The organism is Pseudomonas sp. SDO52101_S400 (assembly GCF_054071635.1).
In genome coordinates, this window is sequence record NZ_JBSVWF010000009.1 from 1 (window position 1) to 115343 (window position 115343).

A 115343-nucleotide genomic window follows, 5' to 3' on the forward strand; every position below is an offset into this window, starting at 1 on the left:
AAACTGCAGGGCGCGGTGGCTTTTAACCTTGACTTGAGACCGGCTAATGGGTGTCACCTTTTTTATTTATCATCATAGTCAACATGATAGGTTTTTTGAGCCTTTGAACAACAACAGCATACGCTTTCTCAATACCTTAATGTCTTGTTCGTCACCACATGTATCCACCATGAACACGTGATCACTGCCGGCTTCAAACACTGCCGTAAAACAGTATGAATTTGAATAATATACGCCTTCCCAACCGGACCAATTCTCCCCAGAAACTCGATTGGCCTTTGATAGAGGGTGCATCCCTGTGCCAATTTTTAAACCGTCCGCCTCTTGCACAAAACCACTAGCTACAGCATCTGCAAAGCTCATAGCCGTGCAACTCATTTGAATATTTTTTGCTCTACCATCTTTATACTTGTACTTAATAAACAAAACATCATCAGTTTTAAAAAATGAAACGCCAGAAGCTTTTTTCACTTCCATCACACAACCTTTGCTTTGCACAACTAGATTCTCACTAGCATGTACAAAAGAAAACGAGCTCAAAAAATACAAAAAAAACCACTTATTCATTTCTTCTGCCTTTATACAAATGATGGCAATGGCAATAGCTCTTCTCCAGCACTTAAGCTCTCATAGAGTAGGTTCATAACAACAGCCTGAACATTACTGAAAAAAGAAATAAGTGGGACCAAATAAGCGGGACAGATCTATTTAAACGCCGTACCAAGACCAAAGTCAAAGAGCGCTACAAATAAATTTGTCCCTTTTAATTGGCAGCGTGAAATTTTACAGTTTTTTAACAAACATATCTAATAAATAGATCCACCCCTTTTTCACTTGCTTTTCACTTTTGATAAAACTTGTTATGCAGTTAAACTACTCTACAAAATCAATAGTTTCGACCATGTTAATTACTTCCTGCAGGGCTGAGTTCTTTAAGTCATCTAGATAGGCTACATCGCCACTACCGCAAATTGCAGCTGAGTCGTGAGGAATACAGAAAGCAAAACCACGAGTTCTGCTTCGCTCTTCACCATTCGTGACATCTTGGGATATTCCAGGAGCTGTCCAATTTTTCCCGTTCAATACATAAAAGGTATTGTGCATTGCAGTATTAGCTTCTACGTCGGAGTCAAGGCTCATAACCCATCCTTTATCAGTGACTTTCCCTCCCGACAGAGCGGCTATCGTTTCTGAGTCAATAGGGTCAATGCACAAAAACTTCAAATTCACTGCTAGTGGGCGTTTAGCTTTTGGCTTGATTACTTTAGAAAATAAAAAAACACCTGGGGTTTCCCCCCGATCAACCTCAAAACTTCCATTGTATAAGTTATTCATAGTGAACTTGCATTTACCTAGGTCAACAAGAATCATCGAAGGCGATACGCCGTCACCTCCGGCGAGCGCAGTCGTTGCGAACAAAAGAAACGCCATCATCCAAAATTTTTTCATTATTCTTTTCTCGCCTTAAATGGGTCTGGCAACTCGCGCTCAATGCCACTAGCATCTGGAAAAATCATTTGCTCCGTCAAGATGACTAGCGCATTTGTATAAGCTTGATTCCTAGCAAAAATCCCATTCACACTTCCGATTCTTTTTAAATCATGAACTGGACTACCAAAATTTACAGTTGCAGCAACTTGGCCAAAAACATCACAACTATAATAGATGTACTGCGACGCACCAACTTTCTCAACTATACGTTTCATTTCGGGATGCTTATCGGCCAATTTTGCTGCTTGTGTCCAAGCCCAATAGGCACCAGCGCTTTGGGTTGCATCTATAACTTTTACTTCCACATCGTCACGCCATCGTATAATTTCAGCCGTCAAGCCTTTCGAAATTAATTCACTGTCAGCGAGAGCAGTGTTCTTACCAGTACTTTCCGCTTGCTTATGGGCAGCATTAAGCGATTTTTCAAGCAATGCAGATACTGCGCGCCCACGAAACTTCCAATATTTCATGTAGTTCGCTGGCCATGTTAGCTGAAGCAAACCACGTCCATCCCAAGGGAAATATCTGGTATTTTTGTTATTTTCATGCAGGCTTCTCAACCATAATGTTTCTTGAGTGGAGTTTCCGAAAAAAGCAGACATTCGTAAAGTATTAGTAGCGATTAAGTATTTTTGCAGTGCTTTGTTCAGAGGAACTTGCAATCTAACGATATTCTGACGAGACACGCCATCGACGGCGACGTCCTCGGACACTAGCACCCCATCCTTTTTTCGCAATGCGCTAGTCGGCACTAATTGTACTATTTCTTTTTGGCTCAACCACCCACACTTCCTGAAGGCCTGAATAAACTCTTTCGGAGGAAAATGCCAGTGCTTAGACTTTATATCTTTCAAAACAGCATCTTCCCAAAACGCCATCGCTTGTTGGTGATTCTTTAGCTGCTCATAGTCATTTTCTGGCATTGCAGGCCCCAATTCTGACTCCTTCAATAGCCAACCATATCGAGTATCAAAGCTCTCACGACCCCACTCGCTTGGAAATTTAAAAATACATTTCCCTAATAGCTTTCGAGACTCTTCCTTTTCAATTATTTCCTGATTGTGCTTTTTAATCCTAAAACTTTTACTATAAACATGCTCTTCCTCTGGCTTTACTGGTGCATGCTTGAAATCTGGCGACTTGGATATTTCTACAATACTACGAGATGGATGAAATAGCGGATCTTCATCCAGCTTCAACAACGTCCTTAGATATGGTGACTGACAGTGGCTGTCTTCATCTGTATCGTCATCAATTAGTTTCCAACCTAGCCAATGAGGAAAATCTGCATCACTGAAACAGGTAACAGTGCTGGCGTTTAAGTTGAACCAAGCAACCCCTGTTGGTAGTGCTACCTGCCTCCAATGTGCAGCATTGGCAGGAGCAAGGGAGTCTGGACCTAGTATCCGACCGAATCGCAGCATTTCATAACCTGCGCTCGGGCAAGCAGGGTAACGAGAGCCAGCAATTTCAAACAGGTCGTATTCGAAGCCGTCGCTCTCTTTATGTTCACCAATACACTTACCATCAAGGGTGTAAGTGCTCAATACGCATTGCCCTTTTTCGTAATGCATCCGTACAAATAAGTCTTCTGGTGGTCGGGCTAGACAATCACCTGCGCTATTTTGATCAGTCCATTTAGCTGCGGGCTGTGAATAGCCTATTACTTCTGGAGGTAAGTAAAAATGCATATCGCCCCAGCAGCTATCCGTACGGCCAGCTTTCGTTTGATACGTTAGCTCACGTTCAGTACGACCAAAAAAATGTGGTATCTGAGTATCATCCGCGATGATCTCAAAATGAATTTTATCTGGTACGCCATAAATTTTTCCTGACTCACCAACAATATCTTTCCGATAAACCCGCATATCTACTTTTGGATTTACCAGCGATATTTTCGAAAGATGCATATAAATTGAATAGAAAACGACCTTAGAACTTTCGCCTTCCCCAATTTCTGTTTCATGTCGCAGGACAATACAACCGTTATCCGTCCATCCACCATAATTTAAAGGCGCATTCTCGGCGGTATCTACCGGAGTTGGTACACGGAAATAAGCTAGCTTTCCATCAGCAATAGCGCGGACTGGAAGTACTTTTCCCGACACGGAAGGTGCTCTTAGGTGAGTACCGCCATGCCAGTTCAAATCAAAGCTGATCGGAAAAAAGCCATCACCCGGCTCACCGCAAAGCATCGCTCGATTCAAATACGCTTCGTCGCTTTCTCCAGCGGTTGGGGCAGGAAGAAATGGAGGGCTAATCAACATAGGTGTGGTCCATATTTAATAAATTCTTCAAATCCATTGAGCGCTGGAGTCACAGCGATAACAGGTACTTGGTTTTTGGTTTCGGCTCTTCTGGCGCATTTGCAATCGCCTGATCCATCAAACTCCCCGCCTTATCCTTATCCGCCGCCCCCGGCAGCACCGGCGGTTTGATCCCGATCCCGGTGCCACTCCCCGCCGAACCGCCAGCATTAATCTTCACCACCGGCCCAACGACCGTCACACCACCGCCATCCAGCTTGATAAAACTGCCGCCGCCGAGAATCGTCAGCTCAGTCCCCGCCTCAATGACAATTTTGTCCCCAGCCTTGATGTGAATCTCTTTCCCTGCACTGGTCAGTTGCGCAGTCCCGAGCTTCACATGCTGGCTCTCGCCAATGGTCAGGTGGTCGTCCATCCGCGCTTCGATCTTGCGGTCGCTGATGGTGGTGCGGTGTTCTTCAGCCTTCAGCTCGGTGTAGGTGTTTTTCACCACCGTGTCGTGGCGTTCATTGCCGACGCGAATCTTCTGGTCGTGTTCGACGTTTTCATCCCAGTCGCGCTGGGCGTGGATGAAGATTTGTTCGGCGCCTTTTTTGTCTTCGATGCGCAGTTCGTTGTAGCCACCGCCGCCCGGGGAGCTGAGGGTTTTGAAGACGGTCCGGGTTTTGTTCGCCGGGAGGGCGTAGGGCACCGGGTTTTCCTTGTGGTACAGGCAGCCAGTGACGAGGGGCTGGTCGGGGTCGCCTTCGAGGAAGGTGACGAGGACTTCCATGCCGATGCGCGGGATGGAGATGGCGCCGTAGCGGTCGCCGGCCCAGGAGCTGGAGACGCGCAGCCAACAGCTGGTCTTGTCGTCGGCCTGGCCTTCGCGGTCCCAGTGGAATTGCACCTTGATGCGGCCGTATTGGTCGCAGTGGATTTCTTCGCCTTTGGGGCCGGTGACCATGGCGGTCTGGCTGCCGAGCACGCGGGGTTTCGGGTGTTCGAGGGCCGGGCGGTAGAACACGTCCCATGGAGTGGCGAGGAAGGTGTTGCGGTAGCCCTGGTGGAAGTCGTCCTTGTTGTCGGTGGTGTCGCTGGTCACCGACTCTTCGAGGACTTGCGGCTGTTTGCCTTCGTGGAAGATTTCAGTGAGCAGCCACAGGTCGTTCCACTCGCTGCGCGGGTGGTCGGACATTTCCATGAAGTGGCCGCTGACCAGTCGGGTCTGGTCGCCGCGACCTTCGGCCTGGCGATAGTCGGCGCGATGGCGTTCGAGGGCGCGCTGGCTGAGGAACTTGCCGCGGGCGCGGTCGATGAAGCGGCCGGGGTAGTCGTAGTCTTCCAGATCCGGTTCAGTGCTCTCGCCATCTGGCTTGTACGCTGCTTCCATTTGCAGGCGCGGTTTTTCGAAGTCGTAGTCGCGGCGGGTGGTGCGGCTGGTGCGGGTTTCCAGGCGCAGCCGGAAGCCTTTGATCACCGGCTCTTCGGCGACCATGCCGCTGCCCTGTACGTACGCGGTCGGTTGGCCGAGGTTCGGGAACACGGTCTGGTCATCGCCGAACACCAGCAGATGGCCTTTCTTGCTGTGCTGGAAGTGGTAGTGAATCCCTTCTTCTTCGCACAGACGCTGGACGAAGTGCAGGTCGGTTTCGTCGTACTGCACGCAGTAGTCGCGATCCGGGCACGGCTGGCTGAGCTGGAAGCTGTAGGCGTTGCCTTTGATGCCGTGCTCGTCGAGGATCAGCGCGATGATTTTCGGCGCCGACATCTGCTGATAGATGCGCTGGTTGGTGCGGTGATGCAGGTATTGCAGCTGCGGCACCAGCGAGACTTTGTAGCGGGTCAGGCGCTTGCCGGCATCGCCCTGGGCGGCGCGGTAGATCTGGCCGTGGATGCCCGAGCCCTGCGGATCGAGGGCGAGGAACGCCTGTTTGTGCAGGAGTTTTTCCAGGTCCAGATCCGGGTTTTCGCTGACCAGTTCCAGATCGAAACGGAACGGCTGGCTGATGCCTTCGGTGCCGGTGAACGACAGGACTTGCAGGTCGCCTACGTAGTCTTCAACGGTCAGGCTGAAGTGCGTTTCGTTAGCTGGGTTGAACATAGTGTGCTCCCTGTTCGAATGTCATCCGTTACGCCCGCAGTCGCAAACGCTGCAGCCAGGACGAAGTGGCGCCCAAGGCGTCACGCAATTGTTCAGCAGTGATGTTGCGCTCTGCCGCGTCAAAGGCCAGCGCGGTGCGCAGCGCTGGCCAACAGTGTGTCGGCAGATTTGCCGGGGCTTGCAGTTCACGATCCAGGTGTTCGTCTCGGGCCTGGGTCGAGGGCAAGCGGCGGAACGGGTGTTTGCCGCCCGCCAGCTCAAAGATCACGCAGGCCACGCCATACACGTCCGCGCTGGCCGACAACGGTTGGCCCTCGAGCAGTTCGGGGGCGGCGTAGCCCGGGGTCCAGGCGTTGAAGCGCTCGCGGCTCAGGTGCGGCAGGCCGGGCAGGATGCCCTCCTCGGCTTGCCCGAGACCGAAGTCGAACAGGCGCACGCCGTCTTCGCAGAGCATGACGTTGCTCGGTTTCATGTCACCGTGCAGCACGCCGCGACGGTGGGCGTAGGCCAGCGCGTCAAGCAGCGGCAGCGCGATGTCGCGCAGTTCTTTCCACGGCAGGCCCAGTGGCCGCTCGCAGAGCAGTTTGTCCAGGGTCAGGCCACGCATGAGTTCCATGGTGATGAAGGCCCGCTGGCAATCGGTGTCCACTTCGAACGTGTGCGGTCGCAGCACGTTGTCGTGGCGCAGGCGTCGGGTCAGGGCGAACTCGCTGTAGAGCAAGGCACTGGCGTCCGGCGACTCGGCAAATTCTTCGCTGAGGATTTTCAGCGCAATGTAAGGATCGGGATCGCCGAACTGTTCGTGCAGCAGATCCCGGGCCCGGTAAACCGCACCCATGCCGCCGGCCCCGAGCAGACGCTCGAGGTGATAGCGGCCGGCGAGTACGTCCGGCAGTGCACCGATGCTGGCCTTGGTTGGCGCCAGCAAAGGCTCTGCCTTGTTTTCCTTGACGAAGGCGAAGTAGGTCAGGTTGTTGGCCTGCTCTTCGCTCATCAGCAAGTCGTCGACTGAGGATTCGAGTTCAGTCATTGGCGAATCACCACGGCAGTCAGGTTGTCGCGAGCGGCGCCACGCAGGGCGCCGTCGAACAGACGTTCCAGCGCCACATGTGGCGCCGCCAGGCTGAGTGCGTTGCCGAGGGCATCGCTGCTCAGGCCTTGATACAAACCATCGCTGCACAGCAGGAACACATCGCCCGGATAGACTTCGAGTTCCAGCACATCCAGCGTCAGTTGCTCCGCCGCACCGACCGCCCGGGTCAAGGCCTGGGCTGCCGGGTGCGCCGCTGCCTGCTCGACGCTCATTTGTTGCTCGTCGATCAGTTGCTGCTGCAGCGAATGATCCTTCGACAGCTGATACAACCGCTGCCCGCGCCACATGTAGCAACGGCTGTCGCCGGCCCAGATGCAGGCCGCGCGATTGCCGTCCACCAGCAGCGCCACGACGGTGCTGCCCATGATGCTGTCGTGACGCCCGGCGGTGACGGTCAACTCCTGCCCCAGCCGCCGGTTCAGCCAGTGCAGGCACTGGCGGATGGCTTTGAGGCGTTCGTCGAAGTCTTCGTGCTGCGGTAGTTCAGCCAGGCTGGCGACGATCAACTGGCTGGCGATGTCGCCACCCTGATGACCGCCCATACCGTCCGCAACCACCCACAGCCCATGCTGCGGGGTGTCGAGGAAGGCATCTTCGTTGCGCGACCGCACCTTGCCCGGGTCGGTTCGCGCCGCGCTGCGCCAGGGACTGGCCACCAGCATCAGAGCTGCACCGGCATACGGAAGGTACGCATAACGCCCATGTCGAACGGGTTCGGCGTGCGCTGGCTGGTCAGCAGGTAGTTGGCGCGCAGGCCACCCACATCGGCTTTCAGCACCAGCACGTCGCGACCGGTCAGGTACTCGGTCTGCATCAGGTCGAACAGACGGAACAGCGACCACGGGCCGGAGTTCTTCTCGATGCCGATCGGGCGGCCGGCCATCTTGTCCATGACCAGGCTGGTGCGACCGTCTTCAGCATCGGTCGGCCACTTGAAGTTCATCGGCAGGATCGGACCGTGACGGTATTCCATGGTCTTGTCGCCGAACTTGAACTCGGAACGGCTGACCGCCGGATCAAGGGTGTACGGCTCCAGCTTGAACTGCACGGTCGGTTCGGCCGGGTTGATCGAGAAGAAGCTCTGGCGAATGTTGAGTGCAGCCGCCATCTGGTCGAGGAAGACCTTGGATACCGGCAGGCTGCGACCGTCGATGCTGCGCATCCGGTAGTTGCCCGGATCACCGCTGACGAACGGACGCATGTAGCTGTCGAAGAAGCGGTCGATGGTGCCCTGAGCCCGGAAGAACTCGCGGAAATCGCTGATCGCCACATCGCTGGTGCTCGACGCGCTGAACGGGTAACGCTGGTTGATGGTCTTGCCATACACGCTGTACAGCTCGCTCTGATAACGGCCGTTCAGGTATTGGTAGGCATCGTTGAGCACCAGGCGCCACGAGTCTTCGGCCAGCACGTTGAACCACACGCTCAGCGGACGCGGCAGACGACCGGACGCATTGCGCAGGTTGGTCAGCGCATCACGCTGGCCGCTCATGCGGGTCTTGGCCAGTTCGAACGCGGCTTGCTCCGGCGTGCTTGAACGGGCGAGGCCCGCCATTTGCAGTTGCAGGTCGTTGAGCGCGGCGAATGCCGGGGTCAGGTCAGCGGCCGGGCCGTTGTTGTCGTCGAGCAGCTTGTGCAGCGGTTCGAAGCGACGTTGCAGGGACTTCTTGGCGGTGTCCGGCAGGTTCTTCGCCACGTTCATGGCCGCAGCCTTGTCCGTCAACGCAGAGGCGAGTTTGCCGACCTTGCCCAGTTTGCCCTTCTGCCCTGCCAGCGCATCGGCAGCGTCGCCGGCTTCATCCACCGGCTCAGGGGCGGCCGGGAAGCGGGTGTTTTCACGCACTTCAGTCAGCAGCGCCAGCACCGGCGAGTTGGCCGAGGTCAGGCCCGCCAGTTGCTCGGCGCCTTCACCGGCATCGCTGATCGGCGGCAGCGCCACCTGGCCAACGGCCTCGCTCCAATAGTTGGCGTAATCGCGGAAGTACAGTTGCTCCAGCTCGACCATCAGGCGACGCAGATCCATGTCGCTGATGCCGGCGCCTTCACCCAGCACCCAGTTGTCACGCAGGATGTCGGTAACCAGCGACGCGCCTTGTACCGAGAAATACTGCTGATAACCGGTCTGGGTGTAGAAACCCGGGATCACGTATTCGGTGCCGATGAACAGCGAGCCCTGCGGGCCGAGGTGTTGGCTGAAGCGATAGTCCGGCAGGTTGCGCGCCTGCTCGCGGAGCATGCGATAGACCACGTTTGCCAGCGATTCACTGCGCAGTACCTGACGGGCCTGAGTCACCAGTTGCTCGTTGAGCGGGTAGATGAACGGCAGCTTCAGCAGACGCTCAAGGTGCGCGTTCAAACCGTTCTGCACCGCCGTGTTGCCGGTGTAACGCTGCGACCAGTCGGTAGCGACCCAGTCCTTGAGCCATGCCGCGTCGCGACGATCCTTCATGTTCAGCATCAGGTACGCGCGCAGACTGTTGATCAGTTTTTCGCGGTCCTTCATGTTGGCGCGGATCTGGCCTTCGAGCATGGTGGCAACGCGTGGCAGCAGTTGCTTTTCAAGCTCGCGCTCGTAAGCCTCCTTGACCACCGGGTTGACGTCCTGGCCCTGATACAGACCGACGCGCTCATGGTACGCAGCGTCGCCCTTCTTCGGGAACACCTGAGTCGCGGCGTAGCTGGTGTCGAGGGTTTTCAGCGTGCCCATGGCGTCATCGCGCGGCGACAGTGCCGTGCGCTGCTGAGTCCAGTTCTGCGCCAGGTTGCGCAGGTTTTCCAGACGCTCCCAGTTGGCCGAGAAACCGCCAGCCCAGAGCATGCCGAACAGCACCAGCGCACCCAGTGCACCGACGTACAACGCACGCTGGCCCCAATGGATGCGGCTGCGCTCGCGCTTGTCCAGACCGGCGAGGTCGGATTCGGGGAAAATCACTCGGCTGAGCAAATGGTGGATGAACCGCGAACGACCGCTGCGCAGCGTCGGCAGGACGCCGGCGCTCATGCCCAGGCTGGCGCCGATACCGGCGGTGGTCGAATCCATCTCGTGGGTCAGGTGCGGTGCGCTGGTCAGGTAGAAACCACGCAGTAGCGTCGCACGCTGGTAGCGGTTGCCAGTGAATGCCATGTCGACGAACAGGCACAGACGTTCGCCGATCTGGCCCATCTGGTGCGGGAAGTCGAGGATGCGGCCACGGCGCTGGGTGTCGCGCTCGGAGTGCATGCGCATGATCACCTGGCTGTTGAGGCGACGCAGCAGCTCTTCGAACTCGCCGCGCAGCACAGCCACGTCGGTGCCGACCTGATCCTTGCGGAAACTGGTGCCCAGCACCTGATCGCTTTCTTCGCGGGTCAGTTGGTCGAAGAACTCGTCGAAGCCCAGCAGCTTGTCAGCCTTGCTCAGCACCAGATACACCGGCACGTCGACGTGCAGCTTCTGATAGACGTCTTGCAGACGCGCGCGCACCTGGCGGGCCAGGGTGTCGATGTCCTGCTCGCTGCCACCGGTCAGGGTTTCCACCGGAATGGTTACCAGCACGCCGTTCAACGGACGACCGCGACGACGCTTGCGCAGCAGCTCCAGCAAGGTGGTCCAGGCGCTGCCGTCGACTTCCGAATCCGGTTGGGTCAGGTAGCGGCCGGCGGTGTCGATCAGCACACCGTGGTCGGCGAAGTACCAGTCGCAATGACGGGTGCCGTGGGTGTCGCGGGTCAGCTTGCGGTCGATCTTGTTGATCGGAAATTCCAGCCCGGAGAAATCCAGCAAGCTGGTCTTGCCGCTGGCCTGCGGGCCGATCAGCAAGTACCACGGCAAGTCACTGCGCCAGCGCTCGCTGCGGCCGCGATACAGGCTCGAAGTCTTCAGGGTTTTCAGGGCGTCCTTGAAACGCTCCTTCAACTCTTTCTGCTCTTCTTCGATCAGTTCGTCACGGCGGATACGGTCCTGGCCGTCTTCGGTTTCCTCGACGGCTTTCTTGCGGATACCGGCGCGCCAGCTGACGAAGACCATGGTCAGGCCCCAGATCAGGAACAGCACGCTGATGGTCAGCAACCGGGAGGTCGAGCCTTCCCAGAACTTGTAGTCATCCACAGCCAACAACGGACCGACGAACCACACCAGCAGGGCCACGAACAGCACCAGCAGCAGGGTCCAGACCCAGGTCTGGCGCAGGAAGGCGCCGACTTTCTTGAAAAACTTTTTCATCACACGTCCCTGTTTACGGCTGCGACTGCGGCTGGACCGCGGCCGGATCAAGCGGCTGATAAGGTTGCAGCACGGTGTCGCGCTGCTCGCCCAAGACCCAGGCGAAGCCCGAATACATCATCACCAGGCAGACAAAGGTGAACAGCACCACCATCCAAGCCGGCACGATGCGCACCAGATTGCGGCGCTGATCGTTGAGGCCTTCCCACTGCGGCGACAATTCGCGCGGCACGTCGCCACGCAACTGACGGATCTGCCGGTACAGGGCGTCGCGGATGCCTTCGAGTTCCAGCATGCCGCGCGCCTGCACGCGGTACTTGCCCTCGAAACCGAGGGACAGGCACAGGTACATCAGCTCCAGCATCGGCAGGTGCTTGACCGGGTTTTTCGACAGCCGATCGAGCAGCTGGAAGAACTTCTCGCCACCGAAGGTTTCGTTGTGGAAGCTGCTGAGCAGGCTCATCTGCGACCACTCGCTTTCGTTGCCCCACGGCGTGGTCACGACGGCTTCGTCGACCACGGTGCAGAGCACGTAACGGGCGGCCATCACCTGACTGCTTTCGGCGCCGTTGTGCAGGGCGCGCACTTCAAACAGCTTGAGCCCGGCGGTCAGGCGCTCGTTTAGCGCGTAGAGGTCTTCGCGGGTTTCGCTGTGCTTGAGGCGCACCACTTCCGACAGCAGTTCGGACGAGGCCGCCACCAGCGAATTGAGGCTGATGTTGAAGGCCTCCGCCGGGCGTAGGCGCGCGGCGTAGATCATCCGTTCTTCCAGTTGTTCGAAGCGCGGTGGTGCAGCGAAGTCGGTCAGCGGACTCGCCGCCGGGCCATGGCCCTGACGGTCGAGCAGGACGGTTTTGTCGTCCTGGTTGTGTTCCATGTCCTTGATCATGTCGGTCAGTTCCTGATGGCCCAGAATTTCAGTTCAAGCTCGGCGAATTCGCCGGACACGTGGAACGCGAAGCCGCCGGAGCGCTCGAGTTGTGCCAGGTCTTCGGAACTGAGTTCGAGGATGAAATAGGTTTTGTTCGAGTGGAACGCGATCTGCCGCGGGGCCACCGGCAACGGTTTGACCTTGATCCCCGGCAAGTGCAGGTTGACCAGTTGGCGGATGCGCTCCACCGGGCCGACCTTGAGGTGCGCAGGCAAGCGGTTGCGCAGTTCTTCGGAGTCGCAGTTGGCGCTGGCTGCCAGCACGAACGACGCCGAGCCCAGCAGTTTGTGGTCGTGCAGCGGCGACACGATGATTCCGTACTGACGCGCTTGCAGGATCAGCTCGATCGCGTGCTGTTCCAGCACCATCGACAGCACCTGACGGATCGACTCCATCAGTTTGCGGAAGCTCGCGCCCTGGTCGGCGTGGGAGTAGCGGCTGTCCAGACGCGGGCGTTTGCTGTCGCTGGAGAAGGTCGCCAGATCGCCGAGCATGGTCAGCAGCGTGCGGTACAACTCTTCCGGGTGAACCTGCTCCAGGCCCAGGTAGTGGCGCAGCAGCAGTTCGGTGCGGTTGATCAGTTGCAGCATCATGAAGTCGCCGATTTCCGCGCCGCCGACCTTGCCGTTCGAACGAATACGCTCGGCAATGGTGTCGCCACGGTGACCGAGCATGCTGATCACTTCTTTCAGGCACGACAGCAGGTAGCTGGAGGCGTGGGCCTGAATGTAGGTCGGCACGAAGTCCGGGTCGAGGCTGATCACGCCGTCCGGCGTGGTGTCGAGCACGTCGCAGATCTTCAGCTTCACGTACGCCTGGTCGCTCTGTTGCTCGCCGAGCAACAGTTTGAAGTCCGGGCGACCGCATTTGACCTGGCTCGACGAATCATCGCCGGCGTTGGAGTCGGCCACTTCGGTTTCATAGGCGGTGTAGCGCGCCAGCACGTCGGACTGCTCCGGGCGGCGGGCTTCGATGTGGTTGCCGGTGACCAGTGGCAGCGCCAGGTAGATCGGCGTGTTGCCGGTGTTCGGCGGAATGTCCAGCGCCAGCGGCTCGGTGTTGCCACCGAGTTCGAACAGGCTGCCGTCCGGCAGGATCCCCGAGGCTTCACTGATCACCAGTTTGCCCATGTTGAGGAACTGCAAGTCGATCTCAAGGTTCAGGAAACCCCAGGTGTAGCCGCCCAGCAACTGGGTGCGGGTCTTCATCTGGTGATCGTAGTAGCGGTCGTTGTGCTGGAAGTGCTGCGGGCGCAGCAGCATGCCTTCCTGCCAGATGACTTTATGGGTATTCATGATCAGTCATCCGCCTTGGCGAGCACTTCGTTGGTTTTGCGGATACCGGCCTGATCGAGGGTCAGGTCGGCGTCGGTGACTTCCAGCGGCGTGATCGGGAACGTGTGGCGCCATTTGGTTTCCGGCAGGTCGCGGTACGCGGCGAGGATGCCGATGTAGCGGCTGCCCTCCTCCACGCTAAGTTTCAGTTCCACGGTTTCACCCGGACGCAGTTCGAGTTCTTCGCTGGCCACCAGATCCGGGTTGAGGGATTCCTTGGCGCGCTCGTAGAGGCTGAAGAAATCGGCGTTCTCGAAGGTCACCGGGTGCTTGAGTTCGAACAGGCGCACCACGATCGGCGACGGACGACCATTGAGGTCCGGGTTCAGTTGATCGCTGCCGGTGATCTTGAGGTTGATCTTGGTCACTTTCGAATACGGCGACATCGACGAACAACCGGCGAGCAGCACCAACAGGGTGAGCGCGGTCAGCGTCTGGAAAAAAGCGGTCGAGCGGCGAGACATGCGCATCATCCTTGGTGGTCGGTGTGGAGGGTGGAGATCAGGCGGATCTGTTCTTCGTAAGCCTGGGCGAAGTCGCGGGCCAGCAGGCGCTCGCTCCAGTCATCGTCCTGACGCAGCGCGTGGTGGTAGCGGTTGAACGCTCTCCAGCGACCGCCGGAGGTGGCGAGCAACGGCTTGTTGTCGCGCTCGAAGCGCAGGGTCAATTGCTCCGGCGAGAAGTGCTCCAGGGTGCCGCGCACCGCCGCGCGGCTGGCGGTCAGCAGCGCCACCTGATGCGCCTGCAAGTCGCGGAACGCACGGGAGATGGCCTGCTCGGCCGGCAAGTGGCCCGGCTTGTGCGGCTGCAACAGGATGTCCAGCGCTTCGCTCGGATCGACGGCGAATTTCAGCGGATTCTTGTTGGTGCCTTGCACTGTGGTCTGGGCCAGACGCAGTTCGTTCTTCAGCTCGGAACGGGTGCGCAGGCTCTGTTGCAGACCGCCGATGCTCTGGCGCAGCAGACGTGCGGCATTGACCGCCAGCGCCTCGCGCTCGTCATGGCTCAGGCCTTTCAGATCGACACCCAGTGCTGCCCCGAAGTGATCCCAGAAGCCCTGAGGCTGACGCTCGACTTCTTTCGGTGCCGGCGCAGGTTCAGGCTTGGGCTCGACGATCAGCTCCGGCACCATCAGGCTTTCCATGTCGATGCGCGCATAGTCGGCGCGCTGACGGGAGTCTTCCGGGTCGGTGACCGGCGCAAGCATTTCCTCGAATTCCGAGTACACGCGCTCTTGCTGCTCCAGCGACTTCAACGGGTCGAGGTCGAGGAATGCGTCGTCCGGAATGATGGTGCCGGCGGCACGTGGCAGGCCCGCTTCACCGTCGAAGGTCGCCGGGTCGCGCACCAGACGTGCACGAATCTCGAAGTCGCCCAGCACGTAGGTGCTGCCGTGCTCGATGCGCACCGGTTCGCCCTTGTGCAGACGTGCGCCGCTGTCGCCGTCCTGAACACCGTTGCTGCTGGTGTCGGTCAGGAAGAACGTACCCTCGCGATAGCTGACGATCGCGTGGTGGTTGGACAGGTGACGCTTGCGGTCAGGGATGATCCAGTCGCAGTCCTCGCCCCGCCCGATCACGCCGCCGGCCTGTTTGAAGGTCCGCTGGCACAGCTCGGTGGGCACGAACTGCTTGGTGTTCAGCATTTCGAAAACCAATTCCATGTTTGATGCTCCTTGCGGTCACTTGCCGCGATTGACCGCCTGCGGATCACCCAATGGGCGGTAATCGTTATCGTTGAATTTGTAATTGCCGCTACAGCCGCCGAGGCCGCATAGAACGACGAGGGTCAGCAGGACAGCGTGCCAGTGACGAACAGACATCAGAGGGTCTCCAGGTGTAGACAAAGCACAAAGCGCCGACCCTTTCGGGCGGCGCTGATATAAGCGGACGAGGTGAAACCGACGGACTTTTGCCTACCCATCGAAGTCACCCAGATTGATGTTCAAACGGCCGAGCCGGTACAGCAGCGTGCGACGGGGCAAACCCAGTTCGCGGGCGGCGAGCGTCTGATTGCCGTCGTTCTTGCGCAGGCAATCGAGCAGCAGATTGCGTTCGACCGCCTCCAGTCGTTCGCGCAGATTGAGGCCGCAGTGGTCTTCCGGTGTTGGCGCCGGTTCCAGGCGCAGCGAGAAATGCTCGGCCAGCAACTCGCCGCCCTCGCACAACAGCACTGCCCGTTCGACCAGGCCTTTGAGTTCGCGCACGTTGCCGGGGAAGGTGTAGCCGGACAGGTGATCCAGCGCCGCTTCCGACCAGCGCACCGGATCGCGTTGCAGGAATGCGCAGGCCTTGTCGGCGAAGTGCTTGGCCAGATCGAGAATGTCGCCTTCACGCTGACGCAGGGCCGGCAACTCGATCGGGAATTGCGCGAGGCGGTAGTACAAGTCCTCGCGGAATTTGCCTTCGCTGACCAGCACCGACAGATCGCGGTGCGTCGCGGCAATGATGCGCACATCGATCTTGTGGGTGTCGTTGGAACCCAGCGGACGGATCTCGCCTTCCTGCAACACGCGCAGCAACTTGGCCTGCAACGCCAGCGGCATGTCGCCGATTTCGTCGAGCAACAGCGTCCCGCCATTGGCCGCGTCGAACAGCCCGGCGCGGTCGCGGTCAGCACCAGTGAAGGCGCCTTTGCGGTAGCCGAACAGCTCGCTTTCCAGCAGGTTTTCCGGGAACGCCGCGCAGTTCTGCACGATGAACGCCTGGGACCGGCGCGGGCCGCAATCGTGGATCGCCCGCGCGACCACTTCCTTGCCGGTGCCGGTCTCGCCGCGCAACAGCACGGTGTACGGGCTGTGCAGGACTTTGCTGATCAGCGAGTAGGTCTGGCGCATCGCCGCGCTCTTGCCGATCAGGCCGTAACCGCTGGCGCTTGGCAGACTGCGCACGACCGGCGCGGCCGCATCCACTGGCTGGCGCAGGCGTTGCAGCAAGTGCAACTGACCGAGCACGAACGAGCCGAGCTGGCCGAGGGAATCGGCAAACCCTTGCAGGTTGATATGGCGACGGCTGGCGCACAGCAGCAGGCCCTCGACCGCCTTCTGCCCGTTAACCAACGGCACGCACAACAGCGACTGCCACGCCGCGAACGATGCCGGCAGGAAACTGGTTTCGTGCAGGCTGCCGCCCAGGTCGTCGAGGCACACCACGCGGTTCTGGCACAGGGCGAATTGCAGCAATTGCTCGCCGTTGTAATCCGCCGGCAGGCTCGCGGCACCACGCGGTTGCAGCAAGCCGTCGAGGCACTCGGCGTTCATTCCGAGGCTGGTGTGCGTGGCGTCGAGCAGGTACAGCTGCGTCAATTCGCAACCACTCAACCCGGCCACGCCGCGCACGAAGTCACCCAGCAGCGCAGCACCGTCCGCCGAGCGCGACAGGCTGGCGAACTGCGCCAGCAAGGCTTCGGCATAGAGCAGTGGCTGCGGCACTTGAGTGAACATCACACTCACCTCAGGCGAACTCGCAAGTCACGCTGGCTTCGCCGTCGAGCGTCGCATGCACGCGCTTGAGGCTTTCACCGGTGGCCATGGCGTCGAGCAAGCGGTCGGCTACCAGCGGCAGCACGTGCTGATCGAGCAAGTGGTCGATCAAACGCGCACCGCTTTCGCTCTGGGTGCAGCGCTCGGACAGGTGATCGACGAGGTTCTGGCACCAGCTGAAATCCAGCTGACGACGGTTCAGGCGCTCGCCCAGACGACCGAGTTTGATCTCGATCAGCTCGCGCAGGACCGGGCCGCCGACCGGGTAGTACGGCACCACTTTCATCCGCGCCAGCAGCGCCGGTTTGAAGTGTTTGCTGAGCACCGGGCGAATGGTTTCTTCCAGCACTTCGGCGGTCGGGCGTGCGCCGTCTTCGCAGAGGTCGCTGATCTTGTCGCTGCCCAGGTTCGAGGTCATCAGGATCAACGTGTTGCGGAAGTCGATCTCACGACCCTCGCCGTCGTTGGCCACGCCTTTGTCGAAGATTTGGTAGAACAGGTTGAGCACGTCCGGGTCGGCCTTCTCGACTTCATCGAGCAACACCACCGAATACGGCTTCTGGCGCACGGCTTCGGTGAGCATGCCGCCCTCGCCGTAACCGACGTAGCCTGGCGGTGCACCGATCAGGCGGGAAACGGTGTGCTTCTCCTGGAACTCGGACATGTTGATGGTGGTGATGAAACGGTCGCCGCCGTACAGCAGGTCGGCGAGCGCCAGTGCGGTTTCGGTCTTGCCGACGCCGCTCGGGCCGACGAGCAGGAACACGCCGACCGGTGCGTCAGGCTTGTTCAGACCGGCAGCGGTGGCGCGCATCGAGCGATCCAGTGCGTGGACGGCTTGTTCCTGACCACGGATGCGAGTGCGCAGGTCGGTGGCGAAGCTCGCGACCTTGGCGTTGTGTTCGCGGGCCAGTTGCGCCAGCGGCACGCCGGTCCAGGCGCTGATCACTTCGGCCACCAGACGCGGGCAGACTTCGAAGCTGACCAGACGCTCCTTGACCTGAGCGGCGGTCAGGGCGCTGTGGGTTTCGTTGAGTTGCGCTTCCAGCGCTTCGACGCTGAGGGCTTCGTCGACGTCGGCGGCGTGGGTTTCGATCACGGTGCCTTCGGCGTCTTCCTCAACAGTCACTGTCGGCTCGACCGCCGCCGCTTCACGGGCCTTGGCCAGTTGCTGACGCAGTTCCAGCAGGCGCTCGGCCAGTTGTTTCTGCTCGGTCCACTGGGTTTCCAGTGCGACCATTTCGTCTTCGGCTTCGTCCAGACGCGCTTCCAGTGCCTCCAGCGCTTCGTGATCGATCAACAGACCGGCTTCGGCATCGCGGCGCAGGGCCTGACGCTGACGGCCACCTTCAGCCAGTTCGCCACGCAAGCGCTCCAGACTTTCCGGCGCAGCGGCGAGGCTGATGCGAACGCGGGCGCACGCGGTGTCGAGGACGTCGACCGCCTTGTCCGGCAGTTGGCGACCTGCCAGGTAACGGGCGGACAGTTCCGCTGCCGAAACCACCGCGTCATCGCGCAGGTAGATGCCGTGGCTCTTCTCGTAGACCTGAGCCAGACCACGCAGAATGGTCACGGCTTCGTTCACGGTCGGCTCGTGCAGTTGAACCGGCTGGAAACGACGGGCCAGGGCCGGGTCTTTCTCGAAATATTTCTTGTACTCGGCCCAGGTAGTCGCGGCGATGGTGCGCAGTTCGCCACGGGCCAGCGCCGGCTTCAGCAGGTTGGCCGCGTCGGAGCCGCCGGCATTGCCACCCGCGCCGATCAGGGTGTGGGCTTCGTCGATGAACAGGATGATCGGCTTCGGCGAGGCTTTGACCTCGTCGATCACGCCTTTCAGACGACGTTCGAATTCACCTTTGACGCTGGCGCCGGCCTGCAACAGACCCATGTCCAGCGACAGCAGCTCGACGCCTTTGAGCACTTGCGGCACTTCACCGGCGGCGATGCGCGAGGCCAGGCCTTCGACGATGGCGGTTTTACCGACACCGGCCTCACCGACCACGATCGGGTTGTTCTTGCGGCGACGGGCGAGGATGTCGACCATCTGGCGGATCGCGCCATCGCGGCACAGCACCGGGTCGAGTTTGCCGTCGCGGGCCTGTTGGGTCAGGTTGTGAGTGAAGCGCTCCAGCAACGATTCGCCCTGGGCGGCGGGTTTGCCGTTGGCCGCAGCCTGAGGCTGTTGCGACAGGGCAAATTCCTTCAGGCGATCGATGTTCAACTTGGCGAGCAACGGCTGGTAGCGGCTGCCGGCGTAACGCATCGGGTTGCGCAGCAGCGCGAGGATCAGGGCCGCGTCTTCGACCGAGGTCTGGCCCAGTTCAAGGTTGGCCACCAGCAGCGCGTCTTGCAGCCACTGCACCAGTTCCGGAGCGAACACCGGGTTGCGCGAAGCGCTGTGCTCGACCCGCGATTGCAGCGCGGCGCTCAGTTCGCCAGCGTCCACGTCGGCATCTTGCAGTGCGCGTGAGAGCAGACCGTTCGGGCGCTCCAGCAAGCCCAGCATCAGGTCTTCAACCAGAATCTTGCTGCCGCCACGGGCGACGCAGCGCTCGGCCGAACGCTCCAGATCGCGACGGGTTTCGGCGTCCAGCGCCTGGATGAGTTGTTGCAGGTCTACGTTGATCATGGCTCACGTCCTTAATGAATTTTGCTGCCGAGGGTCACCACGCCGTCTGCTTTTTCGCAGCCCAGCCAACTGGTCCACCCCAGGCGACAGTCGTTCTTCTCGCCAATGCGCAGTTCGCGGATTTCTTCCGGGCGCAGCACCAGGCGAATGTCGTAATCGAGCGGGTCACGCAAGGTGAACCGCACCAGCGCGCAGAGCGGCTGGTAACCGAAACCGATGGGCAGGAATTCGTGGAAGCGTTCCCAGTCGAGTTCGGTGATGTGAATGCGGAACTTGCCGCTGCGGTCGCGCACGTGTTCGCCCAGCACCAGGTCTTCGCCCAGCACGCTGTTGGCGAAGCCGAGGCGGTTGCGCTGTTCTTCGAGGATTTCCACGCGGCGCTCGATGCACTGCTCGATGACCAGGTCTTCGTGCTTGAAGTAGTAACGCAGCACCGCTTCGATCAGCGCCGCCGAGTGCGCCCGCAGGCTGAGCAGGCCGAGGTACGGCAGCAGGCGTTTCCAGTTCAGCTCCTTGGCCTTGCGGATCTCGTCGCCGCCGAGGCCGATCAGGGCGAACAGCTGCGACGAGAACGGGTCGACCGCGCCGCTCTGGAAGCTGGCGCGATAGCGATACTTGCGCCAGATCGGCAGCATCAGCCGTTGCAGGCGATGGTGGAACAAGTCGAGGAAGTTGCGCGTCGGGTTGCCGTCTTCGCTGTCGCCCAGGGCTTGCTCGCCATAGAACGCCGGCAGCGGCGAGCCGGAACCGACCAGTCCGATCAGGTTGAACCGCAGCCGCGCGCGCATCTGCCCGTGCTCTTCGAAAAACTCCACGCGATCGACATCGCTGCGGGGAAATCCGAGGCTCGGGTTGGCCTGGAATTCCAGCTGGTCGTACAGGTCGTCTTCGCTCAGGTACGGGTGCGCCTCGCGCAGCCGGTCGATGACCAGCAGCACGGCCTGAAACAGCGAGTACTCGCGTATTACCTTCGTCAGCCCGCTTAAAGCAGGGGCTGCAGGCCCATACGTGGTGTCCATTGGTACACCTCTCCCTGTGTGCTTTTTACTCGCAGCTCGTGGAATGAATTGAGACTGGCGTAAAGCGCGAAAAACTCGTTGAGAACCGAGGCGAAGACGAACAGGTCGCCCTCACCGATATACCCTTCCGGATCGATGGTCAGTTCGGTGCGCAGACCGCGCACCGGCAGACCACGGTGCAACCGGTCGACGTGGTGATGCTTGATCAGTTTCAGACCGCCGAGCAGGCGTTTGCTGACCTTTTCCGCGTGCTGGTCGTAGTAGCGCGGCAGGTCGTAGGTTTCGAGAATCACCTTCAATGCATTGACGTCGGCCAGCGACAGATAGTTGAGCGACATGTTGCTGATCAGCTTCCACAGGAAGTCACGGTTCAGCGGCGGCGCGAAACTGGAAGTGGCCGGGGTGATGTTGCGGAAACTCAGGAACTCCGGCGTCTCTTCGCAGGCCATGCAGATCTGCCCGAGCTTGAGTTTGCGCGGCAGGTTCTGGTTGGTGCAGACCAGCTCGATCGACAGGGTTTCGTGGGCTTCGGTGTGGCGGATGCCGAAGCTCAGGTAGGTGTCGAGGCCGTCGTGCAGCAGCGACGAGCGCTGGCGAATGCTGTAATGCGGACGGCTGTTGGGCACGTCGAAGCTCGGATCGTGCTCGAAGGATTCGAACGGCACGTACTCCTGATAACCGAGGCCGCCGGGCTTCCAGCCAGTCACGGTTTCCACCGAGAACACGCCGCAGTTTTCCAGATCGAATTCCGCCGGCAGCAGCAGGTATTCGTCCTGTTTGCCGTCGAGGCGGATCGGCAGCGCGTCGTGCTTGAACAGGTTGACGATCGGCGTGCAGAACAGCTTCACGTTATCCAGGGTCGGACGCATGCGCATGATGCCGCTCTTGCGGATGTCGAAGCGCAACTCCAGGCCGCGCATCTGCTTGAGGGTGTCTTCCGGCAGCGCCTTGAGAATGTCCAGACCGTGGACATCGACGAACAGGAACTTGTCCTGGAAGGCGAAGTATTCCTGCAGGTAGCGATAGCCGCGGAAGGTGTTCAGCGGATACGGGATCAACGCTTCTTCTTCGGCAAAACCCACCGGCTTGACCCGGTCGCCCGGAATCTTGAACGCCATCGGCTTGCCGCTCACGCCATCGATAGGCTTGCCGGCGCCGTCGAGGGGGATCAGTTCGATGCCGTCGAGGTTGCGCAGCAGGCTCAGGTAGAGCATCTGGCTGATGTAGCGCTCGCCGGCAAAGTGCAGGCGCAGCTTGCTCAGCTCCAGCTCGCCGAGGTGGCCGTCGGCACTCATCTCCAGACGCAGGCTGAGCAACGAGCCATCGCCCTTCACCGAGTAGTTCAGCGCGGCCAGATCCAGCGCCATGACTTCGGTCGGGTAGCAGGTGCGGAAGCGGCAGCGCACGTCTTCGATCGGCACGCTTTCAATCGGCGTATCACGCTCGACCTTCAACGCCGGCCCGGAACGCTTGAGCGGATCGAACTGCAGAATGCTGAACGCCGGCAGCGGACGCATGTAGTTCGGCCACAGCAACTGCATCAGCGAATGGCTGAGCTCCGGCAACTCGTCATCGAGCTTCTGGCGCAACCGCCCGGTCAGAAACGCAAAGCCTTCCAGCAACCGCTCCACATCCGGATCCCGCCCGGCCTGCCCCAGGAACGGCGCCAACGCCGGACTACGCTCGGCGAAACGGCGGCCCAGTTGGCGCAGTGCGGTGAGTTCGCTTTGGTAGTAGTGGTTAAAGGACACGGGTTACCTGCCTGGTAGTGTTACTCATCAAAAAAATATCCTGTAGAGCGCGACAGTCACGCCGGCACAGAAATAGCCGCCGATCAGGAGGTACGGCACGAGCAGGCAGCGTCATCGATGTATTCATGCGGGAGGCACCGATGAGTAGTAACCGCCGGCGATTTCGATTGTGACCAGCGAAACCAGAACCATGAACGTCAGTGCTCGATGCAACCATGACTGGCGCAGACGTTTGCTGATCGCCGTGACGATCAACATGAAACTCAAGATCGCGATGCCGCCGAACAGATTGCTGTCGGCGATGAACATCAGATACATGCGCATCTCGTCGGATACCGCGATCATGGGCAAAACACTCCATCCTTGAGAATCCAGTTGCGTTGCAGTCCATCGCGCTCGCGTTTGGCACCGAGCAAGGCGTGGCGCATTTCATCTGCGCTGACAAGGCGCTCACGCTCCGGCCCTTTCATCGTGAGCGAATAGCGACCGCTGATCTGCTCTTCGACGTCTTCACCGTAGGACTTGTAGCTGGCAACACTGACTCGCTCGCCCGGTGCAACCAGACGCGGCGTGATCGGCGGCAACCAGTTGGTCGAATGCTGCGGTTGCACTTCAAGCGGTACGCCACAGGTGTTGACGAGGTAAATGTCGTTTATATAAACCAGCTGCGTCGTGCAGCCCCCGAACAACAGGCCAACCGCCGACAGCGATGTCATGCAGGCGCTGAATTTCACTGAACACGCCCTCCCTTGCTCGTCGTGACCGGCACGTACGAATCAACGAAGAGGTATTCACCGTCGAAAGCGCTGACCCGATTCATCGTCAACGGTTTGCCATCGTGAGTGGCGAAGCGCACCCAGCCTTCCTTGACGAGACTGCCGCCCTCTGAGCGCACCTCAATGAAGTAGTCCGGTGGACTCGACCGGGTAATTTCGATGAAGTCGCCACCATCCTCGGCACCACGCCAAACCGCGTCGGGATGACCGGGCAATACCGGTTTTTTCGAGTGACTCCAGCTCAATTTGCTCGCGACCATCACGACCGCGATGATTGCCAATGCTCCGATCAGGCTCAGCAGGTGGTTGAGCCATTTCCATACGCGCGGCCAAGGCATCATGGCGTGCACCATGTACGCACATCGCGCTTGTCGAAGCCTGTGCACTGGTTGTTTTTGGCGATCAGGCGCATTCCGGCACCCACCAGTCTTCATAACCCTGCGTACCTGGATACAGCACCGTCGCGCCTCTGAAATCCGGAGGCTCAACAAAAACTTCAGTCACCCGAAAATTCCATTCGGACGATTCCAGCAGCGTGCCGTCAGCGGTGTACACGCGGAAAAAGTACTCACTGGCGAACAACTCGAACACACTCCCGATCAATCCCAGCTTGTGATAGCCAGGCGCGTAGGTTACGAGATAGCACTCGCCCGAATCGTTCGAGTGCCGGGTGATGGGCTCTGCCGTTACACCACCGAAAATCTTCAACCCAAGCAAAACAGTACAAATGCACACACCGGCCAGCGCGGTCACCAACAGCATTCGCGATGTCGCTCGACGCGGATGAATCGTCAGCGGTTGCGCCCCAGTCTGCCGGCGCCAGCGGGTGTACACCGAATTTATGGCGCTGGTCAGCAGGATCGCGCCAACCGTCAAACCACCCGTAAGTGCGCAGTACGCCAAACCCCGCATGGGATACTGCGGCAGCAGGTAAAACAGGATCGTCAGCATCATGAAAATCACCAGGCCAAACGCAATGGCCTGGCGCTGAATGAAGACCAGAATCAGATTCAGAGAAACGAAAAAGTAGAAAATCAGGTACATCGCCATGCCAATGGCAACGCCACGCGAGGTCAGCCCACCGACCAGCTGTTTGTAGGCGGGCACGGCATAGCCATTCAGGACGATATAAATCACGCAGACCAGCGCATGCACGGCCAACCCGATGACTCGACGGCTATTCATACGCCTCCCCGCGCCATTGCGCGTTCGGGTGTTCGCTCAGCACACGCTGCTGCGCTTTGGAGAAATCCATGTAGCTGACAATCACCCCGAGCGCCACGCAGGCGAGCGCGCCCATCACCATGAGGAGGCGCTGCAGCCACATCAGTGCGAGGCGGCCTGAGCGGGTCATGCGACCACCTCCTGCGAAGGACGGGCAGGCAACGTCCGCCCCGTCAGCAGGCGGTTTTCCCAACGCAGCTCAATGACCTGCGTGAGCAGAATCGCCAGCAACGTGACGCCACCTTGGGCCACGGTGTAGAACAGCGCACGCAAGGGGTTATGGGGCACCATCATGAACAAAATCCAGGCAACCATCAGCGCGAGCAAAGCGAGTTTGCCCCACAGGCTGGGGAGAACGGCGGCCAGTGCATTCACCCCGAAAAAAATATAAATGAACGTGTAATGCGCGATACCGATGCCCACGCCACGCGTGGTAAAGCCGCCATTGAAGGCTTTATAGGCATCGACCACAGCGTCGTTCAGGAACGTGTACGCAACGCATCCTGCGACGTGGAAAGCCAGGCACATGGCAACGCGGACGTAGGTGTTCATTCCGGTTTCATGTTCCCAGAAAAAAACAGCGACAGTCTCCCCGCCGAACGACCCGCCACCGACGCCAAGGTCACACCCCTGAACTCATCATGTAATAGACCCCGATGGCAAACATCAGCGGAATAGCCATCACACACAGGAAATTCAGCACTTGATGAATCCTGTTGTTGCGAAACTTCGGAAACAGCCCCAGTAAACCAACAACAAAACAAACAAGGGCGAGATCGCCAAAATAGTTATCATCGATTAAATCAAGGAAATACCTTTCCATCTCTTTACTCCTTATTGAACTCGAGAAAATTCCAACGATAAAGTTCAAAGATGGAAAGATAATTTTCCTTCACGGCTCCCGTACCTGGATTATGGTAGGTCCAGGATTCCCCAGTCTTTTCAAAGTACCCTTTTTGAACGGGAACACCTGCATACAGGATGCTCTGAGGGTCAGCCATATTCATCCCGAGGGCGGTCACAATCCAGGTGAATGGTCGAACGATGGGCAAATCGGCGTTGCCCTGACGGATATCAATCCTGTCATCAGCCACTTCAAGGGCTAGCTGAATGTGGTGAGCGATACCCTTATCTTTGTCTTTTGCCTGAGCCAGGATATCGCCTGACATCAGCTCTGTCGGAGACGCGACTACAACGGTGTTGACATCGACTTTCTGCATGTCGCGAGCGCCATAGGTCTTCATCACCATCTCAGCGAAACCATACTGATCGGAGGTGTAATCGGAATGCTGACCTGGATTGTAATTCTCCATATTCCGGTATGTTCTGACACCCGTTGTCAATTTAACGGGAAGTCCGTACTTCTGCGCAAACTCCGACAACACCCTGATCGCAAAGTCTTCACAGGTGAATTCATTATTTTTCGTCTCTCCGGCCGAGTTCTTATATTGGGAACTCATTAGCCGTTCAACGATTGCAGGTACTTCTTTATGGTAGTTGGCGATGTATGTTTCATCCCAATGCTCAGTGGTTGCCCAAAAAACCTTGAGAACAACTTCCTTGCCTGCCTGTTCGGCTTTCGGAGTGAGCGCCACCGACCTCATGGTCAACATCGAAAGTACTTCAGCACTCACTTTTCGAGCTCCTTGACTGCCGGGTGAAAATCAAAACTTTCACCTTCTTTACCACCGACCAGTTGGCTTCTACCCATTGCATCGGTTCTACCCGTAATGACTTCGCCTTTGGCGTTTCGGATGCAGTAAGGGATGCCTTGCAACGGATTGCCGTCCTGATCTTTCATCACTACATGTTGTGTGTGAGAGAACAGCATCAGAGGCAACGGCGGAACAAACGGCGCGGGCGAATGTGAATTCCCGATAATCACCGTCGAAGACCCATCCGTAACCTTGTTGCCGTGGGAGCCCACGGAATCAACAGTGACAGCAGACTTGCCGTTGATTTTCACCGTCGTGGCCAAGCCGCCGATCATCGCACCACCACACGCGGAGGCATCGCCTTCGCGGGCGGCCGCGAGGCCGTCGAAGAACACGTCGCCGGAACCGGCGGCGATCGGGTTGGTGCCGTGGCCGGGGAGCGGGCAAGCGGTGGGGTCGGATACGCGTGCTGCAGGTTTGCCAGACATCGGGGTTCTCCTTAGGTGACCTTCACTTGACCGCTGCCATCCAGGCGCGCGGCGAAACTGACCTGACGCTTGAAGCCCTCGACTTCCAGCAGGCCTTCGATGCTGAAGGCCAGGCGGAGCTGGTCGTGGTCTCGCGGCAGGGAAATGACACGCACGTTGCTCAGACGCGGCTCGTAGGCTTCGATGAAGCTTTCGATGGCCAGGCGGGCCTGACTCAGGGAGTCGTGCAGGCTCAGGCGCATGTCATTGAGATCGGGCAACCCGTAGTCGGACAGCGTTTGCACGCTGCCGGCCCGGGTGCTGAGCATTTTGGCCAGATGGGCAGCCACCGACGCCATGGCAGAAGCCTCGAGGCTCTTGCCCTTGCGTAGTTCCGCGTCGCCGTTGAGGCGTTCGAAAAGGCTGCCGTATCCGTCCATGAGTCGCTCTTACTCTTTGTCCAGCTTGCCAACCAGCGACAGGGTGAAATCGGCACCCATGTACTTGAAGTGCGGGCGCACGTTCAGGCTGACGCGGTACCAGCCCGGCTCGCCTTCAACGTCGCTGACGATCACTTGCGCAGCGCGCAGCGGACGACGGCCACGTACTTCGGCGCTCGGGTTTTCCTGGTCGGCCACGTACTGGCGGATCCACTTGTTCAGTTCCAGCTCGAGGTCGGTACGCTCTTTCCACGAACCGAGTTGCTCGCGCTGCAGCACTTTCAGGTAGTGAGCCAGGCGGTTGACGATCATCATGTACGGCAGTTGGGTGCCGAGCTTGTAGTTCAGCTCTGCTGCCTTGCCTTCTGCGCTGATGCCGAAGAACTTCGGCTTCTGCACCGAGCTGGCGGAGAAGAACGCCGCGTTGTCGGAGCCTTTACGCATGGTCAGGGAGATGAAGCCTTCCTCGGCCAGTTCGTATTCACGACGGTCGGAAACCAGAACCTCGGTAGGAATCTTGGTTTCGATTTCGCCCATGCTTTCGAAGTGGTGCAGAGGCAGGTCTTCAACGGCGCCGCCGCTCTGTGGGCCGATGATGTTCGGGCACCAGCGGAATTTGGCGAAGCTGTCGGTCAGCTTGGTGCCGAACGCGTAAGCGGTGTTACCCCACAGGTAGTGCTCGTGGCTGTTGGCAACGTTTTCCTTGTACACGAACGATTTGACCGGGTTCTCTTCCGGATCGTACGGGTTACGCAGCAGGAAACGCGGAACAGTCAGGCCAACGTAGCGGGAGTCTTCCGAGGTACGGAAGCTCTGCCATTTGGTGAATTGCGGGCCTTCGAAGTGATCTTTCAGATCCTTCAGGTCCGGCAGACCGGTGAAGCTTTCCAGGCCGAAGAATTTCGGGCCGGCAGCGGCGATGAACGGCGCGTGGGACATGCAGGATACGCTGGCCACGTACTGCATCAGTTTCACGTCCGGCGAGCTTGGGGACAGGTAGTAGTTGGCGATGATCGCGCCAACCGGCTGACCACCGAACTGGCCGTATTCAGCGGTGTAGATGTGCTTGTACAGGCCCGACTGCATCACTTCCGGCGAATCTTCGAAGTCGTCCAGCAGGTCGTCCTTGGAGACGTTGAGGATTTCGATCTTGATGTTTTCGCGGAAGTTGGTGCGGTCGACCAGCAGTTGCAGGCCACGCCACGACGATTCCAGCGCCTGGAAGTCCGGGTGGTGCAGGATTTCGTCCATCTGACGGCTGAGCTTGGCATCGATCTCGGCGATCATGCGGTCAACCATGGCTTTTTTGACCGGCTCACCGTTGTTCTGCGGCTTGAGCAGCTCTTCGATGAACGCCGACACACCGCGCTTGGCGATGTCGTAGGCTTCGTCGTCCGGCGTCAGGCGGGTTTCGGCGATGATGCTGTCGAGGATGCTGTACTCGCCGTTTTCGGCGGCGTTCTGTTGTGCTGCGCTAGTGCTCATTGTGTTGGCTTCCTTGGCTGCTGGAGTCTCAAGCGTCCGGGGCTGCGGCGTTCAGGCCCAGCTCACCGAGTACGCGACCGCGGGATTCATCGTCGGCGAGCACGCCTTCGATGGCTTTACGGAACGCAGGCGCGTTACCCAGCGGGCCTTTGAGGGCCACCAGCGCGTCGCGCAGTTCCATCAGTTTTTTCAGCTCAGGCACTTGCTCGACCAGGCTGGCCGGGTTGAAGTCCTTCATGGAGTTGACGCGCAGTTGCACAGCCAGCTCGTCGGCCTCGCCATCTTCCTGCAGACGGTTCGGCACGCTCAGCGTCAGACCCAGCTCTTGCTTGGCCAGCACTTCGTCGAAGGTCATCTTGTCGATGCTGATCGGCTTGCGATCCTCGATCTTGCGATCGTCCTTGCGGTGGGTGTAGTCACCGATTGCCAGCAGCTTCAGCGGCAGTTCAATCTCTTCCTGAGCACCGCCGGTGGCGGGTTTGAAGGTGACGTTGATGCGTTCCTTGGGGGCTACCGAGCCTTCTTTGGCCATGGCTTTTCTCCTTGCGGTTGTGGCCCTGGGGCCTATTCGAGTACCACTTCGAGATCGAGGTGGCACAGCCTGCGATAAATCTCTTCCTTGCGTTCACGTACGGCATGGTTCTGCGGTAACAACTCGCAGCAACTGTGCAGCAGGTGCAGCACTTCCAATGCAAGATCGGGCTCCCAGGCGTGCAGGCCTGAGTCCTGTAATGTCTGATCGAGGGTTTCGAGCTGGTTCTTGGCGAGTTCGTATTTCTTGGCCAGGAAGCACAACCGCGCGAGTGCGAACTGCCAGAAGAAGCGCTCGCGGCCGCCGTGAGCCGATTGCAGACCCTGTTTGAGGATCTGCACGGCAGGCTTGAGACCTTCCTTGCGCAGGATCGGCTGGACTTCTTCCAGCGCCTTTTCCCAGGCCGGCTGGGTCTCGACGTTCTCGTTTTCGACCTTGCGCGGCGCGCTGGCGCTTTGCAGGTGCGGCATGACGTTGCCGGCGATCCACGCCCGGGTGGACGGATCGGCGAACGGCGCGCCGTCATGGAAACGCAACTCGATGATGCCGGGCAGGCGCTGAATCAAAAGCGCGAAGTGGATTTCCACTTCGCGCATGGCCAGCTCGGCATTGAGATTCTGGAGGCATTCCCAGACCATCCTCTGGCCATCGAACCAGAACGGCGCCTTTGCCAGGCTCGCCTCCAGTTCCACCAGCAGGTCGGCGTATTTGCCCTGGTCGAAACGGTCCTGATACTGCTTGAGCTTGTCGACCGGTAACCCGCGCAGCACGGTGATCTGCTCGGCATTGCGCTCGGGCACCGCGTCGATCGTCATCCACAGCAAGGTGCGGTTGAGGCGCAGGGCGCGCAGGTCAGTGGCCTTCTGCTTGAGCCACCAGGCGCACAACGGACGGGCGCTTTCCTGCTGGGCGCGCAGGGCCTTGTGAGCTTCTTTCTCGTTGTCGATCGGCGCGCCGGGCGCGAGCAACTGGCTGGCAGCCTGCTTGACCTGCGCCACCGCCGCGCCCACAACGCCGGGTGCCGGCTGGTTGTCGGCGGCGCGCTGGATCATGGTTTTCAGGCGACGGGAGAGCGGCAGCAGCAGCGGTGCATCATCGCCCAGATGCTCGGTACAGGCCGCGTCGAGACCGGACAGGTGCTCTGACAACTGCCGGAACATCGGCAGCTGTTCCTTGATCGCGATGTTCTCGGTGATCACCTGCTCCAGACGCGGCACCAGCCAGCCGATGGCGGCGGCCCGGGTGCGAGGTTTGAGCGGGTGAACTTCAGCCCAGTTATTTTCCGACAAGTGGTGCAACAAACCGAGGCCGGCAAGCAGCCCGGGGAAGGATTCACGCTGGTACAGCGACCAGGTCAGCCAGGCGCCGACACGCAAATCCTTGGATTGGGTACGCAGCAGGTTTTCGCTGTTTTCGCGGATTTTCAGCCAGTCGATCTGCCCGCTTTCGTGCATCGACGAGGCTTTGGCCAGCTCGCTTTCCAGCGCCTCGAATTCGCTCGAGAAACGAACGTCTTCGCCCGCGAAATTCTCTTTGGAAACAGAGACTTTAGCGAGTTCAAGGTAATGGGCGGAAAGTTTGCTTGAGTAGGACATCCATGGCCTTTATTTGGATTACAGTCGTGCGCCCATTGGAGTTGCAGCGGCGCGGGGACAGTATCGAAGAGCAGTGAGAAGACTCATCCAATTGAGTGTGTGCTCTTTCAAGTGCGCGCATCGTAATCACAATGATGGCCACTAGCAAGCATCTGATTAAACAACAAGACGAACTGTTCATTGGGGTGTGTAGGAGATCGCCCTATATGTGACAGGGGATTCCCTGATATCGCTTTATATTTCACATTTTCGGCCAAAAATCCCCAAAGCATTGATCTAGAGCGCCCTGTGAAAACCATCGACATTGCTAGCACGCCCGTTCCATAAATACGGATGAAAGCATGACAAACCCGGAAAAAAATTGAAGTAGGACGCTTCCTAAAATGCACCCTCATCTATTAACAAATGACTGACGACAACTGCGGACAATAAAAGTGCCATCAAATTGATGGCAATTCATATGTTGAATATTGTTGGATTACCTGCATAGACAGGATTATCGCGCGGTTTCTTTTATCGCTGTGAATCACTTGCCCACAGGCATTTCCTACAACCATGAGGTTGTTTTACAACACGGAATGCTCCGACTTAAACCAGGGACTCTTCTTACATAAATTTGTTTCATGCCTTGTTAGCGTGCCGGGCAATGTTCGCGTGCGCTGACCAGGGAGGGTTTCGACATCACGCCAGAATTCCCTCTCTGCTTAAGGACAAGCGTATGTCTGGAGCTGTCAGTTCTGCGTGCTTTACATTGCAGATCCCCGCCGTTCGCAACGACTTCAAGGTGTTGGCTTTCGAAGGCTCAGAGGCCGTCAGCACGCTTTATGCCATCAAGGTTGAACTCGTCAGCGAGGTCCCTGACTTCGACGTGGAAAGTTTGCTGGGGCAGCCGGCGTTCCTGCGATTAGGGCTGGATGGCGAAGGCATTCACGGGCGCATCGAGGAAGTGCAGGCCGGCGAGTCGGAAAAGCGCCTGTCGCACTATGGCCTGACACTGGTTCCGGACCTTCACTATTTGCAGTTCAGTCAGGATCAACGGATTTTCCAGAACCAGACTGTCCCGCAGATCATCACGCAAGTGCTCAAACGGCACGGCATGCTCGCCGATGCGTTTATTTTTCATGTCCAGACGCTGCCACCACGCGCGTATTGCACCCAGTACGGTGAAACCGATTTCGAGTTCATCCAGCGGTTGTGCGCCGAAGACGGCATAGCATGGCATCACCAACACTCGGCCGAGGGGCATCTGCTGGTGTTCACCGATGACACGGTGTTCCTGCCGACTCTGCGTGCGACTCCCTATCGGCAAGACTGTGGGATGGTGGCCGAGCACCCCGTGGTCAGCCGGTTTTCATTGCACGCCCGATCGCGCTCAAGTCATGTCACACGCCGCGATTACGACCTGAAACGCCCGCATCTCTTGCTGGAAAGCCGCTTCAGCGCCGGGTTCACACCGCGGCTCGAAGACTATCGCTACCCGTTGCCAATAGAGAACGAAAAGCGCGGCAAACAACTTGCCCGTCAGGCCCTGGAACGCCATCGCGCCGATTATGAAACGGCCGAAGGCCAGAGCAACCAGCCGACCCTGCGCTGTGGCCACCTGTTTGAACTGACCGAACACACCCGCAAGCAATGCAACAGCCTTTGGCAGCTGCTTGGCGTCACACACACCGGGAGACAACCTCAAGTGCTGGAGGAACACGCCACACACGAAACCTCCTCTGCAGACGGCTTTACTCAGGGTTACCGCAACAGCTTCCGCGCCATTCCTGCCGAAGTGGTATTCCGCCCTCCCTTGCCTGCGCGCCGGCCACCGTTGGTGAGCCAGACCGCGCGGGTGACCGGGCCAAAAGGTGAAGAGATTTACTGCGATGAATTCGGTCGCGTAAAGATCGAATTCCCTTGGGACCGAGCCGGGCTCAACAGCGAACGAAGCAGTTGCTGGGTAAGAGTGTCGTCGAGCTGGGCCGGAAACGGCTTCGGTGCCGTCACCCTCCCCCGTGTCGGGATGGAAGTGGTGGTGACCTTTCTGGAGGGCAACCCCGACCAGCCGCTGATCACCGGTTGCGTGGTCAACAAACTCACGCCTGCGCCTTACAAGCTGCCCGAACACAAGACCCGAACCGTGCTGCGCAGTCGCAGCTCACCCGACACCGGCGGCTACAACGAACTGACCCTTGAAGACCGTGCCGGGCGGGAACTGGTTTATCTGCGTGCCCAGCGCGATATGGAGCGGCAGATTCTCCATGACAGTCGGCTGGAGGTTGGGCGGGATCGATGGGAAACCATCCAGGGCAGCAGCCAGACATCTGCCGGAAAGGTCATTGCCGTCGAGGCGGGACAGCAAGTGCAGATCAAGGCCGGTGCCAGCATGGTGCTGGATGCGGGCGCCAGCATCACGCTGAAGGCAGGCGGTCATCACATCGTGATCGACGAGGGCGGGATCTTCAGCAGTACCGAGATTGTGACGGGTGGAAAGTTATCCGCAGGTGAAGCAACTGAACTTCCAGCGGCCGAAATGGCGACGGCCCTGGCCGCTGGACAGGCGGCTGCCTCTACTCAAGCTCCGGAGAACAGCGAACTCGAAGAAGAGGAAGAAGAAGTCGAGTTGGAGGATGAAAAACCTGCCGGGATTACGTTGCGGATTGGCGTGTTTTTCGATGGGACGGGGAACAACAAGGCCAACAGCGAAACGGTCGCGGCTTGCTATGCGCCAGATGCCAATCTGGCTGAGGCAGCCGAAGAGATTCAGAAGCACTGCGCCACTTATGGCTATGACGGAAATGGCAACTCGCCGGATAACAGTTATGGAAATGATGTGAGCAACATTGTGCGGTTGCATGAGCTGTATACAGACCACGCCTTCGAGGTATTAGCGGAGAACAAGAAACAGGCCTCCTTGCGCGTATACATCGAAGGCATTGGTACGACAGCTGACGGAGGCGATTCACTTTACGCACAGGCAACAGGCCGAGGCGAAACGGGGGTCCTGGCTCGCGTGGAGCAGAGCCCTGAAAAAATCATGGAGCAAATTCGATCACTGATTGATAGCAACCCCAACGCACTGATAGAACGAATCGAGTTCGATATTTTCGGCTTCAGTCGAGGCGCCGCCGCTGCACGGCACTTCGCAAACGAGGTGCTCAAAGGCAAGCGCAGCATTCTCGCAAAGGCGCTGCCAGCGGGCTCTCCGTCTTTAGCCAGTAGCTTTGACTGGAATTCACAATCCAGTATCGGCATCAATTTCATTGGTCTGTTTGATACTGTCGCGGCAATCGCCAATCCATGGTTGCTCGACTTCACAGGCGCCAACAGCAGAAATCCCGGGCTGGACTTGAAGCTGCCGGAGGGTTGCGCCAGCAAAGTGGTGCACCTGGTGGCGCGTGATGAATATCGCGAAAACTTTGCACTTAACAGCCTGGGTGAGATTGATCTGGTTTTACCCGGCGCCCACTCGGATCTGGGAGGTGGTTATCTGCCCAGAGCCAGGGAGAAACTTCTGTTGAGCAGCCCGGTCACCAGCACCATCAGCCAAAGCAATGAAGCGACCCGTAGCGCAGCCTATGTCGCTGCCGAAAAGGAGGCGTTTGCCTGGTATACGAAAGGCGTCATCGAAGATGACGCCCCAGGCAATCAACTGCGGATTGCACTCTGGGAGCACCCTGTCATTCAGCCACTGGAGAGAGGCAGATCCACACCGGATCCCCAGAAGCGGGTTTATGCAGCGGCCATGATTGAACGCCCGGTACATGGTGAGTTGTCGCTGGTGTATCTACGCATCATGCGTGAGCTGGGGGTCAGACATGGTGTGCCATTTGAAGCGATTGACAAAAACGATTCAAAACTTTCGCTGCCTGAGGAACTGATCCCGATCCACACCAAGCTTGAGGCTTATGCGCTTGGAAATTCATCCGTTGAGGGACTGACCATCAAAGAACGGGCTTTGTTACGCAGTCGCTATATCCACCTATCTGCGCACTGGAACGCAGCCAAAGATTTCAACAACAGCGACATGAGCATTGTTTTCATAAACCGCCCGACAAAAAACAAACAACGAGTGGTGCACCCCCATGAATAATTTCATTCGGTCCATCAAAAAAAACACGGGTTTCGTCTTCGGATTGCTGTTGGTGCTTTGCAGTCAAAGCCACGCACAGCCGATCACCAAACGGCCCTGGTATCTTGGCTTTGGAGCACCCGCCTACATGGAGGTCTGGATTGAAACAGCGGACGTGGTGGATATCCGTGAACGCGTGTTCAAACGTGCCGGAGCCGGGATTGCCTCGGTGAACACCCCCGCCGAAAACAAGGGAAAGCCCGCAGGCTGGCCTGAAAGCCCCGGTAGTGGCGGCGGACGTGACGTCACCGGTGCCGATCTTCCCCGCTTGATCTATGTGCGATGGCAATCATTGGCAGAGCCTCAAACTTATGAGGCCTACATTGTGATTCCCGAATTTGCGCGGGAAATCATGCACAAACCGGAAAAGGCGTACTGCAGACTGGATGGCAAATGGATCACGGATTACCGCGACCGCGTAACTATTGGCTTGGCGCCCGGGGGAATTGCCAAGGTGTGGCTGAGGGGGCCGTGCTTGAAGCCAGTCGAAATTACCCGAGTCGAAGGAACTATCAATCCCAAAGGTCCCTATGACGGTAAATCCCGAGGTAAACATCGACCTCTCAAAGACGCATCCAAAACCTACATCGAAAAATACGGCATCCCCTTCGGAAGCTGGTAAGGAGCAATAACTCATGGAATTGAAACCACTGTTTCTCACGGCACTGCTGTTGCTGCCTGCTACTGAGGCGTCCGCGGATGCCCCGCCGCTGGATGGTCATTATTTTCTGCACGGTGCCATGGAGATGGGCGCGGAACTGCTGCTGCGCAAGGACGGAACCTTTGACGCAGGCGTGGCGTATGGCAGCGCTGACGGCTTTGCCAAAGGCACATGGCATGTAGAAAACAGCACGTTGACACTGAAAAGCGAAACCAAAGCCTCTTCCAGCAACGATTTATCCGCTTTGTTTGAGGATCTGCAACTCGCCATCGAACCCAATTGCCTGGCAGTGGATTTCGGCAACGGCAAAGCTTGTTTTCGGAAATAACCCAGCCACAAAAAATGGGCACCCGACCGCAATCGGTGTGCCCATTTTTTTCATTACGGTTCTCCCCGTTACTCAGGGAGTTCGCCGCAATTACGGATTGACGCTGTCTTTCAACGACTTGCCTGGCTTGAACGCAACAGTGTTGCTGGCCTTGATCTTCACCGGCTCACCGGTTTGCGGGTTTTTGCCGGTGCGGGCACCGCGATGGCGTTGCAGGAAGGTGCCGAAGCCCACCAGCGTGACGCTGTCCTTACGGTGCAGGGCGCCGGTGATTTCTTCGAGAACAGCGTTGAGAACGCGGTTGGCCTGCTCTTTGGTCAGATCCGCTTTTTCAGCGATTGCAGCGGCGAGTTCTGGTTTACGCATTAGTGAAGCCCCTTTGAGTCGGTTTTTTGTTGTTATGTCCGTGCTGCTCTCGTTGGAACAGCGCCCAAGGCGCCGCAGGCTCTACTCTGCGGCAGACGGGAGTGAGGATGGCACGCGGTTAAGGGCGGCGCCAGTCTCCCCGCGACCTTTGTGGGGGCAAAAGCGGGGTGATTCCGACAGAACGACCAGTATTTACGCCAGCAGGGCCGGAAGCTGTTTGTTCAGCGCAAGTTTTTCCATCACCGCCGCGCCCGTCAGGGCATAACCGAGCAGTTGCCCTTGCGCGTCGTGACACAGCGCCTTGACGTCGCCGCCCTGCCCTTCGACGGTCCAGACACCTTCGCGGCCCCGTGGCGGCGGCGAAACCACCAGCGGGCAGACCGGGGTTTTCACGGTGATCGGCATCGGTCCGTAGTTCACCACGGTCGGGTTGCCGGCCAGGGTCTGTGCCAGCGCTCGCGCACAACTCATGAGGGGCATTACGTACAGAAGATTCAGCCCGTCGACCTCGGCGCAGTCACCCAGGGCATAAATGTTGGCGTGGGAAGTTTGCAGATGACGGTCGACCATCACGCCGCGATTGGTCTGGATACCGGCAGCCGCCGCCAGATCGATTCGCGGGCGCAGACCGATGGCCGAGACCACCACATCGCAAGGGACAACCTGGCCGTCGGACAGGTGGGCTTCCAGCCCATCAGCGACTTTTTGCAGTCGGGTCAGCACCGGGCCGAGATGGAAACGCGCACCGAGGCTTTCCAGCCCGGCCTGCACCGCTGCCGCAGCGGCCGGGTGCAACAGGGTCGGCATAACCTGTTCGCACGGTGCAACCAGTTGCACCTCGTAGCCGCCGAGAATCAGGTCGTTGGCAAACTCGCAGCCGATCAGACCGGCACCGAGCAGCAAAACTCGACGCTTGCCGGCCGCTGCGGCGCGAAAACGGGCGTAGTCTTCGAGATCGTTGATCGGGAACACCAGATCCCCGCCATCGCCTTCGATCGGCACACGCACGGTTTCCGCGCCCCAGGCGAGGATCAGGTCGCGATAGTTCACCGCTTCCTCACCGATCCACAGACGCTTGTGGCCCGCGTCGATACCGCTGATGCGGGTGTGAGTGCGGATCTCGGCCTTCAACTGCTCGGCCATGGCCCCAGGTTCGGCCATGCTCAGGCCATCGGCGTCCTTGTTCTTGCCGAAGCCGGTGGAGAGCATCGGCTTGGAGTAGGAACGACCGTCATCGGCGGTAATCAACAGCAGCGGGGTTTCGCCATCGAGTTTGCGAAACTCGCGGGCCAGGTTGTAACCCGCAAGCCCGGTGCCAACGATTACGACAGGTGCGCTCATGCCTTACTCCTTGTGGGTTCTCAGTTGATTTCGATCATTTCGAAGTCCATCTTGCCGACGCCGCAGTCCGGGCACAGCCAGTCTTCCGGCACGTCCTGCCACAGGGTGCCCGGCGCGATGCCGTCGTCCGGCCAGCCGTCGGCTTCGTTATAGATCAGGCCGCAGACCACACATTGCCACTTCTTCATTCAGGTACTTCCTCAGGATTCAGGCTTTAGCCGGCACGGACGGTCGATGGTGCAGCGCTGCCGTCCGGCTCAGGGCGTTTTGTACTGATCGTACCGGCCAGATGCAAGCCTGTTCGGCGCAATGGCGGCCCGGATCAATCAAACTCGCGGTTCGCCATGGTAAGCTCGCCGCCTCATTTGCTGCCAATACTGACTCATTGTGCAACTCAAAAATGCCCCGCTGTGGTGCCCGCAAAGCCACCTGACACCCCTCCCAGACACGTCCACGCTCGACTGGTTGTTCGACGAAGGCTCCCTGACCCGCCGCCTGACCTGTCTGTCCGATGACGGCTTCAGTGTCACACCTCTGTTCGAAGGCTGGCAGACCCTGCGCGACGACGAATGCGCGGCGCTGGACCTGGCCGAAGGCAGCGAAGGCTGGGTGCGCGAAGTGTATTTGCGCGGTCATGGCGAAGCCTGGGTGTTTGCCCGCAGCGTGGCGTCGCGCAGCGCCTTGCAGGGCGACGGGTTGCATATGGATGAGCTGGGCAGCCGCTCGCTGGGCGAACTGCTGTTCTGCGATCACGCGTTCCAACGGCGCGCCATCGAAGTCTGCCATTACCCGGAACACTGGCTGCCCGAGGATTCCCGGGCCACCGGTCTGTGGGGTCGCCGTTCGCGTTTCGACCGTGGTGCATTGAGCGTACTGGTGGCGGAGATTTTCCTGCCTACGCTGTGGGAAGCCGTCCGCGCCCGCCCGGAGAACTGCTGATGTACCAAAGTCTGCTCAAATCCCTGAATCGCCTGAACCCACGCGCCTGGGACTTCATCCAGCTGACCCGGATGGACAAGCCGATCGGCATTTATCTGCTGTTGTGGCCAACACTCTGGGCCCTGTGGATTGCCGGCAAAGGCTCGCCATCACTGGCCAACGTCGTGATTTTCGTCCTCGGCGTGGTGCTGACCCGCGCCGGCGGCTGCGTGATCAACGATTGGGCCGACCGCAAGGTCGACGGTCACGTCAAACGCACCGCCCAGCGACCTATTGCTGCCGGCAAGATCAGCTCGAAAGAGGCGCTGGTGTTCTTCGCGCTGCTGATGGGCGTGAGTTTCCTGCTGGTGCTGTGCACCAATGCCGCGACGATCTGGCTGTCGCTGGGTGGCCTGGCGCTGGCGTTCACTTATCCGTTCATGAAGCGCTACACCTATTACCCGCAGGTGGTGCTGGGCGCGGCGTTTTCCTGGGGCATGCCGATGGCGTTCACCGCCGAAACCGGTGAGTTGCCGGCGACGGCCTGGCTACTGTGGATCGCCAACCTGCTGTGGACCGTGGGTTACGACACTTATTACGCGATGACCGACCGCGACGATGACCTGAAGATCGGCGTGAAATCCACGGCGATCCTGTTCGGCGAGGCGGACCGGGTGATCATCCTGACCTTGCAGGTTCTGTCGCTGGGCTGTCTGTTGCTGGCTGGGTCGAAATTCGAGTTGGGCATGTGGTTCCACCTCGGCCTGCTGGTAGCGGCCGGGTGTTATGCCTGGGAGTTCTGGTACACCCGTGACCGGGACCGGATGCGCTGCTTCAAGGCGTTCCTGCACAACCACTGGGCCGGGCTGGCGATTTTCGTCGGGATCGTGCTGGATTACGCGTTGCGCTGACCTCAAAGCATCGCGGCCCGAGGCAATGCCTGCGGGCCGCGATCCAGTTTCACTGCCGATGGCTTACTTGTGCTCGTGAACCACGTGCCACACGTCCTTCATACCATCGCCCTTCATTTCTCCAGGCTTCTCGTCCTTCATGAAGGTGTACAACGGCTTGCCGTCGTAGGCGTACTGCATCATGCCGTCATCGCGCTTGATGACCGTCCACTTGCCTTCGGCCTTGGCGCCCGCCGGAGCCATCATCGGTGGCCAGTTCTTGGCGCAATCACCGTTGCACATCGACTTGCCGCCCGCGTCCTTGTCGAACGTATAAACGGTCATGCCTTTGTGATCGACCATCATGCCGTCTTTCATCATCGCCGGCTCGGCCGCCATCGCAAGTCCGGGCAGAGTCAGGGCAGCGGCCATCAGCAGTGCTTTAAAGGAAGCAGTCATTTGTGTCATGGAAACCTTCTTTTGTGGTTGTCAGGATTCGGACTTAGAGCTTAGTTCAGGATTTGCACAATCGCCGCCGGACTAAAATACTGTCACACGACTGCAATAATTCCGTTATCTAATGCGGCGCAAGACAGTTAAATGACAAGAGGATTAAGGCATGGTTGGCAGGAGCATTCTGATCGTCGACGACGAAGCGCCCATTCGCGAAATGATCGCCGTTGCGTTGGAAATGGCCGGCTATGACTGCCTCGAGGCAGAGAACTCGCAGCAGGCGCACGCCATTATCGTCGACCGCAAACCGGATCTGATCCTGCTCGACTGGATGCTGCCTGGCACCTCCGGCATCGAGCTGGCCCGCCGCCTCAAGCGTGACGAGCTGACCGGGGACATCCCGATCATCATGCTCACCGCCAAGGGCGAAGAGGACAACAAGATCCAGGGTCTGGAAGTCGGCGCCGACGACTACATCACCAAACCGTTTTCCCCACGCGAACTGGTGGCACGCCTCAAGGCCGTGCTGCGTCGCGCCGGCCCGACCGATGGCGAAGCACCGATCGAAGTCGGCGGCCTGCTGCTCGACCCGATCAGCCACCGCGTGACCATCGACGGCAAACCTGCCGAGATGGGTCCGACCGAATACCGTCTGCTGCAATTCTTCATGACTCACCAGGAACGCGCCTACACCCGTGGCCAGTTGCTGGACCAGGTCTGGGGCGGCAACGTCTATGTTGAAGAGCGCACCGTCGACGTACACATCCGGCGCCTGCGCAAGGCCCTCGGCGACGCCTACGAAAATCTGGTACAAACCGTGCGTGGCACCGGCTATCGGTTCTCCACCAAGGCCTGAGCCGACCGCCAGACTCGCTGACAAGGACCGTATTTCCCGTGAATCAAAACTGGCATGGCACCCTGATTCGCCACATGCTGTTGCTGGTCACCGGCTGCCTGGTGATCGGCCTGATCACCGGCTACTACGGCTGGAGCCTGGCGGCGGGACTGGGCCTGTACCTGGCCTGGACGCTCAAGCAGCTGCTACGCCTGCACGAATGGCTGCGCCTGCACCAACCCGATGAAGCACCGCCCGATGGCTACGGTCTGTGGGGCGAAGTTTTCGACAGCATCTACCACCTGCAACGCCGCGACCAACGGGTACGCGGACGCCTGCAAGCGGTGATCGACCGTGTTCAGGAGTCCACCGCCGCGCTGAAAGACGCGGTGATCATGCTCGACAGCGACGGCAACCTGGAATGGTGGAACCGCGCCGCCGAAACCCTGCTCGGCTTGAAAACCCCGCAGGACAGCGGCCAACCGGTGACCAACCTGGTTCGCCATCCGCGCTTCAAGGAATACTTCGAGCAGGAAAGCTACGCCGAGCCGCTGGAGATCCCGTCGCCGACCAACGACCGCGTGCGCATCCAGATGTACCTCACGCGCTACGGCAACAACGAACACTTGATGCTGGTGCGCGACGTCACGCGTATCCATCAGCTGGAACAGATGCGCAAAGACTTCATCGCCAACGTCTCCCACGAGCTGCGCACCCCGCTGACGGTGATCTGTGGCTATCTGGAAACTCTGCTCGACAACGTCGAGGAAGTGAACCCGCGCTGGAGCAGGGCCCTGCAGCAGATGCAGCAACAGGGCGGTCGCATGCAGACCCTGCTCAACGACTTGCTGCTGCTGGCCAAACTGGAAGCCACCGATTACCCGTCGGACAACCAGCCCGTACATATCGACACTCTGTTGCAGTCGATCAAGAGCGATGCACAGCAGTTGTCGGGGTCGAAGAATCAGAAAATCACCCTGGAAGCCGACGCCAGAATCCTGCTCAAGGGCAGCGAGGCAGAACTGCGCAGTGCGTTTTCCAACCTGGTGTTCAACGCCGTCAAGTACACCCCGGCCGAAGGCAATATCCGCATCCGCTGGTGGGGCGACGATCAGGGCGCGCACCTGAGCGTGCAGGATTCCGGGATCGGTATCGACAGCAAACACCTGCCGCGCCTGACCGAACGCTTCTACCGCGTCGACTCCAGCCGCAACTCCAACACCGGCGGCACGGGCCTGGGCCTGGCCATCGTCAAACACGTGTTGTTGCGCCATCGCGCACGGATGGAGATCAGCAGTGTGCCCGGCCACGGCAGCACGTTCACCTGCCATTTCGCCCCGGCACAGGTCGCCCAGGCACGGGTCATCAGCGCCGCTGAGTAATGCCGGACTAGGCAATCGCCAGGTCAGCCGCTACATTGGCTGACTTGCGCCTGCCTTTCAGGCGCGAAATTTTCTCTCTTTTGAATCACACGGAACCCGCAAAACTCCATCATGGACCCTTCCCCTGGCTTGTCCCTCGCAACAATTTTCGCCGATTTCGGCATGATTCTTTTCGCTCTGATCCTGGTTCTGCTCAACGGCTTCTTCGTTGCGGCGGAATTCGCCATGGTCAAACTGCGCTCGACCCGGGTCGAAGCCATCGCTGAACAGCACGGCTGGCGCGGGCATATCCTGCGCACGGTGCACAGTCAGCTCGATGCGTACCTCTCGGCGTGCCAGCTCGGTATCACCCTTGCCTCCCTCGGCCTGGGCTGGGTCGGTGAGCCGGCGTTCGCGCACATCCTAGAGCCGCTGCTGAGCGCGGTCGGCGTACAGTCGGCCGAAGTCGTCAAAGGCATCTCGTTCTTCACGGCGTTCTTCATCATTTCCTACCTGCACATCGTGGTCGGCGAACTCGCCCCCAAATCCTGGGCGATCCGCAAACCCGAGCTGCTGTCGTTGTGGACGGCGGTGCCGCTGTACCTGTTCTACTGGGCCATGTACCCGGCGATCTACCTGCTCAACGCCAGCGCCAACACCATCCTGCGCATCGCGGGTCAAGGTGAACCCGGCCCGCATCACGAGCACCACTACAGCCGCGAAGAACTGAAGCTGATCCTGCATTCCAGTCGTGGCCAGGATCCGAGCGACCAGGGCATGCGCGTGCTGGCCTCGGCGGTGGAAATGGGCGAGCTGGAAGTGGTCGACTGGGCCAACTCCCGGGAAGACCTGATCACCCTTGAGTTCAACGCCCCGCTGAAAGAAATCCTGGCGATGTTCCGTCGCCACAAGTTCAGCCGTTATCCGGTGTACGACAGCGAGCGCCAGGAGTTCGTCGGCCTGCTGCATATCAAGGATCTGCTGCTGGAGCTGGCGGCGCTGGATCACATCCCCGAGTCGTTCAACCTCGCCGAGCTGACCCGTCCGCTGGAGCGCGTGTCGCGGCACATGCCGCTGTCACAACTGTTGGAACAGTTCCGCAAGGGCGGCTCGCACTTCGCCGTGGTCGAAGAGGCCGATGGCAACATCATCGGCTACCTGACCATGGAAGACGTGCTTGAAGTGCTGGTCGGCGACATCCAGGACGAACACCGCAAGGCCGAGCGCGGCATCCTCGCCTACCAGCCGGGCAAGTTGCTGGTACGGGGCGATACACCGCTGTTCAAGGTCGAGCGCCTGCTGGGTATCGACCTGGATCACATCGAAGCCGAAACCCTCGCCGGGTTGATCTACGAAACCCTGAAACGGGTGCCGGAAGAGGAAGAAGTACTGGAAGTCGAAGGCCTGCGGATCATCATCAAGAAGATGAAAGGTCCGAAGATCATTCTGGCCAAGGTGCTGATGCTCGACTGACGGGGATTACCGCTTGCCCAACGCAAAGTTGGGCAATGCCCCCAACGGCTGGTTGAACTGATACGGAATCGATACCAGCCCCCCTCCTGTATTGCGCTGTACCACGAAGTGCAGGTGCGGGCCGCTGCTGTTGCCGGTGTTGCCGGACAGCGCCAGCGGACTGCCCACCGCCACTCGCTGACCTTCCCGTACACTCACCGACCCTTGTTTGAGGTGCAGGTACACGCCCATCGTGCCGTCGTCGTGCAGCACCCGCACAAAGTTGCCGGAAGGATCGGTGCCGCGCCCGCTCTGGGCATTCTCGGTCTTCACCACCACGCCAGCCCGCGCAGCGATGATCGGCGTCCCCACCGGCATGGCGATGTCCATCGCGTATTTGTTCTTCGGCCCATAGTGGCTGTAGTCGCCATTGGCGCCCTGACTCAGACGGAACGGCCCGCCACGCCACGGAAACGGATAGCGATAGCTCTGAGCGGCGCCAGCAGGGTCACCGAGGGAATACTGGAACATCGGCGTGTACACCAGCGGCTTGCCGCCGGACACCGCCGTCAGCAATGCCAGCCGCGTGTTGCTGCGTGCCGGCAGCACCCGACGGATCGTTTCCGTCGGTGCGCCACGCACATTGCTCATCCCGGTAAACGCCAGTGCAACCTCGACCGGCGCGTACAAGTCGTTGCGCACGAACACCACGTCCGTGCCCTTCTGCTTCTTGATGTCGAGATAGACCTGACGCTCCAGGCGCTCGACCATCCGGTCCTGAAACACGAACACCTGGGAGCCTTTGCTCGGACGGTCGCTGTACGAAACCACTCCGTTGGCATCGGTGGACTTGTAGATCGTCATGGCCACAGTCGAGGTGGAGGCCATGAACAGACCACAGAAAAACAGCAGGCGCAGGGGCATGGGCAAAACTTCTGTCGAGAAAGGCCTGGGAATGAGCCTAGCAGCTGAAGCAGACCAGGCTAGTCGACAGATGTTTCAAATTTGGCACAGCACAAAACAAAAGGTCGCAGCCCGGGTACTCCCCGCATTGGAATACGATCCGTTGCGGGGATGCCACAGGCTGCGACCTTTTTGGCCGCGACGCTTACGCGCCCGGAACGAAGTGCTTCTGCGCCGTGCCGCGAGCGATCAGGCGGGAGATGTAGTCGAGCTTCTGCGCGTCCTGGTCGACGAAACGGAAAGTCAGTTGCAGCCAGTCGCTGTCGGCTTTCTGCTCATGCGCCACGATGGCGTGCAGGTAGCCGTTGAGGCGGGCGATTTCGGCGTTGTCGCCCTGCTCCAGATCGAGCACGGCGCTGTCGAGGATCTGTGGCAGGGTATCGGTGCGTTTCACCACCAGCAGCGCTTCCTTGATGCTCAGGGCCTTGATCACGCATTGCTGGGTGCCGCTTGGCAGGCGCAGTTGGCCCTGGCCACGACCGCTGGCCGGCGCCGCGGAGGCTGCCGGTGCTTTCACCGGCGGGCTGTTGAGCAGACCACGCTGTGGCGCGGCGGCAGGTGCCGGGGCCGCCGCAGCAGGCTTGGCAAACGGATTCACGGGAGCCGCCGCCGGTGCGGAACCGATGACCGCAGCCTTGCCGCCCGTCAACGCGCTCAGGGAGTCGTTGCCGAACGCCGAGTTCATCTTGGTCGGGGCGCTGTTCATCAGGGTGTCGAGCTTGCCCACCTTGTTCAGGGCCTGCTTGACCTTGGTCAGCAGTTGCTCGTTGGTGAACGGCTTGCTGACGTAGCCGGAAACGCCGGCCTGAATCGCCTGTACCACGTTTTCCTTGTCGCCACGGCTGGTGACCATGACGAAAGGCATGGTCTTGAGGTTGTCCTGCTCACGGCACCAGGTCAGCAGTTCGAGGCCGGACATTTCCGGCATTTCCCAGTCGCACAGGACCAGGTCGAACGCTTCCTTGGCCAGCATGGCCTGGGCCTTTTTACCGTTGACGGCGTCCTCGGTGCGGATCCCCGGGAAGTAATTACGCAGGCACTTTTTCACCAGGTCACGAATGAACGATGCATCGTCCACGACCAACACACTGATCTTGCTCATCCAACACCCCTATTAAAATCCCGGCAAGCATAACGCTGGCTGATGGCACATTGCCAAAACTCTTCAGTCACGCCGGGACTTTTCGTTCGCGGGTGCTGCTTTTTAATTCGTTTTTTAATTCGGATCTGCCTGTGAAAAGCAGAAACAAAAACGCCCGGCCAAAGGGCCGGGCGCTTTTCTCAGGCAATCTTACTTATCGTCAGCATCGCCCGGAACATTAGCGGTTTCGCCGCTTGTCCCTTCAACTTCTTCCTTCATGCGCTTGAGGCCCATGTGGCGCACGTCGGTGCCGCGTACCAGGTAGATCACCAGCTCGGAGATGTTGCGGGCATGATCGCCGATCCGCTCCAGCGAACGCAGCACCCAGATAATGCTCAAGACCCGCGAGATAGAGCGTGGGTCTTCCATCATGTAGGTCGCCAGCTCGCGCAGGGCGGTCTTGTATTCGCGGTCGATGATCTTGTCGTACTGCGCCACCGACAACGCCAGATCGGCGTCGAAACGGGCAAATGCGTCCAGCGCATCACGGACCATATTGCGCACCTGGTCGCCGATGTGACGCACTTCGACGTAACCGCGCGGCGCTTCACCTTCCTCGCACAGCTGAATCGCACGACGGGCGATCTTGGTCGCTTCGTCGCCGATGCGCTCCAGGTCGATCACCGACTTGGAAATGCTGATGATCAGACGCAGGTCGGACGCCGCCGGCTGACGACGGGCCAGAATGCGCAGGCATTCTTCGTCGATGTTGCGTTCCATCTGGTTGATCTGGTCGTCGATCTCGCGCACTTGCTGGGCCAGGCCCGAGTCGGCTTCGATCAGCGCGGTGACCGCGTCGTTGACCTGCTTCTCGACCAGCCCGCCCATGGCCAGGAGGTGGCTGCGCACTTCTTCCAGTTCGGCGTTGAACTGCGCGGAAATGTGGTGGGTAAGGCCTTCTTTACTAATCATGTTGGCGTCCTTGGAGCGTCCGGTAAGGTGCGGCGGGCCGCAGCGTCAATTCAGTGAGCGACAACCAGCGTCTGCTAGCCGTAACGACCGGTGATGTAGTCTTCGGTCTGCTTCTTGGCCGGATTGGTGAACAGGGTATCGGTATCGCCGAATTCAACCAGTTTGCCCATGTACATGAACGCCGTGTAGTCGGACACCCGCGCCGCCTGCTGCATGTTGTGGGTCACGATGACGATGGTGAACTTGGACTTGAGCTCGTAGATCAGCTCTTCGACTTTCAGGGTCGAGATCGGGTCGAGTGCCGAGCACGGTTCGTCGAGCAGCAGCACTTCCGGTTCCACGGCGATGGTACGGGCGATCACCAGACGTTGCTGCTGACCGCCGGACAGGCCAAGGGCCGAGTCATGCAGGCGGTCTTTCACTTCGTCCCACAGGGCCGCGCCTTTCAACGCCCACTCGACGGCTTCGTCGAGGATGCGTTTCTTGTTGATGCCCTGGATGCGCAGGCCGTAGACCACGTTCTCGTAGATGGTCTTCGGGAACGGGTTAGGCTTCTGGAACACCATGCCGACCCGGCGACGCAGCTCGGCCACGTCCTCGCCCTTGCGGTAGATGTTGTTGCCGTAGAGGTTGATCGCGCCTTCGACGCGGCAGCCGTCCACCAGGTCGTTCATGCGGTTGAAGGTACGCAGCAGCGTGGACTTGCCGCAGCCGGACGGGCCGATAAAGGCGGTCACGCGCTGTTTCGGAATGTTCATGCTGACGTCGTACAGCGCTTGTTTCTCGCCGTAGAACAGGCTCAGGCCCGGCACTTCGATGGCCACGGTTTCCTGCTCGAGGTTCAGGCTCTGCTTGTCGCGGCCCAGGGCAGACATGTTGATGCCGTGGGTATGTGTTTCGTGCTGCATGGGAGGCTCCCTGTGCTAACAAATTCGGTTCGGTTGGCTGCCGGGAATCAGGCCGGCAGCCCTTCAATTCTTGTAACGGCGATCAGCTGTCCAGTGCCTTGTACTTCTCGCGCAGGTGGTTACGAATCCACACTGCCGACAGGTTGAGCACCGCAATCACCAGCACCAGCAGCAACGCGGTGGCGTACACCAGCGGTCGTGCGGCTTCGACGTTCGGGCTCTGGAAGCCGACGTCATAAATATGGAAGCCCAGGTGCATGATCTTCTGGTCCAGGTGCAAGTACGGATAGTTGCCATCCACCGGCAGCGACGGCGCCAGTTTCACCACACCCACCAGCATCAGCGGCGCCACTTCACCGGCGGCGCGAGCCACGGCGAGGATCATGCCGGTCATCATCGCCGGGCTGGCCATCGGGATCACGATCTTCCACAGGGTTTCAGCCTTGGTCGCGCCGAGGGCCAGCGAGCCCTCACGCACGGTGCGAGGAATACGCGCCAGGCCTTCTTCGGTGGCCACGATCACCACCGGCACCGCCAGCAGCGCCAGGGTCAACGAAGCCCAGAGCAGACCCGGCGTACCGAAGGTCGGCGCCGGCAGCGCTTCCGGGAAGAACAAGCGGTCGACCGAACCACCCAGCACGTAAACGAAGAAGCCCAGACCGAACACGCCGTACACGATCGCCGGAACACCCGCGAGGTTGTTCACCGCGATCCGGATGATCCGGGTCAGGGTGTTCTGTTTGGCGTATTCACGCAGGTACACCGCCGCCAGCACGCCGAACGGGGTCACGATCATCGCCATGATCAGGGTCATCATCACGGTGCCGAAGATGGCCGGGAAGATCCCGCCTTCGGTGTTCGCTTCACGTGGATCGTCGGACAGGAACTCCCAGATCTTGCTGAAGTAGAAACCGACCTTGGTGAAGGTGCTCATGGCGTTCGGCTGGTAGGCGTGAACCACTTTGCCCAGACCGATTTCGATTTCCTTGCCGTTGGCATCCCGAGCGGTCAAAGCGTCACGGTTGAACTGCGCGTGCAGATCGGCCAGACGTGCCTCGACATCTTGATAACGGGCGTTCAGCTCGGCGCGCTCGGCATCCATGTCCGCTTGCGCGGTGGCGTCGAGCTTGCCTTCCAGTTCCAGTTTGCGACCGTGCAGACGGATGCGCTCGAGACCGGCGTTGATCGCACCGATGTCGGTTTTTTCCAGCGACTTGAGCTGCGCGGCGAGGCCGTTCACGCGGTTGATCCGCGCTTGCAGCTCAGGCCAGGCCGCTTCGCCTTCGGCGATCACCTTGCCATCCTGTTTGACGTTGACCAGGTAGCCGTAGAAGTTGCCCCACTCGCGACGCTCGATCGCCATCAGCTCTGGCGGCGTGGTCTGGTTGGTCAGCCACTCACCGACAATCCAGGTGAAGTCGTTGCCGTTCAGGTCACGGTTGCCGACCTTGATCAGCTCGCGGGTCATGAATTCCGGGCCGGCGTCCGGCACCGGCAGACCGGCGCTCTTCAGACGTGCACGCGGCACTTCTTCTTTCTGCACCACTTCGCCGATGACCAGGTGATTGGCCTGGCCCGGCACGTCGTAGCTGGCATGCACCAGATCCGCCGGCCAGAAGTGACCCAGACCGCGCACGGCAATCACCGCCAGCAGGCCAATGGTCATGATGACCGCGATGGACACCGCGCCACCGCTGATCCAGACGCCCGGGGCGCCGCTCTTGAACCATCCATTCAGGGAGTTCTGTTTCACAGACTTCTACCTTTCTTAAAGCGACGAGTATTTCTTGCGCAGACGCTGACGAATCAGTTCCGCGAGGGTGTTCATGACGAAGGTGAACAACAGCAGCACCAGCGCCGAGAGGAACAGCACGCGGTAGTGGCTGCCGCCGACTTCCGACTCCGGCATTTCCACCGCGACGTTGGCGGCCAGGGTGCGCAGGCCTTCGAACAGGTTCATTTCCATGACCGGGGTGTTGCCGGTGGCCATCAGCACGATCATGGTTTCGCCGACCGCACGGCCCATGCCGATCATCAGCGCCGAGAAGATGCCCGGGCTGGCGGTCAGGATCACCACGCGAGTCATGGTCTGCCAAGGCGTCGCACCGAGGGCCAGCGAGCCCAAGGTCAGGCCGCGCGGCACGCTGAACACGGCGTCTTCTGCGATCGAGTAGATGTTCGGGATTACCGCGAAGCCCATGGCCAGACCGACCACCAGAGCGTTGCGCTGGTCGTAGGTGATGCCCAGGTCGTGGGAGATCCACATGCGCATGTCACCGCCGAAGAACCAGTTCTCCATGAACGGGCTCATGTACAGCGACAGCCAGCCCACGAACAGGATCACCGGGATCAGCAGCGCACTTTCCCAACCGTCCGGAACTTTCAGGCGGATCGACTCAGGCAGGCGGCTGAAGGTGAAGCCGGCCACCAGAATGCCGATCGGCAGCAGCATCAGCAGGCTGAAGATGCCCGGCAGGTGCCCTTCCACATACGGCGCGAGGAACAGGCCGGCGAAGAAACCGAGGATCACCGTCGGCATCGCTTCCATCAGCTCGATCACCGGTTTGACCTTGCGGCGCATGCCCGGGGCCATGAAGTACGCGGTGTAGATCGCAGCAGCGACAGCCAGCGGCGCCGCCAGCAGCATCGCGTAGAACGCAGCTTTCAGGGTGCCGAAGGTCAGTGGCGACAGGCTCAGTTTCGGTTCGAAATCGGTGTTGGCGGCGGTCGATTGCCAGACGTATTTAGGCTCGTCGTAGTTCTCGTACCAGACCTTGCTCCACAACGCGCTCCACGACACTTCCGGGTGCGGGTTGTCGAGCAGCAGCGGTTGCAGCTTGCCGTTCGCCTCGACGATCACACGGTTGGCGCGAGGCGACAGACCAAACAGGCCCTGACCTTCGACCACCTGATCAACCAGCAAGGTGCGGTGCGCGGTGCTGTGGAACACGCCGAGCTTGCCGCTGGCATCCAGGGCAACGAAGCCTTTGCGGCGCTCTTCGGCGGTGATTTCAACGATCGGCGTCTTGCCCATCTGGAAGGTGCGGATCTGCTTCAGACGCAGCTCACCATCGGTGTCGCGGGCCATGAACCACTGGGCCAGACCACCGGTGGAATCACCGACGATCAGCGAGATACCGCCCACCAGCTGGGTGGAGGCGGTGACTTGCGCGTCAGCGTTTTCCAGCAGTTTGTAGCGACCGTTGAGGCTCTTGTCGCGCAGGCTGAACACGTCGGCCTGGGCACGGCCGTTGATCACGTAGAGCCATTGCTGACGCGGGTCGACGAAGATGTTTTTCACCGGCTCAGTCATCTGCGGCAGATCGATACGCTTCTGCTCGTTGGTGACTTCGCCGGTCATCATGTTTTCTTCGCTGGTCAGCGACAGCACATTGAGTTGCGAACCGGTGGAGCCAACCAGCATCAGGGTCGAGTCGGTGGCGTTGAGGCTGACGTGCTCCAGCGCCCCGCCGCTTTCGTTCACCGCGATCGGCGTGTTGCCGTACGGGTATTCGATGGCCGGGGTGATGGTTTTCTTGCCGTCCGGGTAGCTGACTTTATAGGTGTGACGGAACACCAGCGCCTGACCGTTGGACAGGCCCACGGCCACCAGCGGATGACCCGGCTGGTCTTCACCGATGGAGGTCACACTGGCGCCTGCCGGCAAAGGCAGATCGACGCGCTTCAATTCAGCGCCACTGTCGATGTCGAAGAACAGCGCCTGGCCCTTGTCGGAAACGCGCATGGCCACCTGATTCTGCTCTTCGAGCGAAATCATCAGCGGCTTGCCGGCGTCCTGCATCCAGGCTGGGGTGATAGCGTCTTTCGCGGTCAAATCAGCACCCTTGAACAATGGCGCGACGACGTAGGCGAGGAAGAAGAAGATCAGGGTGATGGCTGCCAGTACCGCCAGACCGCCGACGAGGACGTACCAGCGGGTGAAGCGATCCTTGAGCGCGCGAATGCGGCGCTTGCGTTGCAACTCAGGCGTATTGAAGTCAATGCGCTTGGGAGGGTTCGTAGTCATTTTGGAATTGGCCAGATCATTCATGCGCACACCCTAGCGATCCTGTATGACAGAAAGATGACAATGCAGTGACGCACCAAATCCGCCGCCAGCAGGGCACTGGCAGTGGATAAAAGAATTCGGGGAGTGTGGGGGCCGGGCCGCTTGCGGGCCGGGCCCCACACGTGAGTCAGGCGGGGTTCACCCCTGACTCAGTTTGTTACTTTTTTGCGACTTCAGCGCCGCCTTCCTGCAGACCCAGGTCAGCCAGTGCTTTTGCAGCAACCTTGGCTGGCAGTGGGATGTAGCCGTCTTTCACGACCACTTCCTGGCCCTGTTTCGACAGAACCAGTTTCACGAACTCGGCTTCCAGCGGAGCCAGAGGCTTGTTCGGGGCCTTGTTCACGTACACGTACAGGAAGCGGGACAGTGGGTACTTGCCGTTCAGGGCGTTTTCTTCGCTGTCTTCGATGAACTCGGTGCTGCCTTTCTTCGACAGAGCAACGGTTTTCACGCTGGCGGTCTTGTAGCCGATGCCCGAGTAACCGATGCCGTTCAGCGAGGAGCTGATCGACTGCACGACCGAAGCCGAACCTGGTTGTTCGTTGACGTTAGGCTTGTAGTCGCCTTTGCACAGGGCTTCTTCCTTGAAGTAGCCGTAGGTGCCGGATACCGAGTTGCGACCGAAAAGTTGAACCGGCTTGTTGGCCAGGTCGCCGGTCACGCCCAGGTCACCCCAGGTTTTCACTTCGGTCTTGGCGCCGCACAGACGGGTGGACGAGAAGATCGCGTCAACCTGTTCCATGGTCAGGTGCTGGATCGGGTTGTCCTTGTGTACGAAGACAGCCAGGGCGTCCACGGCAACCGGGATAGCGGTCGGCTTGTAGCCGTATTTCTGTTCGAAGGCCGCCAGTTCGGTGTCCTTCATCTTGCGGCTCATCGGGCCCAGGTTGGAGGTGCCTTCGGTCAGCGCAGGTGGCGCGGTGGCGGAGCCAGCGGCCTGAATCTGGATGTTTACGTTCGGGTATTCTTTCTTGTAGTTCTCAGCCCACAGGGTCATGAGGTTGGCCAGGGTATCGGAGCCGACGCTGGACAGGTTGCCCGACACACCAGTGGTCTTGGTGTAGCTCGGGATCGACGGGTCAACAGCGGCGAACGCGTTGGCGGTCGCAACGCCAGCAGCGACAAAAGTCATTGCCGCCATCAAACGCTTCAGTTTCATGCCTTACTCCTAGCAGATAGGGGGTGTTAAGTCGGGGCCAAGTATCAGCAGGCCGTGTGAACACTCTATGGCTGAAATATGACAATTGGATGAAAGGCCAGCATCCCCTGTCGGAAGGCTGGCCTTTCAGTTGTAACTGAAGGTGTGAGGCGGATTTACCGACCCTTGCTCCACAACCACGCGCCGACCAGGATCCCCATCCCGCACAGCACCGCCACGTAATAGGCAGGCCCCATCGCACTTTCTTTGAGCAGCAGGCTGACCACCATCGGGGTCAGGCCGCCGAAGATCGCGTAAGCGACGTTATAAGAGAAGGACAGACCGCTGAAGCGCACCACCGGCGGGAACGCCTTGACCATCACGTACGGCACCGCGCCGATGGTGCCGACCAGAAAACCGGTCAGCGCATACAGCGGGAACAGCCAGTTCGGGTGATCGGCGAGGCTGTGATAGAAGGTCCAGGAGCTGATCAGCAGCCCCAGGCAACCGAACACAAACACGCGACCGGCGCCGAAGCGATCTGCCAGCGCGCCGGAAATGATGCAGCCCAGGCTCAGGAATACGATGGCCAGGCTGTTGGATTGCAACGCGGTGGTCGGCGAGAAGTGATAGACCGTCTGCAGCACGGTCGGGGTCATCAGGATCACCACGACGATGCCGGCGGAGAGCAGCCAGGTCAGCAGCATCGAAACCGCGATGGCGCCACGATGGTCACGCAGCACCGCGCGCAGCGGCACTTCTTCGGCCAAGGCCTTGCGCTGTTGCAATTCAGCGAACACTGGAGTTTCGTGCAGCCAGCGGCGCAGGTAAACCGAGAACAGGCCGAACACGCCGCCCAGCAGGAACGGAATCCGCCAGGCGTAATCCGAGACTTCCACTGGCGTATAGATGCTGTTGATCGCAGTGGCGACCAGCGAACCCAGCAGGATGCCGGCGGTCAGGCCGCTGGTCAGGGTGCCGCAGGCATAGCCGACATGCTTTCCAGGCACGTGTTCGGAAACGAAGACCCACGCCCCCGGCACTTCGCCGCCAATCGCCGCGCCCTGGATCACGCGCATCAACAGCAGCAGGATCGGCGCCCACATGCCGATCTGCGCGTAAGTCGGCAGCAGGCCCATGATCAGGGTCGGCACGGCCATCATGAAAATGCTCAGGGTGAACATCTTCTTGCGCCCCAGCAGGTCGCCGAAGTGGGCCATGACGATCCCGCCCAGCGGCCGCGCGAGGTAACCGGCGGCGAAGATGCCAAAGGTCTGCATCAGGCGCAGCCATTCAGGCATGTCGGCCGGGAAGAACAGCTTGCCGACCACGGTGGCAAAGAACACGAAGATGATGAAATCGTAAAACTCCAGCGCGCCCCCCAGGGCCGATAGCGACAGAGTCTTGTAGTCATTGCGGGTCAACGGTCGTGCGGGTTGGTCGGGCTGCGCGAGGCTCGAGGGCGCTGTGGTCATGGCAAGGTCTTCTCTTATAGTCGGATCTGCCGCCACAACAACGCTGGCTGTGGCTCGGGCAGGTTCGGCACCATAGCAAATTGTTCGAAAAAGCACATAGAGGCGCGTATTTGACGGTCGAAATGAGAACCGGACGGTCGTCGCGGAGTCTACCGACCGATATACTCGCAACCTTGCTCCGGTTTGTAAGGGGTTGCTGTGCGAAAACGTCGTTGGCCCGACCTTTGCTCGGGATTAGCCGGTTTCGCAGAGTTTCTCCTTAGGCGCCTGATGGAAAACGTGACGAACGTAGTATGTTCGGTGCTGAATCGTTTTTCCCGAAGACGGCTACCACCAGCAATACCAAACGATGAGTCACGGGTCAGAGGCACCCCCGGCATGATAGAGCTCGAACAAGAAGATCCGATCCCGCAAGGCGACCTGGCCCTGCAAATCACCGCGCTTCCTCGCGAAACCAACGGCTTTGGCGATATTTTCGGCGGCTGGCTGGTGGCGCAGATGGACCTGGCCGGCACCGCAATGGCCAGCCGCGTTGCCGGTGGTCGTGTCGCGACCGTCGCCATCGATCGCATGGCGTTTCTGGTGCCGGTGGCTGTCGGTGCGCAATTGTCCTTTTATACCCAGACCCTGGAAATCGGCCGCAGCTCGATCCAGATGATGGTCGAGGTGTGGAGCGACGATCCGCTGTCCAGCGAGTGGCGTAAAGTGACTGAAGCGGTGTTCGTGTTCGTTGCCATTGATGGCAGCGGTCGTACCCGTTCGGTTCCGCCACGCGCACGTTAAACCTCACGGCCGTTTGCAGGTCGATAGTCGTCCAAGTTGCTGATTCGAGAGTTGTCCCATGAACACGCCCAACGTTGAAGCCGTGAAACTGGATGAACTGAACTGCTGGCGCATCCGCCACGGTCAGGCCGAAGTGCTGGTCGCCCAGCAAGGCGCGCACATCCTCAGTTATCAGGTGGACGGCCAGCCGCCGCTGATCTGGCTGAACGACAAGGCCGTGTTCAAGACCGGCAAGAGCATCCGCGCCGGCGTGCCGGTGTGCTGGCCGTGGTTCGGCGTTTTTGCGCGTAACCCGCAGAGCGTTCAGGCAATGCGCGTCAGCGAAGAGCCGGCCGCCGCTCACGGGTTTGTCCGGGCGATGGATTGGGAACTGGGCGGTATCGAAACCGAGGGCGAAAGCCTGAAAGTGGAATTCAAGCTGCCCTACCCGGAAGGCGGTTTTCCGGGCTGGTCGCATCAGGTCGACCTGACCCTGACCCTGCGCCTCGACGATCAACTGCACATCAGCCTGACCAGCCACAACCGGGGTGCCGACACCGTCAGCATCAGTCAGGCGCTGCACAGTTATTTTGCGGTCAGCGATGTACGCAATGTGCGGGTCGAAGGCGTGGATGGCCTGGATTACATCGAGACCCTGGATGACTGGAAGACGCACAACCAGCACGGTGACTTGCGCTTTGCCGGGGAAACCGACCGCATCTACCTCGACGCCCCGCCACAACTGAGCATCGTCGATCCGGCCTGGGAACGGCGCATCGTGCTGACTGCTACCGGTTCACGCACGGCCGTGATCTGGAACCCGTGGATCGACCGCGCCGCCGCGTTCAGCGACATGGACAATGACGGCTGGCAGCGCATGCTGTGCATCGAGACCGCGAACGTGATGGACGATGTGGTGAGCCTGGCACCGGATGCCAGCCACACCATGGGCGTCAGCGTCGGCAGCCAGCCACTCTGAAAACAAAAATCGCAGCCCTGAGGCTGCGATTTTTTTTGCTGCTCGGGATTACAGATCCTTTTCCTGCACCACCCGCACCTTGTCCGCGTCCAGCGCATACGCCGCATCGGCCAGGTCATTGCTGACCTTTTCAATCTTCAGCGTGCCGGTCACCCACAGTGGCGTATAGATGTCGTCCAGCTTCAATCCTTTTGGATAACGCACCAGCACCAGTTGATTCGGTGGCGGTGGCGGCACGTGGATGCACGCGCCCGGGTACGGGACCAGGAAAAACAGCGTGCTGCGGCCCTTGGCGTCAGACTCCAGCGGCACCGGATACCCGCCAATGCGGATGTGTTTGTCGTTCATCGACGCCACGGTCTTGGTCGAATACATCACCGCCGGCAAGCCTTTGGCCTGTTTCATCCCGCCCTTCTCGGTGAAGGTGCCGGTGGCTTCCGGAGAGTTGTGGTCGATTTCGGGCATGGCCTCGAGGGCTTTCTGATCCGACTTGGGCATCAGTTCCAGCCAGTCGGTTTCCGGCAGATCGCCGGCGTGAGCCAGACCGCTGCCCAGCAAAAGGAGAGTCAACAGAAGACGGCGCATGAAGGTGCTCGGTAAAGGATGCTCGAATAAGAAGGGAACGCTGAATCGCCGAGCATTCTAGCCCTCCCCGCCGGATTGGCAGAGAGGGCTTTGTCGCTTTGGATCAGTTCTTTTTGATCAGGCCGTAGATCACCAGCAGGATGATCGCGCCGACCAGCGCACCGATGAAGCCTGCCCCCTGGCTCGCGTGATAAATGCCCAGGGCCTGGCCGCCGTAAGTGGCCGCCAGCGAACCGCCGATACCGAGCAGGATGGTCATGATCCAGCCCATGCTGTCATCGCCCGGTTTCAGGAACCGTGCCAGCAGGCCAACGATCAGGCCGATAAAAATGGTTCCGATAATTCCCATGGCATTTCCCTCTGATTGATTGGCTATAGCCTAGCCAGACTTTGGCATCCTGCCATCAGAGAACGGCGGCCCTTAATGGTTCCGCCGTTGCCACATGAAACTGTTTTTACTCGGCGATCAGCGCTTCGACCTTGAGGATCTGCTGCTCGAGGGTCGCCTTGTCCTTGCAACGCAGGTTGGCGTGACCGACCTTGCGTCCGGCCTTAAACGCCTTGCCGTAGTGATGCAAGTGGCAATCGTCGATGGCGATGACTTTTTCAACCGGCGGAACGACACCGATGAAGTTGAGCATCGCGCTCTCGCCGACCTTGGCGGTCGAACCCAGAGGCAGACCGGCTACGGCCCGCAGGTGGTTTTCAAACTGGCTGCACTCGGCGCCTTCGCTGGTCCAGTGCCCGGAGTTGTGCACGCGCGGGGCGATTTCGTTGGCCTTGAGGCCACCGTCGACTTCAAAGAACTCGAACGCCATCACGCCAACGTAGTCCAGCTGCTTGAGGACGCGGCTGGAGTAGTCTTCGGCCAGGGCCTGCAACGGGTGATCGGTACTGGCGATCGACAGCTTGAGGATGCCGCTGTCGTGGGTGTTGTGCACCAATGGATAGAACTTGGTCTCGCCATCACGGGCGCGCACGGCGATCAGCGACACTTCACCGGTGAACGGCACGAAGCCTTCCAGCAGGCAGGCAACGCTGCCAAGCTCGGCGAAAGTACCGACCACATCTTCAGGCTTGCGCAGGACTTTCTGGCCCTTGCCGTCGTAACCCAGAGTGCGGGTTTTCAGCACGGCCGGCAGGCCGATCGAAGCAACGGCGGCGTCCAGATCGGCTTGCGACTGGATGTCGGCGAACGCCGGGGTCGGAATCCCCAGGTCCTTGAACATGCTCTTCTCGAACCAGCGGTCGCGAGCGATGCGCAGGGCTTCGGCACTCGGGTAGACCGGTACGAATTGCGAAAGGAATGCCACGGTTTCAGCCGGGACGCTTTCGAACTCGAAGGTCACCAGATCGACTTCATCGGCCAACTGACGCAGGTGATCCTGATCGCCGTAATCGGCCCGCAGGTGTTCGCCCAGCGCAGCGGCGCAAGCGTCCGGCGCGGGGTCGAGGAAAGCGAAGTTCATGCCCAGCGGGGTGCCCGCCAGAGCCAACATGCGACCCAACTGGCCGCCACCGATTACACCGATCTTCATCTCAACAACCTCAGGCAATACGTGGGTCTGGATTGTCCAGGACGCTGTCTGTCTGCTCGGCACGGAAGGTTTTCAGTACCGCGTGGAATTGTGGATGCTTGGCGCCGAGGATGCTCGCCGACAGCAGTGCTGCGTTGATCGCGCCCGCCTTGCCGATGGCCAGGGTGGCAACCGGAATGCCGGCCGGCATCTGCACGATCGACAGCAGCGAATCGACACCCGAGAGCATCGCCGACTGCACCGGTACGCCCAGCACCGGCAGGTGGGTCTTGGCCGCACACATGCCTGGCAGGTGGGCTGCGCCACCGGCACCGGCGATGATCACCTCGATGCCGCGGCCTTCAGCCTCTTCGGCGTACTGGAACAGCAGATCCGGGGTGCGGTGGGCGGAAACCACCTTGACCTCGTACGGGATGCCGAGCTTTTCCAGCATATCGGCGGTGTGGCTAAGGGTGGACCAATCGGACTTGGAGCCCATGATCACGCCAACCAGTGCACTCATCGTCGCGCCTCTTCTCTCTGGGCGCCCGCAGGCGCGTCAAAAACAACAAGCCACGCAGAATGCGTGGCTTGTTGTAGGAAAAATGGCCGGGCGAACCGGCCGAAGGCCGCGCAGTATACCGCAAAGAAAGCAATAAACAGCCCCCGTTACGACCATCTGTCATCTGCCGCAAAAGCCCGGTTTTATTGACTCGAAGGTCAGTGGCCGGGACATGTTTTCACGCACCGGCTGTACCTTGCGCCGCGCCGCCCTCCAGCTTGCGCCACAACAACCGCACATTGGCCTTTCGCACCAGCGCGCAGCGGTACAGGCGAATCTCCAGCGGCACATGCCATTGCGGACCGCCGCAGACCACCAGTTCGCCACGGGCGAGTTCGTTGCGCACACTCAGTTGCGGCACCCAGGCAATACCGAGACCTTCGAGTGCCATGCTTTTAAGGCTGTCGGCCATGGCGGTTTCATAAATAGTGGTGAAGCGCAGCGCACGCTGGCGCAACAGCCCGTTCACCGAACGCCCGAGAAACGCCCCGGCGCTGTAGGCCAGCAACGGCACACTGGCCTCACCTTCGAGATCGAACAGCGGTTTGCCACCGGCATCCGCCGCGCACACCGGAAGCATTTCGGTCTGCCCCAGGTGCAGCGACGGGAAAATTTCCGGGTCCATCTGCATCGCTGCGTCCGGGTCGTAGAACGCCAGCATCAGATCGCAGCCACCTTCACGCAGCGCATGCACCGCGTCACCGACGTTGGTCGCCACCAGCCGCGTGGCAATGTTCAGGCCTTCGTTGCGCAGTTGCGCGATCCAGCGCGGAAAGAAACCCAGCGCCAACGAGTGCGCCGCCGCCACCTGAATCACTTCACCCTGCCCACCTTCCAGATGATGGAGGTGGCGCAGCACTTCACCTAGCTGTTCGACCACGGTGCGCGCGGTCACCAGGAACAATTGCCCAGCCGCCGTCAGTTCGACCGGCGTGCGCGAGCGATTGACCAGCGTCAGCCCGAGGGCCGCTTCCAGGCTGCGGATCCGCCGACTGAAGGCAGGCTGAGTCACGAAGCGCCGCTCGGCCGCCTGCGAGAAGCTGCGGGTGGCGGCCAGAGCACTGAAGTCCTCGAGCCATTTGCTTTCCAGATTCATCACGTCCTCCCGGACACGCACCAAAACAGGTCACACGTCTGCCGCGCACGCGGCGTCACACGGGCATTATGCCGAATGTGCATAGGGCAGTGCTTAACAGCATTGGCCCAAATTTTCCCACAAGCCTAGCATTCGCAGCGTTCCGGCACAGACCGGGTCCATATCGAGATGATTTCTATCATGTCCTCCGCTGCATCATTCCGCACAGAAAACGACCTGCTTGGCACCCTCGAAGTACCTGCTCAAGCGTATTACGGCATCCAGACCCTGCGAGCGGTGAACAACTTCCGTCTCTCGGGCGTTCCGATTTCGCACTACCCGAAGCTGGTTGTCGGTCTGGCGATGGTCAAACAGGCCGCTGCTGACGCCAACCGCGAGCTGGGTCACCTGAGCGAAGCCAAGCACGCTGCCATCAGCGAGGCCTGTGCACGTCTGATCCGCGGCGATTTCCACGAAGAGTTCGTGGTCGACATGATTCAAGGTGGCGCCGGTACCTCCACCAACATGAATGCCAACGAAGTGATCGCCAACATTGCTCTGGAAGCGATGGGTCACCAGAAAGGCGAGTACCAGTACCTGCACCCGAACGACGACGTGAACATGGCGCAGTCGACCAACGACGCCTACCCGACCGCGATCCGCCTGGGTCTGTTGCTGGGTCACGACGCGCTGCTGGCCAGCCTCGACAGCCTGATTCAGGCCTTCGCGGCCAAGGGTCAAGAATTCAACCACGTCCTGAAGATGGGCCGTACCCAACTGCAAGACGCCGTGCCGATGACCCTGGGTCAAGAGTTCCGCGCTTTCGCCACCACCATGGGCGAAGACCTGGCCCGTCTAAAGACGCTGGCCCCGGAACTGCTGACTGAAGTGAACCTGGGCGGCACCGCGATCGGCACCGGCATCAACGCCGACCCGCGCTATCAGGCCCTGGCCGTACAGCGTCTGGCCCTGATCAGCGGTCAACCGCTGGTTCCAGCCGCCGACCTGATCGAAGCCACCTCCGACATGGGCGCCTTCGTGCTGTTCTCCGGCATGCTCAAGCGCACCGCGGTCAAGCTGTCGAAGATCTGCAACGACCTGCGCCTGCTGTCCAGCGGCCCGCGTACCGGCATCAACGAAATCAACCTGCCGGCGCGTCAGCCAGGCAGCTCGATCATGCCAGGCAAGGTCAACCCGGTTATTCCGGAAGCCGTGAACCAGGTTGCATTCCAGGTCATCGGTAACGATCTGGCGCTGACCATGGCGGCCGAAGGCGGCCAACTGCAACTGAACGTGATGGAGCCGCTGATCGCCTTCAAGATCCTCGACTCGATCCGTCTGCTGCAACGCGCCATGGACATGCTGCGCGAGCACTGCATCGTCGGCATCACCGCCAACGAAGCGCGCTGCCGTGAGCTGGTCGAACACTCGATCGGCCTGGTCACCGCACTGAACCCGTACATCGGCTACAAAAACGCCACCCGCATCGCCCGTATCGCCCTTGAAAGCGGCCGTGGCGTGCTGGAACTGGTGCGCGAAGAAGGTCTGCTCGACGAAGCCATGCTCGCCGACATCCTGCGCCCGGAAAACATGATTGCTCCGCGTCTGGTGCCTCTGAAAGGCTGATCCGACGCGTTACTTGTAGCACCGCTCACCAGGTCGAGGGACTAGACACCTCTCACCTTTTGAGGGCTTGGGGAGTCTTCCCCAAGCCCTTTTTTTTAACTGTTTGAACCTGAGAACCGTATGTATGGAGGCTGGCCAAAAAGCCAGCTCCCAGACAAACCCGACGCCGGTAACGTCGGGTGTTTCAAAGCCTCGTTTCGTCGCTTGCACCACAACCGTGCAGACGGGCGCCGCACTGATCGGTATAGTGCCGCCCCTCTTCGCGTGAGCGGTCGTCGGTAACGAGGCCATAACCCATGCGAAACCCGAACTAATAACAAACCCGCGAAATGGAACCGGGACGAAACCCTCGCCTCGCCTGTCGTGCCGAACGCACACCGGTGTAACGCGATGTTTCTGACCATCCAGTATTTGCTTAAACAAAAAACAGCGAGGAAAAATCCATGCTCGAAGTCATCAACGACTTCCTCTCAGGGAAAGTACTGATCGCGCTCATTGTCGGGCTCGGTAGCTACTTCACGATTCGCTCGCGTTTCGTTCAATTGCGCCACTTCTTCCACATGTTCGCGGTGTTCCGCGACAGCCTCAAGGGCAGCGCCGGGCAACTCAGCTCGTTCCAGGCCCTGATGCTCAGCCTTGCCGGCCGCGTCGGTGCAGGCAACATCGCCGGTGTCGGTATCGCCGTGACCCTCGGTGGTCCGGGCGCGGTGTTCTGGATGTGGGTGACCGCACTGGTCGGAATGTCCAGCAGCTTCTTCGAATGTACCCTGGCCCAGGTCTACAAGCGCGCCGACGGCGACGGCCTGTACCGTGGTGGTCCGGCCTACTACATCCAGCACGGCCTGAAGCTCAAAGGCATGGCGGTGGTCTTCTCCATCCTGCTGCTGGTCACCTACGGCTTCGCCTTCATCGGCCTGCAGTCCTACACCGTGACCCATTCGCTGCAGAACGCCTTTGCCTTTGACCCGCAACACACCGGTATCGTCCTGGCGGTGCTGCTGGCCATCACCTTCATCGGCGGTATCAAGCGCATCGCCTCGGTGTCCGACCTGCTGGTACCGATCAAGACCCTGGCCTACATCGGCGTGACCCTGTACGTGATCGGCACCCAGATCGAACACGTGCCAGCCATGCTGGAAACCATCTTCAAGAGCGCCTTCGGTCTCGACCCGGCCTTCGGCGGTCTGCTCGGCAGCGCCATCGTCATGGGCGTGAAGCGTGGCGTGTTCGCCAACGAAGCGGGCCTGGGCAGTGCGCCGAACGTCGCCGCCGTGGCTGCCGTGAAGCACCCGGGCGCTCAGGGCGTGGTTCAGGCTTTCAGCGTGTTCCTCGACACCTTCGTGATCTGCACCTGCACCGCGCTGCTGATCCTGCTGTCGGGCTTCTACACCCCGGGCTTCGAAGGTGACGGCATCGTCCTGACCCAGAACTCGCTGGCCGCCGTGGTCGGTGACTGGGGCCGCATGTTCGTCAGCGTCGCTCTGTCGCTGTTCGTCTTCACTTGCATCCTCTACAACTACTACCTGGGCGAAAACAGCCTGCAGTTCCTCACCCGCAACCGCGCCGCGCTGATGACTTTCCGCGGTCTGGTGCTGGCACTGGTGGTCTGGGGTTCGATGCAAGACCTGTCGACCGTGTTTGCGTTCGCCGACATCACCATGACTTGCCTGGCCTTCGTCAACCTGATGGCCCTCGCCCTGCTGTTCAAGGTCGGCATGCGTGTGATGCGCGACTACGACGAACAGCGTCGCGCCGGCGTCAGCCAGCCAGTGTTCGACTCCAGCAAGTTCACCGACCTGGATCTGGACCTGAAGGCCTGGCCTGCCAATCCGTCAGCCGACACCCAGGCCAACGCTCAGCCGCAAGGCATCCCCGCAGCGCAACGCTGATCGGGTAAAAACCGGGCGCATGTCTTGCGCCCGGCGTGACACAAGCGGCGGTCGGCGTCATGCTCGACCGCATGCTGTCTTCGTTCAGGAGAACTCCCCATGAATTCCTCGACCTACCCTGCCGCCCAGCACGTCATGGTGCTCTACACCGGTGGCACCATCGGCATGCAGGCCAGCGCGAACGGCCTGGCCCCGGCCTCCGGTTTCGAAGCGCGGATGCGCGACTTCCTGCACAGCCAGCCCGACCTGGTGGTGCCGCAGTGGCGTTTTCGCGAGATGTCGCCGCTGATCGACAGCGCCAACATGACCCCGGCCTACTGGCAGCAACTGCGTGAAGCGGTGGTCGATGCTGTCGATGTGCAAGGCTGCGACAGCGTGCTGATCCTGCACGGCACCGACACCCTGGCCTACAGCGCCGCCGCCATGAGCTTCCAGTTGCTCGGCCTGCATGCCCGCGTGTGCTTCACCGGCTCGATGCTGCCGGCCGGCGTCACCGACAGCGATGCCTGGGAAAACCTCAGCGGCGCGCTGGTCGCCCTCGGCCAAGGCCTGGCGCCGGGTGTGCATCTGTATTTTCACGGCGAACTGCTGGCCCCGACCCGTTGCGCGAAAGTGCGCAGTTTCGGCCGCCATCCGTTCAAACGCCTGGAGCGTCAGGGCGGCGGCGTGAAAGCCAACTCGCTGCCAGCCGCGCTGAACTACAACCAGCCCAAGCAACTGGCCAGGGTTGCCGTGCTGCCGCTGTTCCCGGGCATCGGCGCCGAGATCATCGACGGCCTGCTCGACAGCGGCATTCAGGGTCTGGTGCTGGAGTGCTACGGCAGCGGCACCGGGCCAAGCGACAATCCAGAGTTCCTCGCCGGCCTAGGCCGGGCGCGGGATAAAGGTGTCGTCGTAGTTGCGGTCACGCAGTGCCATGAAGGCGGTGTGGAACTGGATGTGTATGAAGCGGGCAGCCGCTTGCGTGGGGTTGGCGTGCTGTCCGGCGGCGGCATGACTCGCGAAGCAGCGTTCGGCAAGTTGAACGGACTGCTCGGTGCAGGTCTTGAGACAGCCGAAGTGCGGCGCCTGGTCGAACTCGACCTGTGCGGCGAGCTCATCTGAGACCTCGTCATCCCCATGTGGGAGCGGGCTTACTCGCGAAAGCGATGCCTCAGATACGTTGATGTCGTCCGACACAACGTATTCGCGAGCAAGCCCGCTCCCACAATTGACTCTTCGTCCGGCATATAACTTGCTGCGTTCCAGCTATCCCAAGGCTGGAAGATCTTATGCTCCACTCCCACCTCACCACCCTCAACGCCGTCTCTCTGGTGCTCAACACATTCAGGGATCAAGGCCTGTCCAGCGAAGCACTGCTGGCCGGCAGCGGCATCAGCGCGGCGGATCTGAACCGGGCCGACACCCGCATCACCACCAATCAGGAGATGCAGGTCTGCGCCAACGCAGTCGCGCTCAAGCATGACATCGGCCTGGAGCTGGGCCGGCGCATGCATGTTTCCTGCTACGGCATCCTCGGTTACGCACTGCTCACCTGTGCCACCTTCGGTGACGCATTGCGGCTGGCGATCCGTTATCCGGCGCTGCTGGGAACACTTTTCGAACTGAGCCTGGAGGACGATGGCGAGCGCGTCTGGTTCGTTGCTGCCGATTACCGCGAAAGCCCGTCGATGGCCGTATTCAACGCGGAGTTCTGCCTGGTGTCGCTGAAAGTCATCTGCGACGATCTGCTCGGCCATCCGTTGCCACTGCTCGCCACAAGGTTCGAACACGCTGCGCCGGATTACCGCGACAGCTACGCCGAGCATTTCGACGCGCCCCTGCACTTTGGCGCCAAGGACAACGCCTTCGCCTTCGACCGGCGCTGGCTCGATCAACCGCTGCCGCTGGCCGACATCATCACCCACCAGGCCATGGCCGAGCGTTGCCGCAAGCAGAACACCGAGTTCACTGGCCGGCAGGCGTGGCTGGGGCGGATCCGCCAGTTGCTCAGTGCGCAACTCAACGCCGCACCGGGGCTGGAAGGCCTGGCGCAGCAGATGAACTGCTCGCCGCGTACCTTGCGCCGGCATCTGAAAGACATGGGTTGCAGCTATCAGGAGCTGCTCGACGAACTGCGCTTCGAGCGAGCCAAACAGATGCTTTGCGAGGATCAGTTGCCGATCTACCGCATCGCCGAGACCCTGGGTTTCAGCGAGACCGCAAGCTTCCGACATGCGTTCGTGCGCTGGAGCGGCGTAGCGCCGAGTCAGTTCCGTCCACACGGTTAAACCGTCGAGGGGCGATATCAGGTCAGTATTTTTGGCCACATCGATCCCCTTTTGGCCTCTCTGGCCGTTCTCCGATTCGCCCCGCGCCGCAACACTGGGGTCAACCGAATCAGCCCCTGCGGAGAACAACAAATGCTGACGATCTACTCTGACGATCACCACCTGCACCATGGCCGCTGCGAATTGATCGACGGGCAACTCAAGCCTTGCTTTGAAATGCCGTCACGCGCCGACCACGTGCTGCAGCGGGTGAAAAACCAAAACCTCGGCCCGGTCGAGGCGCCGAAGGATTTCGGCCTCGGGCCGATCGAGCGCATCCACAGCCGCGACTACCTCGACTTCTTCAAAGGCGCCTGGGCGCGCTGGACCGAATTCAACACCGACGGCGACTTGCTGCCCTACACCTGGCCTGCACGCACTCTGCGTCAGGTCAAACCGACCAGCCTGCATGGCCAGATCGGCTATTACAGCTTCGATGGCGGCGCACCGATCACCGCCGGCACCTGGCAAGCGGCGTACAGCGCAGCGCAAGTGGCGCTGACCGCACAAGCGGAAATCCAGCGCGGTGCGCGCGGAGCCTTCGCCCTGTGCCGTCCGCCGGGACACCACGCCGCCGGCGATTTGATGGGTGGATATTGCTACCTCAATAACGCCGCCATCGCAGCGCAAGCGTTCCTCGATCAGGGCCACAAGAAGGTCGCGATCCTCGACGTCGACTATCACCACGGCAACGGCACCCAGTCGATTTTCTACGAGCGCAGCGATGTGCTGTTCACCTCGATCCACGGCCACCCGGAAGCGGAATTCCCGTTCTTCCTCGGCTACGAAGACGAGCGCGGTGAAGGGGCCGGCGAAGGCTTCAACTTCAACTATCCGCTGCCGGCGGGTTCCGGCTGGGATGTCTGGAGTGCGGCGCTGGATCAGGCCTGCCAGGAGATCGACAACTACGGCGCCGACATCATCGTCGTGTCGCTGGGCGTCGACACCTTCAAGGACGATCCGATCTCGCAATTCAAGCTCGACAGCCCGGACTACCTGGCCATGGGCAAGCGCATCGCTGCCCTCGGCAAACCGACCCTGTTCGTCATGGAAGGTGGCTACGCGGTGGAAGAAATCGGCATCAACGCGGTGAACGTGCTCGAAGGTTTCGAACAATGAACAGACTCAAGCACTTGATCGCTCCCGCACTGTGCGCGGCGCTACTGAGCGGCGCGGCCCACGCCGAAGAACGCACCCTGCGCGTCTACAACTGGTTCGACTACATCACCCCCAAGGCCCTGGAAGACTTCAAGACGCAGAACGCCCAGACCAAACTGGTCTACGACATCTTCGACACCAATGAAGCGCTGGAAGCCAAGCTGCTGACCGGCAACTCCGGCTATGACGTGGTGGTGCCGTCCAACGTATTCCTGGCCAAGCAGATCGAGGCCGGCGTGTTCCAGCCGCTGGATCGCAGCCAGTTGCCGAACTGGAATCACCTCGACCCGAAACTGATGAAGCTGATCGAAGCCAACGACCCGGGCAACAAGTTCGCCGTGCCGTACATGTACGGCACCATCCTGATCGGCTTCAACCCGGCCAAGGTCAAGGCGGCGCTGGGCGACAACGCGCCGGTGGACAGCTGGGATCTGATCTTCAAAGAAGAGAACATCAGCAAGCTCAAGCAGTGCGGCGTCGCCCTGCTCGACTCGCCGTCGGAGATACTGCCGCTGGCCCTGCAACACCTCGGCCTGGATCCCAACAGCAAGAACCCGGCGGACTACGCCAAGGCTGAAGCGCTGCTGATGAAGATTCGCCCGTACGTGACCTACTTCCATTCGTCCAAGTACATGGCCGATATCGCCAACGGAGACATCTGCGTCGCGGTCGGCTATTCCGGCAGCTTCTCGCAAGCCGCCAACCGCGCCAAAGAGGCGAAGAACGGTGTGGTGGTCGACATGCGCCTGCCGAAGGAAGGAGCGCCGATCTGGTTCGACATGCTCGCCATTCCCAAGGGCGCAAAGAACCCGCAGGACGCCTACACCTTCATCAACTACCTGCTGCAACCGCAGGTGATCGCGCCGGTCAGCGACTTTGTCGGTTATCCGAACCCGAACAAGGACGCCACGGAACATGTGGATCCGGCGATCCGCAACAACCCCAACCTGTACCCGACCGATGCGGCGATGAATACGCTCTATACCCTGCAACCATTGCCGCGTGATGCGGAACGGGCACGCACCCGGGCGTGGACCAAGATCAAGTCCGGAACCTGAAACGTTCCAACCTACCAAGACCCGCACCGGCGGGTCTTGGGATACCAACGGTCTGTGTTCAATGACCCCAGGCTTGCCGCAAACGGGCCAGAGCCGATTCGATCGCCGGCTCCGGCACCGCCGCAAAACCCAGCACCAGACCGGCGCGCTGATCAAGCGGCGTCGTCGAGTCCGGCAGCCAGTATTTGCTCAAGCCATGGATTTCCACCTCCACGCTGGCGGCCTGCTCGATCAGTTGCTGCTCACGGGCCACGCTGTCGACCGCCACGGTGAGATGCAATCCGGCCGATACCGCGGGCAATTCCCCAACACCCGCCAGGCCATGTGGCCAACCATTGATCAGAGTGTTACGCCGGCTCAGAGCTGCCCGGCGCATCCGCCGGATATGCCGCTGGAAGTGCCCGGCGGCCATGAACTCGGCCATCACCGCTTGAGTGCTCACTTCCGAATGCCGGACATCCACCGCCCGCCGCTGCGCAAAGGCCTGCACCAGCCCCGGCGGCAGGACCAGATAACCCAGCCGCAGCGCCGGGAACGCAACTTTGCCGAAGGTGCCGACGTACAGCACGCGGCCCTGTCGGTCGAGCGCGGCCAACGGGGCCAAGGGCGCGCCGGTGTAGCGATACTCGCCGTCGTAGTCATCCTCGACAATCCAGCCCCCGGTGCGCTCGGCCCAGGCCAGCAATTCCAGGCGTCGCGCCAGGCTCATCACCACTCCGGTCGGGTATTGATGAGACGGCGTGACATAGGCCACCTGGCAATCTTCGGCGGCGGCCAGCGCTGCGCAATCGATGCCCTCCTCGTCCACCGCAATGCCGTGCAATCGACCGCCGGCCAGCGCGAAGGCATGACCCGCTGCGCGGTAGCCGGGATTCTCTATACCCACCCCTGCGCCCGGCTCCACCAGCAACTGTGCACAAAGGCTGATTCCCTGCTGCGCACCACTGGTGATCACAATTTGCTCAGCCGAACACTGCATGCCACGCGAACTGCGCAAATAAGCAGCGATCAGACCGCGCAGGCGCGCATCACCCGTCGGGTCGCCGTAACACAGTTGCTGCAAATCGGGTTTGCGCCAGAACGCCGCGTTCAGCTTGGCCCAGACATCGAACGGGAACAGATCGAACGCCGGAACACCGACCCTGAATGCCCGTGGCGGACCACTCGGCGGCGTCGGTAAATGGTTCCGTTCAAGCCGCTGCATCGCACCGCTGTGGATAACTTTGCTGGATAAATCCCCAGTGGAATCTACCGATTTTGTGGATAAGGTTGTGGGTAAGCCTGTTGAAAACCCTGTGGATACTTTTGTGGATAGTTTTTTCACAGACGTTGAAGATTGCGGCAACTGCGCCACGTATGTCCCGTCCCCCACCCGTCCTTCGATGAAGCCTTCGGCGTACAGCTGATCGTAGGCACGCACCACACTGTTGCGGGAAATCGTCAATGCCGCCGCCAGATCGCGACTGGCCGGCAGGCGCGTGCCGCTGGCCAAGCGCCCGTCGAGTACTCGCAGGCGCAAGGCCTGATAGAGCTGGCGGCTCAGGCCTTTGCGGCGGTCGAGTTCAATGCCGGCGGGATTGAACGGCAGCGAAAGCGTGGTCGAATCGGGCATGACAATGGACCTATGAAATTGGTCATCAATGGCTCTTACAACAGACCAATAGCCTGCCTAGGATGCAGGCATTCGCCAAGGAAAATTTCTCCATGTACACGCCACGCGCCTTTGCCATCGACGACTTGTCCCAACTGCATGAACTGATCCTCGCCACCCGCCTCGCGATTCTGGTGACTCACGGCGAACAGGGCTTGCAGGCCAGCCATGTGCCGGTGCTGCTGCATCGTGAACAGGGTCCGAAGGGTACGCTGTACGGGCATCTGGCCAAGGCCAACCCCCATTGGAAAGACCTGCGCGACGGTGCCGAAGCCATGCTGATTTTTCCCGGAGCCGACGCCTACGTCAGCCCGGGCTTTTATCCGAGCAAGGCCGAGCACGGCAAAGTCGTGCCGACCTGGAACTACGTCGCCGTACACGCCTATGGTCACGCCGAAACCTTCAGCGATGGCGGCCGGTTGCTGGACATCGTCAGCACCCTCACCGATCGCCATGAGGCCGGCCGCGCCCAGCCCTGGTCGGTCGACGATGCCCCGGCCGATTACATCGACGGCATGCTCAAGGCCATCGTCGGGTTCGCCATTCCCATCGACCGCCTCGAAGGCAAGCGCAAGCTCAGCCAGAACCGCAGCGCCGAAGATATCGCTGGCGTGCGCGAAGGCCTGGCCGCCAGCCCAGACATCAACGATCAAACCCTCGCTCACTTGATGCGTTAAGGAAATCACCATGAGTCAGATCGAAATCCGTCCGGTCAGCGCCGCCGATCACGCGGCGTGGCTACCGCTGTGGCAGGCCTACCTGCGCTTCTACAACACGGAATTGCCGGACGCCGTCAGCCAAAGCACCTGGCAGCGCTTTCTCGACCCGAACGAACCGACCCACGCCGCCCTCGCCTGGGCCGACGGCAAAGCGGTGGGCATGGTGCATTTCATCTACCATCGTTCGAACTGGAGCATCGAAAACTCCTGCTACCTGCAAGACCTGCTGGTGGAGCCGCAAACCCGTGGCACCGGCGTAGGTCGTCTGCTGATCGAACACGTCTACGCCACCGCCAAGGCCGACGGTTGCTGCAAGGTGCACTGGCTGACCCACGAAACCAACGCCACCGCGATCCAGCTTTACGAGCGCATCGCCGAGCGCCCGGGCTTCATCCAGTTTCGCAAAGCCATTTAAGGAGCCAAACGCATGACGATTACTCTCGCCGACTGGAAAGGCGTGCCGCCGCCCTCCACCACCTTGATCGAAGGCCGCTTCATCCGCCTGGAAAAACTCGACCCGGCACGCCACGGCGACGACCTGTTCAATGCCCTGCAAGGCCCTGGCGCCGACCCGAAACTCTGGGATTATTTGCCCTACGGCCCGTTTCCGGAACGCAGCGCTTTCAATGACTGGCTGAACAACCACGCCGCCCACAGCGATCCGTACTTCTTCAGCGTCATCGACCGCGCCAGCGGCCAGGTACAAGGCATCCTCAGCCTGATGTCGATCGTCCCGGCCCAGGGCCGCATCGAAATCGGCCACGTCACCTTCGGCGCCCCGATGCAGCGCTCGCCGAAAAGCACCGAGGCGGTCTACCTGCTGGCCAAGGAGTCCTTCGCCCTCGGTTACCGCCGCCTCGAATGGAAATGCAACAACGGCAACGCCCGCTCCAAATACGCGGCCGAGCGGCTGGGTTTCAGCTTCGAAGGCGTGTTCCGCCAGCACATGGTGGTCAAGGGCCAGAACCGCGATACCGCGTGGTACTCGATCCTGGACTCGGAATGGCCGGCGATTGCCGCCGGGTTCGAGCGCTGGTTGAGTGATGAGAATCAGACGGCGGATGGGCAGGTGAAAGGGTTGGTGGAGTGCCGCGGCTGAGTATGTAAACGCAAAGAGGGAAGCCCCCGACGGCGAGTACGGAAGTTGAAGGGGTTTCCTGTCTGTTATTGCTTCATCTGCAACGAATTGCAGATGAAGCACTCAACTCGCAGACATATCTGCAAAAGAATGCACATCGCCCAGACATCATTCTGTAAACCCCCTCCGCTATACAGAACGCCCTCGCTAATAACTAAAAGGACGTTCCCCCATGCCGCTCCCGCCTCAGCGCCTGTCGCTCGCCACCGCCCTGTTGATCGCCACCAGCGCCGCCCACGGCAAGAATGTCGTGATCGACACCGCCACCACCGCGTCGCAGACATTGGGTGGCAACGACACCCTGACGATTTCGGCGCCGGGCAGCATTACCAACAGCGGCAAAGCCGTGAGTCTCAAGGATGGCACCAACGGTGTCGGCGTGATCATCGATAACGCGGGCAAGATCATTTCTACCGGTGGCCGGGCGATTGATAGCAGCGGCGACCTGACCCAGGCGCGCAACTACGCCATCTACAACCGCAGTGGCGGGCAGATTCTCGGTTCCAACGACGCGATTCGCATCGACAGCAACTTTGTCAGCGGCAGCCTGTTGATCGACAACAGCGGCACCATTCGCTCGACCACAGGCCAGGGCCTGGATCTGGATGCGTTGCGCAGCGACGGGGTTAAAACCACCATCATCAACCGTGCGGGCGGGCTGATTCGTGGTGACGCCAGCGACGGCATGAAGACCGGCGCCAATGCGACCATCAGTAACTATGGCGAGATCTCCACGGGTGACTCGCACAACGCCGACCAGAAGTTCGACGGCATCGATATCGACACCGCGACCGGCGTCAGCGTGACCAACTACGGCGTGATTTCCGGCGGGCGTCATGGCATCACCACTGACCTGGGGGCGACGCTGGTCAACTACGGGCAGATCACCGGGCGCAACGGCTCCGGCTTCGGTTCCGACGGCGACGGCACGGTGATCAACCACGGCACCATCACCGGAGCATATTCCGGGTTGCAACCCAATGGCGACGGCGATGGCGTGGACATCGACAAGATCGCCCACATCGAAAACTACGGCACCATTCAGGGTGTCGGCGCCGGAGGTGTGGACAAGGGTGGTTTTGCCAATGGCAGCGAAGGTATCGCGTTGGGTGGCGGTTACATTCTCAACGCCAAGGGTGCGCTGATCAGCGGTGCCAACAGCGCCATTCTGGTGGACGACGGCAGCGGTGGTTCAGGACTGGCAGCCACCACGCTGGAAAACTACGGCACGATTCAGGGCCTCGACGGTTTCGGGGTGAAATTCGTCGGTGAGTTTGCCGACAACGTGATCAACGGCGGCACCATCAGCGGCAGCAACGGCCTGGCGCTGGACCTGGGCGGTGGCAATGACAGCCTGACCCTGCGCAACGGCAGCCGCTTTGTCGGCGTGGTCGATGGTGGCAGCGGTTACGACCGCGTAGTGATGGATGACGCAGCCGGCGGCAGCTTCGGTGCCAGCCGCAATTTCGAATGGCTTGAGGTCAAACAAGGCGCCTGGACCCTGACCGGCAGCGGCGATTTCAGCGACGGCGGTGCCGTGCGCAACGGCGCCACACTGATCAACCAGGGCGGCATCGCCGGCGACCTGACCGTGGACGCCGGCGGTGTGTATGCGGGTGGTGGTTCGGTAGGCAACCTCAACGTTAATGGCACATTGCGCACCGACACCCGCCTCGGCACCGCGACCATCGTGCACGACTTGAACATGGGCAGCGCATCCACCCTCGCCTACGGCGTCAACGCCGATGGCAGCAGCGCGCCGATCCAGGTCGGCGGCACGGCCAACCTCAACGGCGCGACGCTGGCGGTCAATCCCGGCAGTGGCACGTATCCGTGGCAAAGCCATTACACGGTGCTACAAGCTGCGCGGGTCAACGGCACGTTCGGCACGGTCACCAGCGACTACGCGTTCCTCACGCCGACGCTTGCCTACACGCCGACTCAGGTCGACCTGACCTATACCCGCAATGACGTAGCGTTCAATGAATTCGCCGTCACCGGCAACGGCAGCAACGCCGCCAACAGCCTGGCCTCGATGGGCAAGAACAACGCGCTGTACAACGCTTTGCTCAACACCACTCAAACCAGTGCAGGCGCGGCCATCGAGCAACTGGCCGGCGCCAGCAACGCCAACCTGACCAGCGCCACCCTCGGCGCCAGCAGTCAGGTCGGCAGCAGCATGCTCTCGGCGATGCAGCAAATGGGCGGCAGCCCCGGCTTGATGGTCGGCCTCGATCAGCGCGACACGCCGATCCTCGCCGCCAACGGCGTACAGTCCGAAGCGCGAAACCTGAATGATCCGAACGCCCAGGGCCGGCTCTGGCTGCAGGCCATCGGCGGCTACGGCAAGCTCGAGGGCGAACATGGCAATGGCAGTCTGGAACAACGCACCAAGGGCAGCGTACTCGGTGCCGACTGGGCACTGAATCCACAATGGCGACTGGGCGTGCTCGGCGGCTATTCGAAGACCGATCTGGACGCCACCGGTGTCGATGGCAATGTCGAGAGCTGGCACGCCGGAGTCTACGCCCAGCATCAAAACGGCCCGATCGCCTTGCGTCTGGGCGCGGCTTACAGCGGTCATCAGGGCGAGAGCAAGCGCACGGTCGCGTTCAACGGTTTCAGCGACCGCCCCAAAGGCGATTACGACGCCGACAGCCAGCAAGCCTTCGCCGAACTCGGCTACGCCATGGGCAGCGGTCGGCTCAGCGCCGAACCGTTCGCCAGCCTCGGCTACCAGCGCTATCACCGCGACCGCTATCAGGAAAAGGGTGGCACGGCGGCGTTACAAGTCGACAGTCAGACTCAGGACAACTTCAGCAGCACCGTCGGCCTGCGCCTGGCGCACCTGAATTCGCTGGAAAACGGCATGAGCCTGACCCCACGCATGGCGGCAGGCTGGAAACACACGTATGGCGATGTCAGCAGCTCGACCCGTCAGGCATTCGTCGTGGGCGGCACCGCGTTCAGCGTCGAAGGCAGCTCGCTGGATCGTGACAGCCTTGTCCTCGAGGCAGGCCTGGACCTGGGCGTTTCTGCGCGGCATACGCTGGGCATTGGCTACAGCGGCGAGATTGGCAGCAACAGTCGTAATCACGGGCTGATCGGGCAGTGGCAGATGAACTTCTGAATGCTGTAGGCAAATGTTCCACGCAATGAAAGCAAAAGCGGCTCGTTAAGCAAAACGGGCCGCTTTACTGTCACGTCAGTCGACAATCCCTGCATGCTTGGCAGATCCGACTGACATCGATGCCCAGGCACCCCGTTTTAGAGTTCGACCTCCCAACACGGAGGTTGACCCGATGCCTGTTCGACATACACACCGACTTCACCATCTGGCCGTCGCTATTGCATTGACACTCGGCTATACGGGGATCTCACTGGCGCAGGAGTCCGTTCTCGTTCCTGATCCGCCACCCGAACAAAAACCGACGCCAGGACTATCAGCGCTCGACGCATTTATCAAAGCCCCGGACACGCTTACGACTACCGTCAAGAGCGGGCAAAAGGCAAAAGACGGCATTTCCCTGCAACTGAGTGATGCAAACGACCTGGTAATCGTGAAGCCTCGTGGCAGCTTCGCCGGGATCGTTGACGGAGGCGCCGGAGTTAACGTTCTGCAACTCGATGCCAAGGAAGGAAAACTCGGCGAATCACGCAACTTCGAGAGACTGGAGGTCAAACAAGGCGCCTGGACGCGCTCAGGTTCGGAGGACTTCAGCACCGGAGTGCTGATACGCGCCAAGGCATCCCTGGTTAACGAAGGGCATATTCTGGGTGGAGCAATGACCGAGGGCCTTTTCATCAACAGAGGCCAGATTGATCACGGAGTCACGGTTCTCCCCGGCGGGGATCTGACTCACTCGGGGCTCATTGCCGGCAACGTGGATGTGCAGGAGAACGGTCATTTCGCCGGCAGCGGTGTCGTCGGCGGCCTGAATGTGCAGGGACGATTTTCCGTTGACGAGGTGTATGGCGCACCCAGGATCAGGGGCGACCTGAACTTGTCGCGCCCGGCAGTATTGGCCTATTCGGTCGATGCTTCCGGCAACAGCCCGACCATCATCGTCGAGGGCACTGCCAGCCTCGGGGATGCGACCCTGAAACTGGTCGCAAGCGGCGACTATCCACAAAGCAGTCAGCACACCATCATCGAGGCCGGCAAGGTCGAGGGCCGGTTCGGCACCATTGAAAACAATCTGGCCTTCATGACGCCAACCCTGGATTACGATGATCCCAAGCGGGTCGGCCTGACCTATGCCCGCAATGAGGTGCCCTTCGAGCAAGTCGCCACCAGCGACAATAGCCGCGAGTTCGGTAAAAGCATTGAGCCTCAGGTGTCGCCAGCCCCTTCCCCTGTTCAAACTCAGGCTCCGGCCGAAACGCCGGAATCTGCCGAACCTCCCCGGCAAGCGCAAACTCTGCAACCCCCTGCCACGCCTCAGACGCCGGCGGTTTCAACCACTGCGCGCAACACCGCCGTCGCGGCACTACTCACCACCGACAAAGCCACGGCCGCCATCGCCCTCGATCAACTGGCAGGCGGCAGTAACGCCAACCTCGCCAAGGCAACCCTGAGCAGCATCGCGCCGGTCAGCGCCAGCCTGCTGTCGGCCATGTACCAACTCGATATTGCCAATGAGTCACCGGGAAACTCACCACGTCATGCAGCCGGCAACGCAGACACCGGCAGGGTCTGGCTGCAAGCCCTTGGACATGGAGGGAAACTCGATCGCGATGTGCAACCCATGCAGTACTCCACCAAAGGATTGCTTTTGGGTACGGACTGGCGCGTTAGCGAAGAGTGGCGCCTGGGGTTGATGGGGGGCACCTCCGACACGCGCATGGACAGCAAGGCACTGGACGGCGGTCTCGAGAGTTGGCACCTGGGCGCTTACGCCTTGCGTCAGACGGGTCAGCTGTCACTTCGTCTCGGCGCAACCTGGAGCAGCCATGAGGGCAGCACACGCCGCGAAGTCGCGTTCGGTCGCTTTCATGACCGACTCAAGGGCAGCTACCACGCCAGTACCCAGCAAGCGTTCATCGAGTCGGGATACAACCTGGGAGGTGTCAACGCTAGTATCGAACCCTTTGCCGGCATCGGTTACCAGCGCTACCAGCGCGACAGTTTCACCGAGACCGGCGGGGCTGCGGCACTCAAGGTTCATGATCAATCCCAAGGCAACCTCAACACCACCGTCGGCCTGCGCATGGCGAAAGTCAGTACGCTTACTAACGGGATGCGCCTCACGCCACGATTCAGCGCGGGATGGAAGCACGTTTACGGCCAGACCTACACCAGCACCCGCCAACGCCTGGTCACTGGCGGCCATGACTACACCGTTTACGGCGCAGAGCTGGATCGCAACAGTCTGAAGCTTGATACCGGGCTGGATCTGACAGTCTCGAACAACCACACGCTGGGTGTCGGTCTGACCGGAGAGCTCGGCACCGACAGCCGCAACCATGGTGTATCAGGCCAGTGGCGAATGGCGTTCTGAGTCCCGGTCAGTCGCTGCCGCTCACTGCGGCAGCGACTGAAAGGCAAAAAAAGGGGAGCACATGCCCCCCCGAGGTTTAAAGCGTTGTATCGAGGCCGTTATCTCAGCCTTCGATCTCGATCAGGATTTCGCCCGGGTTCACCCGGTCGCCCTTGGCAACGTGAATGGCGGTGACCTTGCCGGCAATCGCAGCCTGGACTTCGGTTTCCATCTTCATCGCTTCGGTGATCAGCACAGCCTGTCCCGCCTTTACGGTGTCGCCTTCCTTGACCAGCACATCAACGATGTTGCCCGGCATGGTGGTGCTGACGTGGCCCGGTGCCGAAGCTTGCTTGCGCTTGCTGCTGCCGCCGCTGACAAATTCGTTGAGCGGTTCGAACACCACTTCTTCCGGCATGCCGTCGATGGACAGATAGAAGTGACGCTTGCCTTCGGCCTTCACGCCGACACCGGTGATGTCCACACGGTAGGTTTCGCCGTGGACGTCGATGACGAACTCGGTCGGTACGCCCTCGCCGCCAGCCGAAGCCACCTTGCCCGCTTCCGGGATCGGCAGCAGCACTTCCGGGGTCAGGGTGCCGGCAGCACGCTCTTCGAGGAACTTGCGCCCGATGTCCGGGAACATGGCGAAAGTCAGCACGTCTTCTTCGGACTTGGCCAGCGCACCAATGTCGGCACGCAGCTTGGTCATTTCCGGCTTGAGCAGATCGGCCGGACGTACGTCGATCACCTCTTCGCTGCCGATGGCCTGACGACGCAGCTGCTCGTTCACGGTGCCCGGCGCCTTGCCGTAGCCGCCTTGCAGATAGAGCTTCACCTCATTGGTGATGGTCTTGTAGCGCTCGCCGGCCAGCACGTTGAAGAACGCCTGGGTGCCAACGATCTGCGAAGTCGGGGTCACCAGTGGCGGGAAGCCGAGGTCTTCGCGCACGCGCGGGATCTCCGCCAGCACTTCGTTCATACGGTTGAGAGCGCCCTGCTCTTTCAACTGGTTGGCCAGGTTGGAAATCATCCCGCCCGGTACCTGGTTGACTTGAACACGGGTATCGACGGCGGTGAATTCGCTTTCGAACTGGTGGTACTTCTTGCGCACGGCGTAGAAGTACAGGCCGATTTCCTGCAGCAGTTCCAGGTTCAGACCGGTGTCGAACTCACTGCCCTTGAGGGCGGCGACCATCGACTCGGTGCCCGGGTGGCTGGTGCCCCAGGCGAAGCTGGAGATGGCAGTATCGATGTGGTCGGCGCCGTTTTCGATAGCCTTCAACTGGCACATCGCGGCCAGACCGGCGGTGTCATGGGAGTGGATGAACACCGGCAGCGATTGCTCGGCCTTGAGGGCCTTGACCAGTTCGCCGGTGGCGTACGGAGTCAGCAGGCCGGCCATGTCCTTGATCGCCACGGAGTCGCAACCCATGGCTTCCATTTGCTTGGCCTGGGCGACGAATGCGTCGATGGTGTGCACCGGGCTGGTGGTGTAGGCGATGGTGCCCTGGGCATGTTTGCCGGCAGCCTTCACCGCCTCGATTGCCACGCGCAGGTTACGCACGTCGTTCATCGCGTCGAAGATGCGGAACACGTCGATACCGTTGACCGCAGCCTTGGCGACGAACGCCTTGACCACGTCATCGCTGTAGTGGCGGTAGCCCAGCAGGTTCTGCCCGCGCAGAAGCATTTGCAGACGGGTGTTGGGCAGCGCGGCGCGCAGTTGGCGCAGACGCTCCCACGGGTCTTCTTTCAGGAAGCGCACGCAAGCGTCGAAGGTCGCGCCGCCCCAGACTTCCAGCGACCAGTAGCCGACCTTGTCCAGCTTGTCGCAGATCGGCAGCATGTCTTCGGTGCGCATTCGGGTGGCGAGCAGCGATTGGTGGGCGTCGCGCAGGATGGTGTCGGTTACGAAAATCTTTTTAGTCATTGTTCTATTCCTCACAGGCCTGCGTGGGCGGCGATGGCGGCGGCGATGGCCAGGGCCAGCTCTTCGGGTTTGCGCTTGATCGAGTAGTTGGTCAGTTCAGGGTGGCTTTCAACGAAGCTGGTATTGAACTGGCCGCTACGGAATTCCGGGTTGCGCAGGATTTCCTGGTAGTACGCGGCGGTGGTCTTGACCCCTTGCAGGCGCATGTCGTCGAGGGCGCGCAGACCACGGTCCATCGCCTCTTCCCAGGTCAGTGCCCACACAACCAGTTTCAGGCACATCGAGTCGTAGAACGGCGGGATGGTGTAGCCGGTGTAGATCGCCGTGTCGGTGCGTACGCCCGGGCCGCCGGGGGCGTAGTAGCGGGTGATCTTGCCGAAACTCGGCAGGAAGTTGTTTTTCGGGTCTTCGGCGTTGATCCGGAATTGCAGGGCAAAACCGCGATGCTGGATGTCCTCCTGCTTCACCGACAGTGGCAGGCCGGAGGCGATGCGGATCTGCTCGCGGACGATGTCGATCCCGGTGATTTCTTCGGTGATGGTGTGTTCCACCTGCACCCGGGTGTTCATCTCCATGAAGTACACCTCGCCCTCGGCGAGCAGGAACTCCACGGTGCCGGCGTTCTCGTAACCCACAGCCTTGGCCGCACGCACCGACAGGTCGCCGATGTAGGCGCGCTGTTCCGGGGTCAGTTGCGGGCTCGGGGCGATTTCGATCAGCTTCTGGTTGCGGCGCTGGATCGAGCAGTCACGCTCGAACAGGTGCACCACGTTGCCGAAGCTGTCGCCGAGGATCTGCGCTTCGATGTGTTTCGGATTGACGATGCATTTTTCCAGGAACACTTCTGCCGAACCGAAAGCCTTGGTGGCTTCGGAAATGACCCGAGGGAAATTCTGTTCGAGTTCTTCGCGGCTGTTGCAGCGACGGATACCGCGACCGCCACCACCGGAAGTGGCCTTGAGCATCACCGGATAACCAATGCGGTCGCCTTCGGTCAGCGCCTCTTCAATGCCCGAGACGTTGCCTTCAGTGCCCGGCGTAACCGGTACGCCAGCCTTGATCATGCTGCGGCGTGCTTCGGTCTTGTCGCCCATGCGGCGGATGACTTCCGCCGACGGGCCAATGAATTTGATACCGCGTTCAGCGCAAATGTCTGCCAGCTCGGCGTTTTCCGAGAGAAAACCGTAGCCAGGGTGCAGTGCATCACAGCCGGTTTCCACGGCCAGGTTCACCAGTTTGCGCGGGTTCAGGTAACCGGCCAGCGGCTCGGCACCAATGCTGTGGGCCTCGTCCGCACGCTTCACATGCAAGGCATGCCGGTCGGCGTCGGAAAAAATCGCAACCGAGCGAATGCCCATCTCGGCGCAGGCACGCACGATTCGTACGGCAATCTCACCACGGTTGGCGATCAGGATCTTTGTTATCACTTGGAGGTTCCCTTGAGCCGGTGGTACCCACGACCTGCTAGACCCAGGTCGACGCGTGACCAAATGTTTCAATCTGGTCGCGGCTTCACACTAGCGCTCACAAGGGATTAACAAAAATGAATAAAAATTGGGTCAGGCATAAGTAAAGACTTATAGTCATCGCATCAGCCCGCGGCCAGAGTCGGTAGAAAATGCGTAAGTCCTTGATGCGTATGACATTGCGTCAATTGCAGATCTTCAACGAAGTGTGTGATTTACGCTCCTACAGCCGTGCAGCCGAGGAAATGTCTCTCACACAACCGGCCGTCAGCCTACAGATTCGTCAGCTGGAAGAGCTGATCGGGCAGCCGTTATTCGATTACGTCGGCAAAAAACTCTACATGACCGAGGCGGCAGAAGCACTTCAGCGTGCAAGCCGCGACATCTTCGGCCGCCTGGAGAATCTCGACATGCAGCTGTCAGACATGCAGGGCTCGCTGCAGGGCCAGTTGAAACTTGCGGTGGAATCCAGCGCCAAATACTTCGTGCCGCACCTGTTTGCGGCGTTCAAACGCCAGCACCCGGAAGTGAACCTGCAACTGACCGTGGTCAACCGCGGCCAGGTGATCCGCCGCCTCTCCGACAACCGCGACGATCTGGTGATCATGTCGATGGTGCCGCAGGACATGGGCCTGGAGTTCCTCCCCTTCCTCAACAACCCTATCGTGGCGGCTGCCCGACCGGACCATCCGCTGGCACACATGGGGCCACTGCGTTTGCAGGATCTGGAACCTTACACTCTACTGATTCGCGAACCCGGCTCGGGAACGCGACTGGCTTGCGAGGAGTACTTCAAGGAGAAACGCGTGCACTTCACCCAGACCCAGGAAGTGGCGTCGGCCGAAGCCCAGCGTGAGTGCGTATTGGCGGGTCTGGGCCTGGCGCTATTGACGCGCCACGCCCTGAACCTGGAGCTGGCGACCGGCGGCCTGGTGGAGCTGCCGGTCGAAGAATTGCCGCTGTTGCGCAGTTGGTGCCTGGTCCAGGCCAAAGCCAAGCGGCTGTCGCCGGTAGCCCACGCCTTCCTGGCGTTTATCCGCAGCGAACGGGTGCAGATCAGCGCGCTGGTTGAGCGCTTCGACGGGAAGCTGAAGGCGCTGCCTGCCAGTGATTGATGTCCTCGGGAAAATCGCCGATTTCAGCCTGAAGCTGGCGGAGTTCGAAGCGATCTTCGATGGCGCGGCGAAATTCCATGCGGCGCTGGTCTTCCTGCTGACGACGGGTTTTCGCGGCGCTGTTGCGTTCTTCGTAAGGCTGAGCCATTTCGAGTCTCCCAAGGCGATTACGGGAGTTTCACGATAGGCGCGGGGGATGACGGTTTGGCTGCGTCGGGGTTACAGGCAGATGAAGATTGCGGTCACCCCATGGCCATCAGTCATCCAGCGCTTTCACCGATTTTGGCGACAACCGCAAGCTGCGCAGGCTGCGCTTGACGCTCTTGAGGTGGTTGACCAGGCTCGGCCCGCGCGCCATGGCCACGCCCATAGCCAATACATCGATCACCACCAGATGGGCGATACGTGAAGTCAGCGGCGTGTAGATTTCTGTGTCTTCATGGACATCGATCGCCAGGTTGACGGTCGACAGCTCGGCCAACGGTGTCTGGCTCGGGCACAGGGTAATCAGCGACGCACCGCTCTCGCGAACGAGGTTGGCGGTGATCAGCAAGTCTTTGGAGCGGCCGGACTGGGAAATGCAGATCGCCACGTCGGTAGGCTTCAGCGTCACCGCCGACATCGCCTGCATGTGCGGATCGGAATACGCCGCCGCCGTCAGCAGCAGACGGAAGAACTTGTGCTGCGCATCCGCCGCCACCGCGCCCGACGCACCAAAACCATAGAACTCGACGCGCTGGGCCTGGGACATCAGCGTCACCGCTCGCTGCAATTCCAGCGGATCGAGCTTCTCGCGAACCTCCATCAGCGTGTGCAGGGTGGTGTCGAAAATCTTCAGGCTATAGTCGGCGACCGAGTCGTCTTCATGGATCGCGAACTGACCGAAACTGGCGCCGGCCGCAAGGCTTTGCGCAAGCTTGAGTTTCAGATCCTGGAAACCGGAACAACCGATGGCGCGACAGAAGCGCACGATGGTCGGCTCGCTGATGCCGACGCTGTGGGCCAGGTCGGCCATGGAACTGTGCATCACCGCCGCAGGGTCAAGCAGCACGTGGTCGGCGACCTTGAGCTCCGACTTGCGTAACAGGTGGCGTGACTGGGCGATGTGTTGCAGCAGATTCAAGGGGCTGGACTCTTGTTATGGAAAGATGTGCTTTGGCCAGATGCCAAGGATGTAGCAAGCTTGTAGTTATACTACATGAATCCGCATTTTGCCTGCTCAATGCGTAACTGAATTGTCTCACCGCCCCCTGTTTTCGGCGCGTGCACCTTGTGTAGCCATTTTTAGCCCCCAGACGAATCACCCCAATGACCTGGCAGAGTGGTGACTCTTTAGCTCCGTTTGCAAATGCAATAGATATGTACCGCACTTCAAGCGACTTCAGACGCGAGAATCCAAGAGATCAAGGACAACAAATACTCTAAGGATTTTCGATGCCTTCAAAATCATTGGCACGCTATGCATCACTTTCACTTCTATTAGGCATTTCTTTTCAAGCTTTATCGGAGGATTATTATTGGCACATACAACCAGAGGCATATGACTGGATAGAACCTCAGAAAAAGCACTCCTCCCCCGAACTGGCATGCAGGTCGCTCCATACAGATACCGAGTATGGCGAATATGAATACTACAGTGCCACACCCACACCCCGTGAAGACCAATGGACCTGCAACTTTCTTTATGGACCTGATCCAAATGAAGACATCATGGCGCTTTCCATTCACAGGTACGGAAATTCGTGCGCACAAAACAAATCATTTAACTCTCTGAATGGACAGTGCGAAACTCAAGGCACTGATAAAAACTTCTGTATCTCGCCAACCGCCGGCAACCCAATTAATTTTACAACCGGGTATAAACTTCAAACAGAACAAGACCTTCCGCCTTCGACAGCTGCTGCAAAAAACAAAATTAAAATTTATTAAATACTACAGTAGCGTCAATGGCCTGTGGACCCACTCCTACTCCGACAGAATACTGAATGATGGCAAAACAATCACTTTAGTTCATGCCAACGGCGAAAGATCTTTCTTTGACAAAAAATCAGAAACCTATGTAGCCAGAAACCCAGAGGCAGGATCGATATCAAACATCTCAAATACCTGGGTTTATTTATCAGCAGACAACAGCATCCTTAGTTTTGACTCAACAGGGAGACTGCTCGAGTTCAAAAACCATGAAACGAAATATTCCATCACCTACACCGACAAACACCTGAAAATAACCAACGCACATGGAGATACGATGGAAGTTTTCGAGGACACGAAAAAGCAACCATTAAAAGTAAAAACAAACAACACAGAGTTAACTTACGACTACAACGAATACAAGCAATTAGTCTCTATGACCCGTGCATTCCATGGCAGCTCACAAATTAAACGGTATCTATATGAGGACGATAATGACAGCAGACTTTTAACAGGCATTATCGATGAACGCGGCGTGCTCTACGCCACTTGGAAATATGACCAACATGGCCGAGCGATCTCAAGCGAGCATGCGCAAGGCGCTGAGAAAGTGACTATTGAATATCACCCTGACGATTCCACCACTGTAACCAACGCTCTGGGCAAAAGCACAACTTATAAATTCGGTTATTTTCAGGGTGCCAAGCGCATAATTTCGATTATTGGAGAACCTACCGCTAACTGTCCAAAAAGTAATTCGACATTTACCTATGACGAACGCGGCTTACTGACATCGCAAACAGACAGCAAAGGAATTACTACGCTTTACACCCATAATGATCGCGGCCTGGAAACATCCCGTACCGAGGCAAGTAATACACCTGAATCAAGAACTATTACTACAGAGTGGCACGATACACTATCCCTGCCCTTGAAAATCAAACAGCCAAAGCGATCAATCCAATACACTTACGACGCTGAAGGACGCAAGCTTACCCAGACAATCAAAACACATTGATTCAGAAGGATCTGAACATGAACACACTGATAGTAAGACTAGGCCTTTTAGTGCTAGCAATCGGGGGCACCTTCCTTACCGCCCCACTTTTGCAGACGCCAGAACGCGGATGGTTGTTTACCTACAATGCCCGTGGCTTGCTGGAACTCTCGGACGGACCAAGAACCGATGTAAATGATCTCACTCGCTACGAATATGACTCACACAGCAACCTGACGCGTGTTATTAACGCAGTAGGGCATACCTTCGAGATGTCAAATTTCGATTACTTAGGAAACCCGCAAACAATTGTTGATCCCAATGGCGTCTTAACCTTATTAACCTATACGCCTCAGGGTTGGTTGTCGTCTGTCAGCATCGAAAAAAGCACCCTAAAATTCGATTACAACGCTACCGGGGACATAACCAGACTGACCCAAGGTGATGGCGATTGGATTGCTTATACTTGGGACGATGCCAGACGATTGATTCGAATTGAAAACAACCTGATGGAGCAAGTTGAATTTGAACTCGATCCGATGGGCAATCGAACAGCAATACGTTTGAAAGACAAAACAGGGAATATAACGAACCAGCATCGAAAGGTATATGACGAACTGGGGCGTTTACTTTACTCAGTAGGTGCTAATGAGCAAACGAGTCATTTGAAATACGACCTTAATGATAATCCTGTTGCGTTCGTCACTCCTCGTGACACTCACTATGGTCACGCTTACGACCCACTCAATCGTTTAATAAAAAGCACCGACCCACTAAACGGGACGTCTCAGTTTGAGTATGACGCTCAGGACAACCTCACCCACGTCAGCGACGCACGCGGGGTAAGCACCCGGTATCACTTCGATGGCTTGAGTAACCTGACCCAGCTAGACAGTCCAGACAGCGGTACTAGCAAATACAAATATGACGCCGCTGGCAACATCACAGAGAAAACGGATGCTCGAGGGGTTGCCTCGTCCTACGCGTACGACGCTCTCAATCGATTGCTTAGTCGTCGCTATCCAGCAAACCCAAAGCTTGACGTACGCTTCCATTACGACTCTATCGCTGAAGGCAACAAGGGAGTTGGGCGCTTGACGGCGATTGAGGATGCGAACGGTGTGCAGACCTACTCCTATGACGCACACGGCAACTTGATAGCGCAACTGCACACGCCCTCCATGGCAAACATGGCTCAGTCCGAAAACGTTAGATACGGGTACGACTCGGCCAATCGACTCAACCGAATCGACTACCCGGCTGGATTCAATATTCACTATCTTCGCGACACTGCCGGACAGGTCACTCAAGTGCAGATTCAGGATGGCAGCGAAAAGCCAGTTACCCTCGCACGAGACCTCACCTATTTACCATTCGGCCCATTGAAAAGTCTCACGTGGGGGAATGGCATCACGCTTCAGAGTACCTACAATCAGGATTATTTTTTAACTGCACAGGCGGTTGCTGACAAGAGCAACATTTATAGTTACGACCAAAATGGCAATATCACCAAAATACAAAATAATCATTTTGGCGATACAAGCTATGCATATGACTCAATGGATCGTCTTGTAGAGAAGGACGACGATAGCTCCCAGCAAACATATTCTTATGACGCAGGGGGCAACCGAGTTAAGAGCACCCATAGATTCAAAGGTTTCGAACAAGAGAAACCCAACACTCAAGTTTCGTACCGTTATGGAGAGAGCAGCAATCGATTAGTAAAGATTAATGATCAATTAATAACTATAGATCCAACTGGCAATATAATAAGTGACCAACCCCATCGCCAGACCACATATAATGATATCAATCGCATGACTAGCGCAAACATCGATGACATGCCACTGATACATTTCCACTATAACGCTACAGGCCAACGAGTTAGGAAAGAGACTTCGACACAGGTAACTACATTCCTCTACGGATACAACAGACAATTACTAGGTGAGACACGCCTAAATGAAAAAGGAAAAAGACTTTCTAGCCAGTATTACTTTTGGTTAGACAACATCCTGCTGGGCGGAATCACTATTGATTATGACTCGTCCGAGAATGAGATAAAACGTTCCCTTTTCTACATCCACAGCGATCATCTTAATACGCCACATAGAATAACGAATGACGCAAAAGAAATCATTTGGACTTGGAGACCCGATTCTTTCGGTAAAGGAGAGCCTAATGGATCTTTGGTCTTTAATTTACGCTTTCCTGGGCAGTATTACGATATTGAAACCGGATTACATTACAACTATTTTAGATATTACGACCCAGAATCCGGACGCTATTTAGAAAGTGACCCAGTAGGTCTTAGGGGTGGCTTTAATACCTACGCATATGTCAACGGCAATCCGTTGAAATATGTTGATCCCCTTGGATTGGAATCTGTGTTTGAATGGTCGTCAAACGCCGAGAAAATTGCAGAAAAGAGTGGTCTCCCAGGACCATACAATGGCCCCCAAGACGCTTACAGGCACTGTGTTGCATCGTGCATGATTGCGGCATCAAACTGGGGAGAATCAGTAAGCCGATTCGCCGGGTGGGCACATGAAGTATCGAATTTTGGCCAAAACAAATATGAAAGGGCTATGGATGACTGGAATAACCAAGCCGGATTATGTGCTGCCAAAAACAGCGATGCTCCTAGTGACTGCCCCAACAGCTGCATAACTCTTATTGAAAACAATGCCCTTATTATGGAGGCAACATCACATGGCGCCTATTATTAAACGTAGACATTCAAAAACAGCAACGACCTCGGCGGTATTTCTTCTCGCATGCTTTGTATTAGCCATAGCAACACAATACTACTATCCCGCAGATATAGATCAAATTTGCGAAAAAGAATCACCACTGCTTGTGAACAACATCCAGAGTTGCAGCCTCACTCAATCGTTAATCAGCGACCTCAAAAATCAAGGCTACACCCCAATTATTTTAGAAAGTTCCGAGAGTAGCAGAGGCCCATTTAAAGCAAAATTTAATTATGAGGTTTTTGAGGTGTTGAACTTTAAGATAGATGAAAATTCTGGCAGCGGCACAGCTCAATTCCGATTCATTAACGGCCGACTTTTTTCAATAGTATATACCCCCGAAAAATCAGGGTCTACGTTCGAACTGTTCCCTGAAAACAAAACGGAAAGCATAACTATTCGACACTCATCAAACCCTCAGGGGCTGAAATCTATATCCTGGTCAAACAATCAACTTGAGGCATATATTTCGTGGTGGATTAGACGCTTCGCCTAAAGATGATCCTGCTGAGTCAGCAATATCTGCTGACTCAGCAACTCAATTAGCTTCTTGCCCTCGTAATAGGTTGCCTAAGCCGGCTGAGTCCACCGGACGGCTGATCAGATATCCCTGCACTTCATCGCAACCCTCGGACTTCAAGAATTCAAGTTGTTCGGGCCGCTCGACGCCCTCGGCCACCACTTTCAAAGACAAGCCATGAGCCATCGCAATGATCGCCCGTGTGATCGCAGCATCCTCACTGCCCTCGCCCAACCCGCGGATAAAGGCCTGATCGATCTTCACGTAATCCACCGGAATCCGCTTCAGATAGCTCAGCGACGAATAGCCGGTGCCGAAATCGTCGATCGCCAGCTTCACCCCCAGATCCCGTAGCTGCTGGAACGTGGCGATGATGTGCTCAACGCTGTCGAGCAACTGGCTCTCGGTCAGTTCCAGTTCGAGGTAGTGCGGCGCCAGCCCGGTTTCCTCCAATACCTGGCGCACCAGACTGACCAGTTTGCCCTGACGTAATTGATGCACCGACAGGTTCACTGAAACCCGGATCGGTTCCAGCCCCTGCCGCTGCCATTCGCAGGCCTGCCAACAGGCCTGACGCAGCACGAACTCTCCGATCGGACCGATCAGCCCCGTCTCCTCGGCCAGACCGATGAAGTCCCCCGGCGGCACCCGGCCCATGGTCGGATGATCCCAGCGCACCAGTGCTTCGGCGGCGTTGAGGCGGCCGGTCGCCAGACACAGTTTCGGCTGGTAGAACACGTTCAGTTGCTGGTCTTCGATGGCTTTGCGCAGCTGGTTTTCCAGCTGCAAACGCTCCAGCGTGCTGGCTTGCAGGCTGTCGGTGTAGAACTGGAAGTTGTTGCCACCCAGATGCTTGGCATGTTGCATGGCCATATTTGACTGGCTGACCAGCGTGGAAATCTCCCGGGCGTTGTCCGGCAGCATGCTGATGCCCATCGAGGCGCTGACCACCAGTTCATGCCCTTCCACCGTCAGCGGCAGTCGCAGCTTGGCCGACAGCCGTGTGGCGACCCGCGCCAGACTCGACAGGTTGCCGTAGGCATCAAACAACACCGCGAACTCGTCGCCGGACAACCGGGCGATGGTGTCGGCTTCCGGCAAGGCGTTGACCAGACGACGGGACATCTTTTGCAGCAACTGATCGGCGATCTCGTGGCCGAGACTGTCGTTGAGCAGCTTGAAGCGATCCAAATTGATGTGCAGCAGCGCCAGACTCCGGCGCCCGCCCTGCCGCACGCGTTGATGCGCTTCGTGCAGGCGTTCGCGGAACAGCGAGCGGTTGGCCAGGCCGGTGAGTTCGTCGTAGTGGGTCAGGTAGCGCATGCGCTCTTCGGATTCGCGGCGTGCCGACAGATCGGCGAAGAAGCCGACGATATGACTGACATTTCCCCGACTGTCGCGTACCGCATTCAGTTGCAGCCATTGCGGGTACAGCTCGCCGTTCTTGCGGGTTTCCACCAGTTCGCCCTGCCAGCTGCCGTGCTGCTCCAGCGCGTGGCGGATCGCGACGTAGTGTCGGCGGGCATCGCGGCTGCACGGCAGTTCGACGACATTGCGCCCGAGCATGTCATCGATGTCGTAACCGGTGACCCGGCTGAAGGCCTGATTGATGGCGATCAGCGCATAGTTCGGGTCAAGGATCACGATGCCTTCGCTGGCGGCTTCGAATACCGTGGCCGCCAATTGCTGCTGGGCTTCCAGACTTTTGCTGACACTGATGTCGCGCCGGGTGCCAACCATGCGGATGACTCGCCCGCTTTCGTCGCGCTCCACCGCACGTCCACGGTCTTCGATCCAGACCCAGTGACCGTCGCCATGGCGTACGCGGTATTCGATCTGATAATCCTCGGTGCGCCCCTTCAAGTGCTCGATCAGTGCTCGCTTGAGGGCCGGCACATCTTCCGGGTGCAAGCGTGGCCGCAGATGCCTGAGCAGCCCGGTGACGTATTCCGGGTCAATGCCGAACAGCTCCTGAATCTGCGTGTGATGAACTTCGTCGGTTTGCAGGTTCCAGTCCCATAGCCCCAGTTCACTGGCCTTCAACGCCAGGGCCAGGCGCGCTTCGCTTTTAATCAGGGCCTGATTGGCAGCGTCCAGTTCACGACTGCGTTGGGCCACGCGATCCTCAAGCTCCACCTGAGCTTCGCGCAACTTGCCCTCGGCGCAGCGGCGCTGCTCGATTTCCTTCGCCAACTCCTGATTGAGTTGTTCACTGCGCGATTGCGTTTGCTGCAGATGCTCAATCAGGTGCTGATTCTGGAAGCGCCGCAGCAAACCGCGATCGATCAGCCGATTGACCTGCCACGCCACCACGCTCAGGGAGCCGAGCAGAATAAGCCCGAGCCAGCCCCAGCCTCGCGCCTGTTCGTCACCGCCCCAGAACAGATAGCCGATGGCCGGCAGCAGGCACGGCAAGGTAAAGGAAAGAAAGGCCGGAATGCTCACGGCATAAGCCACGCTGGCTGACAGGGTCGCGGCACCGATCAGGCCGAACACCCAGGCTTGCTGCATGAAATTGTCGGCCGGGACCAGGGCGATGCCGGCGCCGGCCAGGGTCAGGCCGGTCATGGTCGAACCTAGCAAGAACATCCGCCCCCAGATCGGCTGGGCCTGACGATCGGGGATCGCCGAATCGAAGGCCGCGACCTGAATCACCCGCAGCGCCACCAGCGACAACAGCCAAACCATCCATACGCTGACCACGAAGTAACGTTGCGGACTCCAGAGCAGACCGGCGCAGACCAGACCATTGATCAACATGAACAGGGTGGGCAACAGCGAACCCTGATAAAGAAGGCGCGTGCGCTCGACCGCCATCTGAGTGGCGTAATGCTTGCGGATCACCCGGGGCTCCACAGAGGGGCCCGACAGGTCGAAGCTGAGGGTCATAGGCAACGTTCTTGTTCTTATAAGTGTGAGCATGCGCCCGGAAACGTGGACGGAGCATACACAAGCCCAACCACTTGCCAAACTGCTCCAGATCATAATTTCGCTGAAACTTTTCGACCTCCCGTCACCCGCAAAAGCCCCGACGCCAGGCGGGCCAACGCCTGTAGCCAGTGACCGACCGGTCGTCATCGGCAGCACTTTCATCGGCTAATGCAAAGCTCGGTTTGCCCGGGCCTGCGGCGCACCCTAGAATGCCCCGATGCGCGATGATCTCTCCCTTCTGCTGAACTCCCTCAACGATGCCCAACGCCAGGCCGTAGCGGCTCCCGTTGGTCGTCAATTGGTCCTGGCCGGTGCCGGCTCCGGCAAAACCCGAGTGCTGGTGCACCGTATTGCCTGGTTGATCCAGGTCGAAAACGCCTCGCCCCACTCGATCCTGTCGGTGACCTTCACCAACAAGGCTGCTGCCGAGATGCGTCACCGCATCGAGCAATTGCTGGGGATCAACCCGGCCGGCATGTGGGTCGGCACCTTCCACGGCCTGGCGCACCGCTTGTTGCGGGCGCACTGGCAGGAAGCCGGGCTGAGCCAGACCTTCCAGATTCTCGACAGCGATGACCAGCAACGCTTGGTCAAGCGGGTGATCCGTGAGCTGGGACTGGACGAACAACGGTGGCCGGCCCGTCAGGCCCAGTGGTTCATCAACGGGCAGAAAGACGAAGGTCTGCGTCCGCAACACATCCAGGCCAGCGGCGATCTGTACCTGGCCACCATGCGCGGCATCTATGAGGCCTACGAGGCTGCCTGCCTGCGCGCCGGCGTCATCGATTTCTCCGAACTGTTGCTGCGCGCCCTCGACCTGTGGCGCGACCATCCGGGCCTGCTGGCGCATTACCAGAAGCGCTTCCGGCACATTCTGGTGGACGAATTCCAGGACACCAACGCCGTGCAGTACGCCTGGTTGCGTCTGCTGGGCAAGGGCGGCGACAGCCTGATGGTGGTCGGCGACGACGACCAGTCGATCTACGGCTGGCGTGGCGCGAAAATCGAGAACATTCACCAGTATTCCTCCGACTTCCCGGATTCGGTGACCATCCGTCTGGAGCAGAACTACCGCTCCACCGCCGGCATCCTGAAAGCGGCCAACGCCCTGATCGCCAACAACACCGGACGTCTGGGCAAAGAGCTGTGGACCGACGGTGGCGACGGCGAAGCGATCAACCTGTACGCCGCGTTCAACGAACACGATGAAGCACGCTACGTTGTCGAAACCATCGAAAGCGCGCTGAAAACCGGCCTTGCTCGCAGCGATATCGCGATTCTCTACCGCTCCAACGCCCAATCCCGCGTTCTGGAAGAAGCCTTGCTGCGCGAGCGCATTCCGTACCGGATCTATGGCGGCCAGCGCTTCTTCGAGCGGGCGGAAATCAAGAACGCCATGGCCTACCTGCGTTTGCTGGAAGGTCGCGGCAACGATGCGGCGCTGGAACGGGTCATCAACGTCCCGGCCCGCGGCATCGGCGAAAAAACCGTCGAAGCGATTCGCGACCATGCCCGTCACAGCGATGTGTCGATGTGGGAAGCCATGCGCCAGCTGGTGGCCAATAAAGGCCTGACCGGTCGTGCGGCCGGTGCTCTCGGTGCGTTTATCGAGCTGATCGAGAACCTCGCCGCCAAGTGCGCCGAGATGCCGTTGCACCTGATGACCCAGACCGTCATCGAGCAATCCGGGCTGATCGCCTACCACGAAGCGGAAAAAGGCGAGAAAGGCCAGGCCCGGGTGGAAAACCTTGAGGAACTGGTCAGCGCCGCGCGCAACTTCGAGAACACCGAAGAAGACGAAGACCTGACGCCACTGGCGGCGTTCCTCGGCCACGCTTCACTGGAGGCCGGCGACACTCAGGCCGACGAACACGAAGACAGCATTCAGTTGATGACCCTGCACAGCGCCAAGGGCCTGGAATTCCCTTACGTGTTCCTGGTGGGCATGGAAGAAGGCCTGTTCCCGCACAAGATGAGCCTGGAAGAGCCTGGGCGTCTTGAGGAAGAACGACGCCTGGCCTACGTGGGCATCACCCGGGCCATGCAGAACCTGGTGATGACCTATGCTGAAACCCGACGCCTGTACGGCAGCGAAACCTACAACAAGGTTTCGCGATTCGTACGGGAAGTACCGAAAGGCCTGATTCAGGAAGTGCGCCTGTCGAACAGCGTCAGCCGACCGTTCGGCGGCAACCAGTCGATGAGCGGCAGCAATCTGTTCAGCGGCGCCGAGATTCCGGAAACCGGCCTCAGCCTCGGTCAGGCCGTGCGGCACTCGATCTTCGGCGACGGCGTGATCCTCAACTTCGAGGGCGCCGGCGCTCAGGCGCGGGTTCAGGTGAACTTCAGCGAAGGCAGCAAGTGGCTGATGCTGGGTTACGCAAAGCTGGAAGCGATCTAAACGCCGGTTCTGCTGTTCTGTGGGAGCGAGCCTGCTCGCGAATTGGAACGCCGCGGTTTACCTGATAAACCACGGTGCAGCCATCGCGAGCAAGCTCGCTCCCACATGGATTTTTGCAACCCTTACCGACAGGACACCATGCATGGGCTCTGGCTTCTTTTCCTCCTGGACATTCTGGGCCCTGCTTTCAGCGACTTTCGCCGCGCTGACGGCGATCTTCGCCAAGGTCGGCATCGAAAACGTCAACTCCGACTTTGCCACCCTGCTACGCACCATCGTGGTACTCGTCAGTCTGGCCTTGATTTTGTACGCGACGGGCCAATATCAGTCCTTGGGATCGATCTCTGCCAAAAGCTATCTGTTCCTGCTCTTGTCGGGCCTGGGTACTGGGGCTTCGTGGCTGTGCTACTTCCGGGCATTGAAAGTCGGACCGGCCTCACTGGTCGCCCCGGTGGACAAGCTCAGCGTGGTGTTGGTGGCAGTGCTCGGCGTGATTCTGCTGGGCGAGAAACTCGACCTGCGCCAATGGGGCGGCATCGGTCTGATCACCGCAGGCGTGGTGATGTTGGCGTTTCGACGCTGATCGATTTCCCAGTGAACCTACCTCCTTTTCCTACAGACAAAAGTACATGGCCTTATTGCCTCGACCGAGCTGAACGTAACCTGTCAGGCAAAAGCCCGAAACACTCTCTCGCTAGCCAGTGACACTTCAGCTGTGCAACATGGCGCGCGTGTCTCCACAAACGGGAATTCCCTTTATGAAACGTTTTCTTAGCATCGCCATGGCGTTGTGCATCGGCCTGACGATGAGCCTCGACGCCAACGCCAAGCGCTTCGGTGGTGGCAAAAGTGCCGGCGCTGCGCCGACGCACCAGACCAGCCAGATGGCTCCTTCTTCCCCAGGCATGGGCGGCGCGGCTGCGACCACGGGTGCTGCCGGTGCCGCAGGCGCGGCTGCCAAGGCCGGCGGCGCTTCGAAATGGCTCGGCCCTCTGGCCGGCATCGCTGCCGGTGGCCTGCTGGCGTCCATGTTCATGGGCGGCGGCTTCCAGGGCATGCAGATCTTCGACATCCTGATCATGGCCGTGATCGCGTTCGTGATCTTCCGCTTCATCGCCGCTCGTCGCCGCAAGCAGCAGGAGCAGTTCGCGCCGGCCGGCGCGCCGATGCAACGTGAAGTCTTCGAGCAGAAGCCTGCCGCCATGGGTTCGATCTTCGGTGGTTCGGCCGCTCCGGCTGCCGCCCGTCCGGTGATCAACGCACCGGCCTGGTTCAACGAGCAGCGCTTCCTCGAAGCCGCCCGCAGCCACTTCCAGGCACTGCAGCAGCACTGGGACGCCAACGAAATGGACAAGATCGCCGAGTTCGTGACCCCGCAAATGCTCGACTTCCTCAAGCGGGAGCGCGCGGATCTGGGTGACGGCTTCCAGTCCACCTACATCGATAACCTTCAGGTTCAACTGGATGGCGTGGATGATCGTGCGGACAAGACCATCGCTACCCTGACCTTCACCGGCGTGTCGAAAACTTCGCGTTTCGACCAGGGCGAAGTGTTCAACGAAAGCTGGAACATGGAACGTCCACAGGGCGACAACCAGCCTTGGCTGGTCGCCGGTATCCGCCAGAACGGCTGATCACCTCCGACGTTTTACCCGCAGCAATAAAAACCCCGGCCTCGGCCGGGGTTTTCTATTTCGCGGTTGCATCTATAGCGAGCTACTGTATAAACCGGCCCATATAAACCGCGCCATTCAAGCAAGAGGATCCCGGACGTGGAAGAAATCATCGAACAACTGCGCGAAGCCAACGAACCCGTACCGGTTCCCCTGGAGTTGCCCGACGAAGACCAACTGGTAGAAGTCGAAGAAGAACTCTTCATCAACATCCCGTTTGTCTTCAAAGAGTTTCTGCTGACCGTCAGCGACGTGGTTTACGGCAGCCTGGAACCGGTGACCGTCACCGATCCGCAGTCCCACACCTATCTGCCGGATGTGGCAGCCAACGCCTGGGACGCCGGCGTGCCGCGCGATCTGATCCCGATCTGCCAGGACGGCGACAACTACTACTGCGTCGAAGAAGACGGCACCGTGGTGCTGTGGTCCGGCGAAGAAGAGCTGATCACCGAAGAGTCCTGGGAGTCGGTCTGGCACTGGGCACGGGACGTCTGGCTGGAAAGCTGATCCCCCAGCCGCCCCGCCGGATCAATGCCCCGACGATTCCTTGTGGTTGTCGAGGGTTTCCAGCAAGGCCACCTGCATCCGCGTGTGTACCCGGATGAACCAGCGCCAGAGTAGCGCCGCCACGGCGGCCGCGACCACGGCGACCAGCACCAGCAACTTGTTGGTCGGCAAGATACTGGCCGACAAGGCTGCCAGCAGCAGGAAAATCACCAGCAGCGAGATAATCGGGATCACTTCGGCGATCACCCGACGCACTCGCTGCGTGTGACGCCCCGCCATCTCCGGTTTCACGCCCATCTCGGCCAGCAGCATCGACAGCGCCTTGAGCTTGCGATAGGCCGCAATCAGGAACGGCAGCGACAACAGCAACGCCCCGCCCCAGATCAACGCCTTCTGCCAGCTCGGATCGCTGATCCAGTCCTGCAGCCACGTCGAGAGGCGCCCGGCAAAGAATGCGCCGGCGAAGAAGATCGCAATCACCAGCGCCAGATTGACTCCGACCTGCAACAGAATCCGCCGAATCATCGAAGCCAGCATCGCGCCCTCGCCTTGCGGCTGAATGCTGCGCAGCCATTCGCCATACATCCCGAACACCCGCCCGAGGCGCTGCGGCATGGCAGCAGACAGCTTGATCGACAACGGATCGGCCGCGCGGATCAGGTAAGGCGTCAGCAATGTGGTAATGACAGAGACCGCCACGGCGACCGGATAGAGAAAGTTGCTCGTAACCTGCAACGTCATGCCCAACGCGGCGATGATGAAGGAGAATTCGCCAATCTGTGAAAGACCCATCCCGACCCGCAGTGAGGTGCGTCCGTCATTGCCGGCGATAAAGGCACCGAGGCCGCAGGACAGCATCTTGCCCAGCACCACGGCTACGGTGATCACCGCAATCGGCCACGCGTATTGCAGAAGGATCATCGGATCGAGCATCAGGCCGATGGCAACGAAGAAGATTGCACTGAACAAGTCGCGAACCGGCTCGATCAGACGCTCGATCTTCAGCAATTGCCGCGACTCGGCCATGATCGCACCGATCAGGAACGCACCGAGCACCATGCTGTACTCAAGCTTGACCACCAGCAGGCAGAAGCCGAAGCACAGCCCGAGCACGGTGATCAGCAGCATCTCGTTGCTTTCGAATTTGGCCACGTAAGCCAGCAATCGCGGCACCAGCAGAATGCCGATGACCAGTGCGACAATCATGAACAGCGACAGCTTGCCGACCGTGGAAAACACTTCGCCGGAACTCACTGTGCCGCTGACCGCAATACTCGACAGCAAGGCAATGATGCCGATACCGAGAATGTCCTCGACGATCAGCACACCGAAGATTAACTGGGCGAAGCGCTCGTTCTTCATCTTCAGGTCGTTGAGCGCCTTGACGATGATGGTGGTCGAGGAAATCGCCAGGATCGCGCCGAGGAACAGCGAGTCCATGGTGTTCCAGTCGAACCAGCGGCCGATTTCGTAGCCGATCCAGATCATCAGGATGATTTCCAGGAACGCCGCGATAAATGCCGTGGCGCCGACCTTGAACAACTTGCGCAGGCTGAACTCCAGGCCCAGGCAGAACATCAGGAAGATCACCCCCAGCTCGGCGAGAGTCTTGATGGTTTCTTCGTCGTGGATCAGGCCGAACGGCGGGGTGTGCGGGCCGATGATGAAGCCGGCGACGATGTAGCCAAGCACCACTGGCTGCTTGAAGCGGTGGAACAGAACGGTCACCACACCTGCGACCAACATGATCACTGCCAGATCCTGAATAAAGCTGATGGCATGCATGGCGTGGGCTCCTTGAATGACGAGACTCGCGGCAGGCGTCCGAAACGTCTGTTCGAGCCGAGTAAAAATCCGCTTTAGGTGTAGGAATCGCCCTTGGGGTGGGCTTTTGCAGGGTAACACCGCGACTTCCGGCTGAAAGGCGGTGCAATATATGGAAACAGATCGATCCGGGCGTGACGGCGGCCAGTTGCCCGGCGTCCCGATAACGGTGGTTTTGAAAAGCGACCAGGCACCCGCAGAGGTGCATCTTCCAGCAACCTGCCTTGACCCGTGAGAACGTTATGGAACCCGGAAACGCCCAGCTGTCGATGACGGTACTGATGACCCCCGACATGGCCAACTTCTCTGGCAATGTCCACGGCGGCACCCTGCTCAAATACCTCGACGAAGTGGCATACGCCTGCGCCAGCCGCTACGCCGGCCGCTACGTGGTGACCCTGTCGGTGGATCAGGTGATTTTCCGCGAGCCGATCCATGTCGGCGAACTGGTGACCTTCCTGGCGTCGGTCAACTACACCGGCAACACCTCGATGGAAGTCGGCATCAAAGTGGTCACCGAGAACATTCGCGAGCGCTCGGTGCGCCACACCAACAGCTGCTTCTTCACCATGGTTGCCGTGGACGATCAGCGCAAACCGGCCGCCGTGCCGCCGCTGCAACCGCAGAACAGCGAAGACAAACGCCGCTACATGCAGGCCCAGCAGCGCCGGCAGATTCGCCAGGAGCTGGAAAAGCGCTATCAGGAAATCAAGGGCGACGCCTGATCAGCCCTTCGATCTATGGCGCTCTGTAGATAGCTTTCGCGAGCAAGCCCGCTCCCACAGGAAGAACGCATTCCAAATATGGGAGCGGGCTTGCTCGCGAATGAGGGCAACGCGGTCTTACAGACTGATCGCCGTTGCCTCGAACTTCACCCGCGGATGCGCAATCCGGTCCTGCGCTCGCACCAGTTGCAGCTCGTAACTGGCACAGGCCTGGGTTTCCAGCAGCACTTCATGCACCGCCGCCGCGGTGAATTCAAACGCCGCCACCAGGCTGTCGCCGAGCAGCACCCGCGCCAGGAACAGGCCGGACGTCAGATCGCCCACACCGACCGGCTGACGCGGGAATGCGAGCAGCGGACGACGCAGATGCCAACTGCCCTCGGCCGTCACCAGCAGCATCTCGAAGCCATCCGCCGGTTTCCCCGGGTAGTCCAGATGTTTGACCAGCACCGCTTTCGGCCCACGCGCCAGCAGCGCCCGCGCCATTGCCAGGCAATCGAACAGCGACTGCGGCTTGCGCCCCGAGAAACTGTCCAGCTCCAGCTGGTTCGGGCACATGAAATCCGCCACTGCCGCGGCTTCGTCCAGCAGGAAGTCGCTGACTTCGGCCGGTACGCTGCAACCCTTCTCTGGATGGCCCATCACCGGATCGCACAGGTACAAGGCTTTCGGATTGACCGATTTGATTCGCTCGATACCACTGAGAATCGCCCGGCCCTGCGCCGCACTGCCGAGATAGCCGGACAGCACGGCGTCGCAATTGCCCAACTCCCCAATGGCGGCGATACCTTCAACCAGTTCCGGTATCCGCTGCGGTGCCAGCACTTCCCCGGCCCACTGGCCGTACTGGGTGTGGTTGGAGAACTGCACGGTGTTGAGCGGCCAGACATTGACCCCGACTCGCTGCATCGGAAAAACCGCAGCGCTGTTGCCGGCGTGGCCGAAGACCACATGGGACTGGATGGCGAGCAAATGAGGCGTACGTTTCATTCGGGTTTTTCCGTAAAACGATTGAAATTCAAGCCGCGCAGTATGCGACGAAACGCAGCCTGTACGACAGACCGGCGACGCAGTTAAGCTGATGCCAACTTTTGGAGTTTCTTGTTGATGCTGACCCTGGAAAACATTTTCGTGCTGATGCTGTTCGCCGTTGCCGGCGCGTGGCTTTGGCATAACCACGGCCTGCGCGAGCGGGCGCTGGAACGGGTCAAGCAGCATTGCGTGAATGTCGGCGTCGAACTGCTCGACGGCAACGTGGCGCTGAAGAAAATCGGCCTCATCAAGGATGCCAGCGGGCGTCGTCGTCTGGCCCGGGTCTACAACTTCGAATTCACCGTGACCGGCGAAACCCGTCACAACGGCACCATTACCCAGTTCGGCCCCCACAGCGCGCAAATCGAACTGGCGCCCTACCCGGCACCGTTCGACGACACCCCGCCGGTGGTAGAAGTCGCCAAGCCGAGTGCGCAAGTCATCGAACTGAGCCAGTGGCGCCAGGAACACACCAAGTGGAAGCCTTGAGTCAGGCCGCTTGAATCCGACAGCCGGCCATTCCTGCCTGCAGCTCATCGATTGCTTGCGATTGGTCGAAAATCAGCTCGATCCGGGAATCCTTGCGCCATTCGCTGGGCTGCCAGTCCAGTTTGGCGTTATCCAGGGCATTGGCTGATTTCCAGCCAGTCTGGCTGTGGATAACCAGCTTCGCCCGGCGCCAGTTCAGGGATTCCAGCCACTGAGTCATGCGAGTCACGTCAAACGTCTGGCTTGGGTGCCAGCGCCAGCCGATGCTCCAACCGCCTTCCTGCGCCTGACTCAGGCAAATCGGCAAAGCCGGATCACTCCAGACGGCCGGCATCTGCGCCAGCCCCTTGGGCACGATCAACTTATCCACACCCGCTTGCGCTTGAGCTGTCACACCCGGTAATTCGCTCAGGGGCAACGACGCCTGTTGTGTCCAGATCAGCCTGACCGGCGGTAGCTGGCGGACGATCAACTCTCGCGCGGATTCATCGAGGTTTTCCGCCTTGTTCAACACCAGCAAACCGGCATTCGGGACTGCCTCCCATTGAGCCGGCGGCAGTATCTTGCCCGCCGCCAGCGCCTGGGCGTCCAGCACCAGTACGCAGGGTTGAACGGCGAGAACGCCTTGCCATGGCGCCTCACTCAGTTGTTGCAGCAACTGCGCCGGATGCCCCACCCCGGAAGGCTCGATAAACAGGCGATCCGGCTGAGCCTTGCGCAGCAAACGACCCAGCCCGATTTGAAACGGCGCACCATTCACGCAACACAAACAGCCCCCGGCCACTTCGCCCAGTGCGATACCATCGGCGTCCCTGGTCAACAGCGCAGCGTCGAGGCCGATCTGGCCGAACTCGTTGATCAGTACCGCCCAGCGCTCACCGGCCGGTCGTTGCGCCATGAGCTGACGGATCAGGCTGGTCTTGCCGGCGCCCAAGGGACCTGCGATGACGTGGGTGGGAATGTTCTGCAACATGATCAAGGGTTCTGGAGGTCGGGAATGCGGTGGATGGGATGGACGTTGCTGTTGGCATTGGTGTCGGGTGAGGCTCTGGCCCAGGCTTGCGTGGTGCACAGCCAGGCGGAACGCCTCGACGTGAAGGTCTGCCAGCAGAACCGCAACATCCCGGAGAAGCTCTTCAGCGACGGTTTCTGCCAGCCGACGCTGGCGGGGCAGAAAGTCGACGTGCAGTACGTCGATCTGTGCCCTGCAGGGGCTTTTGGCGTGTGCAGCAACGCGCAAGTCGCCAATATGCCTTATCGCCAGGATATCCACTATTACGGCGTGGCCACTGATGCGGCCTATTTGAAGCCGTACTGCGAAAGCCAGAGCCAGGGCAACTGGCTCAAGCCTTGAGGTGTCAGCCCAACCAGTCGAGGGTCAGCATCAGACGCCGTTCACCCGAAGCCGGTTGCGGAGAACGATGGATCAGGCCGAAACCCTCGTTGCCGTGCCACTTTTCTCCTTTGAGCAGCGCCACCTCGCCGTTCGTCAGTTGCTGAATCCGCGATTTTTCCTGCGGTTCGGCGAGCGGTTTTCCCAGTTGCCGGCGATCCATTTCCCCTTCCTTCAGCCACTCGCTGCCAATACCGGCGTAGGTGGTGATCAGCCGAACGGGCACATGATCAACGTGAAAACGCGGGCACATCGCCTTGTCCAGCACACGCAAGCGCAGGCCGATCCGCCGTGCACCGAGCAGGCAGGCAAAAGCGCCGACCAGCCATTTCAGGTCGGCGATAAAGCCTTCGTAGCCTTCCAGGTCGCGGAATCCGCTGGCCAAGCCGGACAGGTCTGGCTCGGTGTCTTCGTCAGGTAATTCGAGGCCCAGCGCTTCGGCGTAGGGCTCGTTGAGTGACAGCAACAACTTCGCAAAATCGGTGACATGCAGCGGTAGTTGCCGCTGCCAGACGGCGAGGTTTATTTCATCTTCCAGAATGCTCGCCAGCGCTTGCGGGGTCGGGCCGAGGACTTGATGACGCGTTCTGTTTTGCAACGGTTTGAGGGCAAGCATCACGCGGCCTCGTCATGCCAGGGGCCGAAAGGATCGGCCAGCGATCGCCAGCCTTCGACACCGAGCGCCATCTCGGCGTCAGTGAGCAGACAGTCGTCCAGGGCTGACTTGAGTTGTGCGAAATCGATGTTCTGACCGATAAACACCAACTCCTGACGACAGTCTCCTACGCTGGCGGCCCAGTTTTCCATGATCGCAGCGGTGCTTTCCTGATCCTGCGGCCACTGATTCTTCGGCACGAAACGCCACCAGCGCCCGGCGAAACCGTGGCGCATCAAACCGCCCGCCTGGGACCAGCTGCCGGCATCCGTGGGTTTGCTCGCGAGCCAGAAGAAACCTTTGGAGCGCAGCAGCTTGCCGTTCACCCAAGGTCGGTCGATGAAGTCGAAAAAACGCTGAGGGTGAAAGGGTCGGCGCGCGCGGTAGGCCGTGGACGCGATGCCGTACTCCTCGGTTTCCGGCATATGTTCGCCACGCAATTCCTGAAGCCAGCCCGGGGCTGTTGCAGCCCTGTCGAAGTCGAAGCGGTGGGTGTTGAGGATCTTCTCCAGCGGCACTTCACCCATCACCATCGGGATGATCTCGGCGTTGGCGTTCAGCCGCTTGAGGATCGCCATCAGCTCTTCCCGTTCGCTGCTGCTGATCAGATCGATCTTGCTGATCAACAGAACGTCGGCGAACTCGATCTGTTCGATCAACAGATCGGTGATCGAACGCTCATCTTCTTCACCAAGGATTTCGCCACGGGAGGCCAGGCTTTCGGCGGCCTGGAAATCAGGCAGGAAATTCAGGCCGTCGACTACAGTGACCATGGTGTCGAGGCGAGCGATGTCTGCGAGGCTCTGACCCTGCTCGTCACGGAAGGTGAAGGTCTCGGCGATCGGCAATGGCTCGGAAATGCCGGTGGATTCGATGAGCAGATAATCGAATCGGCCTTCCCGGGCCAGTTTGGCGACCTCCTCCAGAAGGTCTTCGCGTAACGTACAGCAGATACAGCCGTTGCTCATCTCCACGAGCTTTTCTTCTGCGCGGTTCAGGTCGACATCACGCTGGACTTCGCTGCCATCGATATTGATTTCGCTCATATCGTTGACGATCACTGCCACACGCAAATCGTCTCTGTTACGTAGTACGTAATTCAAAAGTGTACTTTTTCCGGCGCCAAGAAAGCCGGATAAAACGGTCACGGGAAGCGGTGAAGACATGGGGTAAACCTCATCAAACGGTAGCTAAACGCAGGAAACGCTCTCGGCGGCAGGCGTTCTTGGGCTTCGACGAGACAGTCAGAGAAGCAGACGCTTGAAAACAGGAGCCACGGAAAGCCTGATCGAATTTATGTTATAGTATAACAATATTAAAGATCCACTTTCTTCTTGCCGGGAATGACAAAGGGCTGGAAGCTGTGAACACTTCGCCCTTGAGCTGCCTCATGAAAACTGCGCTGAAATGCTCACTCCTCGGTCTCGCCTTGCTGGCCTTCGACGCTTGGGGGCAAGTTCCAGGTCTCGCTAACTGCACGCGCAGCGCTAACCTGTTGGCGTGTGTCGATGCCAATGGCAATGCCTATAGCGTCAACACCGCCGGCAAGACGATTTATTTGCGGGGTTTCGAGAAGATTGGCCAACGTTATTGGGCGCAAACCAACAGCAATTACGGGCAACTGACGTTCTTCACCGGGATCGCTTCCGACGGCGAAGCCTGGGTCGGCTACAACCGGCGGGTGGGCTGGACGACGATCAACCGCTTCTCCAGCTCCGGCGGAAGCACCGGGAAGTTCACCTGTAGCCGACTTACAGGCTGCTAGACACGCACCTGTTGCTGCTCCTGCTGCCAGGCGATATAGCTGTCGGCCGGTGGATTTTTCTGGAAATAACGCTGCAACCCTTCAAACAATCCATCAGCAACCGCTTGCTGATGACGAGCAGTGACCAGTCGCTGACTGTCCCGCGCATTGGAAATAAACCCGGTCTCTACCAGAATCGACGGCACATCGGGTGACTTCAGCACCGCAAATCCCGCTTGTTCCACACGCTTTTGATGCAACGTGGTGATGCCCGCCAGACTTCCCAGGACCGTGCTGCCCAACTGCAAACTGGCGGCGATCGTAGCGTTCATCGACATATCGAGGATGACTCCGGCGAGCATCGGATCCTTGTCCTTGAGATTCAGCAGGCTGGTTGCACCCAGCAGATCTGCACCGTTTTCCCGCTGAGCCATGAAGCGCGCAGTGGCCGATGTCGCGCCACCCTCAGACAGGCAATACACCGAAGCACCCGATGCGGTCAGACGCGGCGCGGCATCTGCGTGCACCGAAATGAACATGTCAGCCTTGTGCTGGCGAGCAATATCGACCCGTTTGCGGAGCGGCACGAAGAAATCGTCATTGCGCACAAGCTTCACATCGAAGCCCTTTTCCCGCTTCAAGCGACGAGCGAGCAACTGTGAAATCGATAGCACAACGTCCTTTTCCCGCTCGCCTTTTGCACCGACCGCACCAGGGTCTTTGCCGCCATGACCAGGGTCGACCACGACAATAATGTCTCGTTTGGGATGAGTGGTTTTACCTGGTGTTTCACGTGGAACGCTCGGCATTGCCACTTTTGAATCGCTCAAAAGATCCAGAACCAGGCGATGCCCCTGCCCATCCTGAGGCGCCAGCAGAAAGGTATTGAGCTGAACCGGACGATTCAAATCCAGAACGATTCGGGTATCGCCCTTACCAAAATGCCCGGATCGGATGCTGCGAATGACGGTTTCACTGAGCGCCAACTGACTGAAATCGCCACTCAAACTGGCACCACTCAAGTCGATGATCAGACGATCCGGCGCACTCAGCGTGAACGTCTTGTAGCTCACCGGTCCACTCAAATCGAAGACCAACCGAAGCTTGTCATCCGAACGCCAGAGGCGTGCGTTGCGAATTTGTGTGGCGCTTACATTGAATGGAAAAGCCAGAGCGGCGCTGGCCAGCATCAGGTTAAGCAAATGGCGTCTGTGCATATGAAAACCCGTACATGAAAAAGGCATCGTGATTTGAATTGTTATAATGTAACATCAAATTCAATCAACACGATGGTACTGAACATGAATGCGCTGACGCTGCCGGATATCGCCGCGCAAGCTGCCCGCCAAGCCCTGCCGCTTGATTGGGTGGGGATGTGTGGCATCGCTCTACCTGTCCTTATCGAAGGCCAACGCCTGGCAGCAAAGGCCGATGCGGGGGTCAGCCTGGATGATGGTGAGGCTCGTGGCATTCACATGTCACGGTTGTATCTGGCGCTGGAAATGCTGGAACAACAAAACCTCACTCCCGTACTTCTGCACCAGGTTTTGCAGCGATTCCTCGACAGCCATGAAGGCCTGGCCAACAGCGCCTATTTGAATATCCATGCGGATTTGCTGCTCAGAAGGCCCGCATTGGTCAGCCCATTGGCAGGATGGAAAACCTATCCGGTGACCATTGCAGCCACTCTGAAAGACAAAGTGTTCCACGTGGAACTGAAAATTGAGGTGGCTTATTCCTCGACTTGCCCTTGCTCAGCCGCTCTGGCGAGGCAATTGATCCAGCAGCAATTCGTCGACGATTTCGCCAACAAGCCGTTGCAACATGCCGAGGTTCTGGCTTGGCTGGGCTCGACTCAAGGGATCGTCGCAACGCCCCACAGCCAACGCAGCACCGCCCTACTGCATCTGCACCTGGATGAATTCGTCGATGGTTTACCACTGACCTCGACCATCAACGACGCCGAAGCCGCCCTCGGCACCGCCGTGCAAACCGCCGTAAAGCGCGCCGATGAACAAGCCTTCGCCCTCGCCAATGGCCAGAACCTGATGTTCTGCGAAGACGCCGCCCGACGTCTGAATCTGGCGTTGCGTCGCTCGCCCGGCATCCGCGAGTTCCACCTGCGCGTGACCCACGCCGAAAGCCTCCACGCCCACGATGCAGTCGCTGAAAGTCACTGGCGCCGGGAGACCGAATGATCCGTCTCCAATCCTTGAGTTGGGGTGCACCCGGCCAACCACTCACCCCGCCGCTGAGCCTTCAATTGGAACGCGGCAGCCTGACCGCCATCATCGGTGTAAACGGCAGCGGCAAAAGCAGCCTGCTGAAAGTCATCGCCGGATTACAGAGGCCTTTGGCCGGCACCGTTGCATTAGGCGTCCCTCGCCAAAGTGGTTTGTCATTCCTTCCCCAGCAACAGCACCTGGATCGCCAATTCCCGATCAGCCTTCAGGAACTGGTAGCCGCCGGATTCTGGGGACGCCGACTGTCAACGCAACTGCGCGCACAACGCCTGACTCAAGCACTTGAAGATTGGCACTTGAGTGGCCTGGAACAGCGCCCGTTGATGGCGCTCTCCGGCGGTGAACTGCAACGCGCCCTGCTCGCTCGCCTGAGTCTGGCCGACACGCCTTTGCTGCTGCTCGACGAACCCCATGCAGCCCTCGATGAGCCCGGTCAGGCATTGCTCTGGCAACACCTGCATACCTGGCATGAGCAAGGCCGGACACTGGTGATTGTTTGCCACGACCTCGCCGCCGTCCGCCAACACATTCCACAAACGCTGCTGATCAAACACAGCGGCTGCGTGTTCGGTCCCAGTGTCGAACTGATTCAGCAAACACCCAACGTGCAGGTGGCCTGATGCACGCCGCCGCACACTTCTGGCAACCGTTCCTTGAGTTTGTGTTCATGCGCCGGGCGCTGCTTGGCGGTCTGCTGCTGGCGTGCAGCACCGCGCCATTGGGCGTGTTCCTGATCCTGCGACGCATGAGCCTGATCGGCGACGCCGTCGCCCACGGCATTCTTCCCGGTGCCGCGCTTGGCTTCTGGTTTGCTGGCCTGAGTCTCCCTGCGCTGACACTCGGCGGCCTCGGCGCGGGCCTGAGCATGGCCGGATTGGCTGCATGGATTACCCGCCGCACCGGCCTGCGCGAAGACGCCAGCCTCGCGGCGATCTATCCGATTTCCCTGGCCAGCGGCGTGCTGATTCTGGGTATCGCCGGCAAACGACTCGACCTGCTGCATTTGCTGTTCGGTTCGGCACTGGCCGTCGACGGACCAACCCTCAAGGGCATGTTGGGCGTTTCGCTGCTGAGCCTGATTGCCATGGCGCTGATCTACCGCCCACTTCTGCTCGACACCCTCGACCCACTTTTTTTACGCACAGTCAGCCGACTCGGCCCGATCGCCCACGGCATGTTCCTGACTCTGGTGGTACTGAATCTGGTCATCGGATTCCAGGCCATCGGCGCATTGATGGTGGTCGGACTAATGATGCTGCCCGCCGCCGCTTCACGCTTCTGGAGCCGCCGTCTGCCGACCTTGATCGCCATCGCCGCCGTGATTGGTTGCCTGTCGGTGTGGCTCGGTCTGCTGCTGTCGTTCTACTACTCGCTGCCCAGCGGTCCGGCCATCGTGCTGGTCGCAGGCATCGGTTACCTGTTGTCCGTCGTGCTCGGGCCGGTTCACGGTCTGCTGCGCCGCCCGCCCTTGCTCACATCCCAATGAGGTGTTTCCCGATGCGCGCTCTACTCGTGTTGTTCAGCCTGATGCTGTCGATGTCATTGTCGGCGGCGGAGAAACTGCCGGTGGTCACCAGTTTCAGCATCCTCGCCGACATGGTGCATCAGGTCGGCGGCGAGCATATCCAGATCACCAACATGGTCGGGCCAGACGCTGATGCCCACACCTACGAACCGACGCCCGACGATGCCAAGGCCCTTCTAAAAGCAAAACTGATCGTGAAAAACGGACTGGGTTTCGAGCCATGGCTGGACCGCCTGGTGACCAGCACCGACACCAAAGCCACCGTCATCAGCGCCAGCCACGGTGTGATTCCCCGCTCTCTGGATGAGGACGGCGAAACCGTTCCCGACCCTCACGCCTGGCACAACCTGGCCAACACCGAGTTGTATGTCGCCAACATCACCAAGGCACTGATCGCCGCCGACCCGGCGAACAAAGCCGACTACGAACGCAACAGCAAGGACTACCTGAAACAGATCTACGCCCTCCTCGCCGAAGCCAAGGCCAAGCTCGGTTCCCTGCCACCGGGCAATCGCAAAATCGTTACCAGCCACGACGCCTTCGGTTATCTCGGCCAAGCCTACGGCATCGACTTCATGGCGCCGCAAGGTCTGTCCACCGAGCGTGAACCCTCCGCCGCCGAAGTCGCCGCACTGATCACCCAGATCCGTCAGGCCAAGGTCAAAGCGGTGTTCATGGAAAACATCAAAGACGCGCGCCTGCTCAAACAGATCGCCGACGAAAGCGGCGCACACATCGGCGGCACGCTGTACTCCGATGCCCTCGCCGCGTCGGGTCCGGCCAGCACATTCACCGGCCTGTTCGAATACAACCTCAACACTCTTTACGACGCCCTGAGCCAACCATGATCCGCAAAAATCCTTCCGGCGATCTGCCGCAAATTGCCGAGTCTGCCTACGTCGATAAAACCGCGATCATCTGCGGCAAAGTGGTGATCGGCGAAAATGTGTTCGTCGGCCCCTACGCGGTCATTCGCGCCGATGAAGTGGACGCCTCGGGCGAGATGGAGCCGATCACCATCGGCGCCAATTCGAACATCCAGGATGGCGTGGTGATTCACTCCAAATCCGGCGCAGCGGTGACCATCGGCGAGTTCAGCTCCATCGCTCACCGCTCGATCGTGCATGGCCCGTGCAAAGTCGGCGACCGGGTGTTCATCGGCTTCAACAGCGTGCTGTTCAATTGCGTGGTCGGCAACGGTTGCGTGGTGCGGCACAACTCGGTGGTCGACGGACGGGATCTCCCGGATGCGTTCTACGTGCCCTCCACCACCCGCATCGGGCCGGGCACCGACCTCTCGCAATTCCCGCCGGTGAGCGTCAGCGCTTCGGAGTTTTCCGAAGACGTGGCGCGCACCAACGTCGATCTGGTGCGGGGCTACAAAGCCCTGCAGAACGAGTTCTGAACCATGAACAGTGTGCTGATTCGCAATGCGCGCCTGGTTGATGACGGGCATGAGTTCTACGCCGATCTGCTGGTCAGCCACGGTCGAATCGTCAAGATCGGCCGCAGCATTGAAGGTGAAAACGCCACGCTGGAAATCGACGCCAACGGCCAGTGGCTGCTGCCGGGGATGATCGACGATCAGGTGCATTTCCGAGAGCCGGGCTCGCCAACCAAAGGCAGCATCTACACCGAATCCCGAGCAGCCGTGGCCGGTGGCATCACCAGTTTCATGGACATGCCCAACACCAATCCAGCCACCCTCACCCTCGAAGCGCTGGCCGACAAAAAACGTCGGGCAGCGATCAACTCGGTGGCCAACTACGGCTTTCACTTCGGCGTCAGTCACGACAACCTGGACACCGTCGCGGCGCTCAATCCAAGTGAGGTGGCCGGGGTCAAAGTGTTCATGGGGGCGTCGACCGGCAACATGCTGGTCGATGACCCCAAAACGCTGGAGCGATTGTTCGCCGAGGTGCCGACGATCCTGCTGGCTCATTGCGAACACACGCCGAGCATCGAGGCCAACACCGCCAGATTGCGCGAACAGTTCGGCGAACATCCCCCTCCCGACGCCCATGCGTTGATCCGTAATGCCGAGGCCTGCTATCGCTCTTCTTCACTGGCGGTTGATCTCGCCAAACGCCATGGCACTCGCCTGCACGTGCTGCACCTGACCACCGCCCGGGAGCTGGAACTGTTCGAAGACAAACCGCTGGCGCACAAACGCATCACGGCGGAAGTCTGCCTGCATCACCTGTTGTTCGATGATCGCGACTACCCGGACTTCGGCAACCAGATCAAATGCAACCCGGCGATCAAAAGCCAGGCTGATCGCGATGCCCTGCGCCTGGCGTTGTTGAGCAATCGCCTGGATGTGATAGGCAGCGACCACGCCCCGCATACCTGGGCGGAGAAACAGCTGTCGTATGCCCAGGCACCGTCCGGTCTGCCACTGGTGCAACATGCGTTGCCGGCGTTGTTGGAACTAGTGGCGGATGGCGTGCTGCCGATCACCACGCTGGTGGCGAAAACCAGCCACCGGGTGGCAGATCTGTTTGCCATTCCGGATCGCGGTTACCTGAGGGAAGGTTATTGGGCGGATCTGGTATTGATTCAGCCAGAGCCCGAGGGTGTTGCGGTATCTCGGCAACCGATCCTGTCGCAGTGCGGATGGACGCCGTTTGCCCGTCGCAGCTTTCGTCATCGGGTGAGTACGACACTGGTGTCGGGACAGGTTGCGTGGCACGACAATCGGCTGCATGACGGGTGTCAGGGATTGCCGTTGCGGTTCATGCGCTAGAAAAAACCGCCCCCACACTGTTGTGGCGGCGGTTCGATTTTCAGGCTCTTGGTTTGACGGTGCCGCAGTCCTGACCCAACCACACCGCGCGGGTTTCCAGACTGCCCTTCTGGTTGATCCCGATGGCATTGAACGTGCCATTGGCGACGGTGGTGAACTCACGATCGCTGACGAACGTAGCCACACCGGTGCCCGAGGCTCGCGGGCAACTGAAACGGAATTTCCATTGGTTGCCGTTGCGCTCGGTGATCTGCTGTTTGCAGCCCGACTGCGGGTCTGCCAGCGGAATATCATTGGTCGCCACTTGCTGCGGTGTCAGGCAGGCACGGATGCCCTTGCCGCCTATGTTGATCCCTTGCTTCTCCAGCGCCGCCCGCTGTTGCGGGGTGATCTGGCCCTGAATCTGGCCGAGGATCGATTGCACATCCATGGCTTGATCATCGACCTTCACATTGCTCGACGTCATTTCCCACAACCCCGGCTGCAGCATTTGCGCCTGAGCCACCAACGGCAAGGCCAACCCCAGACCCAGCGCCAAACCCAGCAGACGAACGTTCATTGAAAAACTCCTGATCAGTAATGGCCGTTAGACGCCGGCCGCTTGTTTCGGTTCATGGCCTGCTTTCATGGCTAAAAAGAAAATAGCGACAACCGCAAAGGAACATGGTCTGTTAAGCATTGAATCTTCAGGAGCAAGGTTGCCCCATGGATTATTTTGGACCGCACATCTTCGGTTATCTGATCGCTCTGATACATAGCCTGGGCACCATTGCCGCCATCCATGCGGTGCTGACCGTCCGTACCGCGCAAGGCGCGATCGCCTGGGCGCTGTCGCTGATCTTCATTCCCTATCTCACGCTCATTCCCTATCTGGTATTCGGTCGCAGCACCTTCGACGGTTACATCAAGGCCCGACGTCAGGCCAACGAACAGATGCGTCAGGCCGTTTCCGAACTCAACTGGCGCCCTTGGGTAGAAGAAGCCCTGACGGCTCGCGCCTCGAATGCCTACGACTCGTTGCGGGCGATGCCAAAGCTGGGACGCATGCCATGCCTGGCCAACAATGAAGTGCAATTGCTGATCAACGGCACCGCCACGTTCGACGCGATTTTCCACGCAATCAGCCAGGCACGTGAAGCCGTGTTGATTCAGTTTTTCATCATTCATGACGATCGCCTCGGCCAGCGCCTGCGCGAACTGCTGCTGAAGAAAGCCGCCGAGGGTGTCGCGATTCATCTGCTGTACGACCGCATCGGCAGCCATGCCCTGCCCCACAGTTACGTTCAGGCCCTGCGTGATGGCGGGGTCGAGGTGAAGGCATTCGCCACCCGCAGCGGCTGGCTCAATCGCTTTCAGGTGAATTTCCGCAACCATCGCAAGATCGTCGTGGTCGACGGAATGACCGGCTTCGTCGGCGGGCACAACGTCGGCGACGAATACATGGGCGAAAAACCACCCCTGGCGCCATGGCGCGACACCCACGTTCAGGTGCGCGGCCCGGTGGTTGCGTGCATGCAGGAGTCATTTGCCGAAGACTGGTTCTGGGCCGCCCGTACGCTGCCGCCGCTGATCCTGCCGGACGTTTACCCGGAAGACGGCGTGCTCTGCCAACTGCTGGCCAGCGGACCGGCGGATGCCTACGAAACCTGTTCGCTGTTCTTCGTCGAAGCCATCCATGCCGCAACCGAACGCGTATGGATCACCAGTCCCTACTTCATTCCCGACGAAGCGGTGTTCGCCGCGTTGCGTCTCGCCGTCCTGCGCGGTGTCGATGTGCGATTGCTGCTGCCGTCGCGTCCCGATCACCGCATCGTTTACGCCGCATCGAGCCTTTACGCGTTCGAAGCGGTACGCGCCGGGGTACGGGTATTCCGCTACGAACCGGGTTTCCTGCATCAGAAAGTGGTGTTGGTCGACAGCGAAATCAGCGCCATCGGCAGCGCCAATCTGGACAACCGTTCGTTCCGGTTGAATTTTGAAGTGATGTTGCTGACGGTCGACAGTGAATTCGCCGGCCACGTGGAACAGATGCTCAACGAGGACTTCGCCCAGGCCTACGAAATCGCCAAGGAAGAAGGCCGGGAGATCCACCGCCTGCAACAACTCGGCATGCGGATCGCCCGGCTGATTTCACCGATTCTCTAGCTCAAGGGTTATAGATGTCGTCACGGGTCCACGGCAGTTCATGGCTGCCATCGGCGTGGGCCTTTACCGCGAGGATCTGGTGCAGATTGATCCAGCCCCGGGCAAACGCGTAGGCACAACCGGCCAGGTACAGGCGCCAGATACGCAGGGCCTGATCCGGCACCAGTTTGCCGGCCGCTTCGAGGTTGTCCTCCAGCCGCTCACTCCAGTGGTCCAGCGTTCGCGCGTAATGCAGGCGCAGGCTTTCGACATCCACGATCTCCAGACCGGCCTCGCTGATCTCGGCCGAGATCATTGCCAGGTGTGGGAGCTCGCCGTTGGGGAACACGTATTTTTCGATGAAATCTCCGGCACCACGCCCCACCGGACGGCCATCGGTGTGCTTGGCAGTGATACCGTGGTTCATCACTAGACCACCCTCCTTCACCGCGCCGAACAGGGTTTTGCAGTACTCGGCCAGGTTCGCGTGACCTACGTGCTCGAACATGCCGACGCTCACCACTTTGTCGAAACGGCCGTCCTGCGGCAGATCACGGTAATCGAGCAGTTGCAGTTCGACCTGGTCTTCCAGGCCTTCGGCTTTGACGCGCTCCCGAGCCAGCGCCAGTTGCTCCTTGCTCAGGGTGATACCGAAGACTTTGGCACCGAACTCGCGGGCGGCGTAACGCGCCAGACCACCCCAACCGCAGCCGACATCCAGCAGGTAGTCGCCCGGCTGCAAACGCAGCTTGCGACACAGATGCCGGAATTTGGCCTGCTGGGCCTGTTCGAGGGATTCGCTGCCGGTTTCAAAATAGGCGCAGGAGTACGCCATGTCGCTGTCCAGCCACAATTGGTAAAACGCGTTGGACAGGTCGTAGTGGTAGGAAATGGCTTTGGCGTCGGTTTCCTTGTCGTGCAAGGTTCGCACCGGCTGGCTGTCGTCGTCATCGTCGAGCAGCGCCGTGCTCAATTCGTCGCAGACCCGGATGACCTCGCTGATCGAGCCTTCGAGTTCGAGTTTGCCCTCGACGAACGCCGCCCCCAGCGCGTCGAGACTTGGATGGGTCAACTGGGACACCATCAACGGATCCTTGACCACGATGGTGACGCTGGGCGTCGGGCCCAGATTGAATTCATGGCCGTCCCAGAGTCGCAGACGAAGCGGAAGCTGCAGATTCTGTAAGGCCGGTGGAAGTTGCGCGAGCATGGAATATCCCCCTGGTTTCAGACGTCTGTTCTGAGGGTAGACCATCCTTGAAAATTAGCAGGCTATCGATTCGATAGTCGCCACCTATCAGCCAAAAAGGCCGTAACGGCACCGATCTCCGAGCTTCAGTGCGCCTTCTCTGAAGACTTCAAGACCAGCGCACAGTTCGAAAAATGATCAGTTCTGCTCGTCGAGCTTCAACAGCGGCTCCTGGAATCGCAACAAGCGGCCGGCATTGCCCAACACCAGCAACGTACTGAGGTTGTGCAGCAATGCAGCAATCATCGCCCCGGCCGCGCCCAGCCAGCCGAACGCGGCGAACACGACGATGGCCAGCGTCCAGCCCAGACCGATGATCACGTTTACCTGCAGCGTGCGTCGGCACTGACGGCTGAGGCGCACACAGGTGCCGAGCCGGCGAAGGTCGCTGCCGATCAGCACGATGTCGGCGGACGCCAACGCGATGTCTGCACCGCCCGCCCCCATCGCAACACCCACCACACCGGCCTTGAGTGCCAGCGAATCGTTGATACCGTCGCCGACCACCATCGGCCGGAAGCCGTTGTCGATTTCCTTCAACACTCGATTGAGTTTGTCTTCGGGCAACGCCTGGGCTTCGACTTCATGCAGGCCGACATCCCGCGCCAGAGTTTGCGCCACGCTCTGACGGTCGCCAGTCAGCAACAGTTGCCGCCCGAGGCCCAACTCGCGCAGTTCGCTCAAGGCGAATTTCGCTTCCGGTTTGACGCTGTCGGCGAGCAACAGCCAGGCGAGGAATTCACCGTTCAAGGCCAGGCCGGCAATCGGGCCGTCGTGCTCGGGAATCGATGTGGTCGGGATACCCAGCTGCGCAAACAACTCCGGACGACCAAGTGCCGCTTCACCCTGCTCGGTCCTGGCGACTACACCCAGACCCTGACGTTCGTGAATATCGGTCAGCACCAACACGTTGTCCGCATGAACCAGGCCTGCCAGTGCACGACTGACCGGGTGACTGCTCGCAGCACCGAGACTGGCGGCCAGCGCCATCACCGAATCGTGATCCGCGTGCGCGCTGTTGATCGACTGCAAACGCAATGTGCCGTAAGTGAGCGTGCCAGTCTTGTCGACCACCAACGATGTGAGGTCAGCCAACTCTTCAAGGAAGGCCGAACTGCGGATCAGAATCCCGTGCCGCGCCGCGACCGCCACGCCGGCAATCGCTGTGGCCGGCGCGGACAACACCAGCGCACACGGACAGGCTGCGACCAGTACCGCCAGCATCGCCTGCGCATCGTTGGTGACAAACCAAGTTACCGCTGCCAGCAGCAACACCAGCACCATGTAGCTGCCAGCGTAACGTTCCAGCAGCCGGGTGATCGGTGGTTTGGAACGCTCGGCGTTCTGCATCAGGGCGATGACCTTGCCCAGAGTCGATTCATCGCCGGTGCGGGTCACCTCGATGCGTAGCAGGCCATCGAGGTTGATCGCTCCACCGAAAACCGTCATTCCAACGCCCGCCTCCACGGGCACCGACTCACCGGTGATCGACGCTGTGTCGAGGCTGGCCTGCCCGGACAATACACGACCATCCGCCGGCACCCGATCACCGGCTCGCACTTCAACGGTGTCACCGGCCTTGAGCGTGCCATTGTCGACTTCAATGACGGTGCCATCCGCCTGGATTTTTCGTGCGTGGCTGCGAGTGAGTTGGCCCAAGGCATGAATCGCTTCCTGCGAGCCGATCACACTGCGCTCCTCCAGCACATGGCCGAAGATCATGATGATCGGCAACAGTGCGGCGGTCAGCAGATCGCCAGTGGCCCAGGCACCGAGCATCGCCAGTGCGATCAACTGGTCGGTGATGCCGTGCAGGCTCGGATAGCGCAGGCTGAACCACGCCGAGCGCATCACTGGCACTGCAACCAGCAAAGAAGCAACACCGAGCAGCAACTGACTGACACCTGTCTGCTCCGGCATCAACCAGCGCCAGATCAATCCCAGCCCGAGCAGTCCAAGGGCGAGCATCGCCAAGGTCAACTGGCGCGCGGCGCGACGTTGCTCGGCCGAGGACAACAGACTCGGTGCGGCGTTAGTGGCGGTCATTTACTGGCTCCCTGAATGATCAGGCGGGAATCGTCTTTCGGATCGACCGTGGTGACCGAGCCGGCCTGGCCGAGAATCTTCGGTATCCGTTCGCGGTACAGGCGCAGCAACATTTGCGGGTCGGTGCCCTGCTGTCGGGCCTGAGCCAGACTCAGAACGGTGGCTGTATCGGCAGAGGCTTTTGCCAGGCGCTCACCGGCCTGAGCGTGGGCGACCTGCAATGTGCGGTCGGCGAGTTCATTGGCGGTCTGGGTGATTTTTTCAGCGTCGGTACGAGCATTGGCCACCGCTTTGTCGGCCTGCTGGCTGGCAGTCAGCACTGCATTGAATGCACCGACCGCCGGCTCGGGCAGACTCGATTGCACATCGACCCGCGCCACTTCGATACCGATGCCCTGCCCGCTCGCCTTCAGTTCGGCCAAGCGACGATTGATGCCCTGAACCAGATCGCCGCGCAACCGCTCGCGTCGTTCGGCGGCTTGATTGTCAGCGCCGATCAGTTCCGGCCGCGCCACCAGAATGGTGTCCAGATCCCGCGCTGCTGTCAGGGCTACTGCGCTGCGGGTCACCAGTCGATCCAGTGCTGGCAGCACATGGTCGCCTTGCAGCACGAAGTCATAGGGATCGGTGACCTTGTAGAACACCCGCACATCCAGCTGCACCACACCGGCATCACCGGTGAGCAAATAGCCGGAACCGGCCAGTGCATCACTTATTGGCGTGGCGAATGTCGCGACGCGATCTGCCTGTATTGCAGCAGGACTGCGCAGCAGATTTTCCACTCGACGTTCGATGACCCGATCCGCCGCCGGCAGCAAAACAACCTGCTCGAACGGCTGCGGCCAGGCCAACAACAACCCGGCATTCTGGATGCGATCCAGTGCACCAAAATGCATGACCACCGCACGATTCTGCGGGTCGATCTGCCGCACATTGGAAAACGCCCAGGCCAACGCCGCCAGCACCGTCACCGCGTACAGGGCAAAAAACGCCAGACGTCCCGCCTGAATCCACGGACTGTTCAACGAATTTGTTCCACGTGGAACTTCAC

At 59.6% G+C, this 115343-nt stretch carries 102 protein-coding genes (1 of these 102 running past the window's edge); 40 read left to right on the plus strand and 62 right to left on the minus strand.

Annotated elements, in window-relative coordinates; genetic code table 11:
- Positions 1 to 78 precede the first annotated feature (78 nt).
- From ACW9HX_RS06470 to tssA, 29 genes are all read right to left on the minus strand, one after another.
- On the minus strand, positions 79 to 567 hold the full coding sequence (locus ACW9HX_RS06470; RefSeq protein WP_457379935.1) for a hypothetical protein: 489 nt from the start codon (positions 565 to 567) through the stop codon (positions 79 to 81).
- A 306-nt stretch (positions 568 to 873) separates the two neighbouring features.
- Positions 874 to 1449: a hypothetical protein gene (locus ACW9HX_RS06475; RefSeq protein ID WP_457379936.1), complete on the minus strand. Its 576-nt coding sequence runs from the start codon at positions 1447 to 1449 to the stop codon at positions 874 to 876.
- The gene (locus ACW9HX_RS06480; RefSeq protein WP_457379937.1) at positions 1449 to 3758 is read right to left on the minus strand and encodes a hypothetical protein; all 2310 of its coding nucleotides are present in this window, start codon (positions 3756 to 3758) and stop codon (positions 1449 to 1451) included. Before ACW9HX_RS06480 ends, ACW9HX_RS06475 begins: the two co-directional genes overlap by 1 nt.
- Before the next feature lie 49 nt (positions 3759 to 3807).
- Positions 3808 to 5841, minus strand: coding sequence for a type VI secretion system Vgr family protein (locus ACW9HX_RS06485; protein WP_457379938.1), 2034 nt, complete (start codon positions 5839 to 5841; stop codon positions 3808 to 3810).
- Positions 5842 to 5869: 28 nt separating this feature from the next.
- On the minus strand, positions 5870 to 6871 hold the full coding sequence (locus tag ACW9HX_RS06490; RefSeq protein ID WP_457379939.1) for a serine/threonine-protein kinase: 1002 nt from the start codon (positions 6869 to 6871) through the stop codon (positions 5870 to 5872).
- Entirely contained in the window at positions 6868 to 7596 is a 729-nt protein-coding gene (locus ACW9HX_RS06495; protein WP_011336583.1) for a PP2C family protein-serine/threonine phosphatase, read from the minus strand. The genes ACW9HX_RS06490 and ACW9HX_RS06495 overlap by 4 nt, the downstream gene beginning before the upstream one ends.
- Positions 7596 to 11135, minus strand: coding sequence for a type VI secretion system membrane subunit TssM (gene tssM / locus ACW9HX_RS06500; RefSeq protein ID WP_457379940.1), 3540 nt, complete (start codon positions 11133 to 11135; stop codon positions 7596 to 7598). Before tssM ends, ACW9HX_RS06495 begins: the two co-directional genes overlap by 1 nt.
- Positions 11136 to 11148: 13 nt before the next feature.
- The gene (gene icmH / locus ACW9HX_RS06505) at positions 11149 to 12024 is read right to left on the minus strand and encodes a type IVB secretion system protein IcmH/DotU (RefSeq protein ID WP_007954389.1); all 876 of its coding nucleotides are present in this window, start codon (positions 12022 to 12024) and stop codon (positions 11149 to 11151) included.
- Between the two features lie 5 nt (positions 12025 to 12029).
- A complete protein-coding gene (tssK, locus tag ACW9HX_RS06510) occupies positions 12030 to 13361 on the minus strand; it encodes a type VI secretion system baseplate subunit TssK (protein WP_230734285.1) in 1332 nt (443 codons plus the stop codon).
- Positions 13362 to 13363: 2 nt separating this feature from the next.
- On the minus strand, positions 13364 to 13864 hold the full coding sequence (tssJ, locus tag ACW9HX_RS06515) for a type VI secretion system lipoprotein TssJ (protein WP_457379941.1): 501 nt from the start codon (positions 13862 to 13864) through the stop codon (positions 13364 to 13366).
- A gap of 5 nt (positions 13865 to 13869) precedes the next feature.
- Positions 13870 to 15063, minus strand: a complete 1194-nt coding sequence (tagH, locus tag ACW9HX_RS06520; protein ID WP_457379942.1) for a type VI secretion system-associated FHA domain protein TagH — start codon at positions 15061 to 15063, stop codon at positions 13870 to 13872.
- A gap of 18 nt (positions 15064 to 15081) precedes the next feature.
- Positions 15082 to 15222 carry a hypothetical protein gene (locus ACW9HX_RS06525; RefSeq protein ID WP_003229566.1) on the minus strand — a complete coding sequence of 47 codons (141 nt, stop codon included), beginning with the start codon at positions 15220 to 15222 and terminating at the stop codon, positions 15082 to 15084.
- Positions 15223 to 15315: 93 nt separating this feature from the next.
- Positions 15316 to 16842, minus strand: coding sequence for a sigma-54 interaction domain-containing protein (locus ACW9HX_RS06530; RefSeq protein ID WP_457379943.1), 1527 nt, complete (start codon positions 16840 to 16842; stop codon positions 15316 to 15318).
- Positions 16843 to 16852: 10 nt separating this feature from the next.
- On the minus strand, positions 16853 to 19510 hold the full coding sequence (gene tssH / locus ACW9HX_RS06535) for a type VI secretion system ATPase TssH (protein ID WP_457379944.1): 2658 nt from the start codon (positions 19508 to 19510) through the stop codon (positions 16853 to 16855).
- Positions 19511 to 19521: 11 nt separating this feature from the next.
- A complete protein-coding gene (gene tssG, locus ACW9HX_RS06540; protein ID WP_457379945.1) occupies positions 19522 to 20529 on the minus strand; it encodes a type VI secretion system baseplate subunit TssG in 1008 nt (335 codons plus the stop codon).
- Positions 20493 to 22280 carry a type VI secretion system baseplate subunit TssF gene (gene tssF, locus ACW9HX_RS06545; protein WP_096817214.1) on the minus strand — a complete coding sequence of 596 codons (1788 nt, stop codon included), beginning with the start codon at positions 22278 to 22280 and terminating at the stop codon, positions 20493 to 20495. Before tssF ends, tssG begins: the two co-directional genes overlap by 37 nt.
- Before the next feature lie 123 nt (positions 22281 to 22403).
- Positions 22404 to 22625, minus strand: a complete 222-nt coding sequence (locus tag ACW9HX_RS06550; RefSeq protein ID WP_096817211.1) for a hypothetical protein — start codon at positions 22623 to 22625, stop codon at positions 22404 to 22406.
- Positions 22622 to 23014 (minus strand): hypothetical protein, encoded by a 393-nt coding sequence (locus ACW9HX_RS06555; protein WP_457379946.1) that lies wholly within the window; start codon positions 23012 to 23014, stop codon positions 22622 to 22624. Before ACW9HX_RS06555 ends, ACW9HX_RS06550 begins: the two co-directional genes overlap by 4 nt.
- Positions 23011 to 23397 carry a hypothetical protein gene (locus ACW9HX_RS06560; protein ID WP_457379947.1) on the minus strand — a complete coding sequence of 129 codons (387 nt, stop codon included), beginning with the start codon at positions 23395 to 23397 and terminating at the stop codon, positions 23011 to 23013. Before ACW9HX_RS06560 ends, ACW9HX_RS06555 begins: the two co-directional genes overlap by 4 nt.
- Positions 23398 to 23458: 61 nt before the next feature.
- Complete coding sequence (locus tag ACW9HX_RS06565) at positions 23459 to 24217, minus strand: hypothetical protein (RefSeq protein WP_457379948.1); 759 nt, start codon at positions 24215 to 24217, stop codon at positions 23459 to 23461.
- 16 nt (positions 24218 to 24233) lie between these two features.
- Positions 24234 to 24410, minus strand: coding sequence for a hypothetical protein (locus tag ACW9HX_RS06570; RefSeq protein ID WP_457379949.1), 177 nt, complete (start codon positions 24408 to 24410; stop codon positions 24234 to 24236).
- Positions 24407 to 24832 carry a hypothetical protein gene (locus ACW9HX_RS06575; RefSeq protein WP_102620675.1) on the minus strand — a complete coding sequence of 142 codons (426 nt, stop codon included), beginning with the start codon at positions 24830 to 24832 and terminating at the stop codon, positions 24407 to 24409. Before ACW9HX_RS06575 ends, ACW9HX_RS06570 begins: the two co-directional genes overlap by 4 nt.
- A 70-nt stretch (positions 24833 to 24902) precedes the next feature.
- Complete coding sequence (locus ACW9HX_RS06580) at positions 24903 to 25103, minus strand: hypothetical protein (protein ID WP_096817204.1); 201 nt, start codon at positions 25101 to 25103, stop codon at positions 24903 to 24905.
- Positions 25104 to 25107: 4 nt separating this feature from the next.
- Positions 25108 to 25914 (minus strand): hypothetical protein, encoded by an 807-nt coding sequence (locus ACW9HX_RS06585; RefSeq protein ID WP_457379950.1) that lies wholly within the window; start codon positions 25912 to 25914, stop codon positions 25108 to 25110.
- Positions 25911 to 26423: a PAAR domain-containing protein gene (locus tag ACW9HX_RS06590; protein ID WP_457379951.1), complete on the minus strand. Its 513-nt coding sequence runs from the start codon at positions 26421 to 26423 to the stop codon at positions 25911 to 25913. Before ACW9HX_RS06590 ends, ACW9HX_RS06585 begins: the two co-directional genes overlap by 4 nt.
- Before the next feature lie 11 nt (positions 26424 to 26434).
- Positions 26435 to 26842, minus strand: coding sequence for a type VI secretion system baseplate subunit TssE (gene tssE / locus ACW9HX_RS06595; RefSeq protein WP_102688426.1), 408 nt, complete (start codon positions 26840 to 26842; stop codon positions 26435 to 26437).
- 9 nt (positions 26843 to 26851) lie between these two features.
- A complete protein-coding gene (gene tssC / locus ACW9HX_RS06600) occupies positions 26852 to 28327 on the minus strand; it encodes a type VI secretion system contractile sheath large subunit (protein WP_085708829.1) in 1476 nt (491 codons plus the stop codon).
- A 28-nt stretch (positions 28328 to 28355) separates the two neighbouring features.
- Positions 28356 to 28859 (minus strand): type VI secretion system contractile sheath small subunit, encoded by a 504-nt coding sequence (gene tssB / locus ACW9HX_RS06605; RefSeq protein WP_003229587.1) that lies wholly within the window; start codon positions 28857 to 28859, stop codon positions 28356 to 28358.
- Between the two features lie 32 nt (positions 28860 to 28891).
- The gene (gene tssA / locus ACW9HX_RS06610; RefSeq protein ID WP_457379952.1) at positions 28892 to 30454 is read right to left on the minus strand and encodes a type VI secretion system protein TssA; all 1563 of its coding nucleotides are present in this window, start codon (positions 30452 to 30454) and stop codon (positions 28892 to 28894) included.
- A gap of 718 nt (positions 30455 to 31172) precedes the next feature.
- Here tssA and tssI point away from each other — a divergent pair.
- The 3 genes from tssI to ACW9HX_RS06625 are packed head-to-tail and all read left to right on the plus strand — an operon-like array spanning position 31173 to position 35560.
- On the plus strand, positions 31173 to 34532 hold the full coding sequence (tssI, locus tag ACW9HX_RS06615; RefSeq protein ID WP_457379953.1) for a type VI secretion system tip protein TssI/VgrG: 3360 nt from the start codon (positions 31173 to 31175) through the stop codon (positions 34530 to 34532).
- Complete coding sequence (locus ACW9HX_RS06620; RefSeq protein WP_457379954.1) at positions 34525 to 35193, plus strand: DUF2931 family protein; 669 nt, start codon at positions 34525 to 34527, stop codon at positions 35191 to 35193. Before tssI ends, ACW9HX_RS06620 begins: the two co-directional genes overlap by 8 nt.
- A gap of 13 nt (positions 35194 to 35206) precedes the next feature.
- Positions 35207 to 35560 carry a hypothetical protein gene (locus ACW9HX_RS06625; protein WP_457379955.1) on the plus strand — a complete coding sequence of 118 codons (354 nt, stop codon included), beginning with the start codon at positions 35207 to 35209 and terminating at the stop codon, positions 35558 to 35560.
- 90 nt (positions 35561 to 35650) lie between these two features.
- On the opposite strand, the gene ACW9HX_RS06630 is transcribed toward ACW9HX_RS06625, so the two are convergent.
- From ACW9HX_RS06630 to ACW9HX_RS06640, 3 genes are all read right to left on the minus strand, one after another.
- Positions 35651 to 35926, minus strand: a complete 276-nt coding sequence (locus ACW9HX_RS06630; protein WP_003213368.1) for an HU family DNA-binding protein — start codon at positions 35924 to 35926, stop codon at positions 35651 to 35653.
- Between the two features lie 192 nt (positions 35927 to 36118).
- Positions 36119 to 37267 carry an NAD(P)/FAD-dependent oxidoreductase gene (locus tag ACW9HX_RS06635; protein WP_457379956.1) on the minus strand — a complete coding sequence of 383 codons (1149 nt, stop codon included), beginning with the start codon at positions 37265 to 37267 and terminating at the stop codon, positions 36119 to 36121.
- Positions 37268 to 37287: 20 nt separating this feature from the next.
- Positions 37288 to 37455 carry a rubredoxin gene (locus ACW9HX_RS06640; protein ID WP_007954349.1) on the minus strand — a complete coding sequence of 56 codons (168 nt, stop codon included), beginning with the start codon at positions 37453 to 37455 and terminating at the stop codon, positions 37288 to 37290.
- A gap of 199 nt (positions 37456 to 37654) precedes the next feature.
- Here ACW9HX_RS06640 and ACW9HX_RS06645 point away from each other — a divergent pair, with 199 nt between their 5' ends.
- Complete coding sequence (locus tag ACW9HX_RS06645; RefSeq protein WP_457379957.1) at positions 37655 to 38206, plus strand: chorismate--pyruvate lyase family protein; 552 nt, start codon at positions 37655 to 37657, stop codon at positions 38204 to 38206.
- The gene (ubiA, locus tag ACW9HX_RS06650) at positions 38206 to 39096 is read left to right on the plus strand and encodes a 4-hydroxybenzoate octaprenyltransferase (protein ID WP_457379958.1); all 891 of its coding nucleotides are present in this window, start codon (positions 38206 to 38208) and stop codon (positions 39094 to 39096) included. The genes ACW9HX_RS06645 and ubiA overlap by 1 nt, the downstream gene beginning before the upstream one ends.
- A gap of 63 nt (positions 39097 to 39159) precedes the next feature.
- Here the strand turns inward: ubiA and ACW9HX_RS06655 are convergent, their stop codons facing one another.
- A complete protein-coding gene (locus tag ACW9HX_RS06655; protein WP_096817176.1) occupies positions 39160 to 39543 on the minus strand; it encodes a COG4315 family predicted lipoprotein in 384 nt (127 codons plus the stop codon).
- Positions 39544 to 39694: 151 nt separating this feature from the next.
- Here ACW9HX_RS06655 and phoB point away from each other — a divergent pair, with 151 nt between their 5' ends.
- The 3 genes from phoB to ACW9HX_RS06670 all read left to right on the plus strand — a co-directional run bounded on the left by phoB (position 39695) and on the right by ACW9HX_RS06670 (position 43197).
- Positions 39695 to 40384 (plus strand): phosphate regulon transcriptional regulator PhoB, encoded by a 690-nt coding sequence (gene phoB, locus ACW9HX_RS06660; RefSeq protein ID WP_007896474.1) that lies wholly within the window; start codon positions 39695 to 39697, stop codon positions 40382 to 40384.
- A gap of 74 nt (positions 40385 to 40458) precedes the next feature.
- The gene (gene phoR / locus ACW9HX_RS06665; RefSeq protein ID WP_457380029.1) at positions 40459 to 41745 is read left to right on the plus strand and encodes a phosphate regulon sensor histidine kinase PhoR; all 1287 of its coding nucleotides are present in this window, start codon (positions 40459 to 40461) and stop codon (positions 41743 to 41745) included.
- 111 nt (positions 41746 to 41856) lie between these two features.
- Complete coding sequence (locus ACW9HX_RS06670; protein ID WP_096817174.1) at positions 41857 to 43197, plus strand: hemolysin family protein; 1341 nt, start codon at positions 41857 to 41859, stop codon at positions 43195 to 43197.
- A 6-nt stretch (positions 43198 to 43203) separates the two neighbouring features.
- Here the strand turns inward: ACW9HX_RS06670 and ACW9HX_RS06675 are convergent, their stop codons facing one another.
- From ACW9HX_RS06675 to ACW9HX_RS06710, 8 genes are all read right to left on the minus strand, one after another.
- Entirely contained in the window at positions 43204 to 44100 is an 897-nt protein-coding gene (locus tag ACW9HX_RS06675) for a peptidoglycan DD-metalloendopeptidase family protein (protein ID WP_457379959.1), read from the minus strand.
- Between the two features lie 184 nt (positions 44101 to 44284).
- On the minus strand, positions 44285 to 45241 hold the full coding sequence (locus ACW9HX_RS06680; protein WP_096817171.1) for a response regulator: 957 nt from the start codon (positions 45239 to 45241) through the stop codon (positions 44285 to 44287).
- Positions 45242 to 45430: 189 nt separating this feature from the next.
- Positions 45431 to 46192: a phosphate signaling complex protein PhoU gene (gene phoU / locus ACW9HX_RS06685; protein WP_007954334.1), complete on the minus strand. Its 762-nt coding sequence runs from the start codon at positions 46190 to 46192 to the stop codon at positions 45431 to 45433.
- A 74-nt stretch (positions 46193 to 46266) separates the two neighbouring features.
- Complete coding sequence (pstB, locus tag ACW9HX_RS06690) at positions 46267 to 47100, minus strand: phosphate ABC transporter ATP-binding protein PstB (RefSeq protein ID WP_065258233.1); 834 nt, start codon at positions 47098 to 47100, stop codon at positions 46267 to 46269.
- An 82-nt stretch (positions 47101 to 47182) separates the two neighbouring features.
- On the minus strand, positions 47183 to 48853 hold the full coding sequence (gene pstA / locus ACW9HX_RS06695) for a phosphate ABC transporter permease PstA (protein ID WP_457379960.1): 1671 nt from the start codon (positions 48851 to 48853) through the stop codon (positions 47183 to 47185).
- 15 nt (positions 48854 to 48868) lie between these two features.
- Positions 48869 to 50902 (minus strand): ABC transporter permease subunit, encoded by a 2034-nt coding sequence (locus ACW9HX_RS06700; protein ID WP_457380030.1) that lies wholly within the window; start codon positions 50900 to 50902, stop codon positions 48869 to 48871.
- A gap of 424 nt (positions 50903 to 51326) precedes the next feature.
- On the minus strand, positions 51327 to 52328 hold the full coding sequence (locus ACW9HX_RS06705) for a phosphate ABC transporter substrate-binding protein PstS (protein ID WP_201115635.1): 1002 nt from the start codon (positions 52326 to 52328) through the stop codon (positions 51327 to 51329).
- Between the two features lie 155 nt (positions 52329 to 52483).
- The gene (locus ACW9HX_RS06710; protein WP_457379961.1) at positions 52484 to 53782 is read right to left on the minus strand and encodes an MFS transporter; all 1299 of its coding nucleotides are present in this window, start codon (positions 53780 to 53782) and stop codon (positions 52484 to 52486) included.
- A gap of 378 nt (positions 53783 to 54160) precedes the next feature.
- On the opposite strand from ACW9HX_RS06710, the gene ACW9HX_RS06715 reads away from it, so the two are divergent.
- Both ACW9HX_RS06715 and ACW9HX_RS06720 read left to right on the plus strand, forming a co-directional pair.
- Positions 54161 to 54565: an acyl-CoA thioesterase gene (locus tag ACW9HX_RS06715; protein WP_003229628.1), complete on the plus strand. Its 405-nt coding sequence runs from the start codon at positions 54161 to 54163 to the stop codon at positions 54563 to 54565.
- Positions 54566 to 54623: 58 nt separating this feature from the next.
- Positions 54624 to 55523: a D-hexose-6-phosphate mutarotase gene (locus tag ACW9HX_RS06720; protein WP_457379962.1), complete on the plus strand. Its 900-nt coding sequence runs from the start codon at positions 54624 to 54626 to the stop codon at positions 55521 to 55523.
- A gap of 48 nt (positions 55524 to 55571) precedes the next feature.
- On the opposite strand, the gene ACW9HX_RS06725 is transcribed toward ACW9HX_RS06720, so the two are convergent.
- The 5 genes from ACW9HX_RS06725 to ACW9HX_RS06745 all read right to left on the minus strand — a co-directional run bounded on the left by ACW9HX_RS06725 (position 55572) and on the right by ACW9HX_RS06745 (position 59283).
- The gene (locus ACW9HX_RS06725; RefSeq protein ID WP_457379963.1) at positions 55572 to 56108 is read right to left on the minus strand and encodes a DUF3299 domain-containing protein; all 537 of its coding nucleotides are present in this window, start codon (positions 56106 to 56108) and stop codon (positions 55572 to 55574) included.
- Positions 56109 to 56211: 103 nt separating this feature from the next.
- Positions 56212 to 56457, minus strand: a complete 246-nt coding sequence (locus tag ACW9HX_RS06730) for a GlsB/YeaQ/YmgE family stress response membrane protein (protein ID WP_457379964.1) — start codon at positions 56455 to 56457, stop codon at positions 56212 to 56214.
- Positions 56458 to 56563: 106 nt separating this feature from the next.
- The gene (locus tag ACW9HX_RS06735; RefSeq protein WP_457379965.1) at positions 56564 to 57646 is read right to left on the minus strand and encodes a 5-(carboxyamino)imidazole ribonucleotide synthase; all 1083 of its coding nucleotides are present in this window, start codon (positions 57644 to 57646) and stop codon (positions 56564 to 56566) included.
- 10 nt (positions 57647 to 57656) lie between these two features.
- The gene (gene purE / locus ACW9HX_RS06740) at positions 57657 to 58148 is read right to left on the minus strand and encodes a 5-(carboxyamino)imidazole ribonucleotide mutase (RefSeq protein WP_007954291.1); all 492 of its coding nucleotides are present in this window, start codon (positions 58146 to 58148) and stop codon (positions 57657 to 57659) included.
- Between the two features lie 217 nt (positions 58149 to 58365).
- A complete protein-coding gene (locus ACW9HX_RS06745) occupies positions 58366 to 59283 on the minus strand; it encodes a LysR substrate-binding domain-containing protein (RefSeq protein ID WP_457379966.1) in 918 nt (305 codons plus the stop codon).
- Between the two features lie 180 nt (positions 59284 to 59463).
- Between ACW9HX_RS06745 and aspA the strand changes: the two genes are divergently transcribed.
- The 6 genes from aspA to ACW9HX_RS06775 all read left to right on the plus strand — a co-directional run bounded on the left by aspA (position 59464) and on the right by ACW9HX_RS06775 (position 67302).
- Entirely contained in the window at positions 59464 to 60888 is a 1425-nt protein-coding gene (gene aspA / locus ACW9HX_RS06750; RefSeq protein ID WP_457379967.1) for an aspartate ammonia-lyase, read from the plus strand.
- A 443-nt stretch (positions 60889 to 61331) separates the two neighbouring features.
- Entirely contained in the window at positions 61332 to 62777 is a 1446-nt protein-coding gene (locus ACW9HX_RS06755) for an alanine/glycine:cation symporter family protein (protein WP_457379968.1), read from the plus strand.
- A gap of 99 nt (positions 62778 to 62876) precedes the next feature.
- Positions 62877 to 63881 (plus strand): asparaginase, encoded by a 1005-nt coding sequence (locus ACW9HX_RS06760; RefSeq protein WP_457379969.1) that lies wholly within the window; start codon positions 62877 to 62879, stop codon positions 63879 to 63881.
- A 167-nt stretch (positions 63882 to 64048) separates the two neighbouring features.
- Positions 64049 to 65047, plus strand: a complete 999-nt coding sequence (locus tag ACW9HX_RS06765) for an AraC family transcriptional regulator (RefSeq protein ID WP_457379970.1) — start codon at positions 64049 to 64051, stop codon at positions 65045 to 65047.
- 132 nt (positions 65048 to 65179) lie between these two features.
- A complete protein-coding gene (locus ACW9HX_RS06770; RefSeq protein ID WP_457379971.1) occupies positions 65180 to 66205 on the plus strand; it encodes a histone deacetylase family protein in 1026 nt (341 codons plus the stop codon).
- Entirely contained in the window at positions 66202 to 67302 is a 1101-nt protein-coding gene (locus ACW9HX_RS06775) for a polyamine ABC transporter substrate-binding protein (protein ID WP_457379972.1), read from the plus strand. Before ACW9HX_RS06770 ends, ACW9HX_RS06775 begins: the two co-directional genes overlap by 4 nt.
- A gap of 58 nt (positions 67303 to 67360) precedes the next feature.
- On the opposite strand, the gene pdxR is transcribed toward ACW9HX_RS06775, so the two are convergent.
- Positions 67361 to 68914, minus strand: coding sequence for a MocR-like pyridoxine biosynthesis transcription factor PdxR (pdxR, locus tag ACW9HX_RS06780; RefSeq protein WP_457379973.1), 1554 nt, complete (start codon positions 68912 to 68914; stop codon positions 67361 to 67363).
- Between the two features lie 92 nt (positions 68915 to 69006).
- Here pdxR and ACW9HX_RS06785 point away from each other — a divergent pair, with 92 nt between their 5' ends.
- The 5 genes from ACW9HX_RS06785 to ACW9HX_RS06805 all read left to right on the plus strand — a co-directional run bounded on the left by ACW9HX_RS06785 (position 69007) and on the right by ACW9HX_RS06805 (position 76311).
- Positions 69007 to 69630, plus strand: coding sequence for an FMN-binding negative transcriptional regulator (locus ACW9HX_RS06785; RefSeq protein ID WP_457379974.1), 624 nt, complete (start codon positions 69007 to 69009; stop codon positions 69628 to 69630).
- A gap of 10 nt (positions 69631 to 69640) precedes the next feature.
- Positions 69641 to 70087: a GNAT family N-acetyltransferase gene (locus tag ACW9HX_RS06790; RefSeq protein WP_197868920.1), complete on the plus strand. Its 447-nt coding sequence runs from the start codon at positions 69641 to 69643 to the stop codon at positions 70085 to 70087.
- A 12-nt stretch (positions 70088 to 70099) separates the two neighbouring features.
- Positions 70100 to 70771 (plus strand): GNAT family N-acetyltransferase, encoded by a 672-nt coding sequence (locus ACW9HX_RS06795; RefSeq protein ID WP_457379975.1) that lies wholly within the window; start codon positions 70100 to 70102, stop codon positions 70769 to 70771.
- A gap of 211 nt (positions 70772 to 70982) precedes the next feature.
- Complete coding sequence (locus ACW9HX_RS06800) at positions 70983 to 73940, plus strand: autotransporter outer membrane beta-barrel domain-containing protein (protein ID WP_457379976.1); 2958 nt, start codon at positions 70983 to 70985, stop codon at positions 73938 to 73940.
- Positions 73941 to 74112: 172 nt separating this feature from the next.
- Positions 74113 to 76311, plus strand: a complete 2199-nt coding sequence (locus ACW9HX_RS06805) for an autotransporter domain-containing protein (RefSeq protein WP_457379977.1) — start codon at positions 74113 to 74115, stop codon at positions 76309 to 76311.
- A gap of 103 nt (positions 76312 to 76414) precedes the next feature.
- On the opposite strand, the gene oadA is transcribed toward ACW9HX_RS06805, so the two are convergent.
- Positions 76415 to 78223: a sodium-extruding oxaloacetate decarboxylase subunit alpha gene (gene oadA, locus ACW9HX_RS06810; protein WP_457379978.1), complete on the minus strand. Its 1809-nt coding sequence runs from the start codon at positions 78221 to 78223 to the stop codon at positions 76415 to 76417.
- Between the two features lie 11 nt (positions 78224 to 78234).
- Entirely contained in the window at positions 78235 to 79650 is a 1416-nt protein-coding gene (locus ACW9HX_RS06815; protein WP_096817120.1) for an acetyl-CoA carboxylase biotin carboxylase subunit, read from the minus strand.
- Between the two features lie 191 nt (positions 79651 to 79841).
- Here ACW9HX_RS06815 and ACW9HX_RS06820 point away from each other — a divergent pair, with 191 nt between their 5' ends.
- Positions 79842 to 80804 (plus strand): LysR family transcriptional regulator, encoded by a 963-nt coding sequence (locus ACW9HX_RS06820; protein WP_096817118.1) that lies wholly within the window; start codon positions 79842 to 79844, stop codon positions 80802 to 80804.
- On the opposite strand, the gene ACW9HX_RS06825 is transcribed toward ACW9HX_RS06820, so the two are convergent.
- Both ACW9HX_RS06825 and hexR read right to left on the minus strand, forming a co-directional pair.
- Positions 80746 to 80952, minus strand: a complete 207-nt coding sequence (locus ACW9HX_RS06825) for a PA3496 family putative envelope integrity protein (RefSeq protein ID WP_096817116.1) — start codon at positions 80950 to 80952, stop codon at positions 80746 to 80748. The two genes, ACW9HX_RS06820 and ACW9HX_RS06825, sit on opposite strands and share 59 nt — an antisense overlap.
- 108 nt (positions 80953 to 81060) lie before the next feature.
- Positions 81061 to 81927, minus strand: coding sequence for a transcriptional regulator HexR (gene hexR, locus ACW9HX_RS06830; protein ID WP_007954250.1), 867 nt, complete (start codon positions 81925 to 81927; stop codon positions 81061 to 81063).
- 651 nt (positions 81928 to 82578) lie between these two features.
- Between hexR and ACW9HX_RS06835 the strand changes: the two genes are divergently transcribed.
- Genes ACW9HX_RS06835 through ACW9HX_RS06845 form a run of 3 tightly spaced genes read left to right on the plus strand, consistent with a single transcriptional unit; the run spans position 82579 to position 86961 of the window.
- Positions 82579 to 83733 carry a hypothetical protein gene (locus tag ACW9HX_RS06835; RefSeq protein WP_457379979.1) on the plus strand — a complete coding sequence of 385 codons (1155 nt, stop codon included), beginning with the start codon at positions 82579 to 82581 and terminating at the stop codon, positions 83731 to 83733.
- Between the two features lie 17 nt (positions 83734 to 83750).
- The gene (locus tag ACW9HX_RS06840; protein ID WP_457379980.1) at positions 83751 to 86441 is read left to right on the plus strand and encodes an RHS repeat-associated core domain-containing protein; all 2691 of its coding nucleotides are present in this window, start codon (positions 83751 to 83753) and stop codon (positions 86439 to 86441) included.
- Positions 86425 to 86961, plus strand: a complete 537-nt coding sequence (locus ACW9HX_RS06845) for a hypothetical protein (protein WP_457379981.1) — start codon at positions 86425 to 86427, stop codon at positions 86959 to 86961. Before ACW9HX_RS06840 ends, ACW9HX_RS06845 begins: the two co-directional genes overlap by 17 nt.
- A gap of 42 nt (positions 86962 to 87003) precedes the next feature.
- Here the strand turns inward: ACW9HX_RS06845 and ACW9HX_RS06850 are convergent, their stop codons facing one another.
- The gene (locus ACW9HX_RS06850; RefSeq protein ID WP_457379982.1) at positions 87004 to 89874 is read right to left on the minus strand and encodes an EAL domain-containing protein; all 2871 of its coding nucleotides are present in this window, start codon (positions 89872 to 89874) and stop codon (positions 87004 to 87006) included.
- A 259-nt stretch (positions 89875 to 90133) separates the two neighbouring features.
- On the opposite strand from ACW9HX_RS06850, the gene uvrD reads away from it, so the two are divergent.
- The 4 genes from uvrD to ACW9HX_RS06870 all read left to right on the plus strand — a co-directional run bounded on the left by uvrD (position 90134) and on the right by ACW9HX_RS06870 (position 94497).
- Complete coding sequence (uvrD, locus tag ACW9HX_RS06855) at positions 90134 to 92317, plus strand: DNA helicase II (protein ID WP_102620645.1); 2184 nt, start codon at positions 90134 to 90136, stop codon at positions 92315 to 92317.
- A 142-nt stretch (positions 92318 to 92459) separates the two neighbouring features.
- A complete protein-coding gene (locus tag ACW9HX_RS06860) occupies positions 92460 to 92900 on the plus strand; it encodes an EamA family transporter (protein WP_016984014.1) in 441 nt (146 codons plus the stop codon).
- 175 nt (positions 92901 to 93075) lie between these two features.
- Complete coding sequence (locus ACW9HX_RS06865; protein WP_457379983.1) at positions 93076 to 93951, plus strand: Tim44 domain-containing protein; 876 nt, start codon at positions 93076 to 93078, stop codon at positions 93949 to 93951.
- 138 nt (positions 93952 to 94089) lie between these two features.
- On the plus strand, positions 94090 to 94497 hold the full coding sequence (locus tag ACW9HX_RS06870) for an SMI1/KNR4 family protein (protein WP_007995855.1): 408 nt from the start codon (positions 94090 to 94092) through the stop codon (positions 94495 to 94497).
- Positions 94498 to 94518: 21 nt separating this feature from the next.
- Here the strand turns inward: ACW9HX_RS06870 and ACW9HX_RS06875 are convergent, their stop codons facing one another.
- Positions 94519 to 96282 (minus strand): cation:proton antiporter, encoded by a 1764-nt coding sequence (locus ACW9HX_RS06875; RefSeq protein WP_169432529.1) that lies wholly within the window; start codon positions 96280 to 96282, stop codon positions 94519 to 94521.
- A 281-nt stretch (positions 96283 to 96563) separates the two neighbouring features.
- Between ACW9HX_RS06875 and ACW9HX_RS06880 the strand changes: the two genes are divergently transcribed.
- A complete protein-coding gene (locus tag ACW9HX_RS06880; RefSeq protein ID WP_003229693.1) occupies positions 96564 to 97046 on the plus strand; it encodes an acyl-CoA thioesterase in 483 nt (160 codons plus the stop codon).
- A 117-nt stretch (positions 97047 to 97163) separates the two neighbouring features.
- On the opposite strand, the gene pdxY is transcribed toward ACW9HX_RS06880, so the two are convergent.
- Complete coding sequence (gene pdxY / locus ACW9HX_RS06885; RefSeq protein ID WP_457379984.1) at positions 97164 to 98036, minus strand: pyridoxal kinase PdxY; 873 nt, start codon at positions 98034 to 98036, stop codon at positions 97164 to 97166.
- A gap of 117 nt (positions 98037 to 98153) precedes the next feature.
- Between pdxY and ACW9HX_RS06890 the strand changes: the two genes are divergently transcribed.
- Entirely contained in the window at positions 98154 to 98567 is a 414-nt protein-coding gene (locus ACW9HX_RS06890; protein WP_119426866.1) for a DUF3301 domain-containing protein, read from the plus strand.
- Between the two features lies 1 nt (position 98568).
- Here the strand turns inward: ACW9HX_RS06890 and ACW9HX_RS06895 are convergent, their stop codons facing one another.
- Positions 98569 to 99540: a CobW family GTP-binding protein gene (locus ACW9HX_RS06895; RefSeq protein WP_457379985.1), complete on the minus strand. Its 972-nt coding sequence runs from the start codon at positions 99538 to 99540 to the stop codon at positions 98569 to 98571.
- 24 nt (positions 99541 to 99564) lie between these two features.
- Here ACW9HX_RS06895 and ACW9HX_RS06900 point away from each other — a divergent pair, with 24 nt between their 5' ends.
- Positions 99565 to 99921: an NADH:ubiquinone oxidoreductase gene (locus ACW9HX_RS06900; RefSeq protein ID WP_457379986.1), complete on the plus strand. Its 357-nt coding sequence runs from the start codon at positions 99565 to 99567 to the stop codon at positions 99919 to 99921.
- A gap of 4 nt (positions 99922 to 99925) precedes the next feature.
- Here ACW9HX_RS06900 and ACW9HX_RS06905 read toward each other — a convergent pair whose 3' ends face one another.
- Positions 99926 to 100576, minus strand: coding sequence for a DUF1826 domain-containing protein (locus ACW9HX_RS06905; protein ID WP_457379987.1), 651 nt, complete (start codon positions 100574 to 100576; stop codon positions 99926 to 99928).
- Complete coding sequence (zigA, locus tag ACW9HX_RS06910; protein ID WP_457379988.1) at positions 100576 to 101781, minus strand: zinc metallochaperone GTPase ZigA; 1206 nt, start codon at positions 101779 to 101781, stop codon at positions 100576 to 100578. Before zigA ends, ACW9HX_RS06905 begins: the two co-directional genes overlap by 1 nt.
- Before the next feature lie 224 nt (positions 101782 to 102005).
- Here zigA and ACW9HX_RS06915 point away from each other — a divergent pair, with 224 nt between their 5' ends.
- Positions 102006 to 102380 (plus strand): glutamine synthetase, encoded by a 375-nt coding sequence (locus ACW9HX_RS06915; protein WP_457379989.1) that lies wholly within the window; start codon positions 102006 to 102008, stop codon positions 102378 to 102380.
- Here the strand turns inward: ACW9HX_RS06915 and ACW9HX_RS06920 are convergent.
- A complete protein-coding gene (locus ACW9HX_RS06920) occupies positions 102377 to 103576 on the minus strand; it encodes an N-acetylmuramoyl-L-alanine amidase (protein ID WP_457379990.1) in 1200 nt (399 codons plus the stop codon). The genes ACW9HX_RS06915 and ACW9HX_RS06920 overlap by 4 nt on opposite strands.
- Positions 103577 to 103660: 84 nt before the next feature.
- On the opposite strand from ACW9HX_RS06920, the gene folE2 reads away from it, so the two are divergent.
- Genes folE2 through ACW9HX_RS06950 form a run of 6 tightly spaced genes read left to right on the plus strand, consistent with a single transcriptional unit; the run spans position 103661 to position 108873 of the window.
- Positions 103661 to 104557, plus strand: a complete 897-nt coding sequence (gene folE2, locus ACW9HX_RS06925; RefSeq protein WP_457379991.1) for a GTP cyclohydrolase FolE2 — start codon at positions 103661 to 103663, stop codon at positions 104555 to 104557.
- Positions 104554 to 105222: a metal ABC transporter ATP-binding protein gene (locus ACW9HX_RS06930; protein ID WP_457379992.1), complete on the plus strand. Its 669-nt coding sequence runs from the start codon at positions 104554 to 104556 to the stop codon at positions 105220 to 105222. The genes folE2 and ACW9HX_RS06930 overlap by 4 nt, the downstream gene beginning before the upstream one ends.
- Complete coding sequence (locus ACW9HX_RS06935; RefSeq protein ID WP_457379993.1) at positions 105222 to 106088, plus strand: metal ABC transporter permease; 867 nt, start codon at positions 105222 to 105224, stop codon at positions 106086 to 106088. The genes ACW9HX_RS06930 and ACW9HX_RS06935 overlap by 1 nt, the downstream gene beginning before the upstream one ends.
- A gap of 11 nt (positions 106089 to 106099) precedes the next feature.
- On the plus strand, positions 106100 to 106975 hold the full coding sequence (locus ACW9HX_RS06940; protein ID WP_457379994.1) for a metal ABC transporter substrate-binding protein: 876 nt from the start codon (positions 106100 to 106102) through the stop codon (positions 106973 to 106975).
- On the plus strand, positions 106972 to 107532 hold the full coding sequence (locus tag ACW9HX_RS06945; protein WP_085731299.1) for a gamma carbonic anhydrase family protein: 561 nt from the start codon (positions 106972 to 106974) through the stop codon (positions 107530 to 107532). Before ACW9HX_RS06940 ends, ACW9HX_RS06945 begins: the two co-directional genes overlap by 4 nt.
- 3 nt (positions 107533 to 107535) lie before the next feature.
- Complete coding sequence (locus tag ACW9HX_RS06950; RefSeq protein WP_457379995.1) at positions 107536 to 108873, plus strand: dihydroorotase; 1338 nt, start codon at positions 107536 to 107538, stop codon at positions 108871 to 108873.
- Positions 108874 to 108913: 40 nt separating this feature from the next.
- On the opposite strand, the gene ACW9HX_RS06955 is transcribed toward ACW9HX_RS06950, so the two are convergent.
- The gene (locus ACW9HX_RS06955; protein ID WP_457379996.1) at positions 108914 to 109432 is read right to left on the minus strand and encodes a DUF3617 domain-containing protein; all 519 of its coding nucleotides are present in this window, start codon (positions 109430 to 109432) and stop codon (positions 108914 to 108916) included.
- A gap of 146 nt (positions 109433 to 109578) precedes the next feature.
- Between ACW9HX_RS06955 and cls the strand changes: the two genes are divergently transcribed.
- Positions 109579 to 111018, plus strand: a complete 1440-nt coding sequence (gene cls / locus ACW9HX_RS06960; RefSeq protein ID WP_457379997.1) for a cardiolipin synthase — start codon at positions 109579 to 109581, stop codon at positions 111016 to 111018.
- Between the two features lies 1 nt (position 111019).
- Here cls and cfaB read toward each other — a convergent pair whose 3' ends face one another.
- The 3 genes from cfaB to hflK form a co-directional block, all read right to left on the minus strand.
- Positions 111020 to 112207 carry a C17 cyclopropane fatty acid synthase CfaB gene (cfaB, locus tag ACW9HX_RS06965; protein ID WP_457379998.1) on the minus strand — a complete coding sequence of 396 codons (1188 nt, stop codon included), beginning with the start codon at positions 112205 to 112207 and terminating at the stop codon, positions 111020 to 111022.
- A gap of 177 nt (positions 112208 to 112384) precedes the next feature.
- A complete protein-coding gene (locus tag ACW9HX_RS06970) occupies positions 112385 to 114292 on the minus strand; it encodes a heavy metal translocating P-type ATPase (RefSeq protein ID WP_457379999.1) in 1908 nt (635 codons plus the stop codon).
- Positions 114289 to 115343: the 3' portion of a protease modulator HflK gene (hflK, locus tag ACW9HX_RS06975; protein ID WP_085708769.1), read on the minus strand. It continues 4 nt past the right edge of the window; the window shows 1055 of its 1059 coding nt (coding positions 5–1059); its start codon lies off the right edge, out of view — the gene reads right to left on this strand; it ends in the stop codon at positions 114289 to 114291. Before hflK ends, ACW9HX_RS06970 begins: the two co-directional genes overlap by 4 nt.

Excerpts from the sequence above, each read along its gene's own strand:
- tssJ (WP_457379941.1), bottom strand. The coding sequence starts at position 13,864 with ATGTCTCGCCGCTCGACCGCTTTTTTCCAGACGCTGACCGCGCTCACC.
- ACW9HX_RS06835 (WP_457379979.1), top strand. The coding sequence starts at position 82,579 with ATGGACAGTGCGAAACTCAAGGCACTGATAAAAACTTCTGTATCTCGC.
- tssI (WP_457379953.1), top strand. The coding sequence starts at position 31,173 with ATGTCTGGAGCTGTCAGTTCTGCGTGCTTTACATTGCAGATCCCCGCC.
- ACW9HX_RS06480 (WP_457379937.1), bottom strand. The coding sequence starts at position 3,758 with ATGTTGATTAGCCCTCCATTTCTTCCTGCCCCAACCGCTGGAGAAAGC.
- ACW9HX_RS06680 (WP_096817171.1), bottom strand. The coding sequence starts at position 45,241 with ATGAGCAAGATCAGTGTGTTGGTCGTGGACGATGCATCGTTCATTCGT.
- ACW9HX_RS06550 (WP_096817211.1), bottom strand. The coding sequence starts at position 22,625 with ATGATCGCGGTATCCGACGAGATGCGCATGTATCTGATGTTCATCGCC.
- ACW9HX_RS06710 (WP_457379961.1), bottom strand. The coding sequence starts at position 53,782 with ATGACCACAGCGCCCTCGAGCCTCGCGCAGCCCGACCAACCCGCACGA.
- ACW9HX_RS06630 (WP_003213368.1), bottom strand. The coding sequence starts at position 35,926 with ATGCGTAAACCAGAACTCGCCGCTGCAATCGCTGAAAAAGCGGATCTG.
- ACW9HX_RS06490 (WP_457379939.1), bottom strand. The coding sequence starts at position 6,871 with ATGACTGAACTCGAATCCTCAGTCGACGACTTGCTGATGAGCGAAGAG.
- aspA (WP_457379967.1), top strand. The coding sequence starts at position 59,464 with ATGTCCTCCGCTGCATCATTCCGCACAGAAAACGACCTGCTTGGCACC.
- tssM (WP_457379940.1), bottom strand. The coding sequence starts at position 11,135 with ATGAAAAAGTTTTTCAAGAAAGTCGGCGCCTTCCTGCGCCAGACCTGG.
- ACW9HX_RS06625 (WP_457379955.1), top strand. The coding sequence starts at position 35,207 with ATGGAATTGAAACCACTGTTTCTCACGGCACTGCTGTTGCTGCCTGCT.
- ACW9HX_RS06715 (WP_003229628.1), top strand. The coding sequence starts at position 54,161 with ATGATAGAGCTCGAACAAGAAGATCCGATCCCGCAAGGCGACCTGGCC.
- ACW9HX_RS06820 (WP_096817118.1), top strand. The coding sequence starts at position 79,842 with ATGCGTAAGTCCTTGATGCGTATGACATTGCGTCAATTGCAGATCTTC.
- purE (WP_007954291.1), bottom strand. The coding sequence starts at position 58,148 with ATGAGTGCACTGGTTGGCGTGATCATGGGCTCCAAGTCCGATTGGTCC.
- ACW9HX_RS06875 (WP_169432529.1), bottom strand. The coding sequence starts at position 96,282 with ATGCATGCCATCAGCTTTATTCAGGATCTGGCAGTGATCATGTTGGTC.
- ACW9HX_RS06475 (WP_457379936.1), bottom strand. The coding sequence starts at position 1,449 with ATGAAAAAATTTTGGATGATGGCGTTTCTTTTGTTCGCAACGACTGCG.
- ACW9HX_RS06790 (WP_197868920.1), top strand. The coding sequence starts at position 69,641 with ATGAGTCAGATCGAAATCCGTCCGGTCAGCGCCGCCGATCACGCGGCG.
- ACW9HX_RS06770 (WP_457379971.1), top strand. The coding sequence starts at position 65,180 with ATGCTGACGATCTACTCTGACGATCACCACCTGCACCATGGCCGCTGC.
- ACW9HX_RS06730 (WP_457379964.1), bottom strand. The coding sequence starts at position 56,457 with ATGGGAATTATCGGAACCATTTTTATCGGCCTGATCGTTGGCCTGCTG.
- cfaB (WP_457379998.1), bottom strand. The coding sequence starts at position 112,207 with ATGCTCGCGCAACTTCCACCGGCCTTACAGAATCTGCAGCTTCCGCTT.
- ACW9HX_RS06935 (WP_457379993.1), top strand. The coding sequence starts at position 105,222 with ATGCACGCCGCCGCACACTTCTGGCAACCGTTCCTTGAGTTTGTGTTC.
- oadA (WP_457379978.1), bottom strand. The coding sequence starts at position 78,223 with ATGACTAAAAAGATTTTCGTAACCGACACCATCCTGCGCGACGCCCAC.
- ACW9HX_RS06850 (WP_457379982.1), bottom strand. The coding sequence starts at position 89,874 with ATGACCCTCAGCTTCGACCTGTCGGGCCCCTCTGTGGAGCCCCGGGTG.
- ACW9HX_RS06725 (WP_457379963.1), bottom strand. The coding sequence starts at position 56,108 with ATGCGCCGTCTTCTGTTGACTCTCCTTTTGCTGGGCAGCGGTCTGGCT.
- ACW9HX_RS06970 (WP_457379999.1), bottom strand. The coding sequence starts at position 114,292 with ATGACCGCCACTAACGCCGCACCGAGTCTGTTGTCCTCGGCCGAGCAA.
- folE2 (WP_457379991.1), top strand. The coding sequence starts at position 103,661 with ATGAATGCGCTGACGCTGCCGGATATCGCCGCGCAAGCTGCCCGCCAA.
- tssE (WP_102688426.1), bottom strand. The coding sequence starts at position 26,842 with ATGGACGGATACGGCAGCCTTTTCGAACGCCTCAACGGCGACGCGGAA.
- phoR (WP_457380029.1), top strand. The coding sequence starts at position 40,459 with ATGCTGTTGCTGGTCACCGGCTGCCTGGTGATCGGCCTGATCACCGGC.
- pstB (WP_065258233.1), bottom strand. The coding sequence starts at position 47,100 with ATGCAGCACGAAACACATACCCACGGCATCAACATGTCTGCCCTGGGC.
- ACW9HX_RS06915 (WP_457379989.1), top strand. The coding sequence starts at position 102,006 with ATGAAAACTGCGCTGAAATGCTCACTCCTCGGTCTCGCCTTGCTGGCC.
- ACW9HX_RS06800 (WP_457379976.1), top strand. The coding sequence starts at position 70,983 with ATGCCGCTCCCGCCTCAGCGCCTGTCGCTCGCCACCGCCCTGTTGATC.
- tssG (WP_457379945.1), bottom strand. The coding sequence starts at position 20,529 with ATGGACACCACGTATGGGCCTGCAGCCCCTGCTTTAAGCGGGCTGACG.
- ACW9HX_RS06940 (WP_457379994.1), top strand. The coding sequence starts at position 106,100 with ATGCGCGCTCTACTCGTGTTGTTCAGCCTGATGCTGTCGATGTCATTG.
- tagH (WP_457379942.1), bottom strand. The coding sequence starts at position 15,063 with ATGGAATTGGTTTTCGAAATGCTGAACACCAAGCAGTTCGTGCCCACC.
- ACW9HX_RS06760 (WP_457379969.1), top strand. The coding sequence starts at position 62,877 with ATGAATTCCTCGACCTACCCTGCCGCCCAGCACGTCATGGTGCTCTAC.
- ACW9HX_RS06840 (WP_457379980.1), top strand. The coding sequence starts at position 83,751 with ATGAACACACTGATAGTAAGACTAGGCCTTTTAGTGCTAGCAATCGGG.
- icmH (WP_007954389.1), bottom strand. The coding sequence starts at position 12,024 with ATGATCAAGGACATGGAACACAACCAGGACGACAAAACCGTCCTGCTC.
- ACW9HX_RS06955 (WP_457379996.1), bottom strand. The coding sequence starts at position 109,432 with ATGAACGTTCGTCTGCTGGGTTTGGCGCTGGGTCTGGGGTTGGCCTTG.
- ACW9HX_RS06845 (WP_457379981.1), top strand. The coding sequence starts at position 86,425 with ATGGCGCCTATTATTAAACGTAGACATTCAAAAACAGCAACGACCTCG.
- ACW9HX_RS06560 (WP_457379947.1), bottom strand. The coding sequence starts at position 23,397 with ATGATGCCTTGGCCGCGCGTATGGAAATGGCTCAACCACCTGCTGAGC.
- ACW9HX_RS06655 (WP_096817176.1), bottom strand. The coding sequence starts at position 39,543 with ATGACACAAATGACTGCTTCCTTTAAAGCACTGCTGATGGCCGCTGCC.
- pdxY (WP_457379984.1), bottom strand. The coding sequence starts at position 98,036 with ATGAAACGTACGCCTCATTTGCTCGCCATCCAGTCCCATGTGGTCTTC.
- ACW9HX_RS06570 (WP_457379949.1), bottom strand. The coding sequence starts at position 24,410 with ATGACCCGCTCAGGCCGCCTCGCACTGATGTGGCTGCAGCGCCTCCTC.
- tssA (WP_457379952.1), bottom strand. The coding sequence starts at position 30,454 with ATGTCCTACTCAAGCAAACTTTCCGCCCATTACCTTGAACTCGCTAAA.
- ACW9HX_RS06930 (WP_457379992.1), top strand. The coding sequence starts at position 104,554 with ATGATCCGTCTCCAATCCTTGAGTTGGGGTGCACCCGGCCAACCACTC.
- tssB (WP_003229587.1), bottom strand. The coding sequence starts at position 28,859 with ATGGCCAAAGAAGGCTCGGTAGCCCCCAAGGAACGCATCAACGTCACC.
- ACW9HX_RS06735 (WP_457379965.1), bottom strand. The coding sequence starts at position 57,646 with ATGAAGATCGGTGTAATCGGTGGCGGCCAGTTGGGTCGCATGTTGGCT.
- ACW9HX_RS06905 (WP_457379987.1), bottom strand. The coding sequence starts at position 100,576 with ATGCTTGCCCTCAAACCGTTGCAAAACAGAACGCGTCATCAAGTCCTC.
- ACW9HX_RS06470 (WP_457379935.1), bottom strand. The coding sequence starts at position 567 with ATGAATAAGTGGTTTTTTTTGTATTTTTTGAGCTCGTTTTCTTTTGTA.
- ubiA (WP_457379958.1), top strand. The coding sequence starts at position 38,206 with ATGTACCAAAGTCTGCTCAAATCCCTGAATCGCCTGAACCCACGCGCC.
- ACW9HX_RS06640 (WP_007954349.1), bottom strand. The coding sequence starts at position 37,455 with ATGAAGAAGTGGCAATGTGTGGTCTGCGGCCTGATCTATAACGAAGCC.
- ACW9HX_RS06890 (WP_119426866.1), top strand. The coding sequence starts at position 98,154 with ATGCTGACCCTGGAAAACATTTTCGTGCTGATGCTGTTCGCCGTTGCC.
- ACW9HX_RS06675 (WP_457379959.1), bottom strand. The coding sequence starts at position 44,100 with ATGCCCCTGCGCCTGCTGTTTTTCTGTGGTCTGTTCATGGCCTCCACC.
- ACW9HX_RS06775 (WP_457379972.1), top strand. The coding sequence starts at position 66,202 with ATGAACAGACTCAAGCACTTGATCGCTCCCGCACTGTGCGCGGCGCTA.
- ACW9HX_RS06720 (WP_457379962.1), top strand. The coding sequence starts at position 54,624 with ATGAACACGCCCAACGTTGAAGCCGTGAAACTGGATGAACTGAACTGC.
- ACW9HX_RS06635 (WP_457379956.1), bottom strand. The coding sequence starts at position 37,267 with ATGAGCGCACCTGTCGTAATCGTTGGCACCGGGCTTGCGGGTTACAAC.
- ACW9HX_RS06765 (WP_457379970.1), top strand. The coding sequence starts at position 64,049 with ATGCTCCACTCCCACCTCACCACCCTCAACGCCGTCTCTCTGGTGCTC.
- ACW9HX_RS06805 (WP_457379977.1), top strand. The coding sequence starts at position 74,113 with ATGCCTGTTCGACATACACACCGACTTCACCATCTGGCCGTCGCTATT.
- ACW9HX_RS06590 (WP_457379951.1), bottom strand. The coding sequence starts at position 26,423 with ATGTCTGGCAAACCTGCAGCACGCGTATCCGACCCCACCGCTTGCCCG.
- ACW9HX_RS06945 (WP_085731299.1), top strand. The coding sequence starts at position 106,972 with ATGATCCGCAAAAATCCTTCCGGCGATCTGCCGCAAATTGCCGAGTCT.
- phoB (WP_007896474.1), top strand. The coding sequence starts at position 39,695 with ATGGTTGGCAGGAGCATTCTGATCGTCGACGACGAAGCGCCCATTCGC.
- tssK (WP_230734285.1), bottom strand. The coding sequence starts at position 13,361 with ATGAATACCCATAAAGTCATCTGGCAGGAAGGCATGCTGCTGCGCCCG.
- ACW9HX_RS06495 (WP_011336583.1), bottom strand. The coding sequence starts at position 7,596 with ATGCTGGTGGCCAGTCCCTGGCGCAGCGCGGCGCGAACCGACCCGGGC.
- ACW9HX_RS06950 (WP_457379995.1), top strand. The coding sequence starts at position 107,536 with ATGAACAGTGTGCTGATTCGCAATGCGCGCCTGGTTGATGACGGGCAT.
- ACW9HX_RS06575 (WP_102620675.1), bottom strand. The coding sequence starts at position 24,832 with ATGAACACCTACGTCCGCGTTGCCATGTGCCTGGCTTTCCACGTCGCA.
- ACW9HX_RS06530 (WP_457379943.1), bottom strand. The coding sequence starts at position 16,842 with ATGTTCACTCAAGTGCCGCAGCCACTGCTCTATGCCGAAGCCTTGCTG.
- ACW9HX_RS06825 (WP_096817116.1), bottom strand. The coding sequence starts at position 80,952 with ATGGCTCAGCCTTACGAAGAACGCAACAGCGCCGCGAAAACCCGTCGT.
- zigA (WP_457379988.1), bottom strand. The coding sequence starts at position 101,781 with ATGTCTTCACCGCTTCCCGTGACCGTTTTATCCGGCTTTCTTGGCGCC.
- ACW9HX_RS06705 (WP_201115635.1), bottom strand. The coding sequence starts at position 52,328 with ATGAAACTGAAGCGTTTGATGGCGGCAATGACTTTTGTCGCTGCTGGC.
- phoU (WP_007954334.1), bottom strand. The coding sequence starts at position 46,192 with ATGATTAGTAAAGAAGGCCTTACCCACCACATTTCCGCGCAGTTCAAC.
- tssH (WP_457379944.1), bottom strand. The coding sequence starts at position 19,510 with ATGATCAACGTAGACCTGCAACAACTCATCCAGGCGCTGGACGCCGAA.
- ACW9HX_RS06485 (WP_457379938.1), bottom strand. The coding sequence starts at position 5,841 with ATGTTCAACCCAGCTAACGAAACGCACTTCAGCCTGACCGTTGAAGAC.
- ACW9HX_RS06900 (WP_457379986.1), top strand. The coding sequence starts at position 99,565 with ATGCGGTGGATGGGATGGACGTTGCTGTTGGCATTGGTGTCGGGTGAG.
- ACW9HX_RS06865 (WP_457379983.1), top strand. The coding sequence starts at position 93,076 with ATGAAACGTTTTCTTAGCATCGCCATGGCGTTGTGCATCGGCCTGACG.
- ACW9HX_RS06920 (WP_457379990.1), bottom strand. The coding sequence starts at position 103,576 with ATGCACAGACGCCATTTGCTTAACCTGATGCTGGCCAGCGCCGCTCTG.
- ACW9HX_RS06755 (WP_457379968.1), top strand. The coding sequence starts at position 61,332 with ATGCTCGAAGTCATCAACGACTTCCTCTCAGGGAAAGTACTGATCGCG.
- pdxR (WP_457379973.1), bottom strand. The coding sequence starts at position 68,914 with ATGCCCGATTCGACCACGCTTTCGCTGCCGTTCAATCCCGCCGGCATT.
- ACW9HX_RS06795 (WP_457379975.1), top strand. The coding sequence starts at position 70,100 with ATGACGATTACTCTCGCCGACTGGAAAGGCGTGCCGCCGCCCTCCACC.
- ACW9HX_RS06895 (WP_457379985.1), bottom strand. The coding sequence starts at position 99,540 with ATGTTGCAGAACATTCCCACCCACGTCATCGCAGGTCCCTTGGGCGCC.
- ACW9HX_RS06860 (WP_016984014.1), top strand. The coding sequence starts at position 92,460 with ATGGGCTCTGGCTTCTTTTCCTCCTGGACATTCTGGGCCCTGCTTTCA.
- uvrD (WP_102620645.1), top strand. The coding sequence starts at position 90,134 with ATGCGCGATGATCTCTCCCTTCTGCTGAACTCCCTCAACGATGCCCAA.
- ACW9HX_RS06525 (WP_003229566.1), bottom strand. The coding sequence starts at position 15,222 with ATGTCTGTTCGTCACTGGCACGCTGTCCTGCTGACCCTCGTCGTTCTA.
- ACW9HX_RS06700 (WP_457380030.1), bottom strand. The coding sequence starts at position 50,902 with ATGCAGGACGCCGGCAAGCCGCTGATGATTTCGCTCGAAGAGCAGAAT.
- ACW9HX_RS06620 (WP_457379954.1), top strand. The coding sequence starts at position 34,525 with ATGAATAATTTCATTCGGTCCATCAAAAAAAACACGGGTTTCGTCTTC.
- ACW9HX_RS06880 (WP_003229693.1), top strand. The coding sequence starts at position 96,564 with ATGGAACCCGGAAACGCCCAGCTGTCGATGACGGTACTGATGACCCCC.
- cls (WP_457379997.1), top strand. The coding sequence starts at position 109,579 with ATGGATTATTTTGGACCGCACATCTTCGGTTATCTGATCGCTCTGATA.
- ACW9HX_RS06785 (WP_457379974.1), top strand. The coding sequence starts at position 69,007 with ATGTACACGCCACGCGCCTTTGCCATCGACGACTTGTCCCAACTGCAT.
- ACW9HX_RS06745 (WP_457379966.1), bottom strand. The coding sequence starts at position 59,283 with ATGAATCTGGAAAGCAAATGGCTCGAGGACTTCAGTGCTCTGGCCGCC.
- ACW9HX_RS06670 (WP_096817174.1), top strand. The coding sequence starts at position 41,857 with ATGGACCCTTCCCCTGGCTTGTCCCTCGCAACAATTTTCGCCGATTTC.
- ACW9HX_RS06580 (WP_096817204.1), bottom strand. The coding sequence starts at position 25,103 with ATGGAAAGGTATTTCCTTGATTTAATCGATGATAACTATTTTGGCGAT.
- tssC (WP_085708829.1), bottom strand. The coding sequence starts at position 28,327 with ATGAGCACTAGCGCAGCACAACAGAACGCCGCCGAAAACGGCGAGTAC.